Here is a 112,587-nt window from a genome sequence, read left to right on the forward strand (position 1 = left end):
CGACGCGCGCGCCTTCTTCCAGCCCCCGGGATTGCAACCACGCACCGAGCGCAGCCGAAGCGGTGTCCAGTTCGCGGTAGCGCATCCATTGGTCCATGCAGACCGACATCGGCCGGTCGGCGTTCTGCTTGAACGACTCTTCCAGCATGTGGGCGAGCGAGCGGTAGCCGCTCATGTCGATGTCGTGCGGTACGTTGGGCGGGTAGCTGGCCAGCCAGGGCTTTTGCATGCGAGGGTCTCCTTGCGGCGGGATTGTCCATGGGGGCTGCGCTGCGCAAAGCGGGCTTGCCCTAGGATGAAAATGGTGGTCTTCGTTCATCCGCCCGACCGCATGATTGCCCGACTCCAGCGCGCCCTGTGTCTATCCTTGTTGCTGCTGGGGCTGGTGTGGTGTGTGGCCTTCTGGGCGCGATCGCCGGCGTGGGCCTTGGCCGGGCTCGTGGCACCGGTTTGCGGCTATGGCGCCGTTCTCGCGGGCGAGTTCGTGCTGCTGGCCCGCTACGGCATCGATGTGACGCCACGGCCCGGCGTGCCGACGCTGCTGGCGGCCTGGTGGGCTGAGTGGCGCTGCGGCATGCAGGTGTTCTGCTGGCGCCAGCCGTTTCGGTCGCACGCCGAGCCCGATCACCTGCCGGCGGGTGCGCAGCGTGGTGTGCTGTTCGTGCACGGCCTTGTCTGCAACCGTGGCTTCTGGGCCCCCTGGATGCGCCGCGCGCGCGCCATGGGCCTGCCATGCATGGCCGTCGATCTGGAGCCGGCGTTCGGCTCCATCGACGCCTATGTGCCGACCATCGATGCGGCCGTGGACCGGCTGCTGGCGTTGACCGGCCAACCGCCCGTGGTCGTGTGCCACAGCATGGGGGGTCTGGCCGTGCGCGCCTGGCTGCGCTCGCAGCCATCGGCCGGCCGCGCGGGCCATGTGGTGACGATCGGCTCGCCACATGCCGGCACCTGGCTGGCGCGCTTCGGCCATGGCCGCAACGCCCGCCAGATGCGCCTGGGCAGCGATTGGCTGCAGTCGTTGGCGCAGCACCCGCCGGACACCGGGGGCCCGCAGTTCACCTGCTGGTTCTCGGACTGCGACAACATCGTGTTTCCCGTGTCGACGGCAACGCTGTCATGGGCCGACAACCGGTTCATACCCGGCCAGGCTCATGTCGCGCTGGCCTTTCACCCCGAGGTGATGCGCCATACCTTGGCGTTGGTCTGACGCAATTCGCCTGCCGTCCACCTGTCGCACCGGCCACCCCGCACGGTGCGCAAACCGCGCGCTAATGGTCGGAAAGCGCCTGTTCGGCGTTGCGCACCATGCCCCGCATGCTGGAGTTGGCTGACCAGTCGCCGGCATGGCCCGGGTCTTCCAGAGTGGGCCGGGCGTGGCGCTCGCGGTCCAACAGGCCGGCAAACATGAACGTGATGTCCGTCATGCGACGCCGCGCAATCAGCTCGCCATGCGCCTCGACGAGCGCGTGCGTCAGCGCATGGCGTAGCGCCCACAGCGCCTCGGGGTCGTCTGATTCGCTGATTTGCGTGGATAGCGCCGCATGGCGGGGCGCATCGGGGAGCACGGCGACCTGGGCCTGCATCTGCCGCCGGATCTCGGAGACCCGCCCATCGCGGCGCGACCACAACGCCCGCCACCAGTGATGCTGCTCGCCAGCGCCAGACACCCGCTCGCCGCTCGGTCTTCCGAGATTCACATGGCTGCCGGTGGCGGCACTGAAAGACACATAGGACACGGCTTCACTCCTTGGCGGGGATCGTCAGGCTTCAGACCGAACCGGAGTATGGGATGCATGTGTTACAGCGCCATTGCGGTCTCTTCGGACTTTGTTTCGTTTGTTGCGTAGCGATATCAACCACACGAGACGGCGGAATCCCAACATATTCACAGTGGCAATTGAGGGAAAACCCTTATATTCGTTGTATGAACCCATCTCCCGCTCCCTACCAGCCGGCGTCGACCGCCGGCGGCGCGCTTTCGGGCGCGGCGACGGCGGCGCCTGAACGCTACCGGTCGCCCATCGTGGTTCCGATCCGTTCGCTCGGGCCGGAGCACCGGGATCGCATCAGGCTGCATCTGCTGGCGCTCGGGCCGCACGACCGCTATCTGCGCTTTGGGTATGCCGCGACAGATGAACACATCAGCCGCTACACCGACGGGCTGAGGTTCGAGCACGACGAGATCTTCGGCATCTACAACCGCAAGCTCGAGTTGATCGCCATGGCGCACCTGGCGTTCTCGGTCAATCCGGAGCTGACATCGTGCGCCGAGTTCGGCGTCTCGGTGGCCGAGCACGCACGCGGTCGCGGCTATGGCGGGCGACTGTTCGACCGCGCCGTCATGCACGCGCGCAACGAGGGCGTGCAGATGGTGTTCGTGCATGCGCTGAGCGAGAACACCGCCATGCTGAAAATTGCGCGCAACGCAGGCGCCATCGTCGAGCGCGACGGCTCCGAATCCGAGGCCTTCCTGCGCCTGCCGGCCGCCACGCTGGACAGCCGCATGACGGCGATGGTGCATGAGCAGCTCGGCCTGACCGACTACCGGCTCAAGGCCCAGGCCAAGCAGTTTCGGGAGTTGCTCGCAGGCGTACAGGAAGTGCGCCGCGGCGTGCAGGACGCGCGTTCCCGTTCCGGGCGCTGAGCCCGCGCGGCCGGCGGGCCGGCCCGCGCTGCGGTGAATCCGCTATCCTTGCGTTTCGCCCACAACCGCACGTCCTGCACCCCCGTCTGTGTCCGATCCGTATCCCGCGCGCTCTTCTTCCGGCATGCCCGAGCGAGAAGACAAGCGCAGCTTCCTGCAAAAGCTGGCCGAGTTCATCCATCCTGGGCCGGATTCGCGGGCGGAACTGATCGAAACCCTGAACGAGGCGGAGCACAACGAGATCATCGGCCCGGATTCGCGCGTCATGCTCGAAGGCGTGATCCGCATGGCTGACATGACGGCCGGCGACGTGATGGTGGCGGCCACCCGCATGGACTGCCTGAGCATCGATTCCGCCTATGACGACCTGCTGCACCAGGTGATCGACACCGCGCACTCGCGCTTTCCGGTGTTCGAAGGTGAGAGGGAAAACATCATCGGCATCCTGATGGCCAAGGATCTGCTGAAGCTGCAGCGCGCGCCCGAACTGAACCTGCGTGCGCTGCTGCGGCCCGCCGTGTTCGTGCCCGAGAGCAAGGGCCTGAACGATCTGCTGCGTGAGTTCCGCGGCAACCGCAACCACCTGGCCGTGGTCATCGACGAGTTTGGCCGCGTGGCAGGGCTGATCACCATCGAGGACGTGCTGGAGCAGATCGTCGGCGAGATCGAAGACGAGTTCGACATCGTCGAAGACCACGGTGACATCTTCGGCCTGGCCGACCGCACCTACCGTGTCAGTGGTGACACCCCGGTCGAGCGGGTGGAAGAGGCTTTCAACGTGCGCTTGCAGGCCGCGTCCGAGGAAGACGAAACCTTCGACACCATCGGCGGCCTGATCGCCCACGCCATGGGCCACGTGCCCAAGCGCGGCGAACACCATGAGCTGGCCGACCTGCGCTTTCTCGTGCTGCACACCAAGGGCGGCGCAGTGCGCTGGTTCAAGGTGTCGCCAGCTGCCGACGCCCCATCTCCCGGCTCATGAGCGTGCGCCCGCAGCGTGCGGGATGGGCGGTGCCTGCGGCGCTCGCAGTGGCTGCCGGGCTGGCGCATGCCGTGTCCATCGCAAGCCCCTGGGACGGTCAGCCGCAGTGGTGGTTGCAATTGCTGGCCATGGAAGTTCTGGTGCGGCTGGTCGACGGCGCCCCTGGCGTGCGGGCGGCGGCGGTGCGCGCTTTCTGCTTTGCACTGGCGTGGCTGGCCGGCACCGTCTGGTGGCTGTTCATCTCGCTGCATGTGTACGGCGGCCTGCCGGCCGTGCTGGCGGTGCTGGCCGTGGCCGGCCTGGCCGGCCTGCTGGCGCTGTACTACGCCGGTGCGGCGGCGCTGGCGCGTTACTGCGCCGTGCGCGGCCCCGTGCTGCGCGCCCTGCTGTGGGCGGCCCTGTGGACGCTGGCCGAGCTGTGCCGCGGCCAGTGGTTCACCGGCTTCCCCTGGGGTGCCGCCGGCTATGCCCACGTGGACGGCCCGCTGGCCGCGCTGGCGCCGTGGGTCGGCGTCTACGGCCTGACGGCAGTCTGCGCATTCGGCGCCGCGTTGCTGGCGTCGTTGGCGGCGGCAGCGCCCGCTGGGGGCCGGCGCGGTGCGGTGGCGGCGCTGCTGGTGCTGACAAGCATGATCGGCCTTGCGAACTGGCGCGACGCACCGGACCCGACCGCCGCCATCGCCCAGCCCCTCACGGTCAGCCTGCTGCAGGGCAACATCCCCCAGGACGAGAAGTTTCAGCCCGGCGTCGGCATCGACATGTCGCTGCAGTGGTATGGCCAGCAGCTGCAGCAAGCCAGGAGCCCGCTGGTCGTCGCGCCCGAGACGGCGCTGCCGCTGCTGCCCGAGCAATTGCCCATCGGCTACTGGGAGGCGCTGCGCGCGCGCTTTGCCAGCGGCGGCCAGGCCGCGCTGATCGGCATGCCCCAGGGCAGCATGCGCGCGGGCTACACCAACGCGGCCATCGGCTTGCTGCCCGGCCAGCTGGCGCCTTACGAGTACGCCAAGCACCATCTCGTGCCCTTCGGCGAATTCATCCCGCCGCTGTTCCGCTGGTTCACCGAGATGATGAACATCCCGCTGGGCGACTTTCGCCGCGGCGCTGTCGGCCAGGCGTCGATGGTGCTGGGCGAGCAGCGGCTGGCGCCCAACATCTGCTACGAAGATCTCTTTGGCGAAGAGCTGGGTGCCCGCTTCCTCGACCCGGCGAAGGCGCCCACCATCTTCGTCAACCTGAGCAACATCGCCTGGTTCGGTGACAGCATCGCCATCGACCAGCACCTGGCCATCGCGCGCATGCGCAGCCTGGAATTTCGCCGCCCGACGCTGCGCGCCACGAACACCGGGGCCACCGCCATCATCGACGCGCAAGGCCAAGTCGTGCAGACACTGCCGCGGCTGACGCGGGGTGTGCTCACCGGGCAGGTGGAGGGCCGGCGTGACATCACGCCGTTCGCCTGGTGGGTGTCGCGCTTCGGCCTGGTGCCGCTGTGGGGTGCCGCGCTGGTCGTCGTTGCGATGGCGCTGATGGCTCGGCGACGCGGCCCGTAAAATCCGCGTTTCTTCCGCGCTGCCTGGCGCGCGCCTCGAGATCAATCGCCGGCCCCGCGGCCCGGCCCACGTACCGATGCTGTCATTCCAACAAATCATCCTCAAGCTCCAGGCGTACTGGGCGGACCAGGGCTGTGCCCTGCTGCAGCCCTATGACATGGAGGTCGGCGCCGGCACCTCGCACACCGCCACCTTTCTGCGCGCGCTCGGCCCCGAGCCGTGGAAGGCCGCCTATGTGCAGCCCAGCCGCCGCCCCAAGGACGGCCGCTACGGCGAGAACCCCAACCGCCTGCAGCACTACTACCAGTACCAGGTGGTGCTCAAGCCCGCGCCGTCCAACATCCTGGAGCTGTACCTGGGCTCGCTCGAAGCGCTGGGCTTCGACCTCAGGAAGAACGACATCCGCTTCGTCGAGGACGATTGGGAAAATCCGACGCTCGGCGCCTGGGGCCTGGGCTGGGAGGTCTGGCTCAACGGCATGGAAGTCACGCAGTTCACCTACTTCCAACAGGTCGGCGGCATCGACTGCAAGCCCATCACCGGCGAGATCACCTACGGCCTGGAGCGCCTGGCCATGTACCTGCAGGGCGTGGACAACGTCTACAACCTGGAGTGGACCAAGGGCCTCAGCTACGGCGACGTCTACAAGCAGAACGAGGTCGAGCAGTCCACCTACAACTTCGAGCACAGTGACGCCGACTTCCTGTTCACGGCCTTCGCCGCGCACGAGAAGCAGGCCAAGCATCTGATGGAGCAGCAACTCGCGCTGCCTGCCTACGAACAGGTGCTCAAGGCTGCGCACAGCTTCAATCTGCTGGACGCGCGGGGCGCCATCAGCGTGACCGAACGCGCGGCCTACATCGGCCGCATCCGCAACCTTGCGCGCGCCGTGGCGCAGAGCTATTACGACAGCCGCGAACGCCTGGGCTTCCCGATGGCGCCGCGTGAATGGGTTGCGCAGATCGCCAAAAAAGAAAAGGCCGCGGCCTGACCATGACTGCACAGAATCTCCTCGTTGAACTGTTCGTCGAAGAACTGCCGCCCAAGGCCCTGCGCAAGCTGGGTACTGCGTTCGGTGGCCAGCTGCTGGAGCAGCTCCAGGCCCAGGGCCTGGCCGGCGCCGGTGCCGTGCTGACCACCTTCGCCTCGCCGCGCCGCCTGGCGGCCCACGTCACGGCCGTGCTGGCGCGCGCCGCCGACAAGCCTCAGTCGCAAAAGCTGATGCCGGTTTCGGTCGGGCTGGACGCGTCCGGCCAGCCGACGCCAGCGCTGCTCAAGCGCCTGGCCGCCTTGGGCGCCGACGCCTCGGCCGTGCCGCTGCTGCAGCGCCGCCCCGACGGCAAGGCCGAAGTGCTGTTCCACGACAGCATCGCGCCCGGCGTGGCCCTGGCCGAGGGCCTGCAGAAAGCCCTGCTCGACGCCATCGCCAAGCTGCCGATTCCCAAGGTCATGAGCTACCAGCTCGAATCGGGCTGCGCGCTGCCGGGGTGGACCAGCGTCAGCTTCGTGCGGCCGGCCCATGGCCTGGTGGCCTTGCACGGCAGCGCAGTGGTGCCGGTCCAGGCCCTGGGCCTGCATGCGGGCTGCACGACGCAGGGTCACCGCTTCGAGGCGACCACGTCGCCGGTCACGCTGCCCGATGCCGACAGCTACGCCGCCGTGCTGGAGCGCGATGGTGCGGTGATCGCCGGCTTCGACGAGCGCCGCGCCGAAATCGTGGCGCAGCTGGCCGCTGCCGCGGCCCAGGTCGGTGGTGGCGTGCGTGCCATCGAAGACGACGCGTTGCTGGACGAAGTCACGGCCCTGGTCGAGCGCCCCAACGTGCTGGTCTGCAGCTTCGAGGCCGAGTTTCTCGACGTGCCGCAGGAATGCCTGATCCTCACGATGAAGGCCAACCAGAAGTACTTCCCGCTGCTGGACGCTGCCGGCAGGCTGACGAACAAGTTCCTGGTTGTCAGCAACATCCGCCCGTCGGACGCCAGCGCCGTCATCGGCGGCAACGAGCGCGTGGTGCGCCCGCGCCTGGCCGACGCCAAGTTCTTCTACGACCAGGACCGCAAGCGCGCGCTGGCCGCGCGTGTGGACGCGCTGGGCAAGGTCGTCTACCACAACAAGCTGGGCACGCAGGGTGATCGCGCGGTGCGCGTGCAGGCCATCGCGCGCGACATCGCGCGCCGCCTGGGTGACGAGACGCTGGTGCGTGACGCCGACGTCGCCGCCACGCTGGCCAAGGCCGACCTGCTGACCGACATGGTGGGCGAGTTCCCCGAGCTGCAGGGCACCATGGGGCGCTACTACGCGCTGCACGACGGCCTGTCTGCAACGGTGGCCGATGCCATCGAAGACCACTACAAGCCGCGGTTTGCCGGCGACACGCTGCCGCGTAGCGAAGTCGGCGTCGTTGTAGCGCTGGCCGACAAGCTGGAGACGCTGGTCGGCATGTTCGGCATCGGCAACCTGCCCACTGGCGACAAAGATCCGTTCGCGCTGCGCCGCCATGCGCTGGGTGCGTTGCGCATGCTGGTCGAGCGCGCGCTGCCGCTGGACCTGCCCGCCGTCGTCGCCGCAGCCGGCGAGGTGTTCGGTGACCTGCTGCCCGACGTGGCTGCGAGCAACGCGCAGCTGCTGCAGTTCGTCTACGAGCGCCTGTCCGGCTATCTGCGCGAAGGCGGCTACAGCGCACAAGAGGTCGACGCTGTGGTCGCCGTGCGGCCAGCCTGGGGCGAACTGCCGCGCCGGCTGGAAGCCGCGCACGCCTTCGCCCGCTTGGACGAGGCGCCGGCCATCGCTGCGGCCAACAAGCGCATCGCCAACATTCTGAAAAAGGCACCCGAGGCGGTCGACCCGCACGTGAGCGAGATGTTGCTGGCCGAGCCGGCCGAGCACGCGCTGCACGTCGCCATGCTCGAAGTCGTGCCGCGCTCGGACGCGCTGTTCGAGGCCGGCGATTACACCGGCTCCCTGCAGGCCCTGGCCGTGTTGCGCGCGCCGGTCGATGCCTTCTTCGACAGCGTCATGGTCAACGCCGATCAGCTCGATGTGCGCCTGAACCGGCTGGGGCTGCTCAAGTCCCTGCACGGCGCGATGAACCGTGTGGCCGACCTGTCTCGGCTCGCCAGCTAGCAGCCCACCATGAAGCTCGTCATCCTCGACCGCGACGGCACGATCAATGTGGACAGCGACGAGTTCGTCAAGACGCCCGACGAATGGATCCCGCAGCCCGGCGCGCTGGAGGCCATCGCCAAGCTCAACCATGCCGGCTGGCACGTGGTCATCGTCACCAACCAGTCGGGCCTGGGCCGGGGCCTGTTCGACGTGGTGCAGCTCAACGCCATGCACGCCAAGATGCACAAGCTGCTGGCCACGATGGGCGGGCGCGTCGATGCCGTGTTCTATTGCCCGCACGCGCCCGACGAGGGCTGCAGCTGCCGCAAGCCCAAGCCCGGCCTGTTCGAGCAGATCGGTGAGCGCATGGGCGTCGATCTGAAGTCCGTGCCTGCGGCCGGTGACAGCGTGCGCGACCTGCAGGCCGGCTTTGCCGCCGGCTGCGAGCCGCACCTGGTACTGACCGGCAAGGCCGAGCGCTTTCGCGGGAAGGACCTGCCAACGGATTGCCCGCCCGGCACCATCGTGCACCTGGACCTGATGGCTTTCGCCGAATTCTTGATTGCACGTGACATGCTGAAAAAGGCGCCCGGGCCATGAAGCGCTCCCCCATTGCCTGGCTGTTGGCCTGGGTGCGCTCAGTGCTGCACCTGTTGTGGATGGTGCTCACCATCGTGCCCTGGGCCACGTTTGCCATCCTGGCGTCGATGTTCGTGAGCCCTACGCGCATGTACTGGATCTGCGCCGGCTGGCTCAAGGCCGCCGTGGTCGGCGGGCAGTGGATCCTGGGCATCCGCAACCGCATCATCGGCTATGAGAACCTGCCCGTCGGCACCACCGACCCGGCGGTGTTGCTGGTCAAGCACCAGTCCACCTGGGAGACGCTGCTGATGCCCGCCATCATGCCGCACCCGCTGGCTTACGTCTTCAAGCGCGAGCTGCTCTACATCCCGTTCTTCGGCTGGTCCATGGCGCGCATGGACATGATCCACATCGACCGCAAGCAGGGCTCGCGTGCTTTTGCCAAGGTGGTGCAGCAGGGGCGTCGGCTGCTCAAGCAGGGCAACTGGGTCATCATGTTCCCCGAGGGCACGCGCATCCCGCGTGGTGAGGCCGGGCAATACAAATCCGGCGGCACGCGGCTGGCGATCGCCTGCGGCGCGCCGGTGATCCCGATCGCCGTCACCTCCGCCAAATGCTGGCCGCGCAAGGCCTTCGTGAAGTGGCCTGGCACCGTCGACATCTCCATCGGCAAGCCCATCCCCAGCGAAGGCCGCAAGCAGGATGAGCTCATGCGCGAAGTGCAGATCTGGATCGAGGCCGAGATGCGACGCCTCGACCCTGACGCCTATCGGTGATCGGCAGTCCATGATGCAGCGCCTGTTGCAGATGACGCTGGACCTGTTCGAGCCGCCGGCGGCCCCACCCGCGCCGATGCCCCGCATGGTGCCGGTGGGGGCGGGGCGCGTTGCCCCGCCGTCAGCCGCCGCTGCGCCGGTGGCGGCCGCCGTGCCAGCGCCGTCGCCAACGCTGGTGCGCTTCGAGCACCCGCGGGCCAACCGCCAGGCGCAGCTCGACCACGCCCTCGTGGCCTACGAATTCAAGCGCGCCAAGCGCCGCACCATCGGCTTTGTCATCGGTGCCGACGGCCTGGTCGTCAGTGCCCCGCGCTGGGTACCGCTGGCCGAGGTCGACGCCGCCGTGCAAGACAAGGGCGGCTGGATCGTGCGCAAGCTGGGCCAGTCGCGCGAGCGCCAGCAGCGCATGCTGGCCGCGCACATCGAGTGGAAGGATGGCGCCGAACTGCCCTACCTGGGCCGCAACGTGCGCCTGGTGCTGGACCCGCGCCACGGCTTCGGCGCCGCCGGTGCGCAGCTGGACGACAGCGGCACGCTGCTGCGCCTGTCGCTGCCACAGGCCGCCACGCCCGAGCAGATCCGCGACAGCGTGCAGGCCTGGCTGATGCGCCAGGCCAAGGCCTTGTTCACCGAGCGCATGCAGCACTACGCGCCGCGCCTGGGCGTGCAGTGGCGCCGGCTCAGCCTGTCCAGCGCAGGCACGCGCTGGGGTAGCGCCAGCGCCAATGGTTCGATCCGGCTGCATTGGCGCTTGATTCACTTTCGCCTGGACGTGATCGACTACGTGGTCGTGCACGAGCTGAGCCACCTGCGCGTGATGGACCACAGCCCGCGCTTCTGGGACACCGTGGCCACCGTCGTGCCCGACTACGCGCTGCTGCGCGGCCAACTGCGCGACGAGGCCATCCCCCGCTGGGGTTGATGTTTGTGGAGAGCTGCCCGGATGAGTGAACTGTTCCTGCTGCTGGCCCTGTTGGGCATCGGCCTGTATGTGCTGAAGTCGCGTGACCAGCAGGCACGCATCGCCTTGCTGTCTCGCTACCTGGGCAACTACCAGATCGAGCGCCAGATGGAGGCGCTGACCGACGGCTATCTGCGTTGGCTCGGTGAGGATGACGCCGATCGCCGCACGCAGATCCGCGGCGTGCTGGCGGCCACCGAATCGTCACTGGCCGCGCAGTTCGAGCGCTTTGCGGTCGAGGTGGCGGGCATGCCGGCGCCGCAGGCCCAGGTCAGCCAGCTGCCGCTGTGGATCCCGTTCGCACAGCAACTGCTGCCGCGCTGGCGGCTGTTCGACGTGCGCCAGGCCTTCGCGGTGCATGCCACCGGCATCGCCGAAGTCGCGGCCAACCCGCGCGGCCTGGACGACAAGGCCCAGGCCCACCAGATGACAGCCGAGCTGCTGCTCATGCAGCACACCTGCCACTGGTTCTGCCGCTCCAAGGCGGTGGCCGATACCCGGTTGGTGCTCAAGCACGGCACGGCCTATGCGCAGGTGCTCGACGCGGTGTCGCCCGACACCGCCCGTGCCTACCGCGCGCTGATGACGCAGGCCTAGGATCAGTGCAAGCCGAAGCGGTAGACGCCATCGGCACCACGCTCGCGCCGCAGCTGGCCATCGACCCACAGCTTGTGCAGGTGGGCAATCGCCTCGCCCATCGCAAACGTCGTCTGGTGCAGGTCCAGCTTGCGCGTGAACAGCACCGGCAGGATGTCGGCGGCGCTGCGCGGGCCGTGGCTTGCGCAGGCCTGCAGCACGCGCGCCAGGTGTTCCTGGTGGTGCGTGTGCAGTTGGTCGATGCGCGTGTGCAGGCCACGGAACGGCTTGCCGTGCGCCGGCAGCGTCAGCGTGTCTTCGGCCAGCGGCTTGAACTTGTCGATCGAATCGAGGAACAGCTGCAGTGAATTGGCCTCGGGCTCGATGTCGTAGACGCTCACGTTGGTCGAGATGCGCGGCAGCATCATGTCGCCGCCGATCAGCAGCCGGTCTGCGTCACAGCTCAGCGCGATGTGCTCCGGCGCGTGGCCGTAGCCGCTGATGCAGCGCCAGCCGCGCCCACCGATGCGCACCACCGCGCCATCGAGCAGTCGCACATAGCTGCGCGGCACGTCGGGCACCATGTTGGCGTAATAGTTCGAGCGGCCGCGCACCTTCTGCAGCGCCTCTTCATCGGCCAGGCCATGCTGCGCGAAAAACGCTGCGGCCGCCTCGCCGCCGTTGCCGCTGGTGCCCAGCGTGTTCAGCCGCGCGACGTGGTGGTCGGTGGCGCTGATCCACAGCGGCGCGTTCCAGCGCTCGCACAGCCAGTGGGCCAGGCCGATGTGGTCCGGGTGCATGTGCGTCACGACCACGCGCAGGATCGGCAGGCCCTGCAGCTGCGTGGCGAAGATGTCCTCCCATTGCGCGCGGGATTTGTCGTGCGCGATGCAGCAGTCCACCACCGTCCAACCGTCGCGGCCGTCGATCTCATCGCGCAGCAGCCACAGGTTGATGTGGTCCAGCGCAAACGGCAGCGCCATGCGGATCCAGCGCACGCCGGGGGCCACCTCCAGCGTCTCACCCGGCGCCGGCAGCGTGTCGGCAAAGGGGTAGTTCAACTGGCTTTCGAGTGCATTCATGGGGTGGCCATCGCGGTCATGGTTGACGTTGACGTAAACGTCATCTGTAATCGTGGGCATTGTAGAAATCAGCCGGTCCATCGCCTGTCACCTGTGTAATGCCCACCAAATCCGTTCCCGCGCAGCCTGCAGCCGCGCCCGCCACCGAGTTCAGCATCAGCGATCTGGCGCGGGAGTTCGACCTGACGACGCGCGCCATCCGCTTCTACGAAGACATGGGCCTGCTGCAGCCGCAGCGCGCCGGCCCGGGCGGCCGCAGCCGCGTCTACAGCGCGCGCGACCGCACCCGGCTGAAGCTGACGCTGCGTGCCAAGCGCTTGGGCCTGTCGCTCAGCGAGGCGCGCGAGATCATCGACATGTACGACAGCCCACGCGACACCGGCCCGCAGCTGCACAAGTTCCTGGCCGTGCTGGGCGCGCACCGCCAGGCGCTGGAAGAGCAGTTGGCCGAGCTGGTGGCCAACCTGGACGAGGTCAAGACGCACGAGAAGGAAGCCCGGGCGCTGCTGTCTCGGACGGCCTCGAAAAACTGAGGCTTCCGTTTTTCGTGGCGGCTGGATATGATTGACGTTTACGTAAACGTCAACACAATCGCCCCATGCCCGATACGCCGTCCGCCGACGCCGCCGCCCTGTTCCAACGCGTGCAGACCAGCCTGGACCGCCAGGGCCTGATGCGCCACCTGGGCGCGCGCTTGCTGCGGGTGGAACCGGGCCTGTGCGAGGTGGCGCTGCCGTTTTCCGACCGCGTGACGCAGCAGCAGGGCAGCTTTCACGGCGGCGCCATGGGCGCGCTGGCCGACATCGCCGGTGGCTATGCCGCGCTGACGTTGGCCGCTGCGGGCATGGAAGTCGTGACCGTGGAGTACAAGATCAACTTCCTGTCGGCCCGCCAGGGCGGCGAGCTGCGCGCCACCGGCCGCGTCGTGCGTGCCGGCCAGCGCGTCATCGTGACCACGGCCGAGGTGCTGCACATTGCCGACGACGGCCGCGAGACGGCGTGCGCCGTGTTGCAACAGACCCTGGCGCCAGTGCCCTCGCAATACTGAGCGCCACTTTTCCAAGCGAACCATCGAGGAGACAACACCCATGAACAACCTGCCCGGCCTGAACTTCCAACTCGGCGAAGACGTCGATGCCCTGCGCGAAGCCGTCTACGCCTTTGCCCAGGCCGAGATCGCGCCGCGCGCGGCCGAGATCGACCGCAGCGACCAGTTCCCCGCAGACCTGTGGCGCAAGATGGGCGATCTGGGCGTGCTGGGCATCACCGCACCCGAGGCCTATGGCGGCGCCAACATGGGTTACCTCGCCCACATGATCGCCATGGAAGAGATCAGCCGCGCCAGCGCCTCGGTCGGCCTGTCCTACGGCGCGCACAGCAACCTGTGCGTGAACCAGCTCAAGCGCAACGGCAACGATGCCCAGCGCCAGAAATACCTGCCCAAGCTGATCAGCGGCGAGCACGTCGGCGCGTTGGCCATGAGCGAGCCCGGCGCCGGCAGCGACGTGATTTCCATGAAGCTCAAGGCTGAGGACAAGGGCGGCTACTACCTGCTCAACGGCAGCAAGATGTGGATCACCAACGGGCCGGATGCCGACACGCTGGTCGTCTACGCCAAGACCGAGCCCGAGATGGGCGCGCGCGGCGTCACCGCCTTCATCGTCGAGAAGGGCATGAAGGGCTTTTCGATCGCGCAAAAGCTCGACAAGCTGGGCATGCGCGGCAGCCACACCGGCGAGCTGGTGTTCCAGGATGTCGAGGTGCCGGCCGAGAACGTGCTGGGCACGCTGAACGGCGGCGCCAGGGTGCTCATGAGCGGGCTCGACTACGAGCGCGCCGTGCTGACCGGCGGCCCGCTGGGCATCATGCAGAGCGTGATGGACAACGTCATCCCCTACATCCACGACCGCAAGCAGTTCGGCCAGAGCATCGGCGAGTTCCAGCTGATCCAGGGCAAGGTCGCCGACATGTACACCGTGCTGCAGGCCGGACGCAGCTTTGCCTACACGGTCGCCAAGAACCTGGATCTGCTCGGCAGCGAGCATGTGCGCCAGGTCCGCAAGGACTGCGCCAGCGTGATTCTGTGGACGGCCGAGAAGGCCACCTGGATGGCCGGCGAGGGCGTGCAGATCTTCGGCGGCAACGGCTACATCAACGAATACCCGCTGGGCCGCTTGTGGCGCGATGCCAAGCTGTACGAGATCGGCGCCGGCACCTCGGAGATTCGCCGCATGCTGATTGGCCGCGAACTATTCTCCGAGACGATGTAACGGCGCCGCCGGCCCGCCCGGCCGGCACGCAAATTGCGGAGAATGGCGGGGTTTGCTGCGCTGCAGCAGACGCTGTTTTCAACCGCTTCGCCTGGGAAACCGCCGATGACCTCCTCGCTCAACAACCTGCTCGACAACAACCGCGCCTGGGCCGCTCAGATGGAGCAGAAGCGCCCGGGCTTCTTCACCGGTCTGCTGGCCCAGCAGAAGCCCAAGTACATGTGGATCGGCTGTGCCGACAGCCGTGTGCCGGCCAACGAGATCACCGGCCTGGACCCGGGCGAAGTTTTCGTCCACCGCAACGTGGCCAACGTGGTCGTGCACTCGGACCTGAATGCTCTGTCCACCATCCAGTTCGCCGTGGAACACCTGCGCGTGGAGCACATCCTGGTCGTGGGCCACTATGGCTGCGCCGGTGTGGCCGCCGTGCTGCACCAGCAGCGCGTGGGCCTGGCCGACAACTGGCTCGCCCACATCGGCGACCTGCGCATGCGCCACAGGAAGCGCATCGACCATCTGCCGCCCGAGCAGCAGCTCGATGTGCTGTGCGAGATCAACGTGATCGAACAGGTCGGCAACGTGGCGATGTCCACCGTCGTGCGAGACGCCTGGTCGCGCGGCCAGCCGCTGACCATCCACGGCTGGTGCTACGGCCTGAAGGACGGCCTGGTGCACGACCTGTGCTGCAGCATGGACAGCACCGACAACGTGCTCGACGTCTTCCGCAAGGCCATCAAGCGCTACCCGCGCGACGCAGCCTCCCCCCTGCACGATGAAGACGATTAGAGCGACCACCCCCCAGTCTCCGCGCTGCGCGCTCCGCCAACCCCCCTCTGCTGCGCGAGGGGGGCCGAGCCCGGACACAAAAGGTCCAGTGGACCTTTTGTGCCTGGCGAGGGGTCGGGCCACTGGCCCGGCGCGGCCTGCAAGGCCTCCCCAGCGGCCTGGCAGAGCCAGTTCCGCGGGTGCCCTGGCATCGCGTGCGGCCAGCGTGTCAGCACTCGGGGTGTGGTTCGCGCGCTGCGCAATGGATTGCTGAGATGTTCCCCCAGCGCCTCGATTCGCCGCTGGCCTATGACATCGCCAAGGCCATGCTGGACGGGTTCAACCGGCACTACCGCTTGTTCCGCACCGAGTCGGCGCGGGCCAAGCACCGCTTCGAGACGGCCGACTGGCACGGCCAGCAGCGCGCGCAGCGCGAGCGCATCGAGTTCTACGACTTGCGGGTGCGCGAATGCACGATGCGGCTGGAGCGCGAGTTCAAGGCCGGCGAGCAGCCCATGGACATCTGGCAGCAGGTCAAGCTGCACTACATCGGCCTGCTGGTGAATCACTTCCAGCCCGAACTGGCCGAGACCTTCTTCAACTCGGTGACGACCAAGATCCTGCACCGCAGCTACTTCCAGAACGACTTCATCTTCGTGCGGCCGGCCGTCAGCACCGAGTACATCGAAAACAGCGAATCCGCAGCCGACCCGACCTACCGCGCCTACTACCCCACGTTCACGACGCTGGACGCCGTGCTGGTGCAGGTGGTGCAGGATTTCGACCTGCTGCGCCCGTTCGAAGACCTGGGCCGCGACGTGGCCGAGGTGGCCGAGGCCATGCGCGGCCAGCTCGACAAGACGCGGCTGCGCGCCAACTTCCAGATTCAGGTGCTGTCCGACCTGTTCCTGCGCAACAAGGGCGCCTACATCGTCGGCAAGCTGATCAACGGCTTTCGCGAGGTGCCCTTCACGCTGCCGGTGCTGCACGTGCCGGCGGCCGGGGGCGAGACGCGGCTGGCCATCGACGCCGCGCTGTTCGGTGAGGATGAACTGCTCGCGCTGTTCAGCTTCGCGCGGGCCTACTTCATGGTCGACATGGAGATCCCCTCGGCCTACGTGCAGTTCCTGCGCAGCATGATGCCGCGTAAGCCGCGCAACGAGATCTACAACGCGCTGGGCCTGGCCAAGCAGGGCAAGACGCTGTTCTACCGCGACTTCCTCTACCACCTGCGCCACTCGAGCGACCGCTTTCGCATCGCACCGGGCATCAAGGGCATGGTCATGCTGGTGTTCGACCTGCCGTCGTTCCCCTACGTGATCAAGGTCATCAAGGACTTCTATCCCGCGCCCAAGGACACCACGCGCGAGCAGATCCAGGCCAAGTACCAGCTCGTCAAGCAGCACGACCGCGTGGGCCGCATGGCCGACACGCTGGAATACAGCGAGGTCGGCTTTCCGCGCGACCGTTTCGACGACGCGCTGATCGCCGAGCTGCATCACCACGCGCCCAGCCAGATCGAGATCAGCGATCGCGACGCCGATGGCCAGGTCGAGGTGATCATCAAGCACGTCTACATCGAGCGCCGCATGATCCCGCTGAACATCTACCTGCAGGAGGCCTTGGACATGCTGGCCGCTGGCGGCGAGCAGGCTGCGTTCGGCCAGCAGCAGATCGAGCGCAGCGTGCTCGAATACGGCAACGCCATCAAGGATCTGGTGGCCGCCAATATCTTCCCGGGCGACATGCTGTGGAAGAACTTCGGCGTCACGCGGCACGGCAAGGTCGTGTTCTACGACTACGACGAGATCGAATACATCACCGATTGCAACTTCCGCCGCGTGCCGCAGCCGCGCAACGAGGAAGACGAAATGTCCGGCGAGGTCTGGTATGCCGTCGGCCCGCGCGATGTGTTTCCCGAGACGTTCGCGCCCTTCCTTCTGGGCAACGACCACGTGCGCGCCGCCTTCATGCGCCACCACGCTGACTTGCTGGAGGCCGCCTTCTGGCAAGAGCACCAGCAGCGCATCCAGGCCGGCCATGTGCATGATGTGTTCCCGTATGCGCAGGACAAGCGCCTTGCCGAGCGGCGTGCGGCCGCGTCGGCGAAAGCCGATCCGTTAATCACCTCAAAGGAGACCCCATGACCACCTCGCAACACACAGACCCCATCGTCATCCTCGGCGCCGCCCGCACCCCCATGGGTGGCTTTCAAGGCGACTTCGTCTCGCTGGCCGCGCACGACCTGGGCGGCGTCGCAATCAAGGCCGCGGTCGAGCGCGCTGGCATCTCACCCGATGCGATCGACGAAGTGCTGTTCGGCAACTGCCTGATGGCCGGCCAGGGCCAGGCGCCGGCGCGCCAGGCCGCGTTCAAGGGCGGCCTGCCCAAGGGAGCGGGCGCCGTCACGCTGTCCAAGATGTGCGGCTCGGGCATGAAGGCGGCCATGATGGCGCATGACATGCTGCTGGCCGGCACGCACGATGTGATGGTGGCCGGCGGCATGGAGAGCATGACCAACGCGCCGCACCTGCTGCTCAAGGGCCGCAGCGGCATCCGCATCGGCCATGACCGGGTGATGGACCACATGATGCTGGACGGCCTGGAAGACGCCTACGAGGCCGGCCGCTCCATGGGCACCTTCGGTGAAGACTGCGCCGCCAAATACGGCTTCACGCGCGAGGCGCAGGACAAGTTCGCGATTGCCAGCGTGCAGCGCGCGCAGGCCGCCACGCAGTCCGGCGCGTTCGCCAAGGAGATCGCACCCGTCACCGTCAAGGGCCGCGGCGGCGACACCGTCGTGAGCGTGGACGAAGGCCCCGGCAAGATCAAGCTCGACAAGATCCCGGCGTTGAAGCCCGCGTTCAAGAAGGACGGCACCATCACCGCCGCGTCCAGCTCATCGATCAACGACGGCGCCGCCGCGCTGGTGTTGGCCCGCGCGTCCACCGCCGAGCGGCTGGGCAGCAAGCCGATCGCCCGCATCGTCGGACACACCACACACGCGCAGGAGCCCAACTGGTTCGCCACCGCACCCGTCGGCGCGGTGCAGAAGCTGCTTGCCAAGACCGGCTGGAGCGTGGCCGACGTCGACCTGTGGGAAATCAACGAGGCCTTTGCCGTCGTGCCCATGGCGCTGATGACTGAGATGGATCTGTCGCACGACATCGTCAACGTCAACGGCGGCGCCTGCGCGCTGGGCCACCCCATCGGCGCCAGTGGCGCGCGCATCATGGTCACGCTGATCCATGCGCTGCAGGCACGCGGCAAGAAGCGCGGCATCGCCACGTTGTGCATCGGGGGTGGCGAGGCGACGGCGCTGGCGCTGGAACTGGTCTGATCTGACGCCTGCCATGTCTGAGCTGCAGCGCACACCGCGAGTCACTGCTGCCGAGTACCTGGCTTGGGAAATGGCTCGGCCGGACCGGCACGAGTACGTCGATGGTGTTCTGGTTGAGAAGGCGTGTGTAGAGGACCGGCATGCGACCGTCGCTGGCAATCTGGCGGTCGCCCTGCGCAGTCATTTGTGCGGCGGGCCTTGCCGCATCTACTACGGCACCGTTCGCCTGCATGTGGCCGCCTCGAACGCCTATTTGTACCCCGACCTGATGGTCACGTGCGACCCGGCCGACGCCGCCAGCCGCCTCGTCAAGTCGGCGCCGCTGCTGGTCGTGGAAGTGCTGTCCCCCAGCACCGGCGGCTACGACCGGGGCGAAAAATTTGCCCACTACCGTCGTGTTCCCAGCTTGCAGGAGTACGTGCTGGTCGACATTGACCGCCGCGCCACAGATGCCTACCGCAAGGGCGCAGACGGCTTGTGGGTGCTCCACCCGTTCACCGGCGAGCAGGCGGTCGAATTGGCCAGCGTGGCGTTGACCGTGCCCGCTGCAGAGCTCGTCGCCGACCTCGAAGGGGAAGCACCCGCCGAAGGCTCCGCTGCATGATCGACAACCTGACCCAACTCCGCGCCCTCTACGCCGCCCCCGGCGAACGCGCCCTGCGCAAGCAGCTTGCAGGCATCGACCCCCATGCCCGCCAGTTCATCGCGCTGTCGCCGTTCTGCGTGATCGCCACCGGCGGCGTGCATGGGGGCTTGCTGGACGCCTCGCCACGCGGCGGCGCGCCAGGCTTCGTCAAGGTGGCCGACGCGCACACGCTGCTGCTGCCCGACGCGGGCGGCAACAACCGCCTGGACACGCTGCAGAACCTGCTGGTCGACCCGCGCCTGTCGCTGCTGTTCATGGTTCCCAACGTCGAAGAGACGCTGCGCGTGAACGGCCGCGCCCGGCTGCGCGACGAGGCTGCCTTCTGTGACCTGTTCGCGCAGGAGCGGCAACGCCCCAAGCTCGTCATCGAGATCGCCGTGCACGAGGTCTACCTGCACTGCGCCAAGGCCTTCATGCGCGCGGCGCTGTGGAAGCCCGAGACCTGGCCGGCCCGCGAGGCGCTGCCCAGCATGAACCAGATGATCCACGACCAGACCGGCGCCGGCCCGGTGACCGAGTCGGCCCAGGCCATGCGTGAGCGCTATGAGGCGCAGCTGGCCGAAGAGATGCCACCACCAAGAGGAAACCCACCATGACCCGCATCGCCCGTCGCTCCCCCGCCTTCCCCCGCGCCCTGCTGGCCGGCCTGCTGCTGGCTGCCTGCGGCCAGCACGCGCTGGCCCAGCAGCGCGACGAAGCCCTCTTCAAGGCGGCCACGGACGAGCAGCCCGCCCTCGTCAAAACGCTGGAGCAACTGGTCAACATCGAGACCGGCACCGGCGACGCCGAAGGCATGGCCGAGGGCGCCCGCTATCTGGAGCAGCAGCTGCAGGCCCACGGCCTCACTGTCACCCGCCACAAGGCGGCCGGCCTGTCCGTTGGCGACAACATCGTCGCCAGCGTCAAAGGGCGGGGCGGCAAGAACCTGCTGCTGATGGCGCACATGGACACCGTCTACCCGCGCGGCATGCTGGCCAAGGCGCCGTTCCGCCTCGAAGGCGACAAGGCGTTCGGCCCTGGCATCGCCGACGACAAGGGCGGCGTCGCGGTCATCCTGCACACGCTCAAGCTGCTGAAGGCGCGCAACTTCCAGGATTTCGGCACGCTCACCGTGCTGTTCAACACCGACGAAGAAAAGGGCTCCCTGGGCTCGCGCGACCTGATCCAGGCCGAAGCGGCCAAGGCCGATGCCGTGCTGTCGTACGAGCCCACAGCCGCCGGCAAGGAGAGCTTCACCCTGGGCACCTCGGGCATCGCCTACGTGATCGCCAACATCAAGGGCAAGGCCTCGCACGCCGGCGCGGCGCCCGAGCTGGGCGTGAACGCGCTGGTCGAGGCCGCCGACCTGGTGCGCCGCACGATGGACCTGGACGACAAGGCCCGCGGCCTGCGCTTCAACTGGACGATCGCCAAGGCGGGAGCCGTCAACAACGTCATCCCCGACAGTGCCACGCTGAACGCCGACATGCGCTACGTGCGCAACGCCGACTTCGACGCCACGGTCGCCACGCTGAAGGAGCGCGCCCAGCAGAAGAAGCTGCCGGCTGCCGAAGTGGACGTGGTCGTCAACAAAGGCCGCCCGGCCTTCGACGCCGGCCCGGCCGGCAAGGCGCTGGTCGACAAGGCCGTGGCGATCTACAAGGAAGCCGGTGGCCAGGTCGGCGTGATCGAGCGCACCGGCGGCGGCACGGACGCGGCCTATGCCGCGCTGTCCGGCAAGCCGGTGATCGAGAGCATGGGCCTGCCCGGCTTCGGCTACCACAGCAACGACGCGGAGTTCGTGGACATCGGCGCCGTGCCGCGTCGGCTCTACATGTCGGTGCGCATGGTGATGGACCTGGCGCAAGGCCGCTGAAGCTGTTCAAAGGAATCACCCCATGTTGCTGACCCCCGACCACCAGGCCATCCGCGACGCCGTGCGCGACTTCGCCCAGGCCGAACTCTGGCCCCACGCTGCGCGCTGGGACCGTGAACACCACTTCCCCAAAGAGGCGCACCAGGGCCTGGCCGCGCTGGGCGCCTACGGCATCTGCGTGCCCGAGGAACACGGCGGCGCCGGCATGGACTACCTGTCGCTCGCGCTGGTGCTCGAAGAAGTGGCGGCCGGCGACGGCGGCACCAGCACGGCCATCAGCGTGACCAACTGCCCGGTCAACGCCATCCTCATGCGCTATGGCAGCGCTGCGCAGAAGAAGCGCTGGCTCACGCCGCTCGCGCAAGGCCAGATGCTGGGCGCGTTCTGCCTGACCGAGCCGCACGTGGGCAGCGATGCCTCGGCACTGCGCACCATTGCACGCCGCGACGGCGACGGCTACGTGATCGACGGCGTCAAGCAGTTCATCACCAGCGGCAAGAACGGCCATGTGGCCATCGTCATCGCGGTGACCGACAAAGGGGCCGGCAAGAAGGGCATGAGCGCCTTCCTCGTGCCCACCGACGCGCCGGGCTACCACGTCGCGCGGCTGGAGCACAAGCTGGGCCAGCACAGCAGCGACACGGCGCAGATCAATTTCGAGGGCTGCCGCATCCCGGCCGACCACCTGATCGGCGCCGAGGGCGAGGGCTACAAGATCGCGCTGGGCGCACTGGAGGGCGGGCGCATCGGCATCGCCGCGCAAAGCGTGGGCATGGCCCGCAGCGCCTTCGATGTGGCGCTGGCCTACGCCAAGGAGCGCGAGAGCTTCGGCGTGCCGATCCTGCAGCACCAGGCCGTGGGCTTTCGCCTGGCCGATTGCGCGACGCAGATCGAGGCCGCGCGCCAGCTGGTCTGGCATGCCGCCGCGCTGCGCGATGCCGGCCTGCCGTGCCTGAAGGAGGCGGCCATGGCCAAGCTGTTCGCCAGCGAGATGGCCGAGCGCGTCTGCAGCGCCGCCATCCAGACGCTGGGTGGCTACGGCATCGTGAGCGACTTCCCGGTCGAACGCATCTACCGCGACGTGCGCGTCTGCCAGATCTACGAGGGCACGAGCGACGTGCAGAAGATCCTCATCACCCGCGCGCTGTCGTGACACTGGCGTGCCCCTGCGGCCGGCTCGATGTCCGCCAGCGGGCAATGGCTTATGCCGACTGCTGCGGCCGCTACGTGGACGACTTCGCCCACACCCCGGCGCCCGATGCCGAGTCGCTCATGCGCTCGCGCTACACGGCCTTCGTGCGGGAGCGGGCCGACTACCTGCTGGCCACCTGGCATGCCAGCCGCCGGCCGGCGGCGCTGGACTTCGAGCCCGGCGTGCGCTGGCTGGGCCTGCAGGTGCGCGACCGACAATCGGCCGGTGCCGACCAGGCCGAGGTCGCCTTCGTCGCGCGCCAGCGCGATGCCGGTGGCCGGGCGCACCGGCTGGCCGAGCGCAGCCGCTTCGTGCGCGAGGGCGGCCGCTGGTACTACCTCGATGCGATGGAAATCAACAAGGGATGAACGGATGAATTTCGAAGCGGTGCTGTTCGATTGCGACGGCGTGCTGGTCGACAGCGAACCTCTGACCAACGGCGTGTTGCGCGACATGCTGGGCGACCTGGGCTGGACCATGACGGTGGAAGAGTGCATGCGCCAGTTCGTCGGCAAAGCCGTGATGGACGAGGTGGCCACCATCGAGGCGCGCACCGGCTTTCAGATGACCGAGGCCTGGATGGCCACTTTCCGCCAGCGCCGCAACGATGCCCTGAACGCGCAGTTGCAGGCCATCCCGAACATCCACGCCGCCGTGCAGGCCGTGCATGCGCGTTTCGGCGGCCAGATCGCGTGTGCCTCGGGCGCCGATCGCCACAAGGTCGAACTGCAGTTGCACAAGGTCGGCCTGATGCCGTATTTCGAAGGCCGCATCTTCAGCGGCCACGAGATGCCGCGCTCCAAGCCCTTTCCCGATGTCTACCTGGCCGCCGCCGAGGCCCTGGGCGTGGACCCGCGCCGCTGCGCGGTGGTGGAGGACACGGTGACCGGCGTCACGGCCGGGGTTGCCGCTGGCGCGACGGTGATCGCCTACAGCCCCGGCGGCCCGGGCCACAGCACGGCCGACGCCCTGCTGGCCGCAGGCGCCGTCCAGGTGTTCACCGACATGGCGCAACTGCCGGGCCTGCTGGGCGCCTGAACGGCCCTGGCCTGGGGGTCTGCGGTGCACGGGCGAGTCCCCGCGTCGGCATGCTGTCGCTGTGGCATTGGCTGAAGTGCATCCATCGCGCATCATGTGCCGGCAGATGGCCTGCACAGAGGAGACAACAATATGCACCACCCCGAACACGGCGCACTCACCGGGCAGACCAGCCCCGCGCAGCGCACCAAGATCGTCACCGCCGCGCAGGCCGTGCGTCTGATCCGCGACGGTGACACGGTCGCCACCGGCGGCTTCGTCGGCATCGGCTTTGCCGAAGAGATCGCGATTGCGCTGGAAGACCTGTTCCTCGCCTCGGACGACGAGCATCCGCAAGCCCCCGGCAAGCCGCGCAACCTCACGCTGGTCTACGCCGCAGGGCAGGGCGACGGCAAGCACAAGGGCCTGAACCATCTGGCGCATGAGGGCCTGGTCAAGCGCGTGATCGGCGGCCACTGGGGCCTGGTGCCGGGGCTGCAGCAGCTGGCGGTGTCCAACCGCATCGAGGCCTACAACCTGCCGCAGGGCGTGATCTCGCACCTGTTTCGCGACATCGCCGGTGGCAAGCCGGGGCATTTGTCCAGCGTGGGGCTGGGCACCTTCGTCGACCCGCGCCACGGCGGCGGCAAGCTCAACGAGAGGACCACGCAGGACCTCGTGCGGCTGATGCCCATCGACGGCCGCGACTACCTGTTCTACCAGGCCTTCCCCATCGACGTGGGCATCATCCGCGGCACCACCGCCGACCCGGACGGCAACATCACGATGGAGAAGGAGGCCCTCACGCTGGAGGCCCTGGCCATCGCCATGGCGGTGCGCAACTCGGGCGGCATCGTGATCGTCCAGGTCGAGCGCCTGGCCGAGCGCCATGCGTTGCCGGCGCGCCAGGTCAAGGTGCCGGGCGTGCTGGTCGACTGCGTGGTGGTGGCCAAGCCCGAGAACCACTGGCAGACCTTTGCCGAGCCCTACAGCCCGGCCTTCAGCGGCGAGCTGCGCGTGCCCATGGGCGGTCTGGCGCCGATGCCGCTGGACCAGCGCAAGATCATCGCGCGGCGTGCGGCCATGGAGCTGGACGCCAACAGCGTGGTGAACCTCGGCATCGGCATGCCCGAGGGCATCGCCAGCGTGGCCAACGAGGAGAAGGTCATCGACCTGCTCACGCTGACGGCCGAGCCCGGCGTCATCGGCGGTGTGCCGGCCGGCGGCCTGAACTTCGGCGCCGCCAGCAACACCCAGGCCATCATCGACCAGCCCTACCAGTTCGACTTCTACGACGGCGGCGGGCTGGACATCGCCTTCCTCGGCCTGGCCCAGGCCGACCGGGAGGGCAACCTCAACGTCAGCAAGTTCGGCCCCAAGCTGGCAGGTGCGGGTGGCTTCATCAACATCAGCCAGAACGCCAAGAAGGTAGTGTTCGTGGGCAGCTTCATGGCCGGCAGCACCAAGAAGTTCGTGCACGAGGTCGAGCACCGCACCTTCAGCGGCCGCATCGCCGTGCAGCGCGGCCAGCGCGTGCTGTATGTCACCGAGCGCTGCGTGTTCCGCCTGTGTGCGGACGGGCTGGAGCTGATCGAGATGGCGCCCGGCGTGGACCTGCAGCGCGACATCCTGGCGTGCATGGACTTCATGCCTCTCATCCCGGCGCCGCCAGCGCTGATGGACGCGCGCATCTTCGCCGACGCACCCATGGGCCTGCGCGAGGACATGCTGAGCCTGCCTCTGGCCGAGCGCCTGGCCTTCGATGCGCAGCAGAACGTCCTGTTCGTCAACTTCGAGGGCCTGACGGTGCGCAGCACCGCCGACGTGCAGGCGATCCGCGAGGAGGTGGAGCAGCGCCTGCGGCCGCTGGGCCGGCGCGTGGGCGTGATCGTCAACTACGACCACTTCACGATCCTGCCCGATGTGCTGGACGCCTATTCCGACATGGTCAAGGGCCTGGTCGAGCGCCACTACAGCAGCGTGGCGCGCTATACGACGAGCAATTTCCTGCGCATGAAGCTGGGCGATGCGCTCAAGCAGCGGGGCCTGGCGCCGCACATCGTCGAGAACGCAGACCTGGCGCGCAAGGACATGGCGGCGCAGGGCTGAGCAGTCGAGTAGGAGCGTCAGTCGCGCCCGGGCTCGCCGGTGTCCCAGGCCGGCAGCGTCCAGCCCGTCCACATGGCCACCAGCCGCAGCAGCACGGCAGTGCCGGCGCCGGCCAGCAGGCCGAGCCAGTCGTCCATGGCCAATTGGTGCGCCAGCACCACCACCCAGGCCCCGGCGAACGCGCAGACAGCGTAGGGCTGGTGGTCGCTGAAGGCGCTGGGAATTTCGTTGCAGACGATGTCGCGCAACACCCCGCCGAAGACGGCCGTCATCACCCCCATCAGCACGGCGACCACGGCCGGCATGCCGGCGGCCAGGGCGATCTGCGTGCCGCTGGCGGCGAACAGGCCCAGGCCCAGCGCGTCGGGCCACTGCATGGCGCGCTCGGTGGCGGCGAAATGGCGTTTGCGCATGAACAGCATGGCGGCCACCACCAGGCCGAGCAGCACCCACAACCAGCCGGCATGCTGCACCCAGAAGAACGGCCGGCGGTCCAGCAGCACGTCGCGCAGCGTGCCGCCGCCGAAGGCCGCGAGCCCTGCCACCATGCACACGCCCACGGCATCCAGGCGCTTGCGCGCGCCCGCCAGCACGCCCGACGCGGCGAACGCGACCGTGGCCGCCGCCTCGATGGCGATCTGCGCGTTCGACAGCGTCAACACCTGGGCGAGTGGGAGCGTGGGCATGGGCGGATGTTGCGGAGCAGTCGATGGTAAGGGCTGCCCAGCCGGCGGGACGGCGTGTTGTCCTACAGCAATCCGACCCAGCCGAACCACTATCCAGGCATGACACACCCCACCTTGAAACTCGTGATCGAAGAACCCACACCGGGCGCGTACGTCTGGGCCTTGATGGAGACCGATGCGCTGGGCAAAACCGTGAAAGTCGTCCGCCGGGCCGATGACGCGTGCGACAGCTACGAGGTGGCACTGGCCGTGGGCACACGCCGGTTCAACGCCGAGCTACACGCGCAGGCGCCCACCGGCGCTTGAGCCGCCCAAGCGCCGCACGAGCGCCGCTCAGGCGCCGTGCGGTCACGCGTTGGCGTGCGCGGGTGGCGATGGCGCGCCAGCATCGACGCGCAAGGCCGCGCGAAACTGGCCGGGTGACTGGCCTGTCCAGTCCTTGAACGCGCGCGCAAAACTCTTTTCATTGCGAAACCCCACGCGCGCGGCGACCTGCTTGATCGGGTGGCGGCTGCGCAGCAGCAGCTCCTGCGCGTGTTCGCGGCGGTACTCGTCCTTCAGGCCTTGCAGCGTCGCGCCTTCATCGCGCAGCTGGCGGTGCAGCGTGCGGGCGCTGGTGGCCAGAAGATCGGCCAGCTGGCTGGCGCTGCGGGCCTGGTCGGGGTGTTCGCGCAGCAACTGACGCACCTGCTGCACCAGCAGCCGGTCGCGCCGCCAGGGCAGCACCACCAGCGGCAGCGCGCGCTGCAGCATCTGTCGCATGGCGCGCTCGTCGCGGCGGATCGGCAGTTGCAGGTAGCGCGCATCGAAGCGCAGCTCGGCGGCGGTGGCGTCGAAACGCACGCCAGCGGCCGGCTGCTGAAACACCAGGTCCAGCGCCGCCCGGTGCGCTGGCGCAGGGTAGGGGAAGGCCACCTCCGCCAGCGGGATGCGCGACTCCACATACCAGCACGCCAGCCCATGCAGGTTGCGCAGCACGTGCAGCAGGCAGAACGCGCGCGCTTCGGGGCTGCTGTGCGCGGCGATGTCGACCGCCTCCTCGATGCGCACGGTGGCCGTGCCCTGCGCCGTCTGCAGCTGCAGCCGAAGGTCGTCCGTCAGCAGTGCATGGTGGCGGCACCATCGGCGCAGCGCGATGCCCAGGTTCGGCGCCGTCAACGAGGCCCGCGCCAGCAGCCCATAGCTTCCCCAGGGCAGCCGGCGGCGGAATGCGCCCAGGCCTTCGTCGTCCAGCGCCTGCATGGCCGTGGCCGACAGCTTCTCGAACTGGCGGGCCGTGATGCCGGCCGCTGCATCGGCCACCGCTTGTGGCGTGATTTGTGCGGCGCGCAGGGCCTCGGCAGGGTCCAGCCCGCGGCGCCGATAGGCTTGCACCACCACTTGGGCGAACGCCATCGGTGTGGCGGTTGTGCCCTCGACGGAGGGCGCAGTGGCGGCGGGCACGGGCACGGGCGGCATGGCTGTCAGTGTGGCACCGTTGGCACCATTTGCAACCGATGAAGGTGGCATTGCGCAGCGCTTGGGCCTATGCTAGTGGCGACCCCGAGGAGACAAACGTGAGCCAGACCCAAGATGCGCCCCTGCGTGAAAGCCGGGCCAGTGGACCGATCGACACGCCGTTGCTGGAGCAGACCATCGGCGCCTTTTTCGACGCCATGGCCGCACGCCAGCCCGGCCACGAGGCGCTGGTCAGCGCGCACCAGCGCCGGCGCTACAGCTATGCGGCGCTGCGCCAGGCGTCCGACCAACTCGCCAGCGCGCTGCTGGGCCTGGGCCTGGCGCCCGGCGACCGCGTCGGCATCTGGTCGCACAACAACGCCGAGTGGGTGTTGATGCAGCTGGCCACGGCCAAGGTGGGCCTGGTGCTGGTCAACATCAACCCGGCCTACCGCGTGTCCGAACTCGAATACGCACTGAACAAGGTGGGCTGCCAGGCGCTGGTGACCATGGCACGCTTCAAGACCAGCGACTACCTGGGCATGCTGCGCGAGCTGGCGCCCGAGCTGGCTGGTGCGACGGGCCCTTTGCAGTCGGCACGGCTGCCCACGCTGCGCCATGTGGTGTGGATCGACACGCCTGAGGACGCGGCCGATGAGCCCGGCATGCAGCGCTTCAGCACGCTGCTGTCCACCGGCGACGCGGCCGACCCGCGCATCGCGGCCATCGGCGCCACGCTGCAAGCGACCGACCCGATCAACATCCAGTTCACCAGCGGCACGACAGGCTTTCCCAAGGGCGCGACGCTGACGCACCGCAACATCCTGAACAACGGCTTCTTCATCGGTGAGTGCATGCGGCTGACGCCTGCTGACCGCCTGTGCATCCCCGTGCCGCTGTACCACTGCTTCGGCATGGTGCTGGGCAACCTGGCCTGCCTGACGCATGGCGCCACCATCGTCTACCCGAACGATGGCTTCGACCCCCTGACCGTGCTGCAGACCGTGCAGGACGAGCGCTGCACCGGCCTGCATGGCGTGCCCACCATGTTCATCGCCGAGCTGGACCACCCGCGCTTTGCCGAGTTCGACCTGTCCAGCCTGCGCACCGGCATCATGGCCGGCTCGCCCTGCCCGGTGGCGGTGATGCAGCGCGTGGTCGACCAGATGCATCTGCGCGAGATCACGATCGCCTATGGCATGACCGAGACCAGCCCCGTGAGCTGCCAGAGCGCCACCGACACGCCGCTCGAGAAGCGCGTGTCCACCGTCGGCCAGGTGCAGCCGCATCTGGAGGTGAAGATCGTCGCGCCCGAGGGTGGCGCCATCGTGCCGCCCGGCATGGCCGGCGAGCTGTGCACGCGCGGCTACTCCGTCATGCACGGCTACTGGCAAGACCCGGCCCGTACGGCAGAGGCCATCGACGCCGAGGGCTGGATGCACACCGGCGACCTGGCGACCATGGACGAAGAGGGCTACGTCAACATCGTCGGCCGCATCAAAGACATGGTGATCCGCGGCGGCGAGAACCTCTACCCGCGCGAGATCGAAGAGTTTCTGTACCGCCACCCCGGCGTGCAGGACGTGCAGGTCGTCGGCGTGCCCGACGCGAAGTACGGCGAAGAGCTGTGCGCATGGGTCATCGCCAAGCCGGGCGTCGAGGTGACCGAGCAGGCGTTGCGCGACTTCTGCAAGGGGCAGATCGCGCACTACAAGGTGCCACGCTACATTCGCTTCGTGCCGGAATTCCCGATGACGGTGACCGGCAAGGTGCAGAAATTCCGCATGCGCGAGCAGATGGTGGTTGAACTGGGATTGAAAGAAGAAGGTACGGCATGAGTGTTCTCGAGACCAAACTCAACCCCCGCTCGGCGGATTTCCAAGCCAACGCGGCAGCGCTGCGTGCCGCCGTGGACGACCTGCGCGAGAAGCTCGCCCAGGCAGCCGAAGGCGGTGGCGAGGCCGCGCGTGCCAAGCACACGGGCCGCGGCAAGCTGCTGCCGCGCGACCGCGTGCAGATGCTGCTGGACCCAGGCACGCCGTTCCTCGAACTGTCGCCGCTGGCCGCGCTCAGCATGTACCCGGACCGCGACGGAACGGACAGCGCGCCCTGCGCCGGCATCATCACCGGCATCGGCCGCGTGAGCGGCGTGGACTGCCTCATCGTCTGCAACGACGCCACCGTCAAGGGTGGCACCTACTACCCGGTCACGGTCAAGAAGCACGTGCGTGCGCAGGAGATTGCGGCGCAGAACAACCTGCCGTGCATCTACCTGGTCGACAGTGGCGGCGCCAACCTGCCGAACCAGGACGAGGTCTTCCCCGACCGCGACCACTTCGGCCGCATCTTCTACAACCAGGCCAACCTCAGCGCGCAGGGCATCGCCCAGATCGCCGTGGTGATGGGCTCGTGCACGGCGGGCGGTGCGTATGTGCCGGCCATGAGCGACGAGTCCATCATCGTCAAGGAGCAGGGCACCATCTTTCTGGCCGGCCCGCCGCTGGTGAAGGCGGCCACCGGTGAGGTGGTGAGCGCCGAAGACCTGGGCGGTGGCGACGTGCACACGCGCCTCTCCGGCGTGGCCGACCACCTGGCGCAGAACGACGCCCATGCGCTGGCGCTCGCACGCCAGGCCGTGGCCGGGCTGAACCGGCGCAAGCAACACGCCATGGCCCTGCGCGAAAGCCGCCCGCCGCGCTTTGCTGGCGAAGAGCTGTACGGCGTGATCCCGCTGGACACGCGCAAGCCCTACGACGTGCGCGAGGTCATCGCCCGCATCGTGGACGACAGCGAATTCGCCGAATTCAAGGCCCGCTTCGGCACCACGCTGGTCTGTGGCTTTGCCCACATCGAAGGCATGCCGGTGGGCATCGTGGCGAACCAGGGCGTGCTGTTTTCCGAGGCGGCGCAGAAGGGCGCGCACTTCATCGAGCTGTGCGGCCATCGCAAGATTCCGCTGGTGTTCCTGCAGAACATCACCGGCTTCATGGTCGGCAAGAAATACGAGAACGAGGGCATCGCGCGCCACGGCGCCAAGATGGTCACGGCGGTCGCCACGGCCAACGTGCCCAAGTTCACGGTCATCATCGGCGGCAGCTTCGGCGCCGGCAACTACGGCATGTGTGGCCGCGCGTATTCGCCGCGCTTTTTGTGGATGTGGCCGAACGCACGCATCAGCGTGATGGGCGGCGAGCAGGCCGCCAGCGTGCTGGCCACCGTGCGGCGCGACGGCATCGAAGCCAAGGGCGGGCAGTGGAGCGCGGAGGAAGAGGCGGCGTTCAAGGCGCCGATCCGCGACCAGTACGAGCACCAGGGCCACCCCTACTACGCCACGGCCCGGTTGTGGGACGACGGCGTGATCGACCCGGCCGACACGCGGCGCGTGCTGGCGCTGGGCCTGTCGGCGTCGCTCAATGCGCCGATTCCCGAGCCGAAATTCGGCGTGTTCCGCATGTGACCGGGAGAGCCCCGATGCCCAATCTTTCCATCACCACCGCTGCCCACGTTGCCACCGTCACGCTCACGCGCCCCGACGTGCGCAATGCCTTCAATGACGAGCTGATCGCCGAGCTGACCGATGCCTTCACCGCGCTGGGCGGGCGCGACGACGTGCGCTGCATCGTGCTGGGCGCCGAGGGCAAGGCCTTTTGCGCCGGCGCCGATCTGAACTGGATGCGCCGCATGGCCGACTACTCGCGGGGCGAGAACCTAGCGGACGCCGGCAAGCTCGCCGAGATGCTGCACGTGCTCTACACCTGCCGCAAGCCGACCGTCGCGCGTGTGCAGGGCGATGTCTATGCCGGCGGCACCGGGCTGGTGGCCGCTTGCGACATGGCCGTCTCAAGCGACACGGCGGGCTACTGCCTGTCCGAGGTGAAGCTGGGCCTCATCCCCGCCACCATCAGCCCCTACGTGATTCGCGCCATGGGCGCGCGCGCCGCGCACCGCTACTGCCTGACGGCCGAGCGCTTCGACGCGGCCGAGGCGCTGCGCATCGGCTTCGTGCACGCCGTGGTGCCGGCCGAGGGGCTGGACGCGAAAGTGGCCGAGCTGACGCAGGCCCTGGTCAACGCCGGCCCCGAGGCCGTGAAGGCCTGCAAGCGGCTGGTGCAGGACGTGGCCGGGCGCGACATCGACGCGGCGCTGATTCGGTTGACCGTCGAAGGCATTGCCGACATCCGCGCCAGCGCCGAGGGGCGCGAGGGCGTGCAGTCGTTTCTGGGCAAGCGCTCGCCGGCGTGGTTGCCGGCGCGCTGACCGAGGGCGCCACAGATGGACCAGCTCACCGCCCTGTGGGGCACCTTCACCGCCTGGTTGGGCGTGGCTGCGGGCCAGGCCGGCGCGGTCGTGCAGTCGGGCACCAGCGGGCTGGACATGGCCCAGCTGCTGGCCTTGGCTGCGGTACTGGGCTGGGCCAGTGGCATCCGGCTGTATGCCGTGGTGTTTCTGGTCGGCTTTTCCGGCTGGCTGGGCTGGCTGCCACTGCCGTCGGGCCTGCATGTGCTGCAGCACCCGGCGCTGCTGGCGGGCAGCGGCTTCATGCTGTTCGTGGAGTTTTTCGCCGACAAGATCCCGGGCCTGGACACGCTGTGGGACTTGGTGCACTCGGTCATCCGCATCCCGGCCGGGGCGGCGCTGGCAGCCGGCGTGTTCGGTGCCGACGGCAGCACCATGGCCATCCTCGCGGCGCTGATGGGCGGCTCGCTGGCGGCCACCTCGTTCGCCACCAAGGCCACCACGCGCGCGGCGGCCAACACCTCGCCCGAGCCGTTCTCCAACATCGGGCTCAGCCTGCTGGAGGATGGTCTCGTCGTCGGCGCCGTCTGGCTGGCCACGAACCACCCGGTCGCCTTCGGTATCTGCCTGGTCATTGCGCTGGTGCTCAGCGTGCTGCTGCTGGTGGTGCTGTTCAAGTTCCTGCGCGCGCTGGTGCGCCGGATCACGTCCCTGTTTTCGAGTTCCGCATCTGCACAAGGTAGCTGAGTCATGTTCAAGAAGATCCTCATCGCCAATCGCGGTGACCAGCCGCGCAGCGGCGCAGCGACGAAGTCAAATTGCATGGCACGCGTAGCGTGTGCAGGCGAGTTCACCGCGAGGTCGACCCATGTTTAAGAAGATCCTCATCGCCAATCGCGGTGAAATCGCCTGCCGCGTCGCTGCAAGCGCACGCCGCCTGGGCGTGCAGACCGTCGCAGTGTTCTCGGATGCCGACGCCGACGCGCTGCACGTGCAGGCCTGCGACGAGGCCGTGCACATCGGCGGCAGCGCACCCAAGGACAGCTACCTGCGTTGGGAGCGCATCCTCGAGGCCGCCAAGGCCACGGGCGCCCAGGCCATCCACCCCGGCTACGGCTTTCTGAGCGAGAACGAAGAGTTCGCCCAGGCCTGTGCAGCGGCTGGCCTGGTCTTCATCGGCCCGCCGGCATCCGCCATCCAGGCCATGGGGCTGAAGGCCGAATCCAAACAGCTGATGGAAAAGGCCGGCGTGCCCTTGGTGCCCGGCTACCACGGCAGCGACCAGAACCCCGCCCTGCTGCAGCGCGAGGCCGACCGCATCGGCTACCCGGTGCTGATCAAGGCCAGTGCCGGCGGCGGCGGCAAGGGCATGCGCGCGGTCGACAAGGCGGAAGACTTTGCCGCCGCACTCGCATCGTGCCAACGCGAAGCCATCAACAGCTTTGGCGACGACGCGGTGCTGATCGAAAAATACGTGCAGCGCCCGCGCCACATCGAGATCCAGGTCTTCGGCGACACGCAGGGCAACGTGGTCTACCTGTTCGAGCGCGACTGCTCCGTGCAGCGGCGCCACCAGAAGGTGCTGGAAGAGGCGCCCGCGCCCGGCATGACGCAGGCCATGCGCCAGCAGATGGGCGAGGCCGCTGTCTCGGCCGCGCGTGCGGTGAACTACGTGGGCGCCGGCACGGTGGAGTTCATCGTCGAGCAGCGGGCCGATGGGTCGATGAACTTCTTCTTCATGGAGATGAACACGCGCCTGCAGGTCGAACACCCGGTCACCGAGGCCATCACCGGCCTGGACCTGGTCGAGTGGCAACTGCGCGTGGCCAGCGGCGAGCCGCTGCCCCTGCGCCAGGACGAGCTGCGCATCACCGGCCATGCGATCGAGGCGCGCATCTGCGCCGAGAACCCCGACAACAATTTTCTGCCGGCCACCGGCACTCTGCACGCCTACGTGCTGCCCGACTGCGTGCGCTTCGAGCGCGGGCTGGTGCGCGTCGATTCCGGCGTGCGCCAGGGCGATGCGATCTCGCCGTTCTATGACTCCATGATCGCCAAGCTGATCGTGCATGGCGACACGCGTGAACAGGCGCTGGCGCGGCTGGACCAGGCCCTGGCTGCCATGCGCGTGGTGGGGGTGCAGAACAACGTGCAGTTTCTGCGCCGCGTGCTGGCCACGCCGTCGTTTGCCAATGCCCAGCTGGACACGGCGCTGATCCCGCGCGAGCAGGCGCTGCTGTTCGACCAGGAACCGATCGGCCTGCACCTGGCCGTGGCCGGCGCCATCGCCCAGACCGTGCTGACCGAGCACGCCCAGGCCGCGCCGGCACCGGGCACCTGGGCCGACCCGTGGAGCCAGCGTGACGACTGGCGCGCCTACACGCCGATGCAGCGCCGCTTCGACTACGGCTTTCGCGGCGAGGCCGGTTCGGCCGCGCTGCGCATCCTGCACGACGGCGCGCTGCAGCTGACAGTCGGCGGGCAGACCGGTCTGCTGCAGTTCGAAGGCGCGCCTGAGGATGTGCGCCTGCGCTTCGGCGACGCCAGCCTGCGCTGCAGCCTGGTGCGCCAGGGCGAGACCGTGCACATCTTCTCGCCGCGCGGCGCCACACAGATCGAGCTGGTCGACCTGCTGGCCCATGCCGGCGACCACCAGGCCGAAGGCGGCCGGTTGACTGCGCCCATGCCCGGCAAGGTCGTCTCGTTCTCGGTCAAGGCTGGCGACACGGTGACCAAGGGCCAGCCGCTGGCCGTCATGGAAGCCATGAAGATGGAGCACACGATTGCCGCGCCGGCCGACGGCACCGTGGCCGAACTGATGTACGCGCCCGGCGACCAGGTGACCGAGGGGGCCGAGCTGCTGAAGCTCGCTTTAGCATCGTGATCTTTGCCCCCAAGGATCACGCCCCATGCGCATCACCGTCTGCCTGACCGACAACAAACCCGAGCCCTGGGTGCAGGGCCTGCAGGCCGCGCTGCCTGACGCCGAGGTCGTGGCCTGGGCGCCCGGCCAGGCGCCTGCTGACCACGCAGTCGTATGGGCGCCACCGCAGAGCTTCATCGACGCGCAGCCGGGCCTCAAGACCGTCTTCAACATCGGCGCTGGCGTCGACGCGCTCATGAAGCTGGAGCTACCGCCCGGCCTGGCCGTCGTGCGGCTGGACGATGCCGGCATGTCGGTGCAGATGGCCGAGTACGTCTGCCACGCGGTGATCCGCCATTTCCGCGAACTGGACGTGTACGAGGCCGAGGCCCGAGCCGGCCGCTGGGCCTACCGCAAGCCGCGTGAGCGCGCCGACTTCCCGGTTGGCATCATGGGCCTGGGTGTGCTAGGCGAGCGCGTGGCGAAGGCGGTTGCGCAGTTCGACTTCCCGGTGCTGGGCTGGAGCCGCACGCGCAAGGAGATCGAGGGCGTGCGCACCTTCGCCGGTGAAGCGCGGCTGGGTGACTTCCTCGTCAACACGCGCGTGCTCGTCAACCTGCTGCCACTGACCGACGCGACGCGCGGCATCCTGAACAAGACCACGCTGGGCGCGCTGAAGCCCGGCGGCTACCTGATCCACATCGCGCGCGGCGGGCATCTGGTCGAGGAGGATTTGATCCCGCTGCTCGACAAAGGCAAGCTGGCCGGCGCCATGCTGGACGTGTTCCAGACCGAGCCTCTGCCGGCTGACCATCCGTTCTGGCAACACCCCAAGATCAGCATCACCCCGCACAGCTCGGCCCGCACGCTGCGCGGCGAAACCATCGCGCAGATCGCGGGCAAGATCCGGGCGATGCAGCGCGGGGAAGCGGTGGCCGGCGTGGTGGAGCGGGAGCGGGGGTATTGAGGGGCACGTCGGTTGGTTCGACTGCTCGGTCGCGTTGGCCCTGTTCGCATGCTTGGTTGCATGGAGGAGCCATCGTAAACATGTTGCCTTTCGAAAGGTGGTATCGCTGTGAGGATCAAAGTGCGGCAGCGCTAGCCGCTGCCTGGATCTGGCTGGTTCCGGCTTGGGCGCAGCAGGGGGGCGAAGACCCGCAAGACCGTCAACATCTGCAGGCCGTGCTGGCAGACGGCCTCGAAAAAGTGCGCTCCGGCAAACCGAGCGAAGCCCTGACGGAGCATTTCGAGCCTGTCGCGCGGGAGTATGAGGACAGATTCCGCAGCGCTGACAAGAATGTGTATTCATCGCGGAGCGCTGTCGAGACCTTGCTCTACGTGGTGCAGGCTGCCGTTGCGGAGCCCAAGCAATCAGCGCATCTGCGCTACAGTTTGCTCCACTGAGTTCACAAGCTCATCGCGTTGCGCAGTGCGCGCGACCCATCGCTTCGCTCCAAAGGCCAGGCGAGCCCCGCTCCTGTTGACCCGACACGAGCCATCGAGTGGCCATCCCTGCGGATGGCTCTGGTTGTCAGGTCAGCCGCGCTCCCACCAGGGACTGCGGTTCGAGGAGTTAAGCCGTGTCGCCTCACCATCTCCGTGCGCCGCCCTTGGCCTTGCTGATCGCCCTGTCGGCCCTGGGCGTGCTGCCCATGAACATGTTCGCCCCTTCGTTGCCAGACATCGTGCGGGACTTCGGGGCCGATTTCGCGACGGTCAACATCGCCGTGGCGGGCTACGCGGTCGCCACGGCGCTCACCCATCTGGTGGCGGGGGCGCTGTCGGACAGGGTGGGTCGGCGGCCCGTCCTGCTGGGCGCACTCGCCATGTTCGTGGCGGGCTCTGTCGGCTGCTTCTTCGCGCCCAACATCCAGACCTTCCTGGCCTGCCGGCTGCTCCAGGGTACGGCGATTGCCGGGTACGCGATGTCGCTGGCGACGATCCGCGACACCGCGAGCGACCAGATGGTCAGCCGGATCGGCACGATCTCATCCGCGTGGGCCGTCGCGCCAATGGTCGGCCCCACGGTGGGGGGCATGCTGGCGGACGGGCTGGGCTGGCGTGCCAACTTCGCCGCGTTCGCACTGCTGGGTGCTGCCGGCCTCGGCCTGGCTTGGCGCTTCTGGCCAGAAACCAATCGCCATCGGTCCAGGTCCATGGTGGAGCAGTTCACCGGCTACGGCCGTCTGCTGCGGTCGGCACGGTTCCAGGCTTACGGACTCTGCATGGCCTTCACGATCGGAACGCTGTACGTGTTCATCGGCGGGGCGCCGATGGTGGCGGCCCAGACGGCGGGGATGCCCACGGCGATGGTCGGTGTCTACATGGGCCTGGTCCCAGCGGGATTCGTGGTCGGAAGCTACGTGGCCGCGCGCTGGGGAGCGCGCCGGCGCCCCGTCCAGCTTATCTTGGCAGGACGGCTTGTGAGCTGCGCAGGACTGCTCGTTGGCAACGTACTGGTGGCGTGCGGCGTCGATCATCCGTTGGCTTTTTTTGGCCCCTGTATCTGCGTGGGCCTGGGCAATGGGTTGACGATGCCCGCCGCCAATAGCCGCGTCCTGTCGCTGGACGCGGGACTGGCCGGCACTGCGCTGGGGCTGGCTTCCGCCATCACGGCGTCGGGCGCGGGGGGCATCGCGCTCATCGCCAGCTTGTTTGTCGAGGGGGTCAACGCACGCAGCGTTGTCCTGGCCGCCATGTTGACGACCTCGTTGCTGTCATGGGTCGCGGCGATGTTCATTGCCAGCCTGGAGCGCGGCGAAGGTGCAGTGCGTGTGTGAATTGCGCTCCAGCGCATCGTCGCAGGCCAGCGCCGCTACAGCAGCCGCGCCAGCCTGCCATCCAACCGCTGCAGTGCCTCGCACAGCCCCGCGTCGTCGCGCCCGAAGCTGAAATCCTCGAACACGAAGCCCGGCCCCACTGTCGCGCCCACATAGGCGAGCGGCCCCAGCGGCTCGGCCGCCTGCCACCAGTGGGCGGGCACCACGTGGCGCGGCCAATGGCCCGCCTCGTCCACGGGCGCGAGGTCCACGTGCGCCAGCGCCGAGAGGTCCGGCGGCAGCAACCACAGCCGCAGCGGCCCACCTTCGAGCAGGTGCCAGGCCTCGTCCGATGCGACGCAGTGCCAGGCCGAGCACTGGCCGGTCTCCAGCAGGAAGTCGATGCAGGTCAGCGCACTGCGTTCGGGCCGGCCGTCCTGCGGCTGCACCACCTGGGCCGAGCGGAACAACTCGCGGAAGTCCCCGCCTTCGGGGTGGGGTTGCAGCTGCAGGGCACGGCGGAGCACGACCGCGCGCTGGCGTGGCGGAAGTGGCGCCGCTGGCTGGCCCATGGCGTTGTCGGGATGTTCCATCTGATGCATCATGGCATCCTTTTGGATGCTGAGGATGCCATGCGGACCACGGTGACGATCGACGACGATCTCTACGAGCAGGCGCTCGAACTGGCCGACCCGGACATGGACAAGGCCGATCTGTTTCGCGAGGCGATCCGTACGTTTGTGCGCGTACAGGCTGGCAAGCGTCTGGCGGCACTGGGGGGCAAGGCGCCGCAAATGCGGCCCATCCCGCGCCGCCGGACCGAACCCACGACCTGACGATGGTGCTGGTCGATACGTCGCTCTGGGTGGCGCATTTTCGTGCGCGCGACGCGAGACTCGTCGAGCTGATCGAGGCGGATCAGGTGCTGTCGCATCCCATGGTGGTGCTGGAGTTGGCGTGCGGCACGCCACCGGCCCCACGCGCCAAGACGCTGTCTGCCCTCGGGCGGCTGAGCCAGTCGTTGCAGAGCAGCCCCACTGAAGTCTTCGCATTTGTCGAGCGCGAGAAGCTCTATGGCTTGGGCTGCGGTTTGGTTGACGTGACACTGCTGGCTTCCACCTTGATCACGCCCGGTGCCAAGCTGTGGACGCTGGACAAGCGGCTGGCCGCGTTGGCTGCACGTTTTGGCATCGCATACGGCACCGCCTTGCATTGAGCTCCCTGGATGCGCGCCAGCGCAGCTGCTGGTCTCCCGGGAGCGGGCAGTGTCCTGGCCTGCGCGACCTGCGTCCATGGCGCGATCCGTTACCCCGCTGGCCGACGCCATGACGCACGATGCGCTACGCTTCGCACGCCGTTTTCACCCCACATAGACATCCCGATGAAGTACCCCTCTCGCGTCCAACTGATCGACGTCGGCCCGCGCGACGGCCTGCAGAACGAGAAGCAGCCTGTGCCGGCGGAGGTCAAGGTCCAGCTTGTGCACCAGTTGCAGCAAGCTGGCCTCGCGGAGATCGAAGTCACCAGTTTCGTCAGCCCCAAGTGGGTGCCGCAGATGGCCGACAACGCGCAGGTCATGCACGGCATCGCCCGCAAGGCCGGCGTGCGCTATTCGGTGCTGACGCCCAATCTGAAGGGCCTGGAGGCCGCCTTGGCGGCGCCGCGCGCCGAGTGGCCGGACGAAATCGTGGTCTTCGGCGCGGCCAGCGAGGCCTTTAGCCAGAAGAACATCAACTGCTCGATCGCCGAGAGCATCGAGCGTTTCGCGCCAGTGGTCGAGGCTGCGCGCACGCAAGGCATCGCCGTGCGCGGCGCCATGTCGTGCACGGTGGGCTGCCCGTATGAGGGCGACATCGCACCTGAGAAAGTGGGCTACCTGGCGCGTCTGATGAAGGGCATCGGCGTCGAGCGGGTCGACGTGGCCGACACCATCGGCGTGGGCACGCCGCGCAAGGTGCAGGCCGCGCTCGAGGCCACGCTGGCGCACTACGCCATAGACGCGGTCTCGGGCCACTTCCACGACACCTACGGGCAGGCGCTGTCCAACACGCTGGCGGCGCTGGACGTGGGCGTGTGGAACTTCCAGTCATCCGTCGCCGGCCTGGGCGGCTGCCCCTATGCCAAGGGCGCCACGGGCAACGTGGCCACCGAAGACGTGGTGTATCTGCTGCACGGCATGGGCATCGACACCGGCATCGACCTGGACGCGCTGATCGACGCCGGGGTCTTCATCAGCCAGGCCCTGGGCCGCGAGCCGCAGTCGCGCGTGTCCAAAGCCATCCGCACCAAGCGCGGCGGCTGATGTGCGGCGCTGAGTTGACCGCGTTGCCCGAGGGCGTGCAGCGCGTGGCGCGGGCCCTGCGCGAGGCGAACCACCCGCACGCGCCGCGCATGTTGGACGACGCCGCGCGCACCGCGCAGCAGGCGGCCGATGCGCTGGGCATCGCGGTCGGGCAGATCGCCAAGAGCATCATCTTTCGGCGCAAGAGCGATGACGCGGCGGTGCTGGTCATCACCTCGGGCGACCGCCGTGTCGACGAGAAGAAGGTCGACGCCCTGGTCGGCAAGACCGGCCGGGCCGATGCCGAGTTCGTGAAGGCGCGCACCGGTTTTTCGATCGGCGGGGTGTCGCCCCTGGCGCACGCCACGCCGCCCGTGGTGTTGATCGACCGCGAGCTGTTCCGCTTCGACGAGATCTGGGCCGCGGCCGGCCATCCGCATGGCGTCTTTCAACTGTGCCCGCAGGATCTGGTCGCGCTCACCGGCGCACCCGTGGCCGACGTCGTGCAGGCGCCCGCCGCCGGCACATGACGCCCGCTGAATCGCTGTTGCAACGCGCGTCGCTGGCGCTGGCCGCCGGCGCCGACGTCGGCTCGCCCTGCGTCTCGGTCTGCCAGATGAGCGCGGACGGTCTGTGCGCCGGCTGTCTGCGCACGCTGCCGGAGATCGCTGGTTGGAGTCAGCTGGACGACGGTGCGCGCCGCGTCGTGTGGGCCGCTATCCTCGAACGCGCCCGCCAACTCCACGTGCCGTCGACATGAAGCACATCGATTTCTATCTCGATTTCGTTTCGCCCTTCGCGTATCTCGCCTTCGAGACGATGCCTCAAACGCTGGTGGGCATCAGCCACCACATCACCTACCGGCCGGTGCTGCTGGGCGCGCTGCTGCGCCAACATGGGCAACTGGGCCCCGCCGAGATTCCTGGCAAGCGCGAGTGGATCTACCGCCACGCGCTGTGGCTGGCGCGCCAACACGGCGTGCCATTTCAGATGCCGGCGCAGCACCCTTTCTCGTCGCTGGATCTGCTGCGACTGGCGCTCGCCTGCGGGCCGGGGCCGACGCCGAACCGTCATGTCTGCGAGACCTTGTTCCGCCACGTCTGGCAGGGCGGGGCCGATGCGAACGACGCCCCGCGCATGGCCGCGCTGCTGGCGCAGCTGGCGCCGCAGCGGGACCTGACTGGGGACGCGCCCCGGGCTGAGCTGCGCGCGCAGACCGGCGCCGCCATCGCCGAGGGCGTGTTCGGCGTGCCTGCCTTCGTGGTCGATCGCCGCCTGTTCTGGGGCCTGGACGCGCTGCCGATGCTGCGCAGCTATCTGCTGGGCGATGAATGGTTTGCCCAGGGCGACTGGGAGTCCGTGACGGCCGTGCCGCCAAGCGTGCGGGGCGCTTGAGCAACGGGGCGGCTCAGGGATTACCCGCTTCAACCCACATCGCGATACCAAAGTTCAGGGTTAGTACGGAAGTTGTAAGTCACAGTTGGTTTCATGTCAGAGCACGGTCAGTGCCGCCTCCAAGAATCAGCGCAGGCGCCCCACCGGGGCGCTTTGCACAACAGGAGATACGACAGATGGCCGCAACAATGCACCCGGGAGCCGCGCCGACGGCGGCCCGGCCCATGTCCAAGGAAGAGCGCAAGGTGATCTTTGCCTCGTCGCTGGGCACGGTGTTCGAGTGGTATGACTTTTATCTGTACGGCACGCTCGCCGTCATCATCGGCAACCAGTTCTTCTCGGCGCTGGACCCGGCCTCACGCACCATCTTCTCGCTGCTGGCGTTTGCCGCAGGCTTCATCGTGCGGCCCTTCGGCGCACTGGTGTTCGGCCGGCTCGGCGACATGATCGGGCGCAAGTACACGTTCCTCGTCACCATCTTGCTGATGGGCCTGTCGACCTTCATCGTCGGCCTGCTGCCCAACTATTCCAGCATTGGCGTGGCCGCACCCATCATCCTGATCATCCTGCGCATGCTGCAGGGTCTGGCGCTCGGTGGCGAGTACGGTGGTGCCGCCACCTATGTGGCAGAGCACGCGCCGCGCGGCAAGCGGGGCTTTTACACCTCGTGGATCCAGACCACGGCGACGCTGGGCCTGTTCCTGTCGCTGCTGGTGATCCTGGGCGTGCGCACCGCCATCGGCGAGGCCGCGTTCGCCGAGTGGGGCTGGCGCATTCCGTTCCTGGTCTCCATCCTGCTGCTGGGCGTGTCGGTCTATATCCGCCTGTCCATGAACGAATCGCCGGCCTTCATCAAGATGAAGGCAGAGGGCAAGATCTCCAAGGCACCGCTGACCGAGTCCTTTGGCCAATGGCGCAACCTGAAGATCGTGATCCTGGCGCTGGTGGGCCTCACGGCTGGCCAGGCTGTGGTCTGGTACACGGGCCAGTTCTACGCGCTGTTCTTCCTGACCGGCGCGCTCAAGCTCGATGGACCGACAGCCAACATCCTGATCGCGATCTCGCTGATCATCGCCACGCCGTTCTTCGTGATCTTCGGCATCCTGTCGGACAAGATCGGCCGCAAGCCCATCATCATGGCCGGCTGCCTGCTGGCCGTGCTGACCTACTTCCCGGTGTTCAGCGCGCTGACCAAGGCCGTCAACCCCGACCTGGCCGCAGCCCAGGCCAAGAACCAGGTGATCGTCACGGCCGACCCGAACGAGTGCTCGTTCCAGTTCAACCCGACCGGCACCTCCAGGTTCACCAGCTCCTGCGACATCGCCAAGCAGGTGCTGTCGGCCAATTCGGTGAGCTATGAGAACGCGGTCGGCCCGGCCGGCCAGCCGGCCACCATCAAGATCGGCGAGAAGGTCATCACCAGTTACGGTGCAAACGGCTTGGCGGCCGATGAGCTCAAGGCCAAGGACGGGGCGCTGAAGCAGTCGCTGGCCGACGAGTTGAAGGCCGCGGGTTACCCCGCCAAAGCCGACCCCGCGAAGATGAACCGCGTGCTCACCGTGGCACTCCTCGTGTACCTCGTGATTCTGGTGACCATGGTGTACGGGCCCATCGCGGCCATGCTGGTCGAGATGTTCCCGACGCGCATCCGCTACACGTCCATGAGCCTGCCCTACCACATTGGCAACGGCTGGTTCGGCGGCCTGCTACCGGCGACTGCGCTGGCGATCGTGGCCCAGACCGGCAACATGTACAACGGCCTGTGGTACCCCATCATCATTGCGGCCATCACGCTGGTGATCGGCACGCTGTTCGTGAAGGAGACCAAGGACGTGGACATCTACGCGGACGACTGACCGCGAATCCCGCACAAAGCAAAAAAGGGCCCGGAAGACGGGCCCTTTTTCTTGGTGCCTGGCGTTCAGTGCCGGTTGCGCGCCTGCCGGCGTTTGCGCAGGGCTTGTGCCCAGGCGGCGAGCAGCCCCGACAGCACTAGCGCCAGGCTGGCAGGCTCGGGCACTTCGCCCGGTGTGGTGACGCCGGGCGCTGTGGGGTCGGTCGGCTCCAGGTTAGGGCCGGCGACGGGGAGCTCAGGTTGATCCGGCACATCCGATTGCTCAAGCTCGGGGTCGGTCTCCACCGGCAGATCCGCCAGCGGGGGCAGGGCAGGCCACTGCGGCGGGGTCGACCAGCCGTCATCAGGGCTCGGCGCGGGCGAGGACGACGGGCCCCCGACGACCGTGGCCGGCAGCCACGCGAACGGCGTGCCGGGGGCCCACACGGGCGCACCGGTGTGGGGTGCGCCGTCGACGACCGCCGGCATGGCGTGCAGCGGCACAGGCGCGCCGGTGTCGGGTGCGCCATCGACGATAGCCGGCATCGCGTCCAGCGGTACTGTGAACGGCGGCAGTGCACTCTGCGGGTAAGCGGGGGCGGGGGCGGCGCCTCCCACCAGCGTGTTCAGCGCCCGGGGCGCCGCAACCGGGGGAGGAGCACAGCCGTCTTGCAGGGGCGCGCGCGCTGCGGTGGGTGCCGCCGCCGGCTTGGCACGTGCGCGCTTCGGCTTGCGTACGCCGGCGCTCTGGGGTCCGACGCCATCCGTTTGGACGACTGCCGGCTTGGCGATGGCCTTGCGCTTGACCATCACACGTTTGGGCGCTGCCATGGGCGCTGCCACCGGCGGGCAGGGCCAGGCTTGGCTGGCCGCGACGGACGCCGTGCCACCGATGACAGGCGTGGTCATCGCCGCCAGCGCGATGCAGGCGACGAACCACCCAATCGCGCAGGTGGCGCGCAGAGGCAGAAGCTCGCTGCGTGCGCGAGCCTGGGCGCGGTTTCGTGTACACATATGTAAGTTCCTCATCAGAGTTGTATGCATTGTTCTGGTGAGATTTGGCCCGGCCGTGGGACTAATTCACGTCGGCTTCAAGTACGTGTATGAAATCAAATACTTTGCGACTTTTTGCATACGTCTTGTTGCAAATTTGATTGGGTGCGCAATCAGCCCTCGGTGCACGAGTGCTCTCGCACGCCCCGGGCAGGCACGGCGGGTGCGCTCCTAGAATCCCGGTTTGCCTCCCGACTGCGTCCGACATGCCCCATGGAACCATCGCCATCCGTGGCGCTCGCCAGCACAATCTCAAGAACCTCGACCTGGACATCCGCACAGGTGAACTGACGGTCGTCACCGGGCCCAGCGGCTCGGGCAAGTCCAGCCTGGTGTTCGACACGCTGTACGCCGAGGGCCAGCGGCGCTATGTCGAGACCTTCTCGGCTTACGCGCGCCAGTTCCTGGACCGCATGGACAAACCGGCCGTCGACCGCGTGGAGGGCGTCCCCCCGGCCATCGCGATCGACCAGACCAACCCGGTGCGGTCTTCACGCTCGACGGTCGGCACCATGACCGAGCTGAACGACCACCTGAAGCTGCTGTTCGCGCGTGCCGGGCAACTGTTCGACAGCGCGACGGCGCGGCCTGTGCGGCACGACTCGCCCGACAGCATCTACGCTGAGATGCAGCAGCGCGCCGCGGCGGCCGGCGATCCGCGGCTGGTGCTGACCTTCCCGGTCGAGTTGCCGGGCGGCACCAGTGCGGAGCAGGTGGCCGAGTGGCTGTCAGCCAGCGGCTTCACGCGGGTGCAGGCCGAGCGCGAAGTCGCCACGCCGGCTGGGCCGCATAAGCTCCTTGATGTGACGGCTGACCGCTTCCGGCTCGGCACGGCCGAACGCGTGCGCGTGGTCGAAGCCATCGAAACCGCGCTGAAACGTGGCGCTGGCCGGCTCAACGTCTACGTGCTGCCGGCCGAGGCCGAGGGCGAGGGCGAGGGCGAGCCCGAGATCTGGCGCTTCTCCACCGGCCTGCACTGCCCCGACAGCGACCTGCGCTACACCGACCCCATCCCCTCGATGTTCTCGTTCAACTCGCCGGCCGGTGCCTGCGAGACGTGCAGGGGGTTTGGCCGCGTGATCGGGGTCGACTACGACCTCGTCATCCCGAACGACAAGCTGACGCTGCGCGCTGGCGCCATCAAGCCGATGCAGACGCCGGCCTGGCAGGAAGCGCAGGACGACCTGATGCGCCACGCCGAGGCGGCAGGCATCCCGCGCGACACGCCCTACAAGCAACTCACGCCCGAGCAGAAGCACTGGGTCGTCCACGGCTCGCCGAACTGGAACGGCAAGTGGAACCAGCACTGGTTCGGCGTCAAGCGCTTCTTCGAGTATCTGGAAAGCAAGGCCTACAAGATGCACATCCGCGTCTTGCTGTCCAAGTACCGCAGCTACACACCGTGCCACGTCTGCGGCGGCGCCCGTTTGAAGATGCAGAGCCTGCTGTGGCGCCTGGGCAGCCAGGGCGACGCCGATGCGGTGCTGCCCCGCGAACAGCGCTTCATGCCGGTGGGCACGCAATGGTCGCGCGCACAGCTGGAGGGCCTGCCGGGCCTCACGTTGCACGATCTGATGCTGCTGCCGATCGACCGGCTGCGCCGCTTCTTCGACCGCATCGCGCAGGCCCAGCCGGGCGATGCCCGCGCCGCCACCGACCACGGCGACGCCCAGGCACTCAAGCTGCTGTACGAGGAGATCACGACCCGCCTGCGCTACCTGTGCGACGTGGGCATCGGCTACCTGACGCTGGACCGGCAGAGCCGCACGCTGTCCGGCGGCGAGGTGCAGCGCATCAATCTGACGACGGCGCTGGGCACCTCGCTGGTCAACACCTTGTTCGTGCTGGACGAGCCGAGCATCGGCCTGCATCCGCGCGACATGCACCGCATCATCGAAGCCATGCACCGGCTGCGCGACGCGGGCAACACGCTGGTGGTCGTCGAGCACGACCCGGCCGTCATGTTCGCGGCCGACCGCATGATCGACATGGGGCCAGGCCCGGGCGAGCGCGGCGGCAGCATCGTCTTCGATGGCACCACGGATGAGCTGCGCCAGGCCCGGACGTTGACCGGCGACTACCTGGGCGGGCGCAAGCGCATCGGCCTGGCGCAGCGCCGCGAGGTGGGCGACAACACGCCGCGCCTGGTGCTGGAGGGCGCGCGCGAGCACAACCTGCAGAACGTGTCGGTCGACATCCCGCTGCAGCGCCTGGTCTGCGTGACCGGCGTCAGCGGCTCGGGCAAGTCCACGCTGATCCAGGACGTGCTGGCCCCCGCGCTGCTGCGCCACTTCGGCCGCGCCACCGATGCGCCCGGCCGCCACGACCGGCTGCTGGGCGCCGACCACCTGGGCGACGTGGTCTACGTCGACCAGTCGCCGATCGGCAAGACGGCGCGCTCCAACCCCGCCAGCTACGTCGGCGCGTGGGACGCGATCCGCGACTTGTTCGCCGTCGCGCCACTGGCGCGCCAACGCGGCTACACGCCGGCCAAGTTCAGCTTCAACAGCGGCGACGGGCGCTGCCCGACCTGCGGCGGCTCGGGCTTCGAGCACGTGGAGATGCAGTTCCTCTCCGACGTCTACCTGCGCTGCCCGGACTGCGACGGCAAGCGCTACCGGCCCGAGATTCTGGAGGTGCGCATCGAGCGCCACGCCGCCAGCGACGCCCGCCGTGTGCAGCTGAACGTGGCCGACGTGCTGGCCCTGACGGTCAGCGAAGCCGTGCAAGTGTTCGAGCACGACCGCGAGGTGGTGCGCGCGCTGCAGCCCATCGTGGACGTGGGGCTGGAGTACGTGAAGCTGGGCCAGCCCGTGCCCACCTTGTCGGGTGGCGAATCGCAGCGCCTGAAGCTGGCCGGCTTTCTGGCCGAAGCGGCCAAGAGCGCGTCATCGTCACGCCAGAGCCTGGCGCGCAAGGGCACGTTGTTCCTGTTCGACGAGCCCACCACCGGCCTGCACTTCGACGACATCGCCAAGCTGATGCGCGCGCTGCGCAAGCTGCTGGATGCCGGCCACTCGCTGGTCGTGATCGAGCACAACCTGGACGTGATCCGCGCCAGCGACTGGTTGATCGACATGGGCCCGGAGGGCGGCGACGCCGGCGGCCAACTGGTCGCAACGGGCACGCCGGACGACCTGCGGGCGCACGCCACCTCGCACACCGGCGCTGCACTGCGCGACTACGAAGGCACCATGGCCGAGACGGCGGCCGGCGCGCTGGCCGTGCACGAGGCCGTGCCGCGCTACCGCGTGGCCAGCAGCGCGCCCGACGCGATCCAGATCGTCAATGCACGCGAGCACAACCTCAAGTCGCTGTCGGTCGACATCCCGCGTGGCAAGTTCAACGTGGTCACCGGCGTCAGCGGCTCGGGCAAGTCCACGCTGGCGTTCGACATCCTGTTCAACGAGGGCCAGCGCCGCTACCTCGAATCGCTGAATGCCTACGCCCGCAGCATCGTGCAGCCGGCAGGGCGGCCCGAGGTCGACGCGGTCTATGGCATTCCGCCTACCGTGGCGATCGAGCAGCGCCTGTCACGCGGCGGCCGCAAGAGCACCGTGGGCACCACCACCGAGGTCTGGCACTTCCTGCGGCTGCTGTATGTGAAGCTGGGCGTGCAGCACTGCATCCACGACGGCGCCGCCGTGCAGCCGCAGACGCCGGACAGCATCGTCGCGCAGTTGATGCAGCACTTTCGCGGCCAGCACATCGGCCTGTTGGCGCCGTTGGTCACGGCGCGCAAGGGCGTCTACACCGAGTTGGCCGACTGGGCGCGGCCGCGTGGCTACACGCATCTGCGGGTGGACGGGGAGTTCTTGCCGACCACGGGCTTCCCCCGCATCGACCGGTTCAAGGAACACAGCATCGAGTTGCCCGTCGCCAGCCTGGACGTGCGGCCCGAGACGGAGACGGTGCTGCGCCACGCACTCACCAAGGCGTTGGAACACGGCAAGGGTGTGGTGATGGTGATAAGCCATCTCGACGGCCTGCGCGAGGCCATGCTTGAGGGCACCAGCGCCGCCGGCATCGGCCGGGTGCAGGTGTTCTCCACACTGCGCGCCTGCCCCATCTGCGCCACGTCCTATGCCGAGCTCGACCCGCGCCTGTTCTCCTACAACAGCAAGCACGGCTGGTGCCCCGACTGCGTGGGCACCGGTGTCAAGCTGAACAAGGAGCAGCGCAAGGTGTTCGACGACTCGGTGCTGGGCGACGACCAGAAGGGCCGCGAGCAGACCTTCGCCGAACCAGAGGCCGAAGACGTGGGCACTGCGGCCTGCCCGCGCTGCGACGGCACGCGGCTGAACCCGGTCGCGCGCGCCGTGGCCTTCGAGGCCGCGCGTGGTGAATCCGCTCTCGGCGCCGGCATCGGCATCACCGAGATCGCGCGCATGAGCGTGACCGACATCCGCGAATGGTTCGACGCATTGCACCTGCACGGCCGCGACGCCGAGATTGCCCGCGACCTGGTGCCCGAGATTCGCAGCCGCCTCGCCTTCCTCGAAGAAGTGGGCCTGGGTTATCTGACGCTGGACCGGGGCGCGCCTACGCTGTCTGGCGGCGAGGCCCAGCGCATCCGTCTGGCCGCGCAGCTGGGCAGCAACCTGCAGGGCGTGTGCTACGTGCTGGACGAGCCGACCATCGGCCTTCATGCGCGTGACAACCAGATCCTGCTGGACGCGCTACACAAGCTCGGTGAGAAGGGCAACACGCTGGTGGTGGTGGAGCACGACGAAGACACCATCCGCCGCGCCGACCACATCATCGACATCGGCCCCAGTGCGGGCAAGCGCGGCGGGCGCTTGGTGGCACAGGGCTCGGTCGACGATCTGACGCAGGCCGAAGAGTCCGTCACCGGTCGCTATCTGCTGCACGCCATGCGCCACCCGGTGGAGCCGCGCCGCGCCGTGTTGCCCCCGCTTGCGCAGCCGACGGAGGGCAAGGGTGCAGGTGCGACCCCATCCACCGCCGCTGGCGCGGAGGGCGAGGAGCCCATGCGCTGGCTCGCCGTGCGCGGTGCGCGTCTGCACAACCTGCGCAACGTCGATGTCGACGTGCCGCTGCAGCGCCTGGTCGTGGTCACCGGCGTCAGCGGCTCGGGCAAGTCCACGCTGGCGCGCGACGTGTTGCTGGACAACGTGCAGGCCATCGTGCTGCAGCGCACGACCAAGGCCGGGCGAGATGCCGATGTGGCGGGCAAGCGCCCGGCCTGGTCCGGCTGCGCATCGGTGGGCGGCTACGAAACCATCGACCGCGTGCTGGAGGTCGACCAGACCCCCATCGGCAAGACGCCCCGCAGCTGCCCGGCCACCTACATCGGCTTCTGGGACACCATCCGCAAGCTGTTCGCCGACACACTGGAGGCACGCGCACGCGGTTACGGCCCGGCGCGGTTCAGCTTCAACACCGGCGAGGGCCGCTGCCCGGGCTGCGATGGCGCCGGCATCCGCACCATCGCGATGAGCTTTCTGCCGGACGTCAAGGTGCCGTGCGAGGTCTGCCACGGCGCGCGCTTCAACCCCGAGACGCTGGCCGTCAGCTGGCGCGGCAAGAGCATCGGCGAGGTGCTGCAGATGGAGGTCGACGAAGCCGTCGATTTCTTCGCCGCCATGCCGAACATCGCGCACCCGCTGCAGCTGTTGAAGGACGTGGGCCTGGGCTACCTGACGCTGGGCCAGCCGTCGCCCACGCTCAGCGGTGGCGAGGCGCAGCGCATCAAGCTGGTGACCGAGCTCAGCAAGGTGCGCGACGACATCACCCGCCGCGGCCAGAAGCCGCCGCACACGCTGTATGTGCTGGACGAGCCCACCGTGGGCCTGCACATGGCCGACGTGGAGAAGCTGATCCATGTGCTGCACCGCCTGGTGAACGGCGGCCACAGCGTGATCGTGATCGAGCACGACCTGGACCTGATCGCCGAGGCGGACTGGATCGTCGACCTGGGCCCCGAAGGCGGCAACGCTGGCGGGCTGGTGGTGGCTGCTGCTTCGCCGGAAGAGCTCGTGCGCCTGGGCACGCACACCGGCGTGGCGCTGGGGCCCGTGCTGGCGCGATGAGGGGGCCGCCGCCTATTGTGGTCATGTTGTCCCTTATGGGACATTCACGGATTGCCCCTCACCTGGTCCGCCGGCCCAATGCCCGGCTGTTTGCAACGCACTGGAGATTTTTTATGCCGTTCGCCCCTGCTTCCCGCCGTACCGCCCTGTTGCTGGCGCTGGCCGCCGTCGCCCCGCTGCCCGCCCTGGCCCAGAACAGCTTTCCCACCAAACCCATCAAGCTGGTGATCGCCTTCCCCGCTGGCGGGCCGACCGACATCACCATGCGCCAGCTGGCGACCAATGCGTCCAAGATCCTGGGCCAGACCGTCATCGTCGAGAACAAGCCCGGTGCCGGCGGCACGCTGCCGGCGCAGGCGCTGCAGATCGCGCAGCCCGATGGCTACACCGTCGCGCAGATCCCGCTGGGCGTGTTCCGCCTGGCCTACACCACCAAGGTGGGCTGGGACCCGATCAAGGACATCAGCTACGTGATCAACGTCACCGGCTACGCCTTTGGCATCGTGGTGCCGGCCGACAGCCCGTTCAAAAACTGGCAGGACTTCGTCGCCTACGCCAAGGCCAACCCCGGCAGGCTCACCTACGGCTCCACCGGCACGCTGACCAGCCCGCATCTGACGACCGAGCGCATCGCGCAGCTGGCTGGCATCGAGCTGCAGCACGTGCCTTACAAGGGCAGCGCCGACCTGATGCTGGCCACGATCAGCGGCCAGCTGATGGCGGCGGCCGATTCCACCGGCTTCGCGCCGCAGGTCGAGGCCGGCAAGCTGCGCGTGCTCAACACCTGGGGCGCCAAGCGGCTGAGCAAGTTCCCCGATGCGCCCACGCTGAAGGAGCTGGGCATCGACATCGTGCAGAACTCCCCGTTCGGCATCGGCGCGCCCAAGGGCACGCCGCCCGAAGTCGTGAAGAAGCTGCACGACGCCTTCAAGCAGGCCATGGAAGAGCCCAGCTACGTGAGCGCGCTGGACAAGTACGACATGCTGCCCGACTACAAGAGCACCGCCGAGTACACCAAGTTCGCGCAGGACACGATGGCACGCGAGAAGGTGATCATCGAAAAGCTGGGCCTGGCCAAGCCCCAGTGACCCGCGGCGGCGCATGGTGCTGTTGACACGGCATCATCGCGCCATGCCCGCACCCCCCAACCCCGACTGGCAGGTCGTGCACGTGCACCCGCACGCGCCGGCCAAGCCCGAGTTCGGCGCGCCCTGCAACGGCTGCGGGTTGTGCTGCTTGAGCGAGCCCTGTCCGCTGGGCATGCTGTTGTCGCGCCGCCGTCACGGCCCCTGTAGCGCGCTGCGCTGGGACGAGGCGCAGGGCCGCTACCTGTGCGGTGCGCTGAGCGATCCGGCCCAGGTGCTGGGCGCGCGTTGGTTGGCGCCGCTGGCCCGGCGCTGGATTGCCGCCGGTGTCGGCTGCGATGCGCACCTGTTGGCAGGCCCGAACCAGCGCTGATCCGCTGACCTTCGCGTCACGGCTCCCCGTCACTCCAGCGTCTCGGCGCAGCCCCGGTGCGCTGGATGTTCAAACCTGCTGAGGCGCGGGCGCGGGCGTCGCAGCGCCCGCCGGTGTCAGTGCCGCGCCCAACGGCTCTGGTGCGCGGGCGACGGCGTTGGCCATCCTTGCGGGGGCCAGGTCCGCCGTCGCAGCGCCGGCCGGCGGGCGGTCGGCCAGCCAGCGATGCAGGCAGCGCCACAGGTCGCCCGGTTCGATCGGCTTGGTCAGGAAGTCGTCCATCCCGGCGTCCATGCAGCGCGCGCGGTCGACGGCCATGGCATTGGCTGTCATAGCGATCACGGGCAGCTGCGCGGGCGCGTGCCGGCGGCGTATCTCACGTGTGGCCTGCACGCCGTCCATCTCCGGCATCTGCATGTCCATCAGCACCAGTGCGTGGCGCGCGGGCGTGGCCAGTGCCACCGCCTCGCGGCCGTTCGCGGCCACATCCGCCGTCATGCCCACCTCGCGCAAGAACTCGCAGGCGATCTCCTGATTCAGGTCGTTGTCCTCGGCCAGCAGCACATGCAGGCCGCGCAGCGCCGTGTAGGCCGCCGGGTCGTTATGGTCAGGGCCGCTGGCCGCCAGCGCCGCCGTGCCGATGCGCAGCCGCACCGTGCACCAGAACTGCGAGCCCAGGCCCGGCGTGCTTTCCACGCCGACCTCACCGCCCATCAGCCCCGCCAGGCTCTTGCTGATGGCCAGGCCCAGGCCGGTGCCACCGAAGCGGCGCGTGGTCGAGCCATCGGCCTGCGAGAAGCTCTGGAACAGCTGGCCGATCTGCTCGCGCGTGAGGCCGATGCCGCTGTCGTGCACCTCGCAGCGCAGCAGCACGTCATCGGCACCTCGGGCTGCCACGCACACGCGCACCCGCACCCGCCCCTGCTCGGTGAACTTGATCGCGTTGGTGGCGTAGTTGATCAGCACCTGGCCCAGGCGCAGCGGGTCGCCGCGCAGCTGCATGGGCACGTCCGGCTCCACGGTGACGATGAAGTCCAGGCCCTTGGCGGCTGCCTTGCCGGCCACCACGCTGGACAGGTTCTGCAGCACCTGTTCGAGTTCGAAGTCGATGGTCTCGATGTCCAACTTGCCGGCGTCGATCTTGGAGAAGTCCAGGATGTCGTTCAGGATGCCCAGCAGGTGCTGCGCCGCGCGCTGGATCTTGTGCAGTTGATCGCGCTGGCGCGCATCCACCGCGCCCATCAGCGCCAGGTGGCCCATGCCCATGATGGCGTTGATCGGCGTGCGGATCTCGTGGCTCATGTTGGCCAGAAAGCGGCCCTTGCTGGCCGCGGCCTCTTCGGCACGCTCCTTGGCCACGCGCAGGTCCTGCGCCTGCTCGCGCAGATCGCGCGTGCGCTCGTCTACCTGCCGCTCCAGGTCGGCCGACAGTTCGCGCAGCGCCAGTTCCATGGCCTTGCGCTCCGTGATGTCGGCTGAAATGCCGGCGACACCGGCCATGGCGCCATTGGGCAGGCGGATCGGAAAGCGCTGTGTCAGGAAGTTGCACCGACGCCCCTCGATCTGGCGCTCCTCCTCGATCTCCACCAGCCGCATCGCCTGCTGCACTTCTCGGTCGCGCGCCAGCAGGCCGGCGCCATGGCCGCCGGGCCAGAGCACTTCGGGCGAGCGGCCCTGCACCTGCGCGACCTCGACGCCGTTGGCGCGGGCGTAGGCGCGGTTGACGAACACAAAGCGTCCGGCGAGGTCGCGCACGTAAATGTTGGCCGGCAGCTGGTCGATCAGCATTTGGTTGAGTGCCAGCAGGGCCCGCGCCTCGGTCTGCAGTGCCAGGCTGAAGGCCACCAGCATCAGCGGCAGCACGAAGGCACCGGGCGGCGGGATGTTGACGACACCGAAGCGGGACAGCATGGCCAGTGCGGTGCTGAGCGCGAACATCCCCAGCCCCAGCGCCACCCAGCCGGCACCGGGGCGCCGCTCCATCGTCCGCAGCGCATGAACGCCGTAGCCGATCAACGCGAGCAAGGTCAGCGTGAACGCCAGCGCGCCGGGATGCGACGGGCCGGCGGCGCGCGTCCAGTGCTCGCCCCAGGGCAACGCGACCTGCTGCAGCGTGGGCGGCGCGCTGAACTGCAGCGTGTGCGGCGCGAACCAGTTCAGAGCCCAGACCACCAGCAGTGCCGCACTGATCGGAAGGACCACCCAACGCGGCCGCACGCCGGTGTACAGCGCGATGAACCACAGCACGCACAGATAGACCGCGCCGACCATCGCCAGATTGAAGCGCGACGCCGGCAGGAACACATCCAGCCCGGTGGCCGACAGCACGCGCAGTGCAGCGAAATTGCCAGCGACGACGAACACGCACAAGAGGGCCAGCAGCACCTGGGGCCCGCGCATTCGCGGCAGGTTGTAGTCGGCCACATGGCCCAACGCACCGAATGCACAGAACCCTGTCACAAGGTACAGGGCAGGCTCCAGGACAAGCATGTTCGGTCCCCCCTGCGCCGCGATACGGCCCTCCGAATGAGTATCGCTGAGCTGCTACGGCAGCGCCAGCCCGCGCGGGCACTGGCGCGGGGGCCATGGACTGCAGCCCGTCGGCGCACCCCTTGGGGCGGCGGCGTCCTACCTGGGCTTCGCGCCGCGGCGTCAAGCTCAGGGCGTAGGCAATACCGCTTGCAAGTTTCAAGGAGATCGCGATGAGTTCCAGCAACCCGACCGGCAGTGGCACGCGCCCGATGACCGATGGCGGCGTCGACAACGTAGGAGGGGCCAAAGCCTTCGGCACCACCACGAACGCGCTGGGCGAGCCGGTGGACGGCCCGGCGTCTACAGAGCGCATGCAGGACAAGGCAGAGGATGCAGAGGCCGCAGAGCACGACGATTCCGTGCCGTTGAATCTGCACGGCAACAAGCACCCTGAAACCAACAAGGAGCCGCGCTAGTTCAGCCGCATCCAGGGCGGGCTTGCCGCACACCGCGGGATCCGCGCCTTGACCGCTGGCCCGAGCCGCTTGGTCAGCGGGTCCAGTTCGCGCAGCCCCAGCCGGCCCACGATCCGCCGACCAGCCAGGCGCCATTGCGCACCAGCTGCCAGGCGGTGTCGCGTGCGGGCAGCTGGACCAGCCACACGCCACCGCTGCGGTCGGCCCACAGCACGCGCGCATCCGCTTTCGCGACCGCATTGAATGCTTGTGCGCCACTCGTTCCTGGGCCGAACACCACCAGCGACGGCTGGTCGCCCGCAGGCCATGTCGTGGCGACTGTGCCTGCGCCCAAGGTCACGATGACCAGAGCGCCCAGCGCCCGACGTGCGGTCGCCGCGGGTGCAGGCTTCACACCCTGCGGCGGCGTGTTGCCGTCTGGTCCGCCCGCGCCGGGCCCAGGCGCAGAGGCGCGCCGCAGCCAGAGCCCGGCGACCAGCGGCAAGAGCCCGAAGACGCCGAACCACAGCAGATCCCAGAACAGCGGGTCGGCAGCGTCACCACGCACGCGGTGGATGCCCGTCAGCCAGTGCGAGAGCACGGCATCCAGGATGTGCCAGCCCCCGAACCCGGCCAGCGCCGAGCCGCACACCCAGCGCGCAGCGCCCTGGTGATGCAGCGCGCGGCGTGAGCGCCACAGCCCCACCATCGCCACGGCCGCCACCAGATACATCACGAGATGGAAGATGCCGTCCGCCAGGATCTGCATGCGCAGGTCTTGCAGCGCCGCCGCGCGCACATCGCTCAGCAGGTGGTGCCACTGCAGGATCTGGTGCAACAGGATCCCGTCGAAGAAGCCGCCCAGCGCGAGGCCGAGCAACGCGGCGGATCGGCCCAGCGCGGTGGTCATCGTGCGTCAGTCGGGCTTGGTGTCGCCCTTCGCCTCCAACTGTGCGTCTTCCGTCAGGTCGCTGTAATGCTCCTGCGTGGCTGGCCCGCGCGGCTCATCGGCATGGCCGGCTTCCACGTCCCGAGCAGCCTGGCGCATGCGTTCGGTCGGCTCGCCGGTGCCGCTGTCGGACGACTCGTCGCGCTCATGGGGAAGCCGTGGCGCGACTTCGCCATCGACGACGGCGTGCGTGGCGCTGGGGCGGGTCGCACCCTTTTCGACCACCGGACGGGCGTCGATGTTGGGGTTGTCGGTATGGGCTGGGCTGGGTGAGGTCATCGATGTCTCCGGGGTTCTAAAGGTTCAGGCCGCCATGGCACTGCTGGTCACGCGGTCCCACCGGCGGTGGGCGCCCAGGTCGTCCATGAAGCTGGCCATGACGCCAGACAGCTCCGTGCCCGTCGAGACGCCCGCAGGCTTGGCGCCGGCCGGCAGCACACCGGCTGCCGTCAAAAAGTCGCTGCCCTCCGCCAGCGCCGCCACCGGCTTGGCGTGCTTGAACGCCTCGCGCACGAAGTGCACGGCGTCCCCGTTGCCCTTGAGCTGCGCCACGCTGGCCGGGCCGCCGAGCACCACCACCGCATCGAACACCACCGAAGGCATCGTCACGATCAAATGGTCGACGGGCACCGTGCCGCCCGAGGCGCCGTTCAACGTGCCCAGGCGTGTCGACAGCACCTTCACCGCTGCACCCGCCTTGACCAATGCAGCCTTCATGGCCTGCAGGCTGGCGATGTCGACCCCATCGGCCGCCAGAAACGCCACCTGGCGGCTGACGACGCTCTTGGGGTTGCCGCGCGCGATCATGCTCAGCTTGGGCGAGGGCGCATAGCGCTTGTCGCCGACGCGCACACTGGCCGGCGGCACCGGGATGCCCAGCACCTGCGCCACGCGGTCTGCCAGGCTGCGGTCCACGTTGACCAGGTTGGAAAGCATGCGCACGCGCACCGCCTGTACGGCGACCTTGGCCAGCTCGAACTGCAGCGCCTCCACGATGTGTTGCTGCTCCACCGGCGTCTGGCTTTGCCAGAACAGCGTGGCCTGCGAGTAGTGGTCTGCGAAGGTCTCGGAACGGTGGCGCACCTTGGGCCCGTTCACAGGCTGGGGAAAGCTGGCGAACCCGCCTTGCGCGGCCGGTACCTCGCGGATCGGCGGCGCATCGATCGAACTCGGCTCGTAGTTGATGCGCCCCTTGGCGATCGTCTGCCGATGGAAGCCATCGCGGTTCATGTTGTGCATCGGGCACACCGACCGGTTGATCGGAATCTCGTGGAAGTTGGGGCCACCCAGCCGCGTGAGCTGCGTGTCCAGATACGAGAACATCCGGCCCTGCAGCAGCGGGTCGTCGGACACATCGATCCCCGGCACCAGGTTGCCGGTGTGAAAGGCGACCTGCTCCGTCTCGGCGAAGTAGTTGTCCGTGTTGCGGTTGAGCTGCATCTTGCCGATGGGACGCACCGGCACCAGCTCTTCCGGGAGCAGCTTGGTCGCATCCAGCAGGTCGAAGCCGAAGCGCGTCGCGTCTGCTTCTTCGACCACCTGCACGCCCAGTTCCCACTCCGGGTAGTTGCCGGCGTCGATGGCGTCGGCCAGGTCGCGGCGGTGAAAGTCCGGGTCCTTGCCCGCCAGCTTCTGCGCCTCGTCCCACGCCAGGCCGTGCACGCCTGAAAGAGGCTTCCAATGGAACTTCACGAAGCGGCTGACGCCCTGCGCATTGATCATCCGGAAGCTGTGCACGCCGAAGCCTTCCATCATCCGGTAGGAGCGCGGGATGGCCCGATCCGACATGATCCACATGATCATGTGCGTGGACTCGGGCATCAGCGAGATGAAGTCCCAGAAGGTGTCGTGCGCGGTCGAGGCTTGCGGGATCTCGCGGTCCGCCTCCGGCTTGGCCGCGTGCACGAGGTCCGGGAACTTGATCGCGTCCTGGATGAAGAACACCGGGATGTTGTTGCCCACCAGGTCGTAGTTGCCTTCCTGCGTGTAGAACTTGGTGGCGAAGCCGCGCACATCACGCGCCGTGTCGGCCGACCCGCGCGATCCCGCGACGGTGGAGAAGCGTACGAACACCGGCGTCGTGAGGCTGGTGTCGTTCAGAAACTGAGCCTTGGTGAGACTGGCTTGCGAGGCGTAGGCGCGGAAGACCCCATGGGCCGCCGCGCCACGCGCATGCACCACCCGCTCGGGGATGCGCTCGTGGTCGAACGCCGTGATCTTCTCGCGCAGCAACTGGTCTTCCAGCAAGGTCGGCCCGCGTCGGCCGGCGCGCAGGGAGTTCTGGTTGTCGGAGATCTTCAGGCCGTGGTTGCTCGTGAGGAGCTGGCCAGTGTCGACCGAGGTCTCCGTCGCCAGATCCGCCGCCTTGTCCACGGGCTTCACGGCCGCAGCGCTGGGGGCGTTGGGAGCGTTCTGCGCGGCGGCGCCCATCAGCAGCGGTGCCATGGCCGCGCCGGCGGTGGTCATGCCGGCGGTGCCCAGGAAGCGCCGCCTCGACGGTTCGACTGCCGCTGCATCGGCAACTGGGGTCTGCTTGTCATCGTTCATGGGAGTCTTTCGTCTGGCAGCGCCGGGCCTGGTCTCGCATCGTCATGCGGCAGCCGGCACCTGGGCGTAAGACAACGCGCAGACAACGCTCGTTTCCTGTCCCACAGCAGGGGGTTGCGCCGGCCCCGGGGCCGGCCGCCGCACTGCATCACGCAGCGCGGCATGCGTTCAACGGGGCTTGGGGTGGCGGGGCAGCCGCACGGTGAACGTCGTGCCTTCGGCCTCGGTCGAGGTCACGTTCAGCGTGCCCTGGTGTGCCAGGGCGATCTGGTGCGCGATGTACAGACCCAGCCCGAGGCCGGACGATTCGACCGGCGTGCCGCGCCGGTCCTGCATGGCGCGGTTGAGCGGCATGAACATGTCCTGACGCGTGCAGTCAGGAATCGCCGGCCCGAAGTTGTGGACCTCCAGCGTGACCTCGGCCTTGGTGGCTGCCAGCGTCACGCGCACTTCACCATCCGCCGTGCCGTGGTGCAGCGCATTCGTCACCAGGTTGACCAGCATCTGCGAGAGGCGACCCGGGTCCCATTCGCCCACGAACGCACCGGCACTGTCGAAGCGGATGCGCCGGTGGGGGTGCGCCGCCTCCACCTCGTCGATCGTGCGCAGATAGAGGACCGCCATGTCCACCGTTTCCATCCGTACCGGCAGCCCCGGGCCCATGCGGGCGCGCGTGAAGTCCAGCAGGTCGCGCACCAGCCCATCCATGCGCTGCACGCTGCGCTGGGCGCGAACGGCTGCCTTCATCGTGGCGGCGTCGGCAGAGTCGGTTCGCAGGATGTACTGCATGCCGACGGAGATGGCGCTCAGCGGGTTGCGCAGGTCGTGGGCCAGCACGCCCAGAATCACCGCGCGCGACTCGTCGATCTTGGTGGAGTAGCGCGCAATCGACGCCATGACCGCCTGGTCGATGGCCTCGTTGAAACGCATGACGTCCTCGACATCGGCGCTGGTGCTCGGCAGGGTGCGCGACCAATGCCGCAGCACGCTCGCCCGGATCGCACGGAACTCCGCCGTCACCTGGTTGAGGGTGAAGTTGTCTTCCAACCGCGCGATGGCATGGCTCTCGGCCGCGTCCGTCAGCGAATCGGATTGCTCGTTCCCTTTGGCCTTTTCGCTGCGGTCCGATTCGGTCTGCGGTGCTGTCATGTTCTGCACCACGGCCACGAGCATGGCCTCCGCATGGTCGCGCAATGTGACCCGGTCGAGACCTGCCAGCGGCACGAGGGAGCGGGCGAAATCTTCCCAGTCCTGCAGGATGGGTTCGAGGTTCTGGGTGATGAATTCTGCGAGGCTGGTGCAGGCTCTGTCGGTGGGCATGGGATCACCTTGTGAAGGGGCCATCGGCGACAGCGTGAATCACCCTAGCACGCAGGCGCGCAAGCGCGCGTAGGACCGTGGCGCGATGGAGGCGGCCGTTCCGAGTGGTGTGCCCGGCATGCGCAGCCCGCAGCCAATGCAAGGCGGTGGAACACAGTGCAGCGAATCGGTGCCTGTTTCCAGGGGTTGGATTCAACGCTCCGTCACGCCGCGGCTGCCGCGACGATCGAGCAGACTGCTGTGGCAGTGGCCACGGGCTTTCCGTCCTGCTGCAGTTCGGCGGCGGCGTGGGCGACACTGCGGCCGCGCCGCACGAGGGTCGCGGTGCCGCTCAACGCGCCGAGCCGGGCCGGCCGCAGAAACGAAACGTTCAGGTTGAGCGACGCCACCCGTTCGCCCGGCGCGAGCGTGGCGTCGACGATGGTGGCGGTGAGCGCATCCAGCATCGCGGCCAGCATGCCCCCTTGCGCGTGGCCGGCCGGGTTCGCGAACTCGGGCGCGGCCGTGAACTCGGCATCGAGCCGGCCCGCATCGAGATCGACGCCGACGATGCGCTGGCCCAGCAGCGCGGCCACGGGCGGGGGCGGCGCTTCGCCGCGCTGCATGCGCCAGAACCAGCCGTCACGGATGTCGCCCATCGCCATACCCTCAGGCCAGACCCATGCGGCGTGCCATCTCGGCTCGCCATTCGGACCGCGGCTTGAAGCCCGGCAGCGAGCGCGCATGGGCCTCGGCGGCGGCCATGATGACCTCGTCGGCCGGGCTCAGGTCGACCGCGATACGCAACGGTTGCGACACATACCACGGCAGGTCGATGTACAGCTCCAGCCGGTTGCCCTCCGGGTCGCGCACGTAGATCGACAACGCGTTGCCGTGGGTCACCGGCGTGATGTCGCGCATGCCCTCGGCCTGCACGCGGCGGTGCATCTCCTTCAGCGTGGCCAGGCTGTCGGCCTTCAGCGATAGCTGGTTGATGACGTTGAACTCGAGCTGCTGCGGGCGGCCGGTGATCAGCACGATCTGGTGGTGCTCGTCGGGGTCGCGGCTTAAAAACACGAGATCCATCGGCCCTTGCGCGCCCGGCAACTGGCCGCGGTCGGTGACCGTGAACTCCAGAACGCGGGTGTAGAACCGCTCCATCGCCGCGATGTCGCTGACGTAGAGGCCGACGTGGCTGAATTCGAGACCGGGTCGGGTCATGGGAGGCTCCTCGCGCCCGCAGATCGCGGGCCGGTGGTGATGGGTGGGGCTTCGGTTCGCGGGTTCGCGGCCGTGTCAATCCAGGCGGATCCCGGCTTCCTTGATGACCTGGCCGAGCCGGTCGCTGTCGGACTTCATCAGCTCGGCAAAGTCCTTCGACGTGCCGCCGATCGGCTCGGCGCCGCTGTCGCCCAGGCGCGCCACGACCTCGGGCTGGCGCAGCACGGCATTGACGTCGGCCTGCAGCTTGTCGACGACAGGCTGGGGCGTGCCGGCCGGTGCCGCCAGCCCGAACCAGGGGCTCGCTTCGTAGCCCACGAAGCCCAGTTCGACCAGCGTCGGCACGTCCGGCAACAGCGGCGAACGCTTCGGCGCGTCGATCGCCAGCGCCCGCAGGCGCTTGTCCTTGACGAAGGGCAGGGACGATGGCATCGCGTCGAACATGAATTCCACCCGTCCGGCCACGAGATCCAGCAGCGCCGGTGCCGAGCCCTTGTACGCAATGTGGTTCAGCTGCAGTCCGTTCTTCGCGCGCAGCATTTCGGCCGCGATGTGCCCGCCGGCACCGACCGACTGCGACGCATAGCTGATCGCGCCGGGCTTGGCCTTGGCCGCAGCGATCAGCTCTTGGACGCTGCGGACCGGGCTGGTCGCGGGCACGACCAGCAGCTGCGGGATCTTGACCACACCGACGATGGGCACGAAGTCCTTGTCCGGGTCGTACGACAGCTTGGCGTACAGCGCCTTGTTGGTCGCGTGCGAGCCGATGTTGGCCAGGTACAGCGTGTGGCCGTCAGCCGGCGCCTGCTTGACGAAGCTGGCGCCGATCTGGCCGGCGGCGCCGGGCCGGTTGTCGACGATGACTGTCTGCTTCAATGCTTCACCGAGCTTCTGCGCCACGATGCGGGTGGACGCATCCGCCGCTCCTCCTGGCGGGAACGGCACGACGATGGAGATCGGTCGTGTTGGGTACGGCTGCGCGTGCGCGGCCAGCGGGGCGAGGGCGGCCAGCAGGCCGAGCGATGCGAGGGCGATCTTGAGCATGGTGGGGTCCTTCGGTGGGTCAGCGTGGGCAGGCGGTGCGCCTGCGCTCAGGCAGCGCCCCGGCTTGGCGAAGATGCGCCAGTGGCCAGGCGCATCAGGCGCGCGAGATCGGCACGGTCGCTCACCACACCGGCCACGTAGCGGTCGGGGCGCAGCAGCACGGCGCGCGCCCCCAGGCGATCGAGCCAGCCCCGGGCCGCGGCAGAGTCGGCGCGCACGACGACAACACGGTCGCTACCGGCTTCGACCTGCCAGGCCGGGTCGACCAGCAGCGTGAAGTGGTAGCCGACCCGGTCGTCAAGGCGCGCGCCGTCGGCCAGCAGCGGCTGCTCGCCGATGTGGCCCGCGGCCTCGCAGCCGTCGTAGGCCCCGGGCCCGAGCCGTGGCGACGGCGTGGTGAAGACCTGCCGAGACGCGCGCATCTCGTCGTCGCGGCGGCGCGCCGCTTGCGGGTCGGTGGTCTGGATCACGCCGCCGAGGCGGACGGCTGTCTCGATGAACTCACGCACGTGCGGCGAGCGCTCGGATTCGTAGGTGTCGAGCAATTCGTCCGCAGCCCTGCCGGTGATCACGTCGGCGAGTTTCCAACCGAGGTTGGCAACGTCGCGGATCGCGGCGCACATGCCCTGGCCCATGAACGGCGGCGTCTGGTGCGCGGCGTCGCCGGCGATCAGCAGGCGGTCGCTGCGCCAGCCGCGCGCGACCACCGAGTGGAAGGTGTAGGCTGCGGGCCGCTCGAGCACCGCATCGTCGGGGGTGATCCAGCGCGACAACAGGCGCCAGACCGCTTCGGGCTGGCACATTGCCGCCGCGTCTTCGCCAGGCAGCAGCATCAGTTCCCAGCGCCGGCGTTGGCCCGGCCCGCGCACATAGGTCGCCGGGCGGGCCGGGTCGCAGTACTGGATGCTGTGGTCGCCCAGGTCGGGCCGCTCACGACGCAGGATCAGGTCGACGACCAGCCAGCGTTCGTGCGACTTCAGGTCCTCGAGTTCGGTGCCCATGAAGCGGCGAACCGTCGACCGTGCGCCGTCGCAGCCGACGACATAGCGCGCCGCGGTGCGCAGCAGCCGCCCGCTGCGCGTGTCTTCGAGCCGCAGCGTGACCGAGTTTGCGCCGGGCTCGATCGAGAACACCTCATGGCGCAGCCGGATGTCCACGACCGGGTGGCCGGCGAGCTGCGCGCGCAGCTGCTCCTCGAGTGTCGGTTGATGGAATCGGTAGCTGGCCTGCCAACCTTGCGGCCCGATACCGGTGGGCCGGGTCCAGTCGAGCAGCAGTTCGCCGTCGGCAGCGACAAACTTCATGCCTGGCGCCACGACCAGACCGGGCAAGAGCCGATCGGCGATGCCGACGGTCTGGAAGACGCGCATGCATTCGCCATCGAAGTGGATCGCACGGGGCAGGCGATAGATGTCGGCCTCGCGGTCGAGCGCCAGCACCGACAAGCCGCGCAGTGCCAGCAGGTTGGCAAGCGTCGCGCCGGCCGGACCCAGGCCGACCACGACCACGTCGTACAGGTCATTCAGCGGCGGGTTCGATGTCAAAGACATGAGTGGCTCCTCGGATCGGCTGGGACCGGACGCTTCAGGCCTCGTCGACGATCGGGTTGCGCAGCACCCCGATCCGGTCGACCTCGACCTCGACCACGTCGCCGGCCTTCATCCACAGCGGCGGGTTGCGCTTGGCACCAATGCCGCCGGGGGTCCCGGTGACGAAGACGTCACCCGGTTCGAGCGGGGCGACCGTCGAGGCGTAGGCGATCAGGCGCGGGATGCTGTGGATCAGCTGCGCGGTGGTCGCGCGCTGGACCTCGACGCCGTTCAGCCGCGTCACCAGCGTCATCAGCGCGCCTGGGGCGATCTCGTCTGCGGTGACCAGCCACGGCCCGAATGCGCCGGTGCGCCAGAAGTTCTTGCCTGGGCACCATTGCTGGGTGTGCATCTGCCAGTCGCGCACCGAACCGTCGTTGTAGCAGGCGTAGCCGGCGATGTGGCTCCACGCGTCGGCCTCGGCGATGCGCCGCCCGCGCTTGCCGATGACGACCGCGATTTCGCCTTCGTAGTCGAGCTTGACCGATTCGGGCGGGCGTGGAATCGCGCTGCCGTGCCCGACCTGCGAGTCGGCCACGCGCAGGAAGAACATCGGCTGTTCGGTGACCTGCCGGCCGGTCTCTTGCACGTGGTCGGCGTAGTTGAGCCCGGCGCACCAGATCTTGCCCGGATTGGGAATCACCGGGAGCAAGACGACATCGGCGAGCGCAAAGTCCGGCGACCTGCCCTCCAGCTTGCGCGCCTCACCGAATGCATCGCCGGCCACCAGTGCCTTCAGGTCGGCGAAGCGCCCGCCCAATGCCGCACCCAGGTCGACCACCCCGTCACCCACGACAAGCCCGAACCCCGCCTTGCCCTGCCGTTCGAAACTGACCAATTTCATTGCTGCCTCACTTTGAAGTTAAATCTTAAATAATGAGATTATCGTACCAACTTCCTGCAGGCAGCTCAACCCTGGTACTTTCCCTATATCGCACTATTTGGGATTTATAGAGGCCACTGCGTCCCGGTCCGCCAGCCCTCTGGCGGGCCGAGCAGGGACAATGGCCATCGGCCACGCCATCGAACGAGTCCCTCAAGCCACGGAAGAACAACGACCATGACCAGCCCGGCACGGGTTTTCGCCATCCTCAACCTGTTCGGCGAGGCGCACCCGGTCTGGCACACCGACGACATCAACGAGACGCTCGGCTACACCCGGGCCACGGGCTACCGCTACGTCAAGGACCTGGTCGAAGCCGGCTTCCTGCGCAAGGTGTCGGCAGGGCGCTACTCGCTGGGGCCGCGCATCATCGAGCTGGACTACCAGCTGCGGCGCAGCGATCCGGTGCTGTTGGCCGCCGTGCCGGTGATGGACGAGCTGGCCAGGAAGGCACGGCTCGATGCCGTGCTGTCAACGATCTTCGGCGACAAGCTGGTCGACATCTACCGCGCCAGCATCGACCCGACGTTGCGGCTCGGCTACGGCCGCGGCCGGCCACGTCCGCTGTTCCTGGGTGCGGCGCCGAAGGTCATCCTGTCCCACCTGCCGCGGCCCCGTGTGGTCAGGATCTTCCAAGCGCACCCGGCCGAGGCGGTGGCTGCCGGCCTGGGAGTCGACTGGACCAGGTTTCGGGCGCGACTCACCGAGATCCGCAGGGAGGGCCTCTATTGGTCGCGTGGCGAACTGGAGGCCGGAGTCTCGGCAGCGGCAGTGCCGATCTTCGATGCCGATGGCGACATCGCCGCCGCGCTCGCCCTCGTCGGTCAGTCGGACCTTGTCGAGCAGGTCGGCGAGCGCCGACTGAGATCGCTGCTCGAGCGGGCCAGAGAAGAGATCCAGTCGCGCATCGCGCAGGGGACGCAGTTTCCCGCAGCTCCGGGCCCCGCAAGCCCGGCGTCCCCACTCCTGGATCAGGCGTGATCGCGCGGCGCCGCCCTGGCCATGCGGCCCGCCCCTGTCCATGTGCGCAGCCACACGGGTCGCAAGGTGGTCGCGTTCCCCACGTACGGCGCGATGCCCGTCAGCGCCACGCAGCGCAGATCCTCCGGCTTGTAGCGGGCGCTGAGCATCGTGATCGGCGTCAGGATGGGCTCGGTCTGCGACGTGATGAGCAGCACCGGCGCTTCGGCGCCTGCTGCCAGTGCCTTGTTGACGCCGAGCAAGCCGCCAGCGATGCAGATGCAAGGCGCTGGGCCGTGCGGCTGGGGCCCGCGCGTGCAGATGCATGCACGATCTCGCTCTCTGCGTGGGGGGCGGGTGCTACTCGGGCTGCAGGTTGATCGATTTGCCGATCCGCTGGTAGCGCGCTATCTCCAAGGCGAAGAAGACGGAGGCCTTGGAAAGATCTGTGGCATCGGCGCACTGCGCGCCCATGGCCGCAATGCTCTGGCAGAACTGGGGTTGTTTGAACACCTGGTTCAGCGCGCCGGACAGCTTGGCCAGCACGGGCTCGGGCACGCTTTTGGCCACCATCAGCGCGGCCCAGAGGTCGAAGTTGAAGTCCTGAACGAGCTTGCTCTCGTCCATCGTCGGCGTCTGGGGGAACTTGGCGTGGCGCACCGGGGCCGCGTACCCGATCGGCTTGAGCTTGCCCGCTTGCAGCATGCCAGGGACGGGGCCAGCCATGGGCAGAAAGGCCATGTCGATCTGGCCGCCCACCAGGTCCGTGATCACCTGCTGCGCGCCCTTGTACGGCACGTGCAGCAGCTTGACCCCTGCGTCCTGCGCAAAGCGTTCGGCCACCAGGTGGTAAGCCGAGCCCCGGCCCACGCTGGCAAAACTCAGTTCCTTGGCGGTCGACTTCTTTGCCAGCGCAACCACCTGCGCCACCGTGGCGGCGGGCAAGTCGGGGCGCACGGCCATCATCATGTAGGTGCTGCCGATCGGCCCCACCATGCGGAAGTCCTCAGCCTTGTAGCGCGCACTGGCCACGGCCATCGGCGTCTGGACCAGCTCGATCGGCGTGCCCAGCAGCAGCGTGTGGCCGTCGGTCGGCGCCGCCAGCACGCGTAGCGCCCCCAGCGAGCCGCCGACCCCGCCGACGTTGTCGACGATGACCGTCTGCCCCAGCTCTTTCTGAAGCGCTGGTGCCAACACACGTGCGATCGCGTCGGCCTGGCCGCCGGCCGGGTAGGTCACCAGCAGCGTGATCGTCTTCGATGGGTAGCCGCCTTGGGCCTGGGCGAATGCGCTGGCCAACGCCAGGAGACAGGGAAGCAGGTTGCGCAGCATGGGTAGGGTGGAGTTGAGGATGTGGGCCATGGTGAGTGGTGGGGTGCAGGTGCTGCGCCTGGTCATGACGACGCCCCGAGTGGCAGGTCACCGAGCACGACGCTCGATGCGGCGAGATCGACGTTGAAGCGCGCGCCCCCATGGGCGGGGTGGACGATGCGCAGCTCATGGTGTCCGCTGCCCGCCCGCAGGCCGTCGAGTCGGAAGTCGCCGAAGGCGTTGGTGGTGGTGCCGGCGACCTTGCTGCCCGCACGCACGAGTTCGACGGCGGCGCCTTCGACGCAGTCCGGCGTGGCGCCTGCCATCTGCACCACGCTGCCGGCGACGAAGACCGTGTCGACGCGCTCCAGGTGCCGGTAGTACACGCGCGGCTGCGTGCCCAGCTCGGGTTGCAGCGGGCGCAATCCTTCGGCCTTGGCGCGCGCGGCCATCGTGGCGTCGTCTACTTTGGCGACCTGAAGGGCGCGCGTCGGGCAGACGGTGACGGCGCGTGGTTCGTTCCAGCCGCCGTCTAGCAGGTGGGCATCGAAGAACCAGGTCTGCGGCAGCTGCTGTTCCTCGTTCCAGGCGACGGCCCCGTACGGGCAGGCGTCGACGAGGTCACGCCGCCCGCGGCACGCCACAGGATCGAAGAGCACGATGCCGTCGTCGCGCTTGCGCACGGCGCCGGCGCCCGCCTTCACGCAGGGTGCATCGTCGCAGTGGTTGCACAGGCGTGGCATGTAGGCCGCGTCGACATGGTGGCCGCTGCCGCGCACGTGCCTTTCGATGCGGATGACGCCCCGGCCCTGCGCCGGATGCGGCCCGGTGTAGCCAGGAAACGCGTTGCCGACGAACTCGTCCTTCGCGGCGACCACGCAGTTGTGGCAGTTGTGGCATTGGGCCACGTCGATGATCAGGTTCCACTTGGACATGGGGTCACTCCACTGTGGCCAACGCCGGTGCCCGCACGGCAGCGCCCGGCGTGCCAACCGGCTTCCAGGCCACCACCTGGACCAGGCAGGCGTTCGGGGCCATGCTGCTCGTTCCCTTCATCGCCGGGCGCGACGAGGTCAGCAGGTTCATGCAGCCGCCGATGTCCACCGTCTCGCCGTTGACTTGGACCGGGAGGTATTCCGCGCTCGATTCGAAGGACTTGACGACCCCGCGCGTCACCATGGCCGACACATCGGCGGCGCAGATCACCGCGCCACGGTCGTTGAACACCTTGACCAGGCTGTGGTGCGCGATGCCGCGCTCGGCAGCGTCGGCGCTGTGGATGCGCAGCAGCCAGTAGGCGTGCCCGTCGATGCGCACGCGGTGGTCCTCGATCTCGTTGATCGCGCTGTCCTTGCCGTCCACGTTGGTGTGGAAGCTGTAGCGCGAATGGGTGGCGACGAGTTGCAGCGGGAACCTGCCGGCGCGTTCGGCGGTGTGCAGTCCCTCCCACGACGGGATGTAGCGGTTGAGCACCGGCCGCTCGGGGTTCACCGGGTCGCTGCGCTTGAGCGTCTCGGGCATGAATTCCAGCTTGCCGCTGGGCGTCTGCAGGCCCATGCCGAAGGGCCCGGACCACTGCGAGGGCAGCGGCAATGCCTCGCAGATGTCCTTCGGCTTGCCCTCGGCAAACCAGCGGAACTGCGTCGCTGGCCGCAAGGCCTCCTGCTCGGGCGGCACCACGTAGTAGCCCTTGCGGCAGAACTCGGCCCATGAAACGCGTTGGGCCACGTCGGAGCCGTCGAACACGCGCTTGCACCAGTCGAGCTCGGAGCTGCCTTCGGTGAACATGGCGCCCAGGCCCAGGCGCGAGAGGATGTCGCTGAAGATCTGGTAGTCCGACTTCGACTCGCCCAGCGGCTCGATGCACTTGTGCTGCAGCGCGACCACGCGGTGGTTCACCGAATTGAAGCAATGCGGCAGGTAGCCGCCGCCCGAGCACCATTCGCCGATGTCGTAGCGCTCGAACTGCGTGCAGGCCGGCAGGATGAGGTCGGCGAACTGCGCCTCGCCCTCCATCCAGATCGACTGGTTGACGACGAACTCGATGCTCTCGTGGCGATAGGCCTGCGCCATGCGCGCCGATTCGGTCAGCGTGCTGAACCACGAGCCGCCGTATTTGTAGATCATGTGGATGCGCGAGTAGCCCGGCATCGGGTACTCGAAGGGCGCGAACTGGAGCTCGGTCGCGAAGCCGTCCCACAGGTAGCCCGTGGCCTTGCCGTTGATGATCGCGTCGGGGAACTGCTGCTTGGGCACCAGCTGGCGCACCGGGTTAACGGTGATCACGTGCGGCATCTTCTGGTAGTTGTGCACCGCGTTGCCGTTCCAGTTCAACTCGCCGCTGATGCCGCCGTCGGCATAGCCGGGGAAATAGAACTCGTGGTCCAGCGGCGTGCCGGCCTCCAGGTTGCCCATGTTGATGCCGGGCTTGCCCAGGCCGCGCATCGCCATCAGCATGACCATGCAGCGCGCCCATTGCGCACCGGTCGCGCCGCGGCCCGCGCCGCCGAAGCCACCGCCGGCTGCGCCCGCGCCGAGGTACAGCTTCTTCTTCGCCATCAGCCGTGCGAGGGCGCGCACGTCCTTGGCGGGCACGCCGGTCTCGGGCTCCTGCCACTCGGGCGTCTTCGGCACGCCGTCGTCGACCCCCATCAAGTGGTCACGCCAGGTTTCGAAGCCCGTGGTGCGCTTTGCCACGTAGTCGTGGTCGTACAGATCCTCGGCCACCCAGACCTGCATGATCGCCATGGCCAGCGCCGCGTCGGTGCCGGGGCGGATGGGAATCCAGCGCCCGCCGAGCCAGGCGGCCGTGGGGTTGAAGTGCGGATCGATGTGCACGAACTGCACCCCCAGGTCGCGCGCCCACTGGCGCCGCTCGGTGCCCTCGTGCCCGGCGTAGCCGGCGCGTGTGCTTTCCGGGTCGCTGGACCAGAGCACCATCAGCTCGGCCTCGCGCAGGCAGTCCTCCACCAGGCCGTAGTTGCCGGCGACGCCCACCCGCTGGCTCTGGCCCCAGTGGTGCATCGCGCCCCAGTACCAGCCCTCCCAGCTGTCGGGGTTGGCCGACACGCGCGTGAAGCCGACGAGGTTGCCGAAGCGCAGCATCGCACTGAGGTAGTAGCCGACGTTGCCCCACTGGTGGTGCGAGCCGTGCACGATCGTCATCGCCCCGGGCCCGTGCTCGCGGCGCTGGCGCAGGATCTCGCCCGCGACCATGTCCAGGGCCTCATCCCAGCTGATGCGCACGTAGCCGCTCTTGCCGCGGTTGGCCGGATTGCGCTCGCCTTGCGGATCGAAGTCGACCCGCTTCATCGGATACAGGATGCGCTTGTCGGAATAGACCGCCGCCTTCATGGCCAGCGCGTGCGTCGCCACGGTGGCCATGCGCCGGGGCGACAGGCGGCGGCCGCGCGCCACGATCGTCCAGCTCGGCGCGTCCTTCGCATCGAACTCGATCGGCACCGTGCGCACGATGCGCCCGTCCTTCACGTGCACGAACAACGGCCCGCCGTTGGTCAGCATCGTGAAGCGGGTGCCGCCGTCGGGCAACGGCGTGCCCATCCGCAGCCCCGAGGTCTGCGACAGGTTCAGCAACTGCATCCACCAGACGCACAAAGGATCGGGCCCGACGACCATCACCTTGAAGTTCTTCGCGGCATGCACGACCTCGCCCATGTCGGCGTTCGGCTTCATCATCGTGAGTGCGGTGTTGACGTCCTTGAACATCATGCGCACGTCTGGTTTCGGGTGGATGCCCGCCCCACTGCGTACCCGGCCGCCGCGCACGTCGAACCAGCGGCCGATGCTGCCGTCCTTGAGCTGGATCTGCACCAGGGCGTCGTGGCGCTTGGCAAAGGCCCGCAAGGCAGGACGGCTGCGCGCGGCGTGGCCCAGCATCTGGCCGAGGCCGAACAGCACGGTACGAAAGATGAGGCGCTTCATGGCTTCAGGCCGGCATGGGCTCGGCTTCGACGCGGTTCTCGATGTGGCCAAGGCCTTCGATCTCGACCTTCACCACATCGCCCGGTTGCAGGTACTTGCCCAGCACGACGCCGACACCAGCGCAGGTGCCGGTGGCGATGAGGTCGCCAGGCTCGAGCGTCATCACCTGGCTCAGCTCGTGGATCTGCTGCCAGACGTTGTAGATCATGCCGCCGGTGCTCGTCTTCTGGCGCAACTCGCCGTTCACCCACAGCTGCATCAGCAGCGCGTGCGGATCGGCCACTTCGTCGGCGGTGGTGATCCACGGGCCGATGGGGCCGTGGCTGTCGAAGCTCTTGCCGAGCGTGAAGGTCGGGCTCTTGAACTGCCAGTCGCGCGCCGTCACGTCGTTGGCGACGAAGTAGCCGCCGACGACGCTTGCCGCATCCTCGGCGCTCACGTAGCGGCAGCGCTTGCCGATGACGACGCCGAGTTCGGCCTCGTAGTCCATCTTCTCGGACACGCGCGGCTTGTAGATCGGGTTGTAGGGCCCGTTGATGCAGCTCACCTGCTTGTTGAACCAGAGCTGGTGCGCCGGCACCGTCATGCCGCCCTTGCGCGCTTCCTCGGCGTGGTCGTGGTAGTTCATGCCGATGGCCATGTACTTCTGCGCGTCGGGGACGGGCGCTTCGAGCTTGACCGATGCCAGCGCCCGGCCGGCGGGGGCGTCGCGCAGCGCGTCGGCGATGCGCCGGCGGCCGGCCACGCCGGCGGCCAGCAGCTCGCGGATCGTCTTGGGCGCCGTCGGATCGAGCTGGTCGATGTCGAAGACTTGGTGGGCTTGGACCACGCCGATCGTGGTGCGGCCGTCAACGGTATAGCGGGCGAGTTTCATGGAAGGCTCCTAAAGGTGGGGGTTGAATGATTCAGCTCATGAATTCGGGCGTCAGGGGGGGCGCCCACTGGCTGAGTTCCTCGATGCTGAAAGCGGCAGTGCCGACCGGCGTGCTGGCATTCACCAGGTCGCCATCGGTGTAGTGCTCGACCTTGTTGCCGAACGGGTCGCGCCAGTAGTCGAACAACTGGCTGCCTTGAACGTGGCGGCCGATTCCCCACGAGTGCACGTGGCCGCGGGTCTTCAACCACTCGCCGCCGTGCACCAGGTCATCGAAGTCGACAACCTCGAACGACGAGTGGTCGAAGCGGTTGCGCCCGTCCTGCGCGCTGACCAGCGCCAGCGTGTGGTGGTCGGTCCACTGCTGGCCCAGGTCACAGTGCATGAAGGCAGCGACCAGGTTCTCGGGCGCGCCGGCCCAGTAGGTGTCCGACGGTGTGAAGCCGAGCACCTCGCGATAGAAGGCCAGCGTCGCCGGGAAGTCGGCAACCAGCAGCGCGACATGGCCCAGGCGCGTGGCACTCGGCGCTTGCGGCTTCAGCCGCACCGGTTGGCCGAGGCGCTTGCGCCCGGTCCAGGCGTTGAACGCCAGCGGCTGGCGCACCGGCAGTGCCTCGTGCGTCGCCTGGCCGTGGATCAGGTCGACCACGAAGCCGGCCGGGTCGGTGAAGCGTACGCGCTGGCCGCCGCCGGGCTCCGGGTTGTCTTCGACCGGCTTGCCGACCCGCCGCGCCACGTCGGCAAGGGCCTCGGCGCTGCGCGCCAGGAAGCCGATGCCGACGGCCGTGTTCTCGGGGCCGAGTTCGGCGATATGGGCGTGGTGCACCGGCCCGGCAGCGCGCGAGTAGAGCGCGCTTGCGGTGCGCGTGACGGTGTGAAGCCCGAAGTCGGCGAGAAACGCGGCCATGCGGTCCAGGTCGGTGACCTGGTAGCGCACGAAGGCAATGTCCTGAATGGGGCTCATGGCGAGGCTCCTTGGGGTGAGATGGGCTTGACGGCGTCCCGGTCGAACCGTCATGTCCGTAGATTACGCCACGAATCATGGAGTTTCAGTAGGGAAATCCATGAACGTGATGAACATCTATTAACAATTGAATTATCGATATTTTGTGCGACTATCCTTGGTATCCATGGACCGAAGCATCTCTTCCGCTCGCAGCCTCACGTCGCAGGCCTTCGAACGGCTTCGCCACGACATCCTGCAAGGCCGCCTCGCACCCTCGGAGCGGCTGCGCATCCAGGCGCTCAGCAAGCGCTATGAGATCGGCGCGACCGCCATCCGGGAGGCGTTGTCGCGGTTGGTGACCGACGGACTTGTCGAATCCGAGGATCAACGCGGCTTCAACGTGGCACCGGTGTCGGCAGAGGAGCTGCTGGACCTGACGCGCACACGCATCCAGGTGGAGCAGATGGCCTTGCGGATGGCGGTCGCCCACGGGGACCTGGAGTGGGAGACGCAGGTGCTGAGCTGCTTTCACCGGCTTTCTCGGCTCGAGAGCCAGCCGTGGTCCGAAGAACTGTTGGCGAGCTGGGCCGTTGCGCACCGGCAGTTCCATGAGGCCCTGGTCAAGGGCTGCGGGTCGCCATGGACCCTGCGGCTGTGCCGGCTGCTCTATGACAAGTCCGAGCGCTACCGCAACCTGTCTGCGGCCGAGGGCAAGGAGCGTGGGCGCGACATCACGAAGGAGCACAAGGAACTCGCCGACGCGGCGCTGGCACGCGACGCCGACGCCCTCTGCCGGGCGATCGAGGCGCACTTCGTTCTGACGACGAGGCTCATCGTCGACGGTGACGCGCAGCCGCGCGCCATCCATCGCAGGAAGTCGCCCGGGGCGAATCCACCTGCCTGACGTCCCGCCCCCCCTTGAGTCCCTTTTCCCTCGCACTGAGCGAGTGCGTTCACGCGCCTGAGCCGCAGCGAAAGCGGTGCTTTGACGTGCGCTTCGCCGTCCAACACCCAAGGTAGGAGCCGTGTGCGGCAATCCTGCACGCACGGATCTGTGCGGGGGCTCGCGCAATATGGCGGCCCCACTGCGGTTGTTTCACCCGCCCGGCACAGGCTCAATTCAGTGATGTCAGAATTCCTGAACCAATAGTTTGAGAGATTCAACCGGCCTGCACGTGATCAGCGGACGACACCCATGCGCTTCGAACTCAGCTGGAGCGCTCCATGACCCTTTCGCGCTGCGGTTCACAGCCGCATGCGTGTGCTGCCGTACAGACACACCGACGCTTGCGCGCCCAAGCTTGACTTGATGCCACGCGTTCCATCTGCCGCACCATCCGCCGACTGCGAGCCTGAGGCCGCGGTCGTCCTTGTCGTCGATGACGACGCGTTCATGCGCGCGCTGCTGTGCCGTGTGTTGTCCAACGCCGGTATGCGCGTGGCGAGCTTCGGGTCTGCGGCCGAGTTTTTGAAAGACGCCGACCTGGAGACGGCCTGTGTGCTGCTGCTCGACCTCAGGATGCCCGGGATGTCCGGGCTGGAGCTCCATCAGTTGCTGCAGCGGCGTGGCGTCGATCTGCCAGTGCTGTTCATCAGCGGTGCGGCCGACCTGGCAACCGCCGTGACGGCCATGCGCAATGGCGCTGCCGACTTCATCGAGAAGCCGTTTCAGGATACCTCGCTGGTCGAGCGCGTGCGCCGCGCCGTCGCCCAGCACGCCGATCGCGTGGCCACGTCCAGGCCGCTGGCTGACCCGCAAGTGATGGCCCGATTCGAGACGCTGACGCTGCGCGAACGTGAGGTTTTCGAACTGCTGGTGACCGGCATGAGCAGCAAGTTGATCGCCCGCGAACTGGGTGGCAGCTTCCGCACGATCGAGATCCACCGGGCACAGATCATGCGCAAGATGGCGGCACGTCATTTGCCCGATCTCGTGCGCATGAGCATCGAATCCATGCCACCTCGCGAGGTGCAGGCGCCCACGGGCGTCGACAGCACTGGGTAGACGGGTGACGGGGCGCGACGCTCCGTGTGCCTACGTATGGCGCCCGTCGTGGGCGTTCCCTAAAGTCCGCATCGAGAACCCCGTGACGCAGCGCAAAACCTTCTGGTCGGCACTGCGGGATCGGAGTTCGAGGTCTGCGCTTTCTCCCACGGGAAGCGCCGTCTCAGAAAAAGGGCATACCCGCCGGAAACGCGGGGACGCAAAGTCACCGGTCTAAGGGGCACACCGCCCTATGGCAGCGGGACTGCCTGGGCGGTCGATGTCATGCATTTGCGACGTGTCGCAAGCACGGCACCAGCAGCCTGTGGGGGGCTGGTCGCTGCGACCTGCTTCCACCTTCTTCCGAGCGCCGCCCGGCCATTGTGGATTGGTGCCTTCTCCTGGAGTCCATTCATGTTCACAAAGCAAGTTTGCGCACGTGCTGCGCTCGCGCTGGCCTCGCTCGTCGTGTGCGGCGCGACGTCCGCCGCCCAAAGCGATAGCGTTCTCGCGCTTGACGCGACGCTGACGTCGGCGTGTGCCGTCTCCGGTGCCGCGACGATCAGCTTCGGGAGCTTTTCGACCCTGGAGGCGGCGGACCGCACGGCCGACAGCGGCTCGACATTCACCGTGGCGTGCTCGGTCGACATGGAACCTGCGATCTTTGCGGCGGGCACGCGCACCGTCATCAATGGCGCCAACACGCTGCCCTTCAACCTCAGCTTGACCAGCGGGGCTGCGGCCGATGACCTGCCCGCCACACTCGCCCTGGCAGCACCCCTGACGCTGGTGCAGGACGGCACGGTGAAGGTCGTGACCCTGTACGCACGGCTGGCCAAGGCGAACTTCGGCGCGCTGCCCGCTGGTGCCTATGCCAACGGCAGCGCGGTGACCGTGTCGGTCGTGTACTAGACACGCCATGCGGCTGCAAGGGATCACGTCCGCAGTCGCATCGGTGGGCCTGGGCGTGGGGGCGGTGCTGGGCCTTGTCGGCGCCCCGGCGCATGCCTTGACGATCTCGCCGGTGCTGGTGGAGCTGTCCCCCGCGCGGCGGGTCGCCTCGATCACCATCACCAATCCCGGCGACCGCCCGCTCACCTTCCAGACGCAAGTGCGCGCCTGGAGCCAGCCCGACGGTGCCGACGTCTACGCCGACTCCGCCCAACTGCTGGTCGTGCCGCCCATTGCCGAGATTGCGGCGGGTGGCAGCCAGATCTTCCGGGTGACGACGCGCACCCGGCCGAGTGCCGATGAGCACGCCTACCGTCTGATCTTCGAAGACGTGAGCGAACTCGCTGCGCCGGCGCCGGCCCAAACCGCGATCAGCGTTCGCGTCAACCACGACCTGCCCGTCTTCTTCGCCGCAGCGGGCCCGTTGCGTCTGCAAGCCCGGCTGGGCCCGTGCGCAGATGCCGCCGTGCTGCCCGCCACGACCGGGTGCGTGCGACTCGACAACGCCGGCAGCCGCTACGTGCGGGTGAAGTCACTGACGCTGGAAGGCGCCCACTGGCGCAAGGAGATGCGCCTGGGCACCCGCGTGCTGGCGGGCGCCTGGCGGCAATGGACCTTCGACCGCCCTGCCCAGGTGAAAGGCCCGCTGCGCGTGACAGCCGACACCTCGGACGGGCCGGTGACCTTCGAGTGGCCCCACCCGCCGCCCTGAAACGCAGACGCCATGGCACCACGTGCCCGCCTCGTCTGCCCGGGCCCTGCATGTGATGCCGGGCCATCAGCACGCCGGCTGGTGGCCGTGTGCGCCAGCCTGCTCGTGACGCTGGCGGCAGCTTCGCAGGCGCAGTCGAACGTGGAGGCGCTGCTGCTGGATGTGCGCGTCAACGGCAGGGCGCTGGCCGGCATCGTCCAGGCGGAGCGGCTGGCCGATGGGCGGCTGGCGCTGCCGACGGACCTGTGGGCACAAGCGCGGCTGCAGCCCGCAGGCGCGCCCGTGACGCTGCTGGACGGCACGCAAGGCTACGTTCTCGACGCCGTGCCCGGCATCGCCTACAGGATCGACCGCAGCCGCCTGGCGCTGGACATCAGCGCGCCCGCTGCGGCCTTCGATGCGACCGCGCTGTCCCTGCGTGGCGCGCGGGCCGCGGCCCAGCTGCCGCCGCCCGGCGTCTATGTCAACTACGACTTCACGGCGACACGCGACGGGCGCCAGTCGACGCAGTACGGCGCGCTCATCGAAGGCGTGGGTTTCGGCAGCTGGGGCGCAGTGGTGGCCAGCGGGGTCGTCCGCGCGCAAGAGCGGGCGCATGCGGCGATTCGCCTGGACACCTACTGGCGCACCGATCTGCCGGGTCGCATGGAAACGCTGGTGGTCGGCGATGCCGTCGGCACCGGCGGCGCGTGGAGTCGCCCCGTGCGCTACGGTGGTGTGCGCTATGCGCGTGAGTTCAAGCTCGCTCCCGGCTTCCTCACCTACCCGAGCCCGTCGATCTCCGGCTCGGCGGCGTTGCCTTCCACGGTCGATGTGCTGATCAACAACCAGCGCAGTGCGCAGTCGAGCGTGCAGCCCGGCCCGTTCGAGATCACCCACGTGCCGATCGTCACGGGCGCCGGGCAGATGCAGCTTGTCGTGCGCGATCTGCTCGGCCGCGAGACCATCGTCAACCAGAGCTACTACGTTGCGCCGTTGCTGCTGGCACCGGGGCTCTCGGACTTCTCGCTCGAAGCGGGCGCGCTGCGCAAGCACTACGGCACACGCAGCGATGACTACGGCGCGGTGTTCGGCGCCGGCACCTACCGCCTGGGCCTCAACGACGCATGGACCGGTGAGGTGCGTGCCGAAGTCGAACGCGAACGCGTCGCCGCAGGCGCCGGTGTCGCAGCCGTCGTTGGCGGGCTTGCCGTGGTGGCGCTCGCGGCGGGGCATGCGGTGTCCAAGGGCGAGCGCGGCGGGCACTATGTCGCCAGCGTTCAGCGCAGCACGTCCAAAGGGGGCGTGAGCCTGGCGGCCGAGCATTTCGATGCTGGCTACCGGCCATTGGGCGCCAGTGCCTTCGAATCGCGGCCCAAGCGCCAGATCGTCGCGGGCGGCGGCATGGCGCTGGGGCACGGCATCACGGCGGGTGTGAGCTACACGCAGCGCAGGGCCTGGGACGGCACGCGCTTCGCGCTGGCGGGTGCCAATGTGTCCATCGCGCTGCCCGGCAGCGTGCTCGTCAGCGCTTACGCGAGCAAGGCCTTGAGCGCCGGCCAGCGCCTGGCCGGCGGCATCCACCTGATCATTCCGTTGGGCGCGCGGCGCGTGCTCACGACGAGCAGCGCGCGCGACACGTCGGGCCAGGCGGTTCACTCGGTGCAGGCGGCACAGCCCGTGCCGGCCGGGCCGGGTTGGGGCTGGCGCCTGGCGGGCCATGAGGGCGCCACGAACCGTGTGCAGGGCGCAACGACCTACAACAGCAACCACGGGCAGTTCACCGCGCAAGCCAGCGCCGGCCCGGATGCCAACGCCGTGCGGTTGGGCGCCAGCGGTTCGGTGGGTTGGATGTCTGGCCTGGCATTTGCCTCACGCCGTATCGACCAGGGCGCGTTCGCGGTCGTGCACGTCGGCGACCTCGAAGGCGTCCCGGTATCGCTCAGCAACCAGGTGGTGGCCGTCACCAACCGCAACGGGCTGGCGTTGGTCACCGGGCTTCTGCCCTTCCAGACCAATCAGCTCACACTCGACGCCGACCTGTTGCCTTTCGACGTGGAGGTCGGCGGCGTGCGGGAAGAGGTGGTCCCGTACGCACGCAGTGGCGCGTTCGTGCACTTCCCCGTCAAACGCTCGCGCGACGCACTGGTCGTGCTGCAGCAGCCCGATGGCGCGCCCGTGCCTGCGGGCGCGCGCGTCACGACGGCCCCTGGTCACCAGGAATTCATCGTGGCCAAGCGTGGAGAGGCCTATCTCCTCGGTCTGTCGGATGTCAACCGCATCGAAGTGCGTTGGAAGGGTGGCGGCTGCGCGCTGGCGCTGACGATGGCGCCCGGGGTGGCCGGCGCCGCGCCGCCGCGCATCGGTCCCCTGGTCTGTGGTGGTGCGCCATGAGATGGGTGCAGCAGGGTGCGTTGGCGTGCGTGGCTGCGACCGCTTGCACGCAGGCGATGGCCGTCCCGACCTGCACCGTCGCGACGGGCGCCACGCTCTCGTTCGGGGCTGTTGTCGCGCTCGCCAGCACCGGCCCGGTGACGAGCAACAGTGCCGGCAGCTTCTGGGTCAACTGCACAAGCGACGTGATGGCGGCGCCATTGTTGTATTCGGCGACGCCGCGCACGCTGACATTCGGCGGCCACAGCCTTGCGTTTGCGCTCTCCGCCGTGGCGCCCGGCGGTGCCGAGCTGCCAGGCGCCTCGCCGGGCGCACCACTGGGGTTCACGCGCAACGGCACCAACCAGACCGTCACACTGCACGGGCGCATCGACGCCAGCCACTTCAGGTCGCTGCCTGCGGGCAGGTATGCGGGGTCGATCGTCCTGACGCTGGAATATTAGGTGTGGGCCCCATCTGGACATGGCGCCGCGCTGGTTCCACAGCGCTGGGGGCCCGACAGTCTGCTGTCTAGGTACGCGTACGTATGGGCTGTTCGTCGGTGGTTCTCTATGGTTGGCATCGGTGCCAGCACGATGGTTACCCGGTGTCCGGGTCGCAGGCCGCGCTCGCTGTCCACAGGCCTATCGCATGACGAATTCCCCACCAACCGCCCCGACCACGCCGCTGCGCCGTCGACGATGCGCCCCGAACGCTGCGCAACCGGCATTCCCGTGACCGAAGGCGTCGCTTACAGCTTCAGGCTCTACATCGCAGGTGAGGCCGCGAACTCGGCGCTGGCGTTGGCCAACCTCCAGGCGTTGTGCCGCCAGCAGCTGGCGGGGCGCTGCAGCGTCGACGTCGTCGATGTCTTCCGCGAGCCCGAACGTGCGCAGGCCGACGGCATTTTCATGACGCCGACATTGGTCAGGCTGGGGCCTGCGCCCTGGCGCACGGTGGTCGGAACGCTCAGCGACAGCGCGATGCTGATGCAGGCGCTGGATCTGCCGGAGCAAGGCAGCATGGCGCGGGCAGACGTGCCGCCTGAGCCCAGCGACCACGCGCCGGCCCGCCAGGCCCGCATCGCTGCGCTGACCGAGATCCTGCACAAGACCGAGCACGAGCTCGAGGAGCTGACCGCCGGGAAGGTCGACGCCGTGACCAGCCAGGCTGGCCGCGTCTTCCTGCTGCGCAACGCCGAGGAGCAGCTGCGCCAACAGGAGGCGGACAAGCAGATGGCGCTGCTCAATGCGCTGCCGGCGCACATTGCAGTGCTTGACGCCGCGGGCGTGATCGTGTCGGTGAACACGGCCTGGCGCCGCTTTGCCGACGAGAACGGCATGCGTGACGCCCACTACGGCGTGGGCAGTGTCTACCTGGACGCATGCGATGCGCCTCCGGGTCGCGGCGCGGCCGAAAGCTGGGCCGTCGCCGCAGGCTTGCGTGCCGTGTTGGCGGGCAAGCGCAGCAGCTTTTCGATCGAGTACTCCTGCGACTCGCCGACCGAGCAGCGGTGGTTCATGATGATCGCCACGCCATTGGTGACCGACCGTCTGGCCGGCGCCGCGGTGATGCACATCAACGTCAGCGCCCGCACGCGGGCAGAGCAGACGACGCAGCGCAGCACCGATCTGCTGCAGGCCTTCATCAACGGCACTTCGGACCTCGTCGACATCAAGGACGTGCGTGGCCGCTACCTGCTGTGCAACAAGGCGCTGGCCGATTTCACCGGGCGGCCGATCCAACAGGTTCTGGGCTGCGACGACCTGGCTTTGTTCAGTGCTGCCGAAGCCGCACCGCTGGTCGACCAAGACCTGGCGATGTTTGCCAAGACTGCGGTGCAGACGACCGAACGGTGGCTCACCGGCGTGAACGGGCGGCGCCTGTTCCACGTGACGCGGGCTCCGTACCGCGACGCCCACGGTGCGGTGATCGGGGTCATCGGCATTTCCCGCGACATCACCGAGGACAGGCTCGCCGAGCAAGCGCTGAGCCACAGCAAGGCGATGCTTGACATTGCAGGGCGCAGCGCCAAGGTGGGCGGCTGGACTTTCGACCTTGCGCAGCGGCGTCTCACCTGGTCCGACATGGTTGCCAGCCTGCACGATGAGCCGGCAGGCTACGCGCCGACGATGGAGATGGGCATGGCCGCCTTCGTCCCGGAGCACCGCGCGGCTGTCATCGAGGCCGTTGAACGCTGCGCGCAAACCGGTGTTCCCTACGACATCGAAGCCGAAAAAATCTCGGCTGCCGGGCGGCGCTTCTGGGTGCGCACCATCGGTGAGGCGGTGCGCGACGCCGACGGCCACATCGTGCGCATCCAGGGCGCGCTGCAGGACATCACCGAGCGCAAGCTGGCGGCGCTGCAGACGCAGAAGATGGCGCACAGATTGAGCAATACGCTGGAAAGCATCAGCGACGCATTCTTCGCGCTCGACAGCGATTGGCGCTTCACCTATTTCAATCGCGAGGCCGAGCGGTTGTTGGGGCGCAAGCGCGAAACAACGCTCGGACGGGTTCTGTGGGACTGCTTTCCCGAGGCGGTGGGCACGGTGTTCGAAGAGTTCTACCAGCGCGCGATGGGCGGAGATTCGAGCGCGAGCTTCGAGGCCTACTACCCGCCACTGAACGGGTGGTTCGGGGTCGACTGCCATCCTTCGGAAGACGGACTGGCGGTGTACTTCCGCGATGTCTCGGCCGCCCGGGCAGCGCGCCTGCAGCTCAAGCTGCTCGAGGCCAGCGTGGCGCAGTTGAACGACATCGTCATCATCACCGAGCCGGCGCCCGAGCTGCCGCACGGCCTGCGTATCGTGTTCGTCAACGACGCGTTTGTGCGCCTGACCGGCTATGCGCGCACGGAGGTGATCGGCCGGTCCCCCGGATTGCTCGACGGCCCGTTGACGGACGCTGCCGGACTTGCGCGCATGCGCTCTGCGGTCGAGCGCTGCGCGCCGCTGCAGATCGAGTTGCTGCAGTACACGAAGGATGGGCGCAAGTACCCGTGCGAGATCAACATCACGGCGGTCGCAGCGACCGGCGAGCGCCGCACGCACTTCGTCTCGATCATCCGCGACATCAGCGAACGCCGTCGCGGCGAAGAGGCTCTGCGCGAGCTGAACGCTGAGCTCGAAGACCGCGTACAGAGTCGCACCCTGGAGCTGGAACGCGCCCGTGAACTCGCGGAGCAGGCCAACCGCGCCAAGTCCTCGTTCCTCGCGACCATGAGCCACGAGATCCGCACGCCGATGAACGGTGTCATCGGCATGATCGAAGTGCTGGCCGATGGCCAGCTGCGGCCGGACCAGCGCGACATGGTGACGACCGTGCGCGAGTCGGCCTACACCTTGCTGTCCATCGTCGACGACGTGCTCGACTTCTCGAAGATCGAGGCCGGGCAGTTCGTGATCGACGATGCGCCGGTGAATGTGACGGAAGTGGTCGAGGGCGTCGGCGACGCCTTGCACCAGCTGTCTCAAAAGAAGGGCGTCGGGCTGCGCCTGTATGCCGATCCACGGCTGCCCTCGCGCATGCTGGGCGATGCCGGGCGGTTGCGCCAGGTGCTGATGAACCTGGTCGGCAATGCCATCAAGTTCAGCAGCGGCCAGGGCCGGCCTGGGGCGGTGACGGTGCGGGCCCAGCGCGTCACCGCGGACAGTGGCGAAGACATGCTGGCGCTGGTGGTGAGCGACAACGGCGTGGGCATGGACGCCGGGACGCTGGCGCGCCTGTTCTCGCCCTTCACGCAGGCCGACCCCAGCACCACGCGCCGCTTCGGCGGCACCGGGCTGGGGCTCAGCATCTCGCACCGTCTCGTGGCGATGATGGGCGGTGAGATCACGGTCAACAGCGCTCTGGACCAGGGCTCGACGTTCACCGTGCGGCTGCCGGTGCGCGACGCGGCTGGCGTGGCGCCCATCCGGCAGCCGCTGCATGGGCTGTCGTGCCTGCTGCTGGGCGTGGCTGATCGGTCGGCAGACCTGGCCGACTACCTCACCTATGCAGGCTGCAAGGCGCACGCCGTCCAGACGCTGGACGAGGGCTTGACGTGGCTCGGCAACGCCAGGGGCCGCTGCGTGGTCGTCGTCGCCGGTGCGCCAGAGGGCATCGAGCAGGTTCTCGCGGCCTGCCGTGCGGTGCTGCTGGACCGTCCCCGGGTGGCGCTGGCCTTCGTCGTCATCAAAGCCGGCCGGCGGCGCTGGCCGCGCCGGCAGCACCCGGACCGGGTGAACGTGGACGGCGACTGCCTGCACCGTGCTGCCTTCATCAGCGCCGTCGCACTCGCAGCCAGGCTCGGGCCGGATGAGGACGTCGTGGACGTCGTTGCAGCGGACAACCCGCCCGCAGCATCGCCGGTGGCTGAAGGCCCGGCGGCTCCGAGCCCGCTGATCCTGGTTGCCGAAGACAACGACGTCAACCAGCAGGTGCTCACGAAGCAGCTCGCCATGCTCGGCTACCGCGCCGAGATGGCGGGAGACGGCGTGCAGGCCCTGGCCTGTTGGCGCCGCGGTGGTCATGCATTGCTGTTGACGGACCTGCACATGCCCGCCATGGACGGCTACACGCTGGCCGCATCCGTGCGCGCCGAGGAGGGCCAGGGGGCACACCTGCCCATCATCGCGTTGACGGCCAACGCTTTGCGCGATGAGGAAGTGCGCTGCCGCCAGGCCGGCATGGACGGCTATCTGACCAAGCCGGTGCGCCTCGCACAGCTGAAGTCGGCGATCGACGCGTGGCTGCGGCCCGCGCCCACAGGGCCGGGCGTGGCCACGGCGGACGAAGCGGTGCCCACTGCTACGCCCCCGGTCGACCTTGGCGTGTTTGTGGATCTCCTCGGTGACGACCCGCAGGTCATGCAGGAAGTGCTGGCGGCCTTTCGCGTGAGCCTGGTGGACGCGGCACGGACGATGGAAGAGGCCCGGGCCGCAGGCAGCGTGCAGTCCATGTCCGATCTCGCGCACAAGCTGAAGTCGTCCGCACGCGCCGTCGGCGCGCTGCTCCTCGGGCAGATCTGCGCTGACATCGAACGGGCGGCCACCAGCATGCCGGACCCGACGGCGCTCGATCCCCTGCTGGCCGACTTCCAGGTCGAGGCGCGTGTGGTCCAGAGTTTTCTCGATGAACGAAACACCGGTGATGGCGCCGCACCGCACACGGCGCATTCCGTCCGCCATGCGCGCGTACATCCTGCGGCACGCCGGCCACTGACGCAGACGCCGTGAAGCACGTCCTGACCACCAGCGCACTGCACCAGCCGGGGCTTGACATTCCCGTGCACCGCCGCTGACCCCAACTGGCCCCTTTTTGCAACGCTTTTTCTTCGAAGGTTCCCGTGTTCAAACCCCCTTTCCTGCCACTTGCCATCCTGGTCTTGAGCCAGGCCGCGTTCGCCCAGCAGCTGCCCAGTGCGGGCAGCCAGCTCCAGCAGATTCCGCCCAGTCCTGTGCCACAGGATGCGGCCCCGACCATCCGCATCGAGCCCACCGCCTCCCCCGCCACGCCGTCTTCTGACGCCGTGAAGATCGTGGTCCATCGCCTGCAGGTGACCGGCGCGAGCGTCTACCCGCAAGCTGAACTGTTGGCGCTGACCGGCTTTCAGCCCGGCAGCGAAATGAGCCTGTCCGACCTGCGCGCCATGGCGCAGAAGATCACCGACCGCTACCGCAGCCAGGGGTATTTCGTCGCCCAGGCTTATCTGCCCGCCCAGGAGATCAAGGACGGAGCGGTCACGATCGCCGTGGTCGAGGGCCGCTACGGAAAGATCGAGGTGCGCAACCAGAGCACCCTGTCGGATGCACGCCTGCAGCGCGCGCTGAAAGGGCTCGACAGTGGCGATGCCATCCTGATCGCGCCGCTGGAGAGCCGGCTGTTGCTGCTGTCGGACATTCCCGGCGTGAAGGTCACATCGACGCTGCAGCCTGGTGCATCCACCGGTCTGTCCGATCTGATCGTCGACGTGGTTCCCGGGGATCGCGTCACCGGCAGCATCGACGCCGACAACGCCGGCAACCGCTACACCGGCGCGTACCGCCTGGGTGCCACGGTGCATCTGAACAATCCGCTCGGTCTCGGCGACGTGGCGTCGCTGCGCGTGCTGACCTCGGGCAAGGGCTTGAACTACGCGCGGGCGTCCTACCAGATGCCGCTGGGCAGGGCGACGGTGGGCGTGGCGTACAGCTGGCTGGGCTACGAGTTGGGCCGGGAGTTCGCGTTCGCGCAGGCCTCTGGCGAAGCCAGGGTGGCGAGCGTGTACGCCAGCTACCCGCTCATCCGTTCGCGCAGCACGGACCTGCAGGCGGGCCTGGCCTTTGATGCCAAGACGTTTGAGGACAAGAGGCCTTTGAACCTGGGTATGCCGGTGGAAGACAAGAAGGCCCAGGTGCTGACGGCCAGCTTGCGTGGTGAGCACCGGGACCAGCTGGGAAGGGGCGGCGTGACGGGCTTCTCGCTCGCCTGGTCGGCCGGCAACATCGATCTGCGCACGCCCGGCCTGCAGGTGGCGGACGTTCCCGTGCAAAGCAGTGGCCGCTTCCACAAGCTGAGCCTGCACGCCTCGCGGCTGCAACGCGTGACGGACACCGTCTCGCTATACGCCGGGGCCCATGGCCAGATCGCCTCGAAGAACCTCGATGTGTCCGAGAAGATGGGCCTGGGTGGCATGTACGGCGTACGCGCGTACCCCGAGGGCGAGGCCTATGGCGACCAGGGGTATGTGGCGACGCTCGAGGCGCGCGTGCAGTTGCCTGTGCCGGCCCAATTCCCGGGGCAGATGCAGCTGATCGGCTTTGTCGATACGGGCAGGGTGACCACCGACAGGAACCCGTGGGCAGTCAGCGGGCCGAACAAGAGAAGCCTGCACGGCGCCGGCGTGGGCCTGAACTGGTCGAACAACAGCGGCTTCACTGCGCGGGCGTACTACGCCCGCAAGCTCGGCCACGCAGACGCCACCTCGGCGCCCGATCGCTCAGGCCGGTTCTGGGTCCAGGCGATCCAGTATTTCTGACCATGTCCAGCGCCGGCCTTTGCCGATGCCCGCCTGAAGTCGCGACTTGAAGCCCTCACGAGAACTCCCCATGAACCTGATCCATCGCTCCATCTGGAACGAACGCACCGGCACCTTCGTCGCCGTTTCCGAAAGCACCCGCAGTGCGGGCAAGTCCACTTCTGCGGGCACGGCGGCGGGCGCCGCGGGTGGTCGCTTCGTGCTGCAGCGCCTGGCCGTTTCTCTGCTCATGGCATGGGGGGCGACGGCTGTTGCGCAGCCGACCGGTGCCGTGGTGTCTCCAGGCGGCAGCGCCACCGTGGGGGGCACCCCCGTCAACATGGTCATCACCCAGACCACGCCCAACGTGGCGATCAACTGGCAGAGCTTCAGCATCCCCACCGGCACATCGGTCGAGTTCGTGCAGCCCAGCAGCAGCTCGGTAGCGTTGAACCGGGTCGTCGGCGCGAGCCCGTCGACCATCGCGGGCAGCCTGTTGTCCAACGGCAAGGTGTTCCTGGTCAACCCCAACGGCATCCTGTTCGGCCCGAACGCGTCGGTCAATGTCGGCGGCCTGCTGGCCTCCTCGCTGGCCATATCGGACGCCGACTTCATGGCGAACAACTATCGGTTCTCGGGCGCGGGCGCGGGCACGGTGGTGAACCAGGGCACGATCACCGCGGCCGATGGGGGCTACGTCGCCCTGCTGGGCGCGACGGTCGACAACCAGGGTGTGTTGACCGCGCGGCTCGGCACGGTGGCACTGGCCGGCGGCAACGCGATGACGCTGGACATGGCGGGTGACAGGCTTCTCAATGTCGTGGTCGACCAGGGTGTGGTCAATGCGCTGGTGGCCAACGGCGGCGATATCGTTGCCGACGGCGGGCGGGTGCTGATGACCACGCAGGCCGCAGGCAGTGTGCTGTCCAACGCGGTCAACAACACCGGCGTGGTGCAGGCCCAGACGATTCAGAACGTTGCCGGCACCATCATGCTGACGGGTGGCATGCAGAGCGGCACCATGACCGTCACGGGCACCTTGGACGCCTCGGCGCCTGCGGGTGGAGATGGGGGCTCCATCGGCGTCTCAGCTGCCGATGTGACGCTCGCGCCCACCGCGACGCTGCTCGCCGCCGCGCCCAGCGGCGAGGCGGGCTCCCTGCGCATCGGCTCGCAAGACTTCACGGTCGGAGACTTGTCCACGGACGACCTCTCCGCGACGCGACTTTCGGGCTTGCTGGTCACCAGCAACGTGACCATCAGCACGGCCATCGCAGCCGATGGCACGGTGCTGTCGGTGGACAATTTTGCTGCCCAGGCTGTCGGCGGCGGCGGCGACATCGACATCAACCGGGCCGTTGCCTGGGTGGCGAGCTCGACGCCGACGACGCTGACCTTGCTGGCCGGCGGCGATGTGAACATCGATGCCGCCATCTCGGCCACGAACGGAAATCTGGCCGTCTGCTGTGGCGGCAACGTGAATGTGAACGCGGCCCTCACGACGGTCAATGGAAGCGTGCTGCTCGCTGCGCGCAATGACGTCAACCTGAGTGCTGCCCTGTCGACCACCAATGGCAACGTGATGATCTGCGCCGCCAACGATGTGAACATCGATGGCGCCCTCACACTGACCCACACCACCTCGATCATTGCCGGTCAAAGCCTGGGACTGCCGCTCGGCCTGACGCTCGCCGCGGGCTACGGTGCCGGTGCCCCGGGCGCTGGCGGCGGCACGGTGGTGTTCGATCCACTGCTGCCTGCGACCGTCACGAACGCGCCGACCACCATCATCTACAACCCGGTCGCGTACACGACGCCGCACGACTACGCCGGCAACATCATCGGCCTGGCTCCCGTCCAGCGCATGCTGGTGTTTGCCCAGGCCGAGGACAAGGTGGCCGACGGAACCACCACGGCCACCATCTCGCCGTTGTTGAAGGGAAGCCCGGCCGATGTGGCGCTGCTGGCGGGGCCGGGCAGCACCGCCAATTTCGAGAGCCCGGACGCGGGCGTCGACAAGGCCATCACCTTGACCGGCTATAGCCTGGGCGGCGCCAACGCCAACAGATACGCCCTCGCAGCGCCTTGCTGTGGCCCCGTGGTGTCAACGACAACTGCCACGATCAGCGCCGCACCGGCTCCGGCGCCTGGCCCGGCAGCGGCACCGGCACCGGCACCGGGACCTGGCCCGGCACCAGCACCTGGACCAGAGGCTGGACCTGCCCCTGCACCTGCACCTGCACCTGCACCGGAGCAGGCACCGGCACCAGCACCAGGTTCTACACCCGCACCGACGACCGCGCCGACGCCAGCCCCTTCCCCAGCGCCTGCGCCAGCAGGCCCAGTGACCTTCACCCCAGCGGTGGCGCCGGTCTTGGAAGCCGCGTCACTGCAGTCTTTTGTGGCGCAATCCTCACCGCCGCAGACCGATGCACGCCCCTACGTCCTCACGGTTCTGCCGGAGGCGCCAGTGCCTGCTTCGAGCCTGGTGGTGATCGCGCCTGCGCAGCTGCAGGAAACACCGGCTGCAGCGCCGGCTCTGGCCCCGCCTGTGCGCCGCGTCGATGCGCCGACCCCGCCCGCACCCTATCGGGCGCCGGTGCGCAAGCCCAAGCCTCAGCGCAACTGAAGCGTCCGCAGGTGGGCAAGCTTCTGGGAAGGTCGGCCGTCTGCGCGCGTGCCATTGGCTGGGGCCTGCTGGCCATCGGCTTGATGGGCGCGCCGGTGCGCGCGTCACCGCCGGCTGCGATCCCGCTCCTTGCCGGTGCGGGGGCGCCTGTGCGCGCCGCGCCGGCCGCTCCGATGCCGAAGGCCGCCTCTGCGCAGACCGCGGTCGCAGTCGCACCCCAAGGCTCGGCGCGCGCCGACTTCGCCCATGCCCAGGCCTCCCATCAGGCCCGGCACGTGGCCCACTGGGTGGTGCATTCGGGTGACAACGTCCACAAGCCCTTCGTGATCGTGGACAAGCGCGAGGCCAGGGTGTTTGTGTTCGATGCCAACGGGACATTGCTGGGGGCATCGTCCGCGTTGCTGGGGCTTGCCATCGGCGATCACTCGGCCCCTGGGATCGGGGACAAGAAGCTGTCGGACATTCGCCCTGAGGAGCGCACCACCCCGGCCGGCCGGTTTGTCGCGCATCTGGACAAAGGCCTCGATGGCCACGCCATGCTCTGGGTGGACTACGACACGGCGATCTCGATGCACCCCGTGGTGGCAGGCCATCCCAGGGAGCGCCGTGCGCACCGGCTGGCCTCGTCGTCAGCCGCAGAGCGGCGCATTTCCTACGGTTGCATCAACACACCTGCCGAGTTCTTCAAGCAGGTGGTGCGCCCTGCATTCGCGGGCACCGACGGCATCGTGTATGTGCTGCCTGAGATCCAGTCGGTCCGCGATGTCTTCGGCTCGTACGACGTCGGGGACGACGCCCATCCGCGCGCCGACGAGTGATCTCGCCGCTACCGGTCCCCAGCGCGCTGCGCCAGTACCAGCCGTGCGAATTCGCTGAAGCCCGCGCCGCGTGCGCCCTGCGCCACATAGCGCGGCAGGCAGGACAGCTGCGGCACGAAGCGCGCGATGTTGGCCACGCCCACGCTGAGCGCGAAGGCTTCGAACATCCGCACGTCGTTGGTTGAGTCGCCGACGTAGGCCCAGTGGCCGATCTCGGCGTCCAGGTCGCGCTGCCAGAGTTCGCGCACGATCCAGCGCGCGCCGTGCAGCTTGTCGTGGTCGCCGAACCAGGCGTTCACGTGGATCGAGCTCACCGTGGCGCGCAGGCCCGCGTCGCGCATGGCCTGCACCACCTGGGCGATCTGCGCGTCGTCCAACTGCACGAACTCGCTGTGGTCGATGGCGATGTCGGTCTCGCGGCCCCAGGAGTCGGTGGCCCGCCGCGCGCCCGGGATGCTGTGCTCGATGCCGCCCAGCACCGCTTGCATGCGCGTGAAGTGGGTGGCGCGGGTGGCTGCGTCCTGCTGGTAGCGCTTCTCCACGCTGCCATCGGCCCGGCGCAACAGGGCCACGGCGCCGTTCTCGGCCACGATGGCATCGATGGGCCACTGCGCCGCGAAGGGCAGGCTCCAGCCGACCGAGCGGCCGGTGACCGCGACCACGGCCAGGCCGGCGGCTTTCAGATTGGCCAGCGCCTGCAGCGCGTCCGGCGTGATGGCGCCTTCGGTGGTCAGCGTGTCGTCGATGTCGGTCAGGATGCCGATGAGCCCACGGCTGGCAGCGCTGGGCCACTGGTGGAGCGCCTGCATGGGTGCATCGCTGGCCGCGCGCGCCGGCCGCATGCGGCTCGCGGTGTCCGAAGCGTCGGACGGCCCGGCGCCCATCACCCCGCGCTCTGCAGCGCCAGCCCCGCGTGCTCGCGCAGCGGGTGGAAGTGGATCTTCGGAAAGCGCTCCTGCGCCAGCCGCACGTCGTATGGCGAGGTGCACAGATAGGCCAGCGCGTTGGCCGCATCCAGCGCCATGCGGGCCGGGTACGCATCGACGAACTGCCGCAGCTCGGCGGGCGTGTCGGCCGTGATCCAGCGCGCGCCGGTGTACTGGCAGCTCTCCAGCCGGATGTCGGCGTCGTACTCGGCCTTCAGCCGGTGCTGCACCACTTCGAACTGCAGCTGCCCGATGGCGCCCAGCAGCATGGCGCCGCCGGCCTCGGGTTTGAAGACCTGGATCGCGCCTTCCTCGCCGAGCTGCGCCAGGCCCTGCTGCAGCTGCTTGGTGCGCAGCGGGTTGCGCAGCAGCACCGTCATGAACATCTCGGGTGCGAAGAACGGCAGCCCGGTGAACTGCAGGCTGGCGCCGTCGGTGATGGTGTCGCCCAGCTGCACGCCGCCGTGGGTGGTGAAGCCGATGATGTCGCCGGCATAGGCCTCGTGCACGGCCTCGCGGCGCTGGCTCATGAAGGTGACGACCGAGGTGGGCCGCAGCTCCTTGGCGGTGCGCTGCACGCGCAGCTTCATGCCCGGCGTGTACTTGCCCGAGGCCATGCGCACGAAGGCGATGCGGTCGCGGTGGTTGGCGTCCATGTTGGCCTGCACCTTGAACACCACGCCGGCGAAGTCCTTGTCCTCCGGCTTGATCTCCTTGACCACCGGCTGGCGGTTGACCAGCGTGTTGCTGATGCGCGGCTGCGGCGCGGGCGCCAGGTCGACCAGCGCGTCCAGCACTTCCATGACGCCGAAGTTGTTGACGCCCGAGCCGAAGAACACCGGCGTCTGCTTGCCGGCCAGGAAGGCGGCGTGGTCCCAGGTGGGCGATGCGCCGGTGGCCAGCTCCATGCTCTCCATGGCGGTGTCGAACTCGTGGCCGAAGCGGGCGTGCAGGGCCGCCCGGTCGGCGAGCGGCATGGCGTCGAAATCCTGCGGCCGGCGCTCGCTGCCCGATTCGAACACCGTCATCGCCTGGGTGCGCAGGTTGACGATGCCGGCGAAGCTCTTGCCCTGGCCCACGGGCCAGGTCATGGGCACGCAGGGCATGCCGAGTTCGCGCTCGATCTCGTCCAGGATGTCCAGCGGCTCGCGCACTTCGCGGTCCATCTTGTTGACGAAGGTGATGATGGGCGTGTCACGCTGGCGGCAGACCTCGATCAGCCGGCGCGTCTGCGCTTCCACGCCGTTGGCCGCGTCGATCACCATCAGCGCCGAGTCCACGGCGGTCAGCACGCGGTAGGTGTCTTCGGAGAAGTCCTTGTGGCCAGGCGTGTCGAGCAGGTTGATGACGTGGTCGCGGTAGGCCATCTGCATGACCGAGCTGGCCACCGAGATGCCACGCTGCTTTTCGATTTCCATCCAGTCGCTGGTGGCGTGGCGGCTGGCTTTGCGCGCCTTGACGGAGCCTGCGATCTGGATCGCGCCGGAGAACAGCAGCAGCTTTTCGGTCAGCGTGGTCTTGCCCGCGTCGGGGTGGGAAATGATGGCGAAGGTGCGGCGGCGCCGGGTTTCGGAGGCGAAGGACAAAACGCAGTTCCAGGTGAGGGTGCGGGGGCGGGCAGGGCACGCCCGGGCGCGAAACCCGGCATTTTCGGGCAAATGGCGAGCCCGCAGGTGCGCATGGCCTTGCCCGGGGCGCCGTGCGACGCCCTTCAGACCGCAGCCAGCAGCCTGCAGCGCGCGGCCAGCAGCCACAAGCCAGCAGCCAGCAGCCAGCAGCCAGCAGCCAGCAGCCGTCAGCCGTCAGCCGTCAGCCGTCAGCCTTCAGCCTTCAGCCTTCAGCCTTCAGCCTTCAGCCTTCAGCCTTCAGCCAGCCGGCGGTGTGGGCGCCGTCAGCGTGGTGATGGCCTGCGACAGCAGGTGCACGACCTGTAGCACGCGCGTGTCGGCTGCCACGCTGGCGGCCGGCGGGCTCTTGCGCGGCGCGCCATCGTCGGCAGTGACCGGGGTGGTGGGGGCCGCGAGCGGCTGCAGCAGCGCCCGTGCGCCGGCTCCTTCTGCGCAATCGAGCTTGGGGTCTTGCGCGGGGCGCGCGCCAAAGGCCTTGACCACGTGCTGCTGGAAGTCTTGGTTGCTCAGCCCCGCGATGCCGGCCTCCAGCACGCGCAGCGCGCGCAGCGTGAATTCGCCGCTGCCGTTGCTCTCCAGTGCCACCTGGTGGTCCTGGCAGGCGGAGAAGCGCACGTCGCGCATGTTGTGCAGGCCACCGGTGCCGGTGGCGCCGCTGCGGCTGGCCGGCTGCTGCGCGCGGAACTGGCGGTGTGCGGCCTGCAGCTCGGCCGTGGGCCGCACGAAGCGGGCCTTGCTGTCGGGCGGGCGTGGCGCGTTGCCGATGGCCACGCGGCTAATGGTGCCGGAGTGGCAGCAGTCCATAAACAGCGTGAGGTTCACGCCCTCGGGCACGCGGCCTAGCACCTGGGCGATGTCGTCGTCGATGTACAGCGCGCCGGTGCGGAAATCGACCGGGCACATGGCCTCGTCGCGGTCGTCGTCTTCGTCGCCGTTGAGGTCGTCCACAAAGGTGCCGTGGCCGGCGTACTGAAACACGATGACGTCTCCGGCGCGGCTTCCATCGACCAGCGCGCGCAGGCTCTGGTCGATGGCGCTGCGCGTGGCCTCGCCGTTCAGCAGCAGCCGGGTCTCAAAGCCCATGCGCGCCAGCGCCTCGCTCCAGCGCCGGGCGTCGTTCACGCAGCCCCCCAGGCGGTCGCCGGGATCGGGGTAGGCGTCGATGCCGACACAGACCGCCGTGCGGCGCCCGGGGCCGGTGCTCTGCGTGGCGGCGGTCGTGGAGGGCCCCGGGGGGCTGGGGGGCAGCGTGGCCGACAGGGCCATGGCCTCGCGTGCGGCCGGCGGCCAGTCGACCTCGTCGGCCCAGGGCAGGTCGGCCGTGGAGATGCTGCGCTGCACCGGGTAGGACTCGACGGGCGCGCTGCCCCGCACCTGGCGCAGCACGCTGTTCATGGTCGGCGCGTCGTCGTCGAAATCACCGTGCGCCGTGGCCTGGCTGCCGGCCGATGTCGACCACACGACCGCGCCGGGCGCAGGGCCGGCGGCGCCCAGGCCGAACAGCGTCTTCAGTGCCGGGTCGCCGCGCAGGCTTTCCTCCAGGCCGAGGATGGGGGTCTTCTCCACCTCCTCCAGCGCGTGGTGGATGAGGTAGAGCAGCGACTTGCGGTAGATGTGGGCGCAGTTGTCCCGGCGCTCGAAGTCTCTCTGCATGGTGTAGAGCGTCATCGAGTCGACCGCGCCGCCCGGGCGGCCCAGCTCGCCGGCCAGCAGGTCCGTGAATGTGTCCACACGCACGGCGGGCGCCAGGAACTGGGCCGAGAGGAAGGCTGGCGTGCCCAGCCGGCGCGCCAGCGGCAGGAAGTGCGCGTGGAACACGGCCCCTGCGCTGTGGCCGACGGCGTACAGCTCGACCTGGCCGGGGTGGGCTGCGCAGAAGGCCTGCAGCTTCGTGGCCGCGTAGTGCGCGCCACCGCCGACCGGGTTGCTGGCGGTGGGCGCATCGGCCGCGCGCTGGGCGTTGGCCTTCATGCCGCCCCAGATGCTGACGCCGCCGCCGGCCCGCGCTACGGCCTCGACGGCCGGGTCGAGGATGCCCGGAAAGTCCAGCGCCCGGCCGCGTTGGGCCCGCCCCAGCAGCTCGGCCAGGATCTGGAAGATGCCGGTCTCCCAGACGAAGTAGATCGGGTAGACGCCGTTGCGGCGCCACCAGCCGACGTGCCGCTGCGCGAGCTGCAGGCCACGGCTTTCGGAGACCAGGCCGCCGTGTGCATAGAACACCAGCTTCAGCGGTTGGCCACCTGCTGCCTGCAACGCCTGCGGCAGGTGCTGCTCGAAGATGGCGTCGACGTCCTCCACGGTGGACTTGGCCTCGCCGGTGGTCGACAGGCGGCCGGCGGTCAGGTTGATGAGGTAGGGGCGCAGGGCGGCGAGGTCGGCCGCGCTCAGCCCCGACGCACGGGCACGGGGGTCGGGCGTGCCACCGTTCTGGCCAGGCGCACCGGCGTGCGCGTGCAATGGATCGTGCGCGTGATCGTGCCCCTGCGTGGGCTCGGGTGCGTGCTCATGCTCGTGCACGTGGTCGTGCCAGTCGTGCGACTCGTCGGCATCGGTCTCCTCGCCCGCAAGTGGTTCGCGCGCCAGCGCGCGCAGGGCCTGGTCGATCTCGGCGTCGGCCGTCTCGGTGGCCTGCCCTGGGCCGGCGCTGCGCGATGCGCCGGCCTGCGGCGCCGCCTGTGGCGCCATGTCCCGCAGTGCTTGCAATTCGGCCAGCACCGTGTCGTAGTCGATGCCGCTGCCTGGGCAGGTCTTGGACGACATGGTGTTGTGAAAGCGCAGGCTTTGCAGCCCCAGCTGGAAGCGCCGCTGCACGGCGGCGATCACGCCCAGCGTGGTGTCTTTCTGCGCGCCGTCGAACGGGTCGCGGCCAGTGTCGAAATCGCCCACCATCTCGAACATGAACGGCCCGGCAGCGCTGTTGCCGTTGTGGGTGCCGCCAGCGCTGGCCGGCGCGAAGTTCCAGTTGCGGCCCAGCCAGATGAAGCCCTCGGGGTCGATGGTGATGTGCTGCGCGATGTCGCGCCACTTGTTCGTCTGCGTGTGGTGGCGCCACATGCCCAGGATGGTGGCGTGCCCGCGAAAGTCGGCGCGTCGCGGGCGCCAGGTGTGGTGCATGTGCACGGCATCGATCTGCCGTGTGAAGGGAAACTGCTCCAGGAGCTGCTGGAACTGTGCGAGGCTGACGCGCTGGAAGGTGGGCGTTGGCATGGGCGGGCTCCGTGGTGGATGCGGCACATCATGCGACGGCATGGCGGGGTGCGCATCCTTACAAGACTGGATAGCGCCGGGCGGGCCTCAGATCAAATTGCGCATCGCCTGCGCCGTCTCGCGAAGCACCGGCAGCACGCGCGCGGCTGCGTCTTCGCTGCTCTCGTGCCCCATCGGCATGGTGATGCTCAAGGCGCCGGCCACCGCGCCGTGGCGGTCGCGCAGGGGCACGGCGATGCCGCGCGAGTTCAGGTCGAGCTGCTGCTCCGACAGCGCCCAGTCGTGCGCGCGGATGCGGGCGAACTCCAGCTTCATGCGCTCCTTGCTGACGATGGTGTGTGGCGTGAAGGGCGTCAGCGCATGGGACTGCAGCCAGGCCGTGGCCTGTGCCTCGCCCCGCAGCGCCAGCATCAGCGTGCCGGCCGCTGCCAGCTGAGCCGGCGCGCGGGCGCCCAGCACGTAGCCGGTGTTCATGCTGCGGTTGGGGCCGTTGCGGGCGATGAAGACCACGTCGTCGCCGTCCAGCACCGACAGGTAGGCCGTCTCGTGCGTGCCGGCCGCCACGCGCTGCAGGAAGGGCTGCACCACGCGCGGCAGCCGGGCCGATTCCAGGTACGAATGGCCCAGCCGCAACACGCGCGGCGTCAGCCAGAACAGCTTGCCATCGCCGGCCACATAGCCCATGTGCTGCAGCGTCAGCAGATAGCGCCGCGCCGCCGTGCGCGTCATGCCGGTGCGCTGGCCGACTTCGCTGGCCGTCATGCGCGGATGCGCGTCGTCGAAGGATTCGATGATGCCCATGCCGCGCTCCAACCCGGCGATCCAGTCGCGCCGGTCCAGGCCGGGTGGTGGGGAGGTGTCGCGGCCTTCGTCGGGCAGAGGCGGCAAGGAGCTGGTCATGGTGGCAAGTGTGCGGTGCGGGCAGCGCGTTGTGGCGCACGCTTGATGCAGGTGAAAACCCTCGGTGTGATCGATCATCGATCACAAAGCATCGATTGCCGAACGATTGCATGGTGTTGGCGGATCCTTGGTGGTGGGTGTTGCGTAAAGTCCGTCGTGAACAAGCCAGAAATGTGCGATTGTCGAACCAAGTCGCCCGCGAGGCGTTGATGGACATCGCGCGGTCCGGTCTGGGCCCACCGGCCGAACTTGCGGGCGCGCCCGTCACTTACCATCGCCTGCGCGATGAGGCGCTCGCCTCGGCGCGCTCCAACTGAACCCCATCGTGCACAGGAGCTTTTCGATGATTTCCGGCAAGACCACGCTGATCGCCCACCTCGGCTACCCGACCGAGGCCTTCAAGGCGCCGATGATCTACAACCCCTGGTTCGACCAGCAGGGCATCGATGCGGTCGTCATCCCGATGGGGGTCAAGCCCGAGGACTATGCGGTCTCGCTGCCGCAGATCATGCGATTCACGAACCTTCGCGGCGCCCTGGTGACCATGCCGCACAAGGTCACTACGCTCGCCTTGGTGGACGAGGTCACGCCCACGGCGCGCATCGCCGGCGCGTGCAATGCCATCCTCAAGCGGCCCGACGGCAGCTTGCTGGGCGACATGTTCGACGGCGCCGGCTTCGTGCGCGGCGTGGAGCGCAAGGGTCGCGCGTTCCAGGGCGCCCGCGTGCTGGTGTCAGGCGCGGGCGGCGTGGGCTGCGCCATCGCGGCGTCCATCGCCGCTGCCGGTGCGGCCGAGCTGGCGCTGTTCGACGCCTTCCCGGCGTCGGCCGAGGCGCTGGCAGACCGCCTGCGTGCGCACTATCCGCAGCTCTTGGTGCAGACCGGCTCCAAAGACCCGGCGGGCTTCGACATCATCGTCAATGCCACCCCATTGGGCATGAAGGACAGCGACCCGCTGCCCTTCGACATCGACCGCATCGCGCCCACAACCTTCGTCGGCGAAGTGGTCATGAAGGCCGAGTACACGCCGCTGTTGCGCGCCGCTATGGACAAGGGCTGCGCCGTGCAGGTGGGCACCGACATGCTGTTCGAGCAGATCCCGGCGTACCTGGAGTTCTTCGGCTTCGGCACGACGACGGCCGATGCGCTGCGCGCTGTGGCGCAGCTGAAGTACTGACCGCCGCCGTGGGCGGTCTCACCGTGCGCCTTGCGTGCGTGCAACGCAGGGTGGCGCGATGAGCATCTTCGACGGCTACCTCACCACGCCGCAGGCGCTGGCCACGTTCGGCGGCCACAGCTTCGTGGCCGCCATGCTGCGCTTCGAGTCGGCGCTGGCGCAGGCCCAGGCGGCCGAGGGCCTGATTCCGGCGGCGGCGGCCGCGTCCATTGCCCGCACCTGCCAGGTCGAGCTGTTCGACGTCGACAAGATCGTGCGCGACAGCGGCCACGCCGGCAGCGTGGCCTTGCCGATGGTCAAGGCGCTGAAGGAGGCGGTCGGCCTGTTCAACCCGGACGCCGTCGCCTGGACCCATTTCGGCACCACCAGCCAGGACGTGATCGACACCGCGCTGGTGCTGGTCACGCAGCAGGCGCTGGCGCTGGTCGACGACGATCTGCAGCTGGCCATCACCGCGCTGCTGCAGCACGCCGAGCGCCATGCCGCCACGCCGATGCTGGCGCGCACCTTGATGCAGCCGGCCTCGGTGATCAGCTTCGGCTTCAAGTGCGTGGGCTGGGCGGCCCCGCTGGTGCGCGCCCGCGATCGGCTGCGCCAGGCGGCCGGCCGCGCGCTGCAGTTGCAGCTGGGCGGTGTGGTCGGCACGCTGGCACAGATGCGCAGCGAGGACGACACGGCGGCCGTGGCGCTGGGGCGGGCCGCTGCCGTTCGCGCGCGCATGGCTGCCGGCCTGGGGCTGCGCGATGGCGGCGCGGACTGGCACACCCAACGCGACGAGTGGGTGGCGCTGGGCTGCGAGCTGGGCCTGCTGGCCGGCAGCCTGGGCAAGATCGGCACCGACATCGCGCTGTTGAACCAGCACGAGGTGGCCGAGGTCATGGAGCCGGACGAGCGCGGCCGCGGCGTCACCTCGGTCATGCCGCACAAGCGCAACCCGGTGGCCTCGATGTTGGCGCTGGCGGCGGCGCAGCGCGTGCCGCAGCATGTGGCGGCACTGCTGGCCACCATGGCGCAGCAGCACGAGCGGGGGCTGGGCCCCTGGCAGGCCGAGCTGGCCGAATGGCCGCAGCTGGTGATGGCCGTGCACGGCAGCCTGCGGGCGCTGGCCAAGGCGCTGCCGGGCCTGCGCGTGGACGCACATCGGATGCAGCACAACATCGACAGCGTGCGCGCCACGCTGGCACCGCAGGCGGCCCGCGCGTGGTTCGCACCGACGCTGGTCGAGGCCGCCGCCGTGCTGACGCGCGAGCGCGTGGCGGCGCTGCGCGCGCTGCACGCAACTGCGGGCGCATAGCGAACGCCGCTGATCCGTCGCGCAACCGACACGCGCGGTTGGGGCAAACACCAGGCCCTGCCAGGGCACCTGCGGAACTGGCTCTGCCACGCCGCTGGGTGCGCCCCCCTCGCGCAGCAGAGGGGGGTTGGCGCAGCGCGTAGCGCGCAGACTGGTGGGTGCCTTCGCTATGCTGCGTTGTGCTGCACGACCCAGGCCTGGAGGCGCTCGGGCGGCATTGCCGGCGAGAACAGGAAGCCCTGGGCGTAGTCGCAGCCGGCGTCGGCCAGCAGCGCACGCTGGGTTTCGGTCTCCACGCCCTCGGCAATGACGGCGATGCCGAGCTGGTGGGCCATGACGATCATCGCCTTGCACAGCGCCAGGTGGTTGGACTGCGGGGCCAGGCCCTGCACGAACGAGCGGTCGATCTTCAGGTAGTCGATGTCGTAGCGCTGCAGGTAGGCCAGCGAGCAGTACCCGGTGCCGAAATCGTCCAGTGACACCGCCAGGCCGGATGAGCGCAGGTCCACCAGGTGCTGGGCGACCAGGGCGCCCGGGTCCAGCAGCAGGCCCTCGGTGATCTCGACCGCGATGGCGCCGGGCGGCAGCTGCAGTGCGGCCACGCGGTCCAGCCAGGCCCGCTGCGTGGACTGCGGCCGGTGGAACTGCACCGGCGACTTGTTCACGGCGATCTGAAAATCCGCTGCCAGCGTGGTGCGCCATGCCAGCGCCTGCCGCGCGGCCTGCAGAAAGACCCATTCCCCGATCTCGATGATCAGCCCGTTGGCTTCGGCGATCGGCACGAACTCGGCTGGCGAAATATCGCCGTGTACAGGATGCCGCCAGCGCAGCAGGGCCTCGGCCTTGTGCACGCGCCCCGTGGCCAGCGCCACGATGGGCTGGTAGTGCACCGCCAACTGCTGCTCGGCCAGCGCCAGGCGCAGGTCGTGCGCCAGGCGCGCGCGTTGCTGCGCGCCTTCCTGCAGCGCGGGCGTGAAGTAGGCGAAGCCGTTGCGCCCGGCGCCCTTGGCCAGGTAGAGCGCCTGGTCGGCCTGGCGCAGCAGGTCGTCCTCGCTGTGCGCCTCGCCCGGGTAGAAGGTCAGGCCGATGCTGGCCGTGACGAAGGCGCGCTCGTGGCCGAGCACGTACTCGCGCGCCAGTTCGGCCAGGATGGACTGCACGATGCGCTCGACCTCGCGTGTTTCGTGCAGCGCCGGCAGCAGCACGGTGAACTCGTCGCCGCCCATGCGGGCCACGGTATCGGTGGCGCGCACGCAGAGTGTCAGGCGGTGGGCGGCTTCCATCAGCAGACGGTCGCCGCCTGCGTGGCCCAGCGTGTCGTTGACCTCCTTGAAGTGGTCCAGGTCGATGAACAGCACGGCCAGCAGCTCGCCGCCGTGTTCGCGCAGCCGGTCGCACTGCCGCATGTGCTGCGCCAGGCGGTCGCGCAGCATGCGACGGTTGGGCAGGCCGGTGAGCGCGTCGAAGTGCGCCTGGTGCCAGATCAGCGCATCGGTTTCCTTGCGCTGCGTGATGTCGGTGTGCGTGCCCACCATGCGCAGCGGTGTGCCGTCGGCGCTGCGGCTGATCACCATGCCGCGCGTGAGGATCCACTTCCAGCTGCCGTCCGCACACTGCACGCGGTGCTCGTTGCTGTAGGCGGGCACCAGGCCGTCCAGATGGGCCTGGCGGTCGTGCAGCATCCGTGCCACGTCTTCGGGGTGGGTGCGCTCGTCCAGCTTGACCATCTGGCCGTCCACCGTGTCGCCGCTGTAGCCATACATCTCCAGGCAGCGCTGCGACAGCACGGCGGTGTTCTGCCCGATGTTCCAGTCCCACACGCCGTCACCGGTACTCTCCAGGGCCAGCTTCCAGATCTCGTCGCGCCGGCGCAGCTCGGCCTGGGCCTGCACGCGGTCGGTGATGTCCTCGACCGTGCCCTCGTAGAACTGCAGGCGGCCCTGCGCGTCGCGCACCACGTGCGCGTTCTCGTTGGACCAGATGCGTTCGCGTGTCTTGTGTCGCCAGGCCTCGGCGATGAAGGAGCGCACGTAACCGTCACGCTCCAGCGTCTCGCAATAGCGTTGCCGGTCGTGGGGCGTGACATAGCACTCGGTGCCGATGTCCTGCACGGCGGCGAGAAACTCTGCCTCGGTCGTGTAACCGTTCAGCCGCACCAGGGCCGGGTTGGCGCGCAGCATCCGGCCGTCAGGCGTCGAGCGGTAGGCGCCGATCGGCAGGAAGTCGAACAGGGTGGAGAAATCGCGCGAGGCGTGCGTGTGGTCCGGGGCGTCGTCATGCCCTGGGGGGCTGTCGCGAAGTGGCGCATCCATGGTGACGGCATTGTCGCGATCTACCGGCGCGGCGCACGTTGGCTTGCGCAAGTGCGTGTACGCATGCGCCAACCCCATGCCCAGATCGCGTGTAGGGCTGGCGGTTGCGGCCGACGTCCTTATAATCCGCCCTCCTTCCGAGGAGCGTTGCAGTGTCCCGTCGTGCCCCACGATGCGGATGCGAGGCTCGGATTCAATCGCAACGACGCTCGCCCACGGTTCTGTGTGGTGAGTTTTCCCCTGCAGGCCGTGGTCGTCTTCAACCTGCCGATATGGAGTCGTCATGAACGCACCTGCCTCTTCCCAACAACTGCAAAACAGCGACTACGCGATTGCCGATCTGAGCCTTGCCGCCTGGGGCCGCAAGGAAACGAAGATCGCAGAAACCGAGATGCCCGGCCTGATGGCCATCCGCGAAGAGTTCGCCAAGACGCAGCCGCTCAAGGGCGCGCGCATCACGGGCAGCATCCATATGACGATCCAGACCGCCGTGCTGGTCGAGACGCTGCAAGCGCTCGGCGCCAACGTGCGCTGGGCCTCGTGCAACATCTTCTCAACGCAAGACCACGCGGCCGCCGCGCTGGTGGCCAACGGCGCCAATGGCGGCGCCGGCACGCCGGTCTTCGCGCACAAGGGCGAGACACTGACGGAATACTGGGACTTCACCCACCGCATCTTCGAATTCGGCCCCAAGGGCAGCGAAGGCGAAGGTCCGAACATGATCCTGGACGACGGCGGCGACGCCACGCTGCTGATGATCCTGGGCCAGCGCGCCGAGAAGGACATCTCGGTCGTGGCGAACCCGACCAGCGAAGAAGAGACCTGCCTGTACGCCGCGATCAAGGCCAAGATTGCGGTGGACCCGACCTGGTACACCCGCAAGGCCGCGCAGATCATCGGCGTGACCGAAGAGACCACCACCGGCGTGCACCGTTTGAACGAGATGAGCGCCAAGGGCACGCTGCCGTTCCGTGCCATCAACGTGAACGACTCGGTCACCAAGAGCAAGTTCGACAACCTGTATGGCTGCCGTGAATCGTTGGTCGATGGCATCAAGCGCGCCACCGACGTGATGATCGCCGGCAAGGTGGCGTGCGTGGCCGGCTATGGCGATGTGGGCAAGGGCTCGGCGCAGGCGCTGCGTGCACTGTCGGCGCAGGTCTGGGTCACCGAAATCGACCCCATCAATGCGCTGCAGGCCGCGATGGAAGGCTACAAGGTCGTGACCATGGAGTACGCGGCCGACAAGGCCGACATCTTCGTGACCACCACCGGCAACAAGGGCATCATCCGCCACGAACACATGCTGGCGATGAAGGACCAGGCCATCGTCTGCAACATCGGCCACTTCGACAACGAGATCGACATCGCCTCGCTGGAGAAGTACGAGTGGGATGAGATCAAGCCGCAGGTCGACCACATCACCTTCCCCGACGGCAAGAAGATCATCATGCTGGCCAAGGGCCGCCTGGTGAACCTGGGCTGCGGCACGGGCCACCCGAGCTTCGTGATGTCCTCCAGCTTCGCGAACCAGACCATCGCGCAGATCGAGCTGTTCACCAAGTCTGACAAGTACGAAGCCGGCAAGGTCTACGTGCTGCCCAAGCACCTGGACGAGAAGGTGGCCCGCCTGCACCTGAAGAAGGTCGGCGCGATGCTGACCGAGCTCACGGAAGAGCAGGCCGCCTACATCGGCGTGCCGGTGCAGGGCCCGTACAAGCCTGACACCTACAGGTATTGAACACACCCCCAGTCTGTGCGCCCCTGGGGGGCGCTTCGCCAACCCCCTTGCAGGGGGCGACGCCTGCGGCCCGGCAAAGCCGGTTCCGCGGCATCTCTGGCCTTTGGCCGTGCTTACTGGAACGCCATGCGTGCTGATCAACTTCTCGTCGACCGCGGCTTGGCCGCTTCACGCTCACAGGCCCAGCGGCTCATCGCTGCGGGCCTGTCGTGGCGCGTGGGCACGGGGCCGTGGAAGCCCGTCGGCAAGAACAAAGACGAGTTGCCCGCCGATGCCGAACTGCAGCTGCAGGACGCGGCCGAGGCACGCTACGTGTCGCGTGGTGGGCTCAAGCTGGAAGGCGCGCTCAAGGCCAGCGGCGTGGACCCGACGGGCCTGGTCTGCCTGGACGTCGGGCAGTCCACCGGTGGCTTTACCGACTGCCTGCTGCAGCACGGCGCGGCGCGCGTGGTCGGCGTCGACGTCGGGCACCAGCAGGTGCACCCGCGCATCCAGGACGATGAGCGCGTGCACTGCATCGAAGGCGTCAATGCGCGTGCGCTGGCGCCCGACGACCTGGGCGACGAACTGCCCGAACAGGGCTTCGGCCTGATCGTCGGCGATCTGTCGTTCATCTCGCAAACCTTGGTGCTGCCGGCGCTGGTGCCGTTTCTGGCCGAGGACGGCGCCGTGCTGATGCTGGTCAAACCGCAGTTCGAACTGCAGCCGGGCCAGGTCGGCAAGCACGGCATCGTGCGCGACGACACGATGTACCCGGTGGTGCGTGCACGCATCGAGGCCAGCTGTGCCGATCTCGGCCTGACGATGGCCGGCTGGTGGGACAGCGTGATCGACGGTGGCGACGGCAACCGCGAATTCTGGATGTTGGGGAGAAGGAAACCATGAACACGGGCACCCAGACCTATCCGGTCAGCTACGAGTTCTTTCCGCCGAAGACGCCCGAGGGCGTGGCCAAGCTGCGCGTCGTGCGCCAGGCGCTGTATGCGCGCCAGCCCTTGTTCTGCTCGGTGACTTACGGGGCCGGCGGCTCGACGCAGCAGGGCACGTTTGGCGCCGTGGCCGAGATCCTGGCCGAGGGCGTGGACGCGGCCTCGCATTTCTCGTGCGTCGGCGCCACGCGCGAGACCGTGCGCACGCAACTGGCCGAACTGCGGGCCATGGGTGTCAAGCGCCTGGTGGCGCTGCGCGGCGACCTGCCCAGCGGCTACGGCGCCGGTGGCGAGTTCCACTACGCCAGCGATCTGGTGGCCTTCATCCGCGCGGAGACCGGCGACACGTTTCACATCGAGGTGGCGGCCTACCCGGAGGTGCACCCGCAGGCCCGCTCGCCCGAGGCCGACCTACAGGCCTACGCGGCCAAGGTGCGGGCTGGCGCCGATGCGGCCATCACGCAGTATTTCTACAACGCCGACGCGTACTTCCGCTTCTGCGACGAGACCCGCAAGCTGGGTCTGGACGTGCCCGTGGTGCCCGGCGTCATGCCCATCATCAGCTCCACGCAGCTAATGCGCTTCTCCGATGCCTCGGGCGCTGAGATCCCGCGCTGGATCCGCTTGCGGCTGCAGGCCTTCGGCGACGATATCGCGTCCATCAAGTCCTTCGGCCTGGACGTGGTCACGACGCTGTGCGAACAGCTGCGCGCAGGCGGCGCGCCAGGCATTCACTTCTACACGATGAACCAGTCCGCGGCGACGCTGGAGCTGTGCCGGCGGCTGGCGCTGTAGCCGCAGGATCGCAGGCGGTCGCGCCGTCAGGCCGGCACTGAACATTCGCCGCAACGCGGCCGGGCGATCTCTGCCCGCACTGCTTCGGGCTGCAGGCCCTGCGCCACCAGGTGGTGCAGCTTGGTCACCGCAGCCTCGACCGTCATGTCGTAGCCGCCGACCACACCAGCGGCCGCCAGGGCCGAGCCGGTGGCGTATTTGGACTGGTCCACGCTGCCACGCGCGCACTGCGAGATGTTGACCACGACCGTGCCGCGCGCGCTGGCCTCGCCCAGTGCGTTCAGAAATCCCGGCGTGCTGACCGGCCCGTTGCCGGCGCCGTAGGTCAGCAGCACCACGCCGGCCAGCGGTGGCGCCAGCATGTGCTGCAGGCGTGACACGTTGAGGCCGGGGTACAGGCGCAGCACCGCCACCTCGTGGCCCGCTGGCGGTGCGAGTTCGAAGGCTTCGGCCTGCGGCATCGGCAGCACGCGCACGGTGTCGACCACGGTGTCGATGCCGATGCGCGCCAGCGGCGGGTGGTTGGGCGAGTCGAAGGCGGCCAGGTCCGCACTGGCCAGCTTGGTGGCCCGGTTGCCGCGCAGCAATCGGTCATGGAAGTACAGGCCTACCTCGGGCAGGGGATGCTCAGCGGCCAGTTGCAGCGCGCCGAGCAGGTTGTTGCGCGCATCGCTGCGCGGCACGCACAGCGGGATCTGCGAGCCCGTGACGATGACGGGCTTGCGCAAGCCCCGCAGCGCGAACGACAGGGCCGACGCGGTGTAGGCCATGGTGTCGGTGCCGTGGATGACGACGAAGCCGTCGTAGTGGGCGTAGCGGGCGGCGATGTCGGCGGCGATGGTGTGCCAGTCGGCGGGGCCGGCCTCGGCGCTGTCGATCAGGCGCGCGTACTCGACCAGTTCCCACTCGGGCATGCCGCCGGTGCCGGCAGCGGGCAGCACGGCCGACAGGCTGGCCGCCAAGGCACCATCGGGCACATAGCCGGCAGCCGTTGGCCGCATGCCGAAGGTGCCGCCGACGTACAGGACGCAGAGTTTCTTCAGTGGCATCGACGCGTCTCGCAGGCAGTGGGGTCGGCGCGGATGCTACTGCACAGGCCGCGCGCCCGTCCCGCAGGCTGGCGCCGGCGTCATCATTCGCAAAAGCAATGGTTCGAGCCGAAAGAGCAATTGGACTTGAATGCTTGCCGTGGGGATGATGCCGGCCACCACTTCGGAGACATTCCATGCGCCTTGCCTTGCGTACTGCCCTGGCCCTCGCCGCCGCCCTGAGCGCGTTGGCCGTGCAGGCCCAGACCTACCCCACCCAGCCCGTGACGCTGGTCGTGCCATTTGCGGCCGGCAGCGGCACCGACGCCGTGGCCCGCACGGTCGCCCAGAAACTCGGCGAGCGGCTGAAGCAGCCTGTCATCATCGACAACAAGCCCGGTGCCAACGCCCAGGTGGCCGCGCAGTTCGTGGCCAAGGCCAAGCCTGACGGCTACACGCTGTTCATGACGACCAACACCTCGCATTCTGCGAATCCGGCGCTGTACAAGGAGCTGCGCTACGACCCGGTCAAAGACTTCACGCCGGTCGCGCGCGTGGGCGAGTTGCCGTTCGCGCTGGCCGTGCATCCCGGTGTGCCCGCGAAGAGCCTGCAGGAACTGATCGCCCACGCCAAGGCGAACCCCGGCAAGCTGTCGTACGCCACGCCCAACAGCACCTCGCTGGTGGCGATGGAGACCATCAAGCGCATCGCCGGCATCGACATCGCGCAGATCCCCTACAAGAGCAGCCCGCAGGCCATGACCGATCTGGTCGGCGGCCAGGTGCAGGTGTATGTGGCCGATTTCGGCTCCGGCCTGTCCATGCTCAAGAGCGACAAGATCCGCACGCTGGGCGTGACGACGGCCAACGAGTCGAAGATCCTGCCCGGCGTCGCGCCCATCGGCGCCACCGTGAAGGGCTTCGACCTGACCTCGTGGAACGGCATCTTCGGCCCGGCCGGCATGCCCAAGGAGATCGTGGACCGGCTCAACGCCGAATTGCAGGTGGTGCTGGCCGAGAAGGACACGCAGGACAAGCTGGGGCAGCTGGGCTTTGAGGTCTGGCCGTCGAAGACGCCCGAAGAGTTCGCCCAGTACGTGCGTGACCAGCTGACGCACTGGGGCAGCCTGATCCGCCAGTCCGGCGTGCAGCCGCAGTAGCCATGCCTGCAACGCAAGGCCCGCTCGCGGGCGTCAAAGTGCTGGACCTGACCACGGTGGTCATGGGGCCGTTCGCCACGCAGATCCTGGCCTCGCTGGGCGCCGAGGTGGTCAAGGTCGAAAGCCCCGAGGGCGACAACATGCGCCATGTGGGGCCCATGGTGAACCCCGGCATGGGCCACATCTTCCTGCAGGCCAACCAGGGCAAGCGCAGCCTGGTGCTGGACTTGAAGCAGAGTGCCGCGCGCGACGCCGTGCTGCGGCTGGCCGAGCAGAGCGATGTGCTGATCAGCAACGTGCGGCCGCAGGCACTGGCGCGGCTGGGGTTGGACGCAGCCGCCGTGCAAGCGCGCAACCCGCGCCTCATCCACGTGAGCTGCTGCGGCTTCGACCAGGAGGGGCCGTATGCGGCCAAGCCGGCCTATGACGACCTGATCCAGGGCGCGACCGGCATCCCCTGGCTCATGCAGCAATACGGCGCCGAGGCCCCGTGCTACGCGCCTGTCACGCTGGCCGACCGCGTGACTGGGCTGCACGCGGTCTATGCCGTCACGGCGGCGCTCTACGCGCGCGAGAAGACGGGTGTGGGCCAGGCGGTGGTCGTGCCGATGTTCGAGGCCATGACGCAATTCGTGTTCGGCGACCACCTTGCCGGTCTGGCCTTCGAGCCGCCGCAGGGCAACGCCGGCTACGCGCGCCTGCTGACCGCGCACCGCCGGCCCTACCGCACGCGCGACGGCTATCTGTGTGTGCTGATCTACAACGACAAGCACTGGCGCAGTTTCTTCGCGGCCATCGGCGAGCCCGAGCGCCTGGCGCAGGACGCACGCTTTGCCACGCACGGCGCACGCGCGGCGAACATCGACGCGGTCTACGCGGAAGTGGGCCGTTTGATGGCCGAACGCAGCACCGCCGAGTGGCAGCACCTGCTGGATGCCGCCGATGTGCCCAACATGCCGATGAACACGCCGCAGGATCTGCTGGACGATCCGCACCATGCGGCGACCGGCTTCATCCGCACGATGGACCACCCCAGCGAAGGCCGCCTGCGCAGCCCCGGCGTGCCCACGCGCTGGAGCGGCACGCCGCCGGCGTTGGATGCCACGCCCGCGCCGCGGCTTGGAGAGCATTCGCGCGAGCTGCTGCGCGAGCTGGGCTATGGCGATGCCGATATCGCCGCCATGCTGGCCACGGGCGCCTGCGTGGCCGCACCCACACCATCCACGGAGACATGCCAATGACCACCCGATCCCCCCTGTTCGTGCGCGGCGCCGAGGTGCCCGCCTACCACCCCGCCAACCACGACCACACCAGCAACCAGCGGCTGATCGGCCCGGCCAATGGCGCGCGGCATCTCGAAGTGGTGCTCGGCACCATCGGCCGCGGCGGCGGTGCGCTGCCGCATGCGCACCCGGGCATGGAGCAGGTCTGCTACCTGCTCGAAGGCACGGCCCGCGCCGAGGTGGATGGCGAAGTGTTCGACATGCAGCCCGGCGATTGCTGCCTGTTCCCTGCCGATGCCATGCACGTCTTCACCGTCACCAGCGAGCAGCCCGCGCGCCTGCTTGTCATCTACAGCCCGCCGTATGGTGAAGACCCTGCGCGCGTGCGCAGAAGCTAGGGACCGCCATGGACTTCAACCTGAATGACCAGCAGCAACAGATCGTCGAGGCCGTGCAGCGCGCCTGCGCGCCGTTCGATGCCGACTACTGGCTGCGCCGCGACCGCGAGGGCGGCTTTCCCGACGACTTCCACCAGGCCATGGCGCAGTCCGGCTGGCTCGGCATCGCCATGCCCGAGGCCTATGGCGGGGCTGGCCTGGGCATCACCGAGGCGGCGCTGATGATGCACACGATCTCGGCCACCGGGGCCGGGCTGTCGGGCGCGTCTGCCGTGCACATGAACATCTTCGGCCTGCACCCGGCCGTGGTGTTCGGCAGCGATGAACAGAAGGCGCGCTGGCTGCCGCCGCTCATCGCAGGCCGCGACAAGGCCTGCTTCGGCGTGACCGAGCCCAACACGGGCTTGAACACGCTGCGGCTCAAGACGCGCGCGGTGCGCGAGGGCGACCACTACGTCGTGACCGGCCAGAAGGTCTGGATCTCCACGGCCCAGGTCGCCAACAAGATCCTGCTGCTGGCGCGCACCACGCCGGTGGAGGAATCGCGCGGCACCGAGGGGCTGAGTCTGTTCTACACCGACCTGGACCGCAGCACGGTGGAGGTGCGCGAGATCGAGAAGATGGGCCGCAAGGCTGTGGATTCGAACCAGGTGTTCATCGACGGCCTGCGCATCCCGGTGGCAGACCGCATCGGCGAGGAGGGCAAGGGCTTCAGCTACATCCTGCATGGCCTGAACCCCGAGCGCATCCTGATCGCCGCCGAGGCCATCGGCCTGGGGCGTGCGGCACTGGCGCGCGGCGCGCAGTACGCGAAGGAGCGCGTGGTGTTCGACCGGCCCATCGGCCAGAACCAGGGCATCCAGCACCCGCTGGCCAAGTCATGGATGGAGCTGGAGGCCGCGCACCTGATGGTGTACAAGGCTGCGAGCCTGTACGACGCCGGCCAGCCCTGCGGGGCCGAGGCCAACGCGGCCAAGTACCTGGGCGCGGAGGCCTGCTACAGCGCCTGCGAGAACGCCATCCTCACGCACGGCGGCATGGGCTATGCGAAGGAGTACCACGTGGAGCGCTACCTGCGCGAGGCGTGGATTCCGCGGCTGGCACCGGTCAGCCCGCAGCTGATCCTGTGCTTCATCGCAGAGAAGGTGCTGGGGCTGCCGAAGTCGTATTGAGTGCGGCAGGCCGCGCGCGGCTCAGCGGCGTCTCGGCGTGCCGGGCAGGGGTGGGGGGGCGGATTTCGCCGCACGCGCCTTGGCCGTGCAGGCCAGAAGCGAGAGGGTCAGCAACGTTGCGCAAATCCAGGTCATGGCGTTCTCCTCGTGATGGGCATCGGCGTCATGGCGATGGGCCCCATGCCTGCGAGGTTAGGCCTGCCGCCGGTCGAGCAGTGACGGGGCGCGCGCCGGTCACCCGGGCCGCGGTGCCGGCTGTCCGATGACCGACGCCATACTGGTGCGATGAAGATCCACCTGCTGCGCTACTTTGTTGTGCTGGCCGAAGAGCTGCACTTCGGCCGCGCGGCGAAGCGGCTGGCCATCACGCAGCCACCGCTGAGTTCGGCCCTCAAGGCGCTCGAAGACGAATTGGGCGTGCGCCTGCTGGAGCGCAACAGCAAGCACGTGGCGCTGACGCCGGCTGGCGCGGCGTACCTGGCCCATGCGCGGCTGGCGCTGGAGCGGCTGGCCACGGCGCGCGATGCGGCACAGGCGGTGGCGGCCGGCATGCGCGGGCGGCTGGAGCTGGGCATGACCGGCTCCATGGTCTACCGCGAGGTGCCGGCCATCGTCGACACCTTCAGCGCGCGCCGGCCCGACATCGAGGTCCACCTGCGCGAGATGTCGTCGGCCGAGCAGTTGGAGGCGCTGCGCCATGGGCAGCTGCACGCGGGCTTTCTGAACGCCAGGGCCTTTCCGGCGCCGCTGGCCAGCCTGTCTCTGGCCGACGACACGCTGGTGTGCTGCCTGCCCGAGTCGCACCCGCTGGCGCAGGAGAAGAGCATCGACCTGAAGCGCCTGGCGGATGAGAACTTCGTGATGTTCGCGCGCGACGTGGCCCCGGCCAACTACGACAACGTGATTGCCGTGTTCAACCGCGCCGGCATCCACCCGCGCACGCGCCATGCCGCGCGGCAATGGCTGACGGTGATCGCCATGGTGGCGGCCGGGCTGGGTGTGGCGCTGGTGCCGGCGTCCTTGGCGCAGGCCGGCATGCGCGGGGCGCGATTGGTGCCTGTGCGCGGCCTGGTACCGCTGACGGTGGGCGCGTTGGCCTGGCGCAAGGAGGACGCGGGCCTGGCCGTGCTGGCCTCGTTCATCGAGGTCGCACGCGAGGTGCTGGGCAAGCCTCAGCGTGCCGTGCGGTTGACGAGGTAGATGCCGGCCAGCACCAGCACCATGCCGGCGGCGTGGAAGCCGTACAGCGGCTCGTTCAGCACCAGCCAGGCCAGGCCCGCCGCATACAACGGGCCCAGGTAGATCACCACCGCCACGCGCGCCGCACCCAGTTCGCGCTGCATGACCGAGTACGCCAGATAGGCTGCGAACCCGGGCACGATCGCGGCCGCCATGGCCAGCGCGAAGCCGTGCCATGACAGCACTGGCAGCGTGGCCTGGGCGATCTCCCAGGCCGTGAATGGCAGCAGCACCAGCACGCCGGCCGCGCTGATGACCGCCAGCCGGGCCATCGGCGACAGCGGGCTCTGCCAGCGCCGCAGCAGCACCGAGTACAGCGTCCACGACAGCGTGGCCGCGAAGATCCAGGCATCGCCTGCGACCAGCGTGACGCCGGCCAGCGAGCCCCATTGGCCTTTCAGGATCACGTGGACCACGCCCACGAGCGCCAGCGCCACGCCCAGCGCCTGCAGGCGGTCGAAGCGTTCCTTGAGCCACAGGGCCGACACCAGCGCGATCAGCACCGGCGACAGCGCGTAGATCAGTGCGATGTTGACGGCCGCCGTGGTCTCGCCGCCGATGTAGACCCAGGCGCCGCAGATCCACATGCCCAGAGCGCCCAGCACCAGCGTGCGGCGCCACTCGGCGGCGATCTGGGCACGGTGCTGGCGCAGCTCGCGCCAGGTGGGGATGGCGAACAGCAGGCCGGCCACGGCCCAGCGCAGCAGGGCCAGCAGGTGCGGTTCGATGACGCCCGGCGCGCTGCGTGCCACCAGGTAGTTCACGCTCCAGAACGCGGGCGTGATGAAGATCAGTGCGACGGCCAGCTGCTGGCGCGAATGGGGCGGCATTGACCGTGTTGGTAGTGGCGGCATCTGCGCGCCGCCGAGCGGCGGCGACGGCGCTCAGCTGCCCGAGCGTTCCAGCGCGAAGGTGGCGTGCTTGTCCTGGCCCAGCAGCTGCACCAGCTGGGGCAGGGCGGGGGCCAGCACACCGTGCAGCGTGTGTGGCGGGTTCACGATGAACATGCCACTGGCCGGCAGGCCGGGACGGCGCTGCTCCATCAGCGTGTTGCTGGGTGGCAGCTTGGCCGCCTTGACGGTCAGCGTGGCGTGCAGCCAAGGCTTGCCGGCGCGCTGCGCAATCGTCTTGAGCTTGCGCGGCAGGATGTGGGCCTCGTTGCGCGCGATCACCGGGTACCACACGACGTAGGTGCCGGTGGCAAAGCGCTGCAGGCACATCGTGACCATTTCCACCACACGGCCGTAGTCGCTCTTGACCTCGTAGCTGGGGTCGCACAGCAGCAGCGCGCGGCGCGAGGGCGGCGGCAGGAAGCGGCGCACGCCCTCGAAGCCGTCCTCGCGGAACACGGCGATCTCGCGCCCGGCGTCCAGCTGGGCAATGTTGGCCTGCAGCGTCTTGGTGTCCGTGGGGTGCATCTCGAACAGCTTGAGGCGGTCCTGCGGCCGCATCAGCCGCTGCATCACAAACGGCGAGCCGGGGTAGACCTTGTGGCTGCCGGCCTGGTTGAAACTGGCGATCAGCTCCAGGTAATCCTTGAGCGCGGGCGCCAGGTCGGGCACGTCCTTCGCGCGGGCCAGCAGCCGCAGCAGGCCATCGGCCGCCTCGCCGCTGGTGGCCGCGTAGTCGCCGTCGAGCCGGTACAGGCCGGCACCGGCATGGGAATCGACCAGCGCCAGGGCGGTGTCCTTGTCGACGAGGTGCCGCAAAATGGCGACCAGCACCATGTGCTTGAGCACATCGGCGTGGTTGCCTGCGTGGAAGGCGTGGCGGTAACTGAACATGGGGCGATGGTAACGGCGCGTTGGGCCCAGCGGTAGACGGACGGGCTGAGCTGGCTATAATGCGCGGTTTCGCAGCGATCGGCTGACCCCGCGGCGAGAAGCACAGACTCGTGAGAACGCAGACGTGCACATTCCCACCTAAGAGGCTTCCTTCAGAGAAGCACCGACCGTGGAAAAGGGTTGCCCAAACCATTGTTCTCCAGAGAGAAACTCCATGACTACCTTCAGCGCAAAACCCGCTGAGGTCGTGCACGAGTGGTTTGTGATTGACGCGACCGACAAGGTCCTCGGACGAGTAGCCAGCGAAGTTGCTCTCCGTTTGCGCGGCAAACACAAGGCCATTTACACGCCTCACGTCGACACCGGTGACTTCATCGTCATCATCAACGCAGCCCAGCTGCGCGTGACCGGTGCTAAGTCCCTCGACAAGATCTACTACCGTCATTCGGGCTATCCCGGCGGTATCAAGGCCACCAGCTTTCGCGACATGCAGGCTCAGCACCCTGGCCGCGCGCTCGAAAAGGCCGTCAAGGGCATGCTGCCCAAGGGCCCGCTGGGCTACGCGATGATCAAGAAGCTGAAGGTCTACGGTGGCGCTGAGCATCCGCACACCGCCCAGCAGCCCAAAGCCCTGGAAATCTGAGGAGCCACACAATGATTGGTGAATGGAACAATGGCACCGGCCGTCGCAAGTCCAGCGTCGCCCGTGTCTTCCTCAAAAAGGGCACCGGCAAGATCACGGTCAACGGCAAAGACATCCAGGATTTCTTTGGCCGCGAAACGTCGATCATGATTGCCAAGCAGCCTCTGGTGCTGACCAACCATGTCGAGACCTTCGACATCATGGTCAACGTGCACGGCGGTGGTGAATCCGGCCAAGCCGGCGCCACCCGCCACGGCATCACCCGCGCGCTGCTCGACTATGACGCCACGCTCAAGCCTGAGCTGAGCAAGGCTGGCTTCGTCACCCGCGACGCCCGCGAAGTGGAACGCAAGAAGGTCGGTCTGCACTCTGCACGCCGCCGCAAGCAGTTCTCCAAGCGCTGATCGCCCTCGGCGCAGCCCATCGAAAACCGCCCGCGTGGCGGTTTTCTTTTTGGGCTGGCCCGCCTGCGCAAAGACCGCACCGGCATGGCCGGCAAAGGCCGCTCAGGCCACGTTCGCTGCGCGGTTGCAGTAGCATCCTTCCCATTCCCCACCGGAGTTCCCCCATGAGCGCAGTTGCCAACGACATCCAGACCGACATG

At 68.4% G+C, this 112,587-nt stretch carries 99 protein-coding genes and 2 riboswitches (2 of these 101 running past the window's edge); of the genes, 68 read left to right on the forward strand and 31 right to left on the reverse strand.

Annotated elements, in window-relative coordinates; all coding sequences use genetic code 11:
* Positions 1-229, reverse strand: partial view of an AMP-binding protein gene (locus AC099J_RS04025; protein ID WP_479613928.1) — the 5' end (the start) only. It extends 1,457 nt beyond the left edge of the window; the window shows 229 of its 1,686 coding nt (coding positions 1-229); the start codon lies at positions 227-229; its stop codon lies beyond the left edge, outside the window.
* A 102-nt stretch (positions 230-331) separates the two neighbouring features.
* Between AC099J_RS04025 and AC099J_RS04030 the strand changes: the two genes are divergently transcribed.
* The gene (locus tag AC099J_RS04030) at positions 332-1,210 is read left to right on the forward strand and encodes an esterase/lipase family protein (protein ID WP_479613929.1); all 879 of its coding nucleotides are present in this window, start codon (positions 332-334) and stop codon (positions 1,208-1,210) included.
* 61 nt (positions 1,211-1,271) lie between these two features.
* On the opposite strand, the gene AC099J_RS04035 is transcribed toward AC099J_RS04030, so the two are convergent.
* Entirely contained in the window at positions 1,272-1,739 is a 468-nt protein-coding gene (locus tag AC099J_RS04035) for a hypothetical protein (protein ID WP_479613930.1), read from the reverse strand.
* A 188-nt stretch (positions 1,740-1,927) separates the two neighbouring features.
* On the opposite strand from AC099J_RS04035, the gene AC099J_RS04040 reads away from it, so the two are divergent.
* The 9 genes from AC099J_RS04040 to AC099J_RS04080 all read left to right on the forward strand — a co-directional run bounded on the left by AC099J_RS04040 (position 1,928) and on the right by AC099J_RS04080 (position 11,200).
* Positions 1,928-2,647, forward strand: coding sequence for a GNAT family N-acetyltransferase (locus AC099J_RS04040; RefSeq protein WP_479613931.1), 720 nt, complete (start codon positions 1,928-1,930; stop codon positions 2,645-2,647).
* A gap of 88 nt (positions 2,648-2,735) precedes the next feature.
* Entirely contained in the window at positions 2,736-3,629 is an 894-nt protein-coding gene (locus AC099J_RS04045; RefSeq protein ID WP_479613932.1) for an HlyC/CorC family transporter, read from the forward strand.
* The gene (gene lnt / locus AC099J_RS04050; protein WP_479613933.1) at positions 3,626-5,179 is read left to right on the forward strand and encodes an apolipoprotein N-acyltransferase; all 1,554 of its coding nucleotides are present in this window, start codon (positions 3,626-3,628) and stop codon (positions 5,177-5,179) included. The genes AC099J_RS04045 and lnt overlap by 4 nt, the downstream gene beginning before the upstream one ends.
* Positions 5,180-5,255: 76 nt before the next feature.
* Positions 5,256-6,170, forward strand: coding sequence for a glycine--tRNA ligase subunit alpha (gene glyQ, locus AC099J_RS04055; RefSeq protein ID WP_479613934.1), 915 nt, complete (start codon positions 5,256-5,258; stop codon positions 6,168-6,170).
* Between the two features lie 2 nt (positions 6,171-6,172).
* Positions 6,173-8,302: a glycine--tRNA ligase subunit beta gene (glyS, locus tag AC099J_RS04060; protein WP_479613935.1), complete on the forward strand. Its 2,130-nt coding sequence runs from the start codon at positions 6,173-6,175 to the stop codon at positions 8,300-8,302.
* 9 nt (positions 8,303-8,311) lie between these two features.
* Positions 8,312-8,884, forward strand: coding sequence for a D-glycero-beta-D-manno-heptose 1,7-bisphosphate 7-phosphatase (gene gmhB, locus AC099J_RS04065; RefSeq protein WP_479613936.1), 573 nt, complete (start codon positions 8,312-8,314; stop codon positions 8,882-8,884).
* Positions 8,881-9,642 (forward strand): lysophospholipid acyltransferase family protein, encoded by a 762-nt coding sequence (locus AC099J_RS04070; RefSeq protein ID WP_479613937.1) that lies wholly within the window; start codon positions 8,881-8,883, stop codon positions 9,640-9,642. The genes gmhB and AC099J_RS04070 overlap by 4 nt, the downstream gene beginning before the upstream one ends.
* Positions 9,643-9,655: 13 nt before the next feature.
* A complete protein-coding gene (locus AC099J_RS04075; protein ID WP_479614410.1) occupies positions 9,656-10,564 on the forward strand; it encodes a M48 family metallopeptidase in 909 nt (302 codons plus the stop codon).
* A 21-nt stretch (positions 10,565-10,585) separates the two neighbouring features.
* On the forward strand, positions 10,586-11,200 hold the full coding sequence (locus AC099J_RS04080) for a hypothetical protein (protein ID WP_479613938.1): 615 nt from the start codon (positions 10,586-10,588) through the stop codon (positions 11,198-11,200).
* 2 nt (positions 11,201-11,202) lie between these two features.
* On the opposite strand, the gene AC099J_RS04085 is transcribed toward AC099J_RS04080, so the two are convergent.
* On the reverse strand, positions 11,203-12,261 hold the full coding sequence (locus tag AC099J_RS04085) for an MBL fold metallo-hydrolase (RefSeq protein WP_479613939.1): 1,059 nt from the start codon (positions 12,259-12,261) through the stop codon (positions 11,203-11,205).
* 98 nt (positions 12,262-12,359) lie between these two features.
* Here AC099J_RS04085 and AC099J_RS04090 point away from each other — a divergent pair, with 98 nt between their 5' ends.
* From AC099J_RS04090 to AC099J_RS04150, 13 genes are all read left to right on the forward strand, one after another.
* A complete protein-coding gene (locus tag AC099J_RS04090; RefSeq protein ID WP_479613940.1) occupies positions 12,360-12,794 on the forward strand; it encodes a MerR family transcriptional regulator in 435 nt (144 codons plus the stop codon).
* 65 nt (positions 12,795-12,859) lie between these two features.
* Positions 12,860-13,309: a PaaI family thioesterase gene (locus tag AC099J_RS04095; RefSeq protein ID WP_479613941.1), complete on the forward strand. Its 450-nt coding sequence runs from the start codon at positions 12,860-12,862 to the stop codon at positions 13,307-13,309.
* A 40-nt stretch (positions 13,310-13,349) separates the two neighbouring features.
* The gene (locus AC099J_RS04100; RefSeq protein WP_479613942.1) at positions 13,350-14,531 is read left to right on the forward strand and encodes an isovaleryl-CoA dehydrogenase; all 1,182 of its coding nucleotides are present in this window, start codon (positions 13,350-13,352) and stop codon (positions 14,529-14,531) included.
* 105 nt (positions 14,532-14,636) lie between these two features.
* On the forward strand, positions 14,637-15,317 hold the full coding sequence (gene can, locus AC099J_RS04105) for a carbonate dehydratase (protein ID WP_479613943.1): 681 nt from the start codon (positions 14,637-14,639) through the stop codon (positions 15,315-15,317).
* 254 nt (positions 15,318-15,571) lie between these two features.
* On the forward strand, positions 15,572-17,443 hold the full coding sequence (aceK, locus tag AC099J_RS04110; RefSeq protein WP_479613944.1) for a bifunctional isocitrate dehydrogenase kinase/phosphatase: 1,872 nt from the start codon (positions 15,572-15,574) through the stop codon (positions 17,441-17,443).
* Entirely contained in the window at positions 17,440-18,636 is a 1,197-nt protein-coding gene (locus AC099J_RS04115; protein WP_479613945.1) for an acetyl-CoA C-acyltransferase, read from the forward strand. The genes aceK and AC099J_RS04115 overlap by 4 nt, the downstream gene beginning before the upstream one ends.
* Positions 18,637-18,649: 13 nt before the next feature.
* Positions 18,650-19,240 (forward strand): Uma2 family endonuclease, encoded by a 591-nt coding sequence (locus AC099J_RS04120; protein WP_479613946.1) that lies wholly within the window; start codon positions 18,650-18,652, stop codon positions 19,238-19,240.
* Positions 19,237-19,878 carry a pyridoxamine 5'-phosphate oxidase family protein gene (locus AC099J_RS04125; protein WP_479613947.1) on the forward strand — a complete coding sequence of 214 codons (642 nt, stop codon included), beginning with the start codon at positions 19,237-19,239 and terminating at the stop codon, positions 19,876-19,878. The genes AC099J_RS04120 and AC099J_RS04125 overlap by 4 nt, the downstream gene beginning before the upstream one ends.
* Positions 19,875-21,137: a glutamate carboxypeptidase gene (locus AC099J_RS04130; protein WP_479613948.1), complete on the forward strand. Its 1,263-nt coding sequence runs from the start codon at positions 19,875-19,877 to the stop codon at positions 21,135-21,137. Before AC099J_RS04125 ends, AC099J_RS04130 begins: the two co-directional genes overlap by 4 nt.
* A gap of 22 nt (positions 21,138-21,159) precedes the next feature.
* Positions 21,160-22,290 (forward strand): acyl-CoA dehydrogenase family protein, encoded by a 1,131-nt coding sequence (locus AC099J_RS04135; protein ID WP_479613949.1) that lies wholly within the window; start codon positions 21,160-21,162, stop codon positions 22,288-22,290.
* 44 nt (positions 22,291-22,334) lie between these two features.
* Positions 22,335-22,697 carry a YchJ family protein gene (locus tag AC099J_RS04140; RefSeq protein WP_479613950.1) on the forward strand — a complete coding sequence of 121 codons (363 nt, stop codon included), beginning with the start codon at positions 22,335-22,337 and terminating at the stop codon, positions 22,695-22,697.
* A 4-nt stretch (positions 22,698-22,701) separates the two neighbouring features.
* The gene (locus tag AC099J_RS04145) at positions 22,702-23,367 is read left to right on the forward strand and encodes an HAD family hydrolase (protein ID WP_479613951.1); all 666 of its coding nucleotides are present in this window, start codon (positions 22,702-22,704) and stop codon (positions 23,365-23,367) included.
* 132 nt (positions 23,368-23,499) lie between these two features.
* Entirely contained in the window at positions 23,500-25,455 is a 1,956-nt protein-coding gene (locus AC099J_RS04150; RefSeq protein ID WP_479613952.1) for an acyl CoA:acetate/3-ketoacid CoA transferase, read from the forward strand.
* Between the two features lie 17 nt (positions 25,456-25,472).
* Here the strand turns inward: AC099J_RS04150 and AC099J_RS04155 are convergent, their stop codons facing one another.
* Entirely contained in the window at positions 25,473-26,141 is a 669-nt protein-coding gene (locus AC099J_RS04155; RefSeq protein WP_479613953.1) for a trimeric intracellular cation channel family protein, read from the reverse strand.
* A gap of 99 nt (positions 26,142-26,240) precedes the next feature.
* On the opposite strand from AC099J_RS04155, the gene AC099J_RS04160 reads away from it, so the two are divergent.
* Entirely contained in the window at positions 26,241-26,447 is a 207-nt protein-coding gene (locus tag AC099J_RS04160; protein WP_479613954.1) for a hypothetical protein, read from the forward strand.
* A gap of 42 nt (positions 26,448-26,489) precedes the next feature.
* Here the strand turns inward: AC099J_RS04160 and AC099J_RS04165 are convergent, their stop codons facing one another.
* Positions 26,490-27,599, reverse strand: a complete 1,110-nt coding sequence (locus tag AC099J_RS04165; protein ID WP_479613955.1) for an AraC family transcriptional regulator — start codon at positions 27,597-27,599, stop codon at positions 26,490-26,492.
* Positions 27,600-27,697: 98 nt separating this feature from the next.
* Between AC099J_RS04165 and AC099J_RS04170 the strand changes: the two genes are divergently transcribed.
* From AC099J_RS04170 to AC099J_RS04205, 8 genes are all read left to right on the forward strand, one after another.
* Entirely contained in the window at positions 27,698-29,416 is a 1,719-nt protein-coding gene (locus AC099J_RS04170) for an AMP-binding protein (RefSeq protein WP_479613956.1), read from the forward strand.
* On the forward strand, positions 29,413-31,035 hold the full coding sequence (locus AC099J_RS04175) for a carboxyl transferase domain-containing protein (protein ID WP_479613957.1): 1,623 nt from the start codon (positions 29,413-29,415) through the stop codon (positions 31,033-31,035). Before AC099J_RS04170 ends, AC099J_RS04175 begins: the two co-directional genes overlap by 4 nt.
* Positions 31,036-31,049: 14 nt before the next feature.
* Positions 31,050-31,835 carry an enoyl-CoA hydratase/isomerase family protein gene (locus AC099J_RS04180; RefSeq protein ID WP_479613958.1) on the forward strand — a complete coding sequence of 262 codons (786 nt, stop codon included), beginning with the start codon at positions 31,050-31,052 and terminating at the stop codon, positions 31,833-31,835.
* A 15-nt stretch (positions 31,836-31,850) separates the two neighbouring features.
* On the forward strand, positions 31,851-32,561 hold the full coding sequence (locus AC099J_RS04185) for a DUF4126 domain-containing protein (protein ID WP_479613959.1): 711 nt from the start codon (positions 31,851-31,853) through the stop codon (positions 32,559-32,561).
* Positions 32,562-32,682: 121 nt separating this feature from the next.
* On the forward strand, positions 32,683-34,698 hold the full coding sequence (locus AC099J_RS04190) for an acetyl/propionyl/methylcrotonyl-CoA carboxylase subunit alpha (protein ID WP_479613960.1): 2,016 nt from the start codon (positions 32,683-32,685) through the stop codon (positions 34,696-34,698).
* Positions 34,699-34,723: 25 nt separating this feature from the next.
* Positions 34,724-35,644 carry a 2-hydroxyacid dehydrogenase gene (locus AC099J_RS04195; RefSeq protein WP_479613961.1) on the forward strand — a complete coding sequence of 307 codons (921 nt, stop codon included), beginning with the start codon at positions 34,724-34,726 and terminating at the stop codon, positions 35,642-35,644.
* Between the two features lie 80 nt (positions 35,645-35,724).
* Entirely contained in the window at positions 35,725-36,081 is a 357-nt protein-coding gene (locus AC099J_RS04200) for a hypothetical protein (RefSeq protein WP_479613962.1), read from the forward strand.
* A gap of 206 nt (positions 36,082-36,287) precedes the next feature.
* Positions 36,288-37,457 carry an MFS transporter gene (locus AC099J_RS04205; protein ID WP_479613963.1) on the forward strand — a complete coding sequence of 390 codons (1,170 nt, stop codon included), beginning with the start codon at positions 36,288-36,290 and terminating at the stop codon, positions 37,455-37,457.
* A gap of 35 nt (positions 37,458-37,492) precedes the next feature.
* On the opposite strand, the gene AC099J_RS04210 is transcribed toward AC099J_RS04205, so the two are convergent.
* The gene (locus AC099J_RS04210) at positions 37,493-38,029 is read right to left on the reverse strand and encodes a cupin domain-containing protein (protein WP_479613964.1); all 537 of its coding nucleotides are present in this window, start codon (positions 38,027-38,029) and stop codon (positions 37,493-37,495) included.
* Positions 38,030-38,068: 39 nt separating this feature from the next.
* Here AC099J_RS04210 and AC099J_RS04215 point away from each other — a divergent pair, with 39 nt between their 5' ends.
* From AC099J_RS04215 to AC099J_RS04245, 7 genes are all read left to right on the forward strand, one after another.
* On the forward strand, positions 38,069-38,272 hold the full coding sequence (locus tag AC099J_RS04215) for a type II toxin-antitoxin system VapB family antitoxin (protein WP_479614411.1): 204 nt from the start codon (positions 38,069-38,071) through the stop codon (positions 38,270-38,272).
* A gap of 2 nt (positions 38,273-38,274) precedes the next feature.
* Positions 38,275-38,652 carry a type II toxin-antitoxin system VapC family toxin gene (locus AC099J_RS04220; protein WP_479613965.1) on the forward strand — a complete coding sequence of 126 codons (378 nt, stop codon included), beginning with the start codon at positions 38,275-38,277 and terminating at the stop codon, positions 38,650-38,652.
* A 165-nt stretch (positions 38,653-38,817) separates the two neighbouring features.
* The gene (locus AC099J_RS04225; protein WP_479613966.1) at positions 38,818-39,738 is read left to right on the forward strand and encodes a hydroxymethylglutaryl-CoA lyase; all 921 of its coding nucleotides are present in this window, start codon (positions 38,818-38,820) and stop codon (positions 39,736-39,738) included.
* Positions 39,738-40,247 (forward strand): YbaK/EbsC family protein, encoded by a 510-nt coding sequence (locus tag AC099J_RS04230; RefSeq protein WP_479613967.1) that lies wholly within the window; start codon positions 39,738-39,740, stop codon positions 40,245-40,247. The genes AC099J_RS04225 and AC099J_RS04230 overlap by 1 nt, the downstream gene beginning before the upstream one ends.
* Positions 40,244-40,477: a DUF1289 domain-containing protein gene (locus AC099J_RS04235; protein WP_479613968.1), complete on the forward strand. Its 234-nt coding sequence runs from the start codon at positions 40,244-40,246 to the stop codon at positions 40,475-40,477. Before AC099J_RS04230 ends, AC099J_RS04235 begins: the two co-directional genes overlap by 4 nt.
* Entirely contained in the window at positions 40,474-41,112 is a 639-nt protein-coding gene (locus AC099J_RS04240) for a 2-hydroxychromene-2-carboxylate isomerase (protein ID WP_479613969.1), read from the forward strand. The genes AC099J_RS04235 and AC099J_RS04240 overlap by 4 nt, the downstream gene beginning before the upstream one ends.
* Before the next feature lie 176 nt (positions 41,113-41,288).
* Positions 41,289-42,968 carry an MFS transporter gene (locus AC099J_RS04245; protein ID WP_479613970.1) on the forward strand — a complete coding sequence of 560 codons (1,680 nt, stop codon included), beginning with the start codon at positions 41,289-41,291 and terminating at the stop codon, positions 42,966-42,968.
* 65 nt (positions 42,969-43,033) lie between these two features.
* Here the strand turns inward: AC099J_RS04245 and AC099J_RS04250 are convergent, their stop codons facing one another.
* Positions 43,034-43,855 carry a PEP-CTERM sorting domain-containing protein gene (locus tag AC099J_RS04250; RefSeq protein WP_479613971.1) on the reverse strand — a complete coding sequence of 274 codons (822 nt, stop codon included), beginning with the start codon at positions 43,853-43,855 and terminating at the stop codon, positions 43,034-43,036.
* 350 nt (positions 43,856-44,205) lie between these two features.
* On the opposite strand from AC099J_RS04250, the gene uvrA reads away from it, so the two are divergent.
* The 3 genes from uvrA to AC099J_RS04265 all read left to right on the forward strand — a co-directional run bounded on the left by uvrA (position 44,206) and on the right by AC099J_RS04265 (position 51,510).
* Positions 44,206-50,052, forward strand: coding sequence for an excinuclease ABC subunit UvrA (uvrA, locus tag AC099J_RS04255; protein WP_479613972.1), 5,847 nt, complete (start codon positions 44,206-44,208; stop codon positions 50,050-50,052).
* 113 nt (positions 50,053-50,165) lie between these two features.
* Positions 50,166-51,140: a tripartite tricarboxylate transporter substrate binding protein gene (locus tag AC099J_RS04260; RefSeq protein WP_479613973.1), complete on the forward strand. Its 975-nt coding sequence runs from the start codon at positions 50,166-50,168 to the stop codon at positions 51,138-51,140.
* 43 nt (positions 51,141-51,183) lie between these two features.
* Positions 51,184-51,510: a hypothetical protein gene (locus tag AC099J_RS04265; RefSeq protein WP_479613974.1), complete on the forward strand. Its 327-nt coding sequence runs from the start codon at positions 51,184-51,186 to the stop codon at positions 51,508-51,510.
* A 69-nt stretch (positions 51,511-51,579) separates the two neighbouring features.
* Here AC099J_RS04265 and AC099J_RS04270 read toward each other — a convergent pair whose 3' ends face one another.
* Positions 51,580-54,000, reverse strand: a complete 2,421-nt coding sequence (locus tag AC099J_RS04270) for a PAS domain-containing hybrid sensor histidine kinase/response regulator (RefSeq protein ID WP_479613975.1) — start codon at positions 53,998-54,000, stop codon at positions 51,580-51,582.
* 212 nt (positions 54,001-54,212) lie between these two features.
* On the opposite strand from AC099J_RS04270, the gene AC099J_RS04275 reads away from it, so the two are divergent.
* Entirely contained in the window at positions 54,213-54,458 is a 246-nt protein-coding gene (locus AC099J_RS04275) for a hypothetical protein (protein WP_479613976.1), read from the forward strand.
* Positions 54,459-54,531: 73 nt separating this feature from the next.
* On the opposite strand, the gene AC099J_RS04280 is transcribed toward AC099J_RS04275, so the two are convergent.
* The 9 genes from AC099J_RS04280 to AC099J_RS04320 all read right to left on the reverse strand — a co-directional run bounded on the left by AC099J_RS04280 (position 54,532) and on the right by AC099J_RS04320 (position 63,930).
* A complete protein-coding gene (locus AC099J_RS04280; RefSeq protein WP_479613977.1) occupies positions 54,532-55,347 on the reverse strand; it encodes a DUF2243 domain-containing protein in 816 nt (271 codons plus the stop codon).
* 6 nt (positions 55,348-55,353) lie between these two features.
* Positions 55,354-55,665, reverse strand: coding sequence for a hypothetical protein (locus tag AC099J_RS04285; protein ID WP_479613978.1), 312 nt, complete (start codon positions 55,663-55,665; stop codon positions 55,354-55,356).
* 24 nt (positions 55,666-55,689) lie between these two features.
* Positions 55,690-57,831 carry a catalase gene (locus tag AC099J_RS04290; RefSeq protein ID WP_479614412.1) on the reverse strand — a complete coding sequence of 714 codons (2,142 nt, stop codon included), beginning with the start codon at positions 57,829-57,831 and terminating at the stop codon, positions 55,690-55,692.
* A gap of 270 nt (positions 57,832-58,101) precedes the next feature.
* Entirely contained in the window at positions 58,102-59,253 is a 1,152-nt protein-coding gene (locus AC099J_RS04295) for a sensor histidine kinase (protein WP_479613979.1), read from the reverse strand.
* A 203-nt stretch (positions 59,254-59,456) separates the two neighbouring features.
* Positions 59,457-59,891, reverse strand: a complete 435-nt coding sequence (locus AC099J_RS04300) for a PaaI family thioesterase (RefSeq protein ID WP_479613980.1) — start codon at positions 59,889-59,891, stop codon at positions 59,457-59,459.
* Between the two features lie 10 nt (positions 59,892-59,901).
* Positions 59,902-60,453 carry a VOC family protein gene (locus AC099J_RS04305; RefSeq protein WP_479613981.1) on the reverse strand — a complete coding sequence of 184 codons (552 nt, stop codon included), beginning with the start codon at positions 60,451-60,453 and terminating at the stop codon, positions 59,902-59,904.
* A gap of 75 nt (positions 60,454-60,528) precedes the next feature.
* Complete coding sequence (locus AC099J_RS04310; RefSeq protein WP_479613982.1) at positions 60,529-61,497, reverse strand: Bug family tripartite tricarboxylate transporter substrate binding protein; 969 nt, start codon at positions 61,495-61,497, stop codon at positions 60,529-60,531.
* A gap of 47 nt (positions 61,498-61,544) precedes the next feature.
* Positions 61,545-63,047: a bifunctional 3-(3-hydroxy-phenyl)propionate/3-hydroxycinnamic acid hydroxylase MhpA gene (gene mhpA, locus AC099J_RS04315; RefSeq protein WP_479613983.1), complete on the reverse strand. Its 1,503-nt coding sequence runs from the start codon at positions 63,045-63,047 to the stop codon at positions 61,545-61,547.
* A gap of 34 nt (positions 63,048-63,081) precedes the next feature.
* Complete coding sequence (locus AC099J_RS04320) at positions 63,082-63,930, reverse strand: fumarylacetoacetate hydrolase family protein (protein WP_479613984.1); 849 nt, start codon at positions 63,928-63,930, stop codon at positions 63,082-63,084.
* Between the two features lie 216 nt (positions 63,931-64,146).
* Between AC099J_RS04320 and AC099J_RS04325 the strand changes: the two genes are divergently transcribed.
* On the forward strand, positions 64,147-64,950 hold the full coding sequence (locus tag AC099J_RS04325; protein WP_479613985.1) for an IclR family transcriptional regulator: 804 nt from the start codon (positions 64,147-64,149) through the stop codon (positions 64,948-64,950).
* On the opposite strand, the gene AC099J_RS04330 is transcribed toward AC099J_RS04325, so the two are convergent.
* From AC099J_RS04330 to AC099J_RS04355, 6 genes are all read right to left on the reverse strand, one after another.
* Positions 64,941-65,192 carry a hypothetical protein gene (locus AC099J_RS04330; RefSeq protein ID WP_479613986.1) on the reverse strand — a complete coding sequence of 84 codons (252 nt, stop codon included), beginning with the start codon at positions 65,190-65,192 and terminating at the stop codon, positions 64,941-64,943. The genes AC099J_RS04325 and AC099J_RS04330 overlap by 10 nt on opposite strands.
* 97 nt (positions 65,193-65,289) lie before the next feature.
* On the reverse strand, positions 65,290-66,291 hold the full coding sequence (locus AC099J_RS04335) for a tripartite tricarboxylate transporter substrate binding protein (protein WP_479613987.1): 1,002 nt from the start codon (positions 66,289-66,291) through the stop codon (positions 65,290-65,292).
* A gap of 32 nt (positions 66,292-66,323) precedes the next feature.
* A complete protein-coding gene (locus AC099J_RS04340) occupies positions 66,324-67,175 on the reverse strand; it encodes a 4Fe-4S dicluster domain-containing protein (RefSeq protein ID WP_479613988.1) in 852 nt (283 codons plus the stop codon).
* A 4-nt stretch (positions 67,176-67,179) separates the two neighbouring features.
* Entirely contained in the window at positions 67,180-70,182 is a 3,003-nt protein-coding gene (locus AC099J_RS04345; protein ID WP_479613989.1) for a molybdopterin-dependent oxidoreductase, read from the reverse strand.
* A 4-nt stretch (positions 70,183-70,186) separates the two neighbouring features.
* Complete coding sequence (locus tag AC099J_RS04350) at positions 70,187-71,056, reverse strand: fumarylacetoacetate hydrolase family protein (RefSeq protein ID WP_479613990.1); 870 nt, start codon at positions 71,054-71,056, stop codon at positions 70,187-70,189.
* A gap of 31 nt (positions 71,057-71,087) precedes the next feature.
* Positions 71,088-72,020 carry a VOC family protein gene (locus AC099J_RS04355; protein ID WP_479613991.1) on the reverse strand — a complete coding sequence of 311 codons (933 nt, stop codon included), beginning with the start codon at positions 72,018-72,020 and terminating at the stop codon, positions 71,088-71,090.
* Between the two features lie 166 nt (positions 72,021-72,186).
* Here AC099J_RS04355 and AC099J_RS04360 point away from each other — a divergent pair, with 166 nt between their 5' ends.
* The 10 genes from AC099J_RS04360 to AC099J_RS04405 all read left to right on the forward strand — a co-directional run bounded on the left by AC099J_RS04360 (position 72,187) and on the right by AC099J_RS04405 (position 88,427).
* Positions 72,187-72,906 carry an FCD domain-containing protein gene (locus AC099J_RS04360; protein ID WP_479613992.1) on the forward strand — a complete coding sequence of 240 codons (720 nt, stop codon included), beginning with the start codon at positions 72,187-72,189 and terminating at the stop codon, positions 72,904-72,906.
* Positions 72,907-73,311: 405 nt separating this feature from the next.
* Positions 73,312-74,007, forward strand: a complete 696-nt coding sequence (locus AC099J_RS04365; protein WP_479613993.1) for a response regulator transcription factor — start codon at positions 73,312-73,314, stop codon at positions 74,005-74,007.
* Between the two features lie 163 nt (positions 74,008-74,170).
* Positions 74,171-74,259: riboswitch (cyclic di-GMP riboswitch) on the forward strand.
* Between the two features lie 141 nt (positions 74,260-74,400).
* Entirely contained in the window at positions 74,401-74,898 is a 498-nt protein-coding gene (locus AC099J_RS04370; protein WP_479613994.1) for a spore coat protein U domain-containing protein, read from the forward strand.
* 7 nt (positions 74,899-74,905) lie between these two features.
* The gene (locus AC099J_RS04375; RefSeq protein ID WP_479613995.1) at positions 74,906-75,649 is read left to right on the forward strand and encodes a fimbrial biogenesis chaperone; all 744 of its coding nucleotides are present in this window, start codon (positions 74,906-74,908) and stop codon (positions 75,647-75,649) included.
* A gap of 12 nt (positions 75,650-75,661) precedes the next feature.
* Entirely contained in the window at positions 75,662-78,022 is a 2,361-nt protein-coding gene (locus AC099J_RS04380) for a fimbria/pilus outer membrane usher protein (RefSeq protein WP_479613996.1), read from the forward strand.
* The gene (locus AC099J_RS04385) at positions 78,019-78,465 is read left to right on the forward strand and encodes a spore coat protein U domain-containing protein (RefSeq protein WP_479613997.1); all 447 of its coding nucleotides are present in this window, start codon (positions 78,019-78,021) and stop codon (positions 78,463-78,465) included. The genes AC099J_RS04380 and AC099J_RS04385 overlap by 4 nt, the downstream gene beginning before the upstream one ends.
* A gap of 270 nt (positions 78,466-78,735) precedes the next feature.
* Positions 78,736-83,220: a PAS domain-containing protein gene (locus AC099J_RS04390; protein WP_479613998.1), complete on the forward strand. Its 4,485-nt coding sequence runs from the start codon at positions 78,736-78,738 to the stop codon at positions 83,218-83,220.
* A 110-nt stretch (positions 83,221-83,330) separates the two neighbouring features.
* Complete coding sequence (locus tag AC099J_RS04395; RefSeq protein WP_479613999.1) at positions 83,331-85,001, forward strand: ShlB/FhaC/HecB family hemolysin secretion/activation protein; 1,671 nt, start codon at positions 83,331-83,333, stop codon at positions 84,999-85,001.
* A 70-nt stretch (positions 85,002-85,071) separates the two neighbouring features.
* On the forward strand, positions 85,072-87,609 hold the full coding sequence (locus tag AC099J_RS04400) for a two-partner secretion domain-containing protein (RefSeq protein WP_479614000.1): 2,538 nt from the start codon (positions 85,072-85,074) through the stop codon (positions 87,607-87,609).
* 11 nt (positions 87,610-87,620) lie between these two features.
* Positions 87,621-88,427: a hypothetical protein gene (locus tag AC099J_RS04405; protein ID WP_479614001.1), complete on the forward strand. Its 807-nt coding sequence runs from the start codon at positions 87,621-87,623 to the stop codon at positions 88,425-88,427.
* An 8-nt stretch (positions 88,428-88,435) separates the two neighbouring features.
* On the opposite strand, the gene AC099J_RS04410 is transcribed toward AC099J_RS04405, so the two are convergent.
* From AC099J_RS04410 to AC099J_RS04425, 4 genes are all read right to left on the reverse strand, one after another.
* Entirely contained in the window at positions 88,436-89,236 is an 801-nt protein-coding gene (locus tag AC099J_RS04410) for an HAD-IIB family hydrolase (protein ID WP_479614002.1), read from the reverse strand.
* A 74-nt stretch (positions 89,237-89,310) separates the two neighbouring features.
* Positions 89,311-90,939, reverse strand: a complete 1,629-nt coding sequence (locus AC099J_RS04415; protein ID WP_479614003.1) for a peptide chain release factor 3 — start codon at positions 90,937-90,939, stop codon at positions 89,311-89,313.
* A 279-nt stretch (positions 90,940-91,218) separates the two neighbouring features.
* On the reverse strand, positions 91,219-94,188 hold the full coding sequence (locus AC099J_RS04420; protein ID WP_479614004.1) for a caspase family protein: 2,970 nt from the start codon (positions 94,186-94,188) through the stop codon (positions 91,219-91,221).
* An 87-nt stretch (positions 94,189-94,275) separates the two neighbouring features.
* Positions 94,276-95,088, reverse strand: a complete 813-nt coding sequence (locus AC099J_RS04425; RefSeq protein WP_479614005.1) for an IclR family transcriptional regulator domain-containing protein — start codon at positions 95,086-95,088, stop codon at positions 94,276-94,278.
* Positions 95,089-95,267: 179 nt separating this feature from the next.
* Between AC099J_RS04425 and AC099J_RS04430 the strand changes: the two genes are divergently transcribed.
* The 3 genes from AC099J_RS04430 to AC099J_RS04440 are packed head-to-tail and all read left to right on the forward strand — an operon-like array spanning position 95,268 to position 97,559.
* Complete coding sequence (locus AC099J_RS04430) at positions 95,268-95,405, forward strand: hypothetical protein (protein WP_479614006.1); 138 nt, start codon at positions 95,268-95,270, stop codon at positions 95,403-95,405.
* Positions 95,406-95,431: 26 nt separating this feature from the next.
* Positions 95,432-96,265 carry a shikimate dehydrogenase family protein gene (locus AC099J_RS04435; protein WP_479614007.1) on the forward strand — a complete coding sequence of 278 codons (834 nt, stop codon included), beginning with the start codon at positions 95,432-95,434 and terminating at the stop codon, positions 96,263-96,265.
* 58 nt (positions 96,266-96,323) lie between these two features.
* A complete protein-coding gene (locus AC099J_RS04440; RefSeq protein ID WP_479614008.1) occupies positions 96,324-97,559 on the forward strand; it encodes a lyase family protein in 1,236 nt (411 codons plus the stop codon).
* Between the two features lie 167 nt (positions 97,560-97,726).
* On the opposite strand, the gene AC099J_RS04445 is transcribed toward AC099J_RS04440, so the two are convergent.
* Positions 97,727-99,871, reverse strand: coding sequence for a putative bifunctional diguanylate cyclase/phosphodiesterase (locus AC099J_RS04445; RefSeq protein WP_479614009.1), 2,145 nt, complete (start codon positions 99,869-99,871; stop codon positions 97,727-97,729).
* 133 nt (positions 99,872-100,004) lie between these two features.
* Positions 100,005-100,089, forward strand: a riboswitch (S-adenosyl-L-homocysteine riboswitch).
* A 65-nt stretch (positions 100,090-100,154) separates the two neighbouring features.
* Here AC099J_RS04445 and ahcY point away from each other — a divergent pair.
* The 3 genes from ahcY to metF all read left to right on the forward strand — a co-directional run bounded on the left by ahcY (position 100,155) and on the right by metF (position 103,336).
* Positions 100,155-101,612, forward strand: a complete 1,458-nt coding sequence (gene ahcY / locus AC099J_RS04450) for an adenosylhomocysteinase (protein WP_479614010.1) — start codon at positions 100,155-100,157, stop codon at positions 101,610-101,612.
* Positions 101,613-101,738: 126 nt separating this feature from the next.
* Complete coding sequence (locus AC099J_RS04455) at positions 101,739-102,497, forward strand: TlyA family RNA methyltransferase (protein WP_479614011.1); 759 nt, start codon at positions 101,739-101,741, stop codon at positions 102,495-102,497.
* A complete protein-coding gene (metF, locus tag AC099J_RS04460; protein WP_479614012.1) occupies positions 102,494-103,336 on the forward strand; it encodes a methylenetetrahydrofolate reductase [NAD(P)H] in 843 nt (280 codons plus the stop codon). The genes AC099J_RS04455 and metF overlap by 4 nt, the downstream gene beginning before the upstream one ends.
* A 26-nt stretch (positions 103,337-103,362) precedes the next feature.
* On the opposite strand, the gene AC099J_RS04465 is transcribed toward metF, so the two are convergent.
* A complete protein-coding gene (locus AC099J_RS04465) occupies positions 103,363-104,385 on the reverse strand; it encodes an asparaginase domain-containing protein (protein WP_479614013.1) in 1,023 nt (340 codons plus the stop codon).
* A gap of 176 nt (positions 104,386-104,561) precedes the next feature.
* Between AC099J_RS04465 and AC099J_RS04470 the strand changes: the two genes are divergently transcribed.
* The 5 genes from AC099J_RS04470 (at position 104,562) to AC099J_RS04490 (ending at position 109,517) form a co-directional block, all read left to right on the forward strand.
* Positions 104,562-105,524 carry a Bug family tripartite tricarboxylate transporter substrate binding protein gene (locus AC099J_RS04470; protein ID WP_479614014.1) on the forward strand — a complete coding sequence of 321 codons (963 nt, stop codon included), beginning with the start codon at positions 104,562-104,564 and terminating at the stop codon, positions 105,522-105,524.
* A gap of 2 nt (positions 105,525-105,526) precedes the next feature.
* A complete protein-coding gene (locus AC099J_RS04475) occupies positions 105,527-106,765 on the forward strand; it encodes a CaiB/BaiF CoA transferase family protein (RefSeq protein ID WP_479614015.1) in 1,239 nt (412 codons plus the stop codon).
* Positions 106,762-107,145, forward strand: a complete 384-nt coding sequence (locus AC099J_RS04480) for a cupin domain-containing protein (protein ID WP_479614016.1) — start codon at positions 106,762-106,764, stop codon at positions 107,143-107,145. Before AC099J_RS04475 ends, AC099J_RS04480 begins: the two co-directional genes overlap by 4 nt.
* A gap of 8 nt (positions 107,146-107,153) precedes the next feature.
* Positions 107,154-108,317 carry an acyl-CoA dehydrogenase family protein gene (locus AC099J_RS04485; protein ID WP_479614017.1) on the forward strand — a complete coding sequence of 388 codons (1,164 nt, stop codon included), beginning with the start codon at positions 107,154-107,156 and terminating at the stop codon, positions 108,315-108,317.
* A gap of 285 nt (positions 108,318-108,602) precedes the next feature.
* On the forward strand, positions 108,603-109,517 hold the full coding sequence (locus AC099J_RS04490; protein ID WP_479614018.1) for a LysR family transcriptional regulator: 915 nt from the start codon (positions 108,603-108,605) through the stop codon (positions 109,515-109,517).
* Here AC099J_RS04490 and AC099J_RS04495 read toward each other — a convergent pair.
* Positions 109,490-110,386, reverse strand: coding sequence for a DMT family transporter (locus tag AC099J_RS04495; RefSeq protein ID WP_479614019.1), 897 nt, complete (start codon positions 110,384-110,386; stop codon positions 109,490-109,492). The genes AC099J_RS04490 and AC099J_RS04495 overlap by 28 nt on opposite strands.
* A 54-nt stretch (positions 110,387-110,440) precedes the next feature.
* Complete coding sequence (locus AC099J_RS04500; protein ID WP_479614020.1) at positions 110,441-111,340, reverse strand: 23S rRNA (adenine(2030)-N(6))-methyltransferase RlmJ; 900 nt, start codon at positions 111,338-111,340, stop codon at positions 110,441-110,443.
* A 214-nt stretch (positions 111,341-111,554) separates the two neighbouring features.
* Here AC099J_RS04500 and rplM point away from each other — a divergent pair, with 214 nt between their 5' ends.
* From rplM to erpA, 3 genes are all read left to right on the forward strand, one after another.
* Complete coding sequence (gene rplM, locus AC099J_RS04505) at positions 111,555-111,983, forward strand: 50S ribosomal protein L13 (protein ID WP_479614021.1); 429 nt, start codon at positions 111,555-111,557, stop codon at positions 111,981-111,983.
* Between the two features lie 11 nt (positions 111,984-111,994).
* A complete protein-coding gene (rpsI, locus tag AC099J_RS04510; protein ID WP_479614022.1) occupies positions 111,995-112,387 on the forward strand; it encodes a 30S ribosomal protein S9 in 393 nt (130 codons plus the stop codon).
* Positions 112,388-112,551: 164 nt separating this feature from the next.
* Positions 112,552-112,587 carry the 5' portion of an iron-sulfur cluster insertion protein ErpA gene (erpA, locus tag AC099J_RS04515; RefSeq protein WP_479614023.1) on the forward strand. It continues 330 nt past the right edge of the window, so 36 of the gene's 366 nt are visible here — the first part of the coding sequence; it begins with the start codon at positions 112,552-112,554; its stop codon lies beyond the right edge, outside the window.

The organism is Rhodoferax sp. RT4P68 (assembly GCF_056521305.1).

What these genes read in the sequence shown, in the direction of transcription:
- AC099J_RS04030 (WP_479613929.1), top strand. Translation starts at nt 332, where the DNA reads ATGATTGCCCGACTCCAGCGCGCCCTGTGTCTATCCTTGTTGCTGCTG.
- AC099J_RS04040 (WP_479613931.1), top strand. Translation starts at nt 1,928, where the DNA reads ATGAACCCATCTCCCGCTCCCTACCAGCCGGCGTCGACCGCCGGCGGC.
- lnt (WP_479613933.1), top strand. Translation starts at nt 3,626, where the DNA reads ATGAGCGTGCGCCCGCAGCGTGCGGGATGGGCGGTGCCTGCGGCGCTC.
- glyQ (WP_479613934.1), top strand. Translation starts at nt 5,256, where the DNA reads ATGCTGTCATTCCAACAAATCATCCTCAAGCTCCAGGCGTACTGGGCG.
- glyS (WP_479613935.1), top strand. Translation starts at nt 6,173, where the DNA reads ATGACTGCACAGAATCTCCTCGTTGAACTGTTCGTCGAAGAACTGCCG.
- gmhB (WP_479613936.1), top strand. Translation starts at nt 8,312, where the DNA reads ATGAAGCTCGTCATCCTCGACCGCGACGGCACGATCAATGTGGACAGC.
- AC099J_RS04070 (WP_479613937.1), top strand. Translation starts at nt 8,881, where the DNA reads ATGAAGCGCTCCCCCATTGCCTGGCTGTTGGCCTGGGTGCGCTCAGTG.
- AC099J_RS04075 (WP_479614410.1), top strand. Translation starts at nt 9,656, where the DNA reads ATGCAGCGCCTGTTGCAGATGACGCTGGACCTGTTCGAGCCGCCGGCG.
- AC099J_RS04080 (WP_479613938.1), top strand. Translation starts at nt 10,586, where the DNA reads ATGAGTGAACTGTTCCTGCTGCTGGCCCTGTTGGGCATCGGCCTGTAT.
- AC099J_RS04085 (WP_479613939.1), bottom strand. Translation starts at nt 12,261, where the DNA reads ATGAATGCACTCGAAAGCCAGTTGAACTACCCCTTTGCCGACACGCTG.
- AC099J_RS04090 (WP_479613940.1), top strand. Translation starts at nt 12,360, where the DNA reads ATGCCCACCAAATCCGTTCCCGCGCAGCCTGCAGCCGCGCCCGCCACC.
- AC099J_RS04095 (WP_479613941.1), top strand. Translation starts at nt 12,860, where the DNA reads ATGCCCGATACGCCGTCCGCCGACGCCGCCGCCCTGTTCCAACGCGTG.
- AC099J_RS04100 (WP_479613942.1), top strand. Translation starts at nt 13,350, where the DNA reads ATGAACAACCTGCCCGGCCTGAACTTCCAACTCGGCGAAGACGTCGAT.
- can (WP_479613943.1), top strand. Translation starts at nt 14,637, where the DNA reads ATGACCTCCTCGCTCAACAACCTGCTCGACAACAACCGCGCCTGGGCC.
- aceK (WP_479613944.1), top strand. Translation starts at nt 15,572, where the DNA reads ATGTTCCCCCAGCGCCTCGATTCGCCGCTGGCCTATGACATCGCCAAG.
- AC099J_RS04115 (WP_479613945.1), top strand. Translation starts at nt 17,440, where the DNA reads ATGACCACCTCGCAACACACAGACCCCATCGTCATCCTCGGCGCCGCC.
- AC099J_RS04120 (WP_479613946.1), top strand. Translation starts at nt 18,650, where the DNA reads ATGTCTGAGCTGCAGCGCACACCGCGAGTCACTGCTGCCGAGTACCTG.
- AC099J_RS04125 (WP_479613947.1), top strand. Translation starts at nt 19,237, where the DNA reads ATGATCGACAACCTGACCCAACTCCGCGCCCTCTACGCCGCCCCCGGC.
- AC099J_RS04130 (WP_479613948.1), top strand. Translation starts at nt 19,875, where the DNA reads ATGACCCGCATCGCCCGTCGCTCCCCCGCCTTCCCCCGCGCCCTGCTG.
- AC099J_RS04135 (WP_479613949.1), top strand. Translation starts at nt 21,160, where the DNA reads ATGTTGCTGACCCCCGACCACCAGGCCATCCGCGACGCCGTGCGCGAC.
- AC099J_RS04140 (WP_479613950.1), top strand. Translation starts at nt 22,335, where the DNA reads ATGGCTTATGCCGACTGCTGCGGCCGCTACGTGGACGACTTCGCCCAC.
- AC099J_RS04145 (WP_479613951.1), top strand. Translation starts at nt 22,702, where the DNA reads ATGAATTTCGAAGCGGTGCTGTTCGATTGCGACGGCGTGCTGGTCGAC.
- AC099J_RS04150 (WP_479613952.1), top strand. Translation starts at nt 23,500, where the DNA reads ATGCACCACCCCGAACACGGCGCACTCACCGGGCAGACCAGCCCCGCG.
- AC099J_RS04155 (WP_479613953.1), bottom strand. Translation starts at nt 26,141, where the DNA reads ATGCCCACGCTCCCACTCGCCCAGGTGTTGACGCTGTCGAACGCGCAG.
- AC099J_RS04160 (WP_479613954.1), top strand. Translation starts at nt 26,241, where the DNA reads ATGACACACCCCACCTTGAAACTCGTGATCGAAGAACCCACACCGGGC.
- AC099J_RS04165 (WP_479613955.1), bottom strand. Translation starts at nt 27,599, where the DNA reads ATGCCGCCCGTGCCCGTGCCCGCCGCCACTGCGCCCTCCGTCGAGGGC.
- AC099J_RS04175 (WP_479613957.1), top strand. Translation starts at nt 29,413, where the DNA reads ATGAGTGTTCTCGAGACCAAACTCAACCCCCGCTCGGCGGATTTCCAA.
- AC099J_RS04180 (WP_479613958.1), top strand. Translation starts at nt 31,050, where the DNA reads ATGCCCAATCTTTCCATCACCACCGCTGCCCACGTTGCCACCGTCACG.
- AC099J_RS04185 (WP_479613959.1), top strand. Translation starts at nt 31,851, where the DNA reads ATGGACCAGCTCACCGCCCTGTGGGGCACCTTCACCGCCTGGTTGGGC.
- AC099J_RS04190 (WP_479613960.1), top strand. Translation starts at nt 32,683, where the DNA reads ATGTTTAAGAAGATCCTCATCGCCAATCGCGGTGAAATCGCCTGCCGC.
- AC099J_RS04195 (WP_479613961.1), top strand. Translation starts at nt 34,724, where the DNA reads ATGCGCATCACCGTCTGCCTGACCGACAACAAACCCGAGCCCTGGGTG.
- AC099J_RS04200 (WP_479613962.1), top strand. Translation starts at nt 35,725, where the DNA reads ATGTTGCCTTTCGAAAGGTGGTATCGCTGTGAGGATCAAAGTGCGGCA.
- AC099J_RS04210 (WP_479613964.1), bottom strand. Translation starts at nt 38,029, where the DNA reads ATGGAACATCCCGACAACGCCATGGGCCAGCCAGCGGCGCCACTTCCG.
- AC099J_RS04215 (WP_479614411.1), top strand. Translation starts at nt 38,069, where the DNA reads ATGCGGACCACGGTGACGATCGACGACGATCTCTACGAGCAGGCGCTC.
- AC099J_RS04220 (WP_479613965.1), top strand. Translation starts at nt 38,275, where the DNA reads ATGGTGCTGGTCGATACGTCGCTCTGGGTGGCGCATTTTCGTGCGCGC.
- AC099J_RS04225 (WP_479613966.1), top strand. Translation starts at nt 38,818, where the DNA reads ATGAAGTACCCCTCTCGCGTCCAACTGATCGACGTCGGCCCGCGCGAC.
- AC099J_RS04230 (WP_479613967.1), top strand. Translation starts at nt 39,738, where the DNA reads ATGTGCGGCGCTGAGTTGACCGCGTTGCCCGAGGGCGTGCAGCGCGTG.
- AC099J_RS04235 (WP_479613968.1), top strand. Translation starts at nt 40,244, where the DNA reads ATGACGCCCGCTGAATCGCTGTTGCAACGCGCGTCGCTGGCGCTGGCC.
- AC099J_RS04240 (WP_479613969.1), top strand. Translation starts at nt 40,474, where the DNA reads ATGAAGCACATCGATTTCTATCTCGATTTCGTTTCGCCCTTCGCGTAT.
- AC099J_RS04245 (WP_479613970.1), top strand. Translation starts at nt 41,289, where the DNA reads ATGGCCGCAACAATGCACCCGGGAGCCGCGCCGACGGCGGCCCGGCCC.
- AC099J_RS04250 (WP_479613971.1), bottom strand. Translation starts at nt 43,855, where the DNA reads ATGACCACGCCTGTCATCGGTGGCACGGCGTCCGTCGCGGCCAGCCAA.
- uvrA (WP_479613972.1), top strand. Translation starts at nt 44,206, where the DNA reads ATGCCCCATGGAACCATCGCCATCCGTGGCGCTCGCCAGCACAATCTC.
- AC099J_RS04260 (WP_479613973.1), top strand. Translation starts at nt 50,166, where the DNA reads ATGCCGTTCGCCCCTGCTTCCCGCCGTACCGCCCTGTTGCTGGCGCTG.
- AC099J_RS04265 (WP_479613974.1), top strand. Translation starts at nt 51,184, where the DNA reads ATGCCCGCACCCCCCAACCCCGACTGGCAGGTCGTGCACGTGCACCCG.
- AC099J_RS04270 (WP_479613975.1), bottom strand. Translation starts at nt 54,000, where the DNA reads ATGCTTGTCCTGGAGCCTGCCCTGTACCTTGTGACAGGGTTCTGTGCA.
- AC099J_RS04275 (WP_479613976.1), top strand. Translation starts at nt 54,213, where the DNA reads ATGAGTTCCAGCAACCCGACCGGCAGTGGCACGCGCCCGATGACCGAT.
- AC099J_RS04280 (WP_479613977.1), bottom strand. Translation starts at nt 55,347, where the DNA reads ATGACCACCGCGCTGGGCCGATCCGCCGCGTTGCTCGGCCTCGCGCTG.
- AC099J_RS04285 (WP_479613978.1), bottom strand. Translation starts at nt 55,665, where the DNA reads ATGACCTCACCCAGCCCAGCCCATACCGACAACCCCAACATCGACGCC.
- AC099J_RS04290 (WP_479614412.1), bottom strand. Translation starts at nt 57,831, where the DNA reads ATGGCACCGCTGCTGATGGGCGCCGCCGCGCAGAACGCTCCCAACGCC.
- AC099J_RS04295 (WP_479613979.1), bottom strand. Translation starts at nt 59,253, where the DNA reads ATGCCCACCGACAGAGCCTGCACCAGCCTCGCAGAATTCATCACCCAG.
- AC099J_RS04300 (WP_479613980.1), bottom strand. Translation starts at nt 59,891, where the DNA reads ATGGGCGACATCCGTGACGGCTGGTTCTGGCGCATGCAGCGCGGCGAA.
- AC099J_RS04305 (WP_479613981.1), bottom strand. Translation starts at nt 60,453, where the DNA reads ATGACCCGACCCGGTCTCGAATTCAGCCACGTCGGCCTCTACGTCAGC.
- AC099J_RS04310 (WP_479613982.1), bottom strand. Translation starts at nt 61,497, where the DNA reads ATGCTCAAGATCGCCCTCGCATCGCTCGGCCTGCTGGCCGCCCTCGCC.
- mhpA (WP_479613983.1), bottom strand. Translation starts at nt 63,047, where the DNA reads ATGTCTTTGACATCGAACCCGCCGCTGAATGACCTGTACGACGTGGTC.
- AC099J_RS04320 (WP_479613984.1), bottom strand. Translation starts at nt 63,930, where the DNA reads ATGAAATTGGTCAGTTTCGAACGGCAGGGCAAGGCGGGGTTCGGGCTT.
- AC099J_RS04325 (WP_479613985.1), top strand. Translation starts at nt 64,147, where the DNA reads ATGACCAGCCCGGCACGGGTTTTCGCCATCCTCAACCTGTTCGGCGAG.
- AC099J_RS04335 (WP_479613987.1), bottom strand. Translation starts at nt 66,291, where the DNA reads ATGGCCCACATCCTCAACTCCACCCTACCCATGCTGCGCAACCTGCTT.
- AC099J_RS04340 (WP_479613988.1), bottom strand. Translation starts at nt 67,175, where the DNA reads ATGTCCAAGTGGAACCTGATCATCGACGTGGCCCAATGCCACAACTGC.
- AC099J_RS04345 (WP_479613989.1), bottom strand. Translation starts at nt 70,182, where the DNA reads ATGAAGCGCCTCATCTTTCGTACCGTGCTGTTCGGCCTCGGCCAGATG.
- AC099J_RS04350 (WP_479613990.1), bottom strand. Translation starts at nt 71,056, where the DNA reads ATGAAACTCGCCCGCTATACCGTTGACGGCCGCACCACGATCGGCGTG.
- AC099J_RS04355 (WP_479613991.1), bottom strand. Translation starts at nt 72,020, where the DNA reads ATGAGCCCCATTCAGGACATTGCCTTCGTGCGCTACCAGGTCACCGAC.
- AC099J_RS04360 (WP_479613992.1), top strand. Translation starts at nt 72,187, where the DNA reads ATGGACCGAAGCATCTCTTCCGCTCGCAGCCTCACGTCGCAGGCCTTC.
- AC099J_RS04365 (WP_479613993.1), top strand. Translation starts at nt 73,312, where the DNA reads ATGCCACGCGTTCCATCTGCCGCACCATCCGCCGACTGCGAGCCTGAG.
- AC099J_RS04370 (WP_479613994.1), top strand. Translation starts at nt 74,401, where the DNA reads ATGTTCACAAAGCAAGTTTGCGCACGTGCTGCGCTCGCGCTGGCCTCG.
- AC099J_RS04375 (WP_479613995.1), top strand. Translation starts at nt 74,906, where the DNA reads ATGCGGCTGCAAGGGATCACGTCCGCAGTCGCATCGGTGGGCCTGGGC.
- AC099J_RS04380 (WP_479613996.1), top strand. Translation starts at nt 75,662, where the DNA reads ATGGCACCACGTGCCCGCCTCGTCTGCCCGGGCCCTGCATGTGATGCC.
- AC099J_RS04385 (WP_479613997.1), top strand. Translation starts at nt 78,019, where the DNA reads ATGAGATGGGTGCAGCAGGGTGCGTTGGCGTGCGTGGCTGCGACCGCT.
- AC099J_RS04400 (WP_479614000.1), top strand. Translation starts at nt 85,072, where the DNA reads ATGAACCTGATCCATCGCTCCATCTGGAACGAACGCACCGGCACCTTC.
- AC099J_RS04410 (WP_479614002.1), bottom strand. Translation starts at nt 89,236, where the DNA reads ATGCAGGCGCTCCACCAGTGGCCCAGCGCTGCCAGCCGTGGGCTCATC.
- AC099J_RS04420 (WP_479614004.1), bottom strand. Translation starts at nt 94,188, where the DNA reads ATGCCAACGCCCACCTTCCAGCGCGTCAGCCTCGCACAGTTCCAGCAG.
- AC099J_RS04425 (WP_479614005.1), bottom strand. Translation starts at nt 95,088, where the DNA reads ATGACCAGCTCCTTGCCGCCTCTGCCCGACGAAGGCCGCGACACCTCC.
- AC099J_RS04435 (WP_479614007.1), top strand. Translation starts at nt 95,432, where the DNA reads ATGATTTCCGGCAAGACCACGCTGATCGCCCACCTCGGCTACCCGACC.
- AC099J_RS04440 (WP_479614008.1), top strand. Translation starts at nt 96,324, where the DNA reads ATGAGCATCTTCGACGGCTACCTCACCACGCCGCAGGCGCTGGCCACG.
- AC099J_RS04445 (WP_479614009.1), bottom strand. Translation starts at nt 99,871, where the DNA reads ATGGATGCGCCACTTCGCGACAGCCCCCCAGGGCATGACGACGCCCCG.
- ahcY (WP_479614010.1), top strand. Translation starts at nt 100,155, where the DNA reads ATGAACGCACCTGCCTCTTCCCAACAACTGCAAAACAGCGACTACGCG.
- AC099J_RS04455 (WP_479614011.1), top strand. Translation starts at nt 101,739, where the DNA reads ATGCGTGCTGATCAACTTCTCGTCGACCGCGGCTTGGCCGCTTCACGC.
- metF (WP_479614012.1), top strand. Translation starts at nt 102,494, where the DNA reads ATGAACACGGGCACCCAGACCTATCCGGTCAGCTACGAGTTCTTTCCG.
- AC099J_RS04465 (WP_479614013.1), bottom strand. Translation starts at nt 104,385, where the DNA reads ATGCCACTGAAGAAACTCTGCGTCCTGTACGTCGGCGGCACCTTCGGC.
- AC099J_RS04470 (WP_479614014.1), top strand. Translation starts at nt 104,562, where the DNA reads ATGCGCCTTGCCTTGCGTACTGCCCTGGCCCTCGCCGCCGCCCTGAGC.
- AC099J_RS04475 (WP_479614015.1), top strand. Translation starts at nt 105,527, where the DNA reads ATGCCTGCAACGCAAGGCCCGCTCGCGGGCGTCAAAGTGCTGGACCTG.
- AC099J_RS04480 (WP_479614016.1), top strand. Translation starts at nt 106,762, where the DNA reads ATGACCACCCGATCCCCCCTGTTCGTGCGCGGCGCCGAGGTGCCCGCC.
- AC099J_RS04485 (WP_479614017.1), top strand. Translation starts at nt 107,154, where the DNA reads ATGGACTTCAACCTGAATGACCAGCAGCAACAGATCGTCGAGGCCGTG.
- AC099J_RS04490 (WP_479614018.1), top strand. Translation starts at nt 108,603, where the DNA reads ATGAAGATCCACCTGCTGCGCTACTTTGTTGTGCTGGCCGAAGAGCTG.
- AC099J_RS04495 (WP_479614019.1), bottom strand. Translation starts at nt 110,386, where the DNA reads ATGCCGCCCCATTCGCGCCAGCAGCTGGCCGTCGCACTGATCTTCATC.
- AC099J_RS04500 (WP_479614020.1), bottom strand. Translation starts at nt 111,340, where the DNA reads ATGTTCAGTTACCGCCACGCCTTCCACGCAGGCAACCACGCCGATGTG.
- rplM (WP_479614021.1), top strand. Translation starts at nt 111,555, where the DNA reads ATGACTACCTTCAGCGCAAAACCCGCTGAGGTCGTGCACGAGTGGTTT.
- rpsI (WP_479614022.1), top strand. Translation starts at nt 111,995, where the DNA reads ATGATTGGTGAATGGAACAATGGCACCGGCCGTCGCAAGTCCAGCGTC.